A 115,343-nucleotide genomic window follows, 5' to 3' on the forward strand; every position below is an offset into this window, starting at 1 on the left:
GGCTTCGGCCTTGGCCACCGCAACTTTACGCAAGGTCGGGTCACGATACAGGCTGTCAGCAATGACGAACGTATTGATATTGAGAATGACCGAGGCGGCCAGCCCCGACCAGAACACGATCTTATGGGTATCGCGCCGGTACCAGCCCGACACCCGCACCATTGAGGCGTCATACCAGTTTTCGATCTGCTTCTGGGCCTGAACATAGTCGCCGCCGCTGGAGCACAGGGCAAATTGCACGACCTTTTTCAGGCGCTGATCTTCCAGACGCTCAGAGGCTTCCAGCAGGTTGTTGACATCGCGGCCCTCGACCGTCGAATAGCCGCCTTTGTCCGCGACAATATCAAGCAGGGCGGCGGCAAAGCTGTTGGAGGAGATATAGGACGGCAGGTTGCGTCCGGCGCGGAATTTGCGTTTATCCGGCGTCGAATAATCGCCCTGATACAGGGATTGTATCAGGGGATGGGTATAGAACTCCTTGACCAGCGCATATTTCTCAGCGCCACGCCCATGATGGCGCCCCAGCATTTCGGTGATGCCGCGCTCCAGCATCCGGCCCCGGCTTTTGACAAAGCCTTCCAGCGATTCCCGCGCAATGGTGGTGATCACGCTGATCAGCAGGTACACAAAGACCAGCCCAGCCGCCACCTCTATGGAATCGGGAAACACCATTTCACCCCCAGCCGTTCAGGCCGCCTTACGCTTCCGCATTCGCCGGAAACCCCTTACCCACACGCTAACGCCACCCTACTGATGTTGAGTATTAACCAAAATTAACCACAGTTCAATGACGACAAAGCCCTGCGCAGATAATCCGCGCAGGGCTGTGGCAATTTTGGCTGATGAGCGCATCCCAAAAAGTGTGGCGCGGTTTTTGGAAAAAGATGCGCGACAAACTTAACGCGGGCCGAGATAATCCAGCTTACCGATCTTGACGCCCTTATGACGGATGATGCCATAAGCCGTCGTGACGTGGAAAAACAGGTTGGGCAGCACAAAGCCGGTCAGATAGTCATAGCCTTTGAAATGCAGTTCTCCGCCGCGCACTTTCAGCGTGACATCGCGGGTTTCCGCGCCTGTAAACAGGTCACGGTCAACGGATTTAATAAACTCGATCGTCTTATTAATGCGCTGATGAAGTTCATCGAAGGTGGTTTCGATATCGGCAAAGGCGGGGTTTTCGACGCCCGTAAGACGCGCTACCGCGCCCTTGGCTGTATCGGTCGCCAATTGCACCTGATTGACAAGCGCCAGCATATCCTCGATCAGGCGCGCCCCCAGCATGTCTTCGGGCTTTAAGCCATTAGCCTCGACATGAGCCTCGGCCTTATCGAGCAGATGCGACAGGTTTTTGAGCGCCCGTACCAGAACGGGAACGGTCATGGAATACATATCCACGGTGACGGCGGGTTTTTCAGGAGCAAGCAGAGACATGGTTCAATCCTCAATCAAATTGATGATAATGAGGTGCGCCTGAACCGCGCCGTTTTCAAGCCCTTCACACGACTGTGAGCGGCCCCGCACGCTTATCTTCGGCGCGGGCCACAAAGGTCTTTTGCGACGCCGTGGTGAACTCACGCGAGGTGATAGTCGATACCGTCATCCACTCACCGATCATCTGCTCAGGCGTCAAGGTCAGGCGGATAAAGCCATTATAATTATCATCAGCATCAATGACTTCCGGATTGACCTCGGCCAGCCCCTTGGCCAATTCATAGCCCGGCAGGATCTTATCCAGCCAGCGGGTCGGGCTGGTGATCGAGGTGGCGCCCAGTTCGACCCCCACCCGTTCACCCTGCGCATCATGAAGCTGATTAGCCCAGGCGCAGTGGCTGTCGCCCGAAATCACCACGGCGCGGGCATTTGTGGCTTTGATCATGTCATAAAAGCGCTCACGCTCGGCCGGATAACCATCCCAGGCATCGAGATTAAGCGGCAGGGGCGGGTTCTGGCTAAACAGGCCCATCATGGCGGTCAGATATTTTTGCGCCTCTTCGGGCATCAGCGGCATGAGGGTTTTGATTTTCTCAGGCCCCAGCACCTTATTGACATCGGGGCCAGCGACGCGGGCCATGACGACCTGATTGCCCAGCACCTGCCAGCGCACGTCGTTGTCGGTTGATGATTGCAGGGTTGATTTCAACCACTGACGCTGCTCAGGCCCAAACAGTTCGCGGGCCGGATCATTGAGCTTTTTGCGGAAAGCCTCAACATCAAGTCGACGCGTGCCGTCGGGCAGGCTGATCATTTCGACATCATGCTGGTAATCAAGCTGCTTGGTGCGTGCCAGCAGACGGGTCTCAACCATGATCAGTTCGGCCAGCTTGCCGAAGCGGAACGACCGGTAAATGGCCTCCGACAATTGCCCCGGCTTAGGGTCGCGGATCGGCATCCATTCACGGTAGGCTTTTAAGCCGCGCGCTTTACGTTCAAACCAGTCGCCTTCGCCGGCATTGTGGTTTTCGGCACCATTTACCCACGGATCATTGGTGATTTCGTGATCGTCGAATACGCAGATCCACGGCGCACGGGCATGGGCGGCCTGAAGATCTGGGTCGGCCTTATATTGCGCATGACGCAGGCGGTAGTCATCCAGACTTACGATCTCATGGGGCGGCTGAGGGATGCGGCTCAGCATCTGGCCATTGGTCATGCCGTAGGCGGTCACCGCGGCGCCATATTCGTAAATATAGTCGCCCAGATGTACGACCACGTCGACCTCAGGCAATTCGGCAATGGCCTTATAGGCATTGAAATAGCCGTTCGGATGCAGTGAACACGACGCCACCGCCATGACCAGCTTATCGGTATGTTCGGGCAGGGTTTGGGTGCGTCCGGTGGGGGAAATGGCCTCACCGGTGCGGAAACGGTAATAATAATGGGTGCCAGGTTTCAGCCCTGCCGCATCGACCTTGACCGTATAGTCACGGCCCGCATCAGTGGTGAACTTACCGGAGGTGATGATCTGCCCAAACGCCTCATCGGCGGCAATATCATAGGCGACTTCGGTTGGGGATTGCGCGCCTGTCAGGCGCGTCCACAGGATCACACGGTCTTTAAGCGGATCACCCGAAGCGACACCGTGGGCGAAGTGCAGGCCTTTGAGCTGGGGCGAAACCTCAGACGCCCCCAAGGCGGGTGCGCTACCTACGGCAGCCAGTGACAGTAACGCACGACGACGCGACAGCTTCATAATCTAGCCCCCTGATCCAGCGATCAGAACGGTTCAGTAAACCGCGTCGATGTCAGGGGTATTGCACATCTGTGATGGTTTTGTGTGCAAAGGGTTAACGCAAAACCCCTCCGGTCTGGCTTCCGGAGGGGTTCTTTTCGTCAGTCTGAGACGTGATTAATCCCGGCGCACGCCCATAAAGGCCAGCAGGAACTGGAACAGGTTGATGAAGCTGATGTAGAGCGACAGCGCACCATAGTTGGTGGCCATAGCTGTACCGGCCTCATCGCCGCCCAGCGCATAATAGGTGCGCTTAAGGCTTTGGGTCTCAAAAGCGATCAGGGCCGAGAAGATCAGCACGCCAGCGCCTGAGATCAGCAGATAAAAGATCGGCGACTTCATGAACATATTGACCAGCGAGGCAATGATCAGGCCGATCACAGCCATAAACAGGAACTTGCCCCAGGCCGACAGATCCTTTTTGGTGGTGTAACCAAACAGGCTGAGCGCACCAAAGGCGGCGGCCGTCACAAAGAAGGTCGTGGCGATCGAACCGCCTGTGTAGATGAGGAAGTTAGCCCCTGTCGACAGGCCGATCAGAGCGACAACCACCCAGTAAAGGGCGGTTGTGGTCGCGACCGTCGGGTTTTTCATCACAAAGCCTGCGCCCAGCAGAATAACGACGGGGGCGAAGGTGATGACATATCCAAGGATAGTGTAGCCCGCAAAGCGGCCATCAGCGGTGATGTTGAACATCAGTTGCTGAATCGCCGGCACATTGGCGGCGGCCCAGGCGAGTGCGCCCGTAAGCACAAGGCCCAGCCCCATCTTGTTATAGACGCCGAGCATAAATTTGCGCAGGCCCTCGTCATAGGCGAGGTCCACTGTCGGGGTAGAAGAGTATTGACCGTTATAGTCACTCATAAGAATAAATTCCCTTTTCCGGTTCCAACTATATGGAAGTCAGGCTTAAGTTTAACATATTATATGGTCGAACGACCATGCCTTCGCAAGACCCTACCTTCACAATTCCATAAAGGCTTTGTGATAGACGCCAAACCTATGAAATTTGAGAGTTTCTAATGCACTATTCCGAACTGGGCCGCACCGGCATTAAGGTATCCCGTGTGTGTCTGGGCACCATGACCTGGGGGCAACAAAATACCGAGGCTGAAGGCCACGCCCAGATGGATTATGCGGTATCCCGCGGCGTCAATTTTTTTGACACCGCTGAGGTCTACGCCGTCCCGCCCAAGGCCGAAACCTACGGGGCGACTGAGACCATTATCGGCAACTGGTTCAAGGCGACAGGTAAGCGCAAGGACATCGTTCTGGCCTCCAAGGTCACCGGCCGCGAAGATATGATGAAGTGGATCAGAGGTGGTCCGCGCCACACCCGCGCCCATATCGATGAGGCGATTGAAGGTTCACTGAAACGCCTGCAAACTGACTATATCGACCTTTACCAGTTGCACTGGCCCGACCGGCGCTATCCGGGGTTTGGCTTCCACAGCTATGTTGACTACGACGCCGACTATGAGGCGTTTGAGACCATTCTGGAAAGCCTCGATGCCCACATCAAAAAGGGCAATATCCGCCATTTCGGCGTGTCGAATGAGAGCCCGTGGGGCCTGATGCGCTTTATTGCCGAAAGCGATAAACGCGCCCTGCCCCGTCCAGCGTCGATCCAGAACTGTTACAACCTCGTCACCCGCGTGTTTGAATACGGGCTGGCCGAGGTCGCTTTGCGCGAACAGGTCGGGCTGCTGGCCTATTCGCCGCTGGCGCAGGGCTATCTGACCGGAAAGTATCAAGGCGGCGCCCGTCCCGAAGGGGCGCGCAAAACCTTATTCGAGCGACTAGGCCGCTATGAGCGACCGGGCGGGATTGAGGCCATTGATGCCTATGTGGAACTGGCGCGATCGCTCGGTTGGTCGCCGGAGCAGTTCGCCCTGAAATTCGTCGATAGCCGCCCGTTTGTGACCGCAACCATCATTGGGGCCACGACAATGGAACAGCTTAAAACCGACATCGACGCCTTTGACCTTGAGTGGACCAAGAAACTGGAGGCCCAGGTCGATAAGGTGTTCAAAATCCACAGAAGTCCCGCAGCGTAAAGGTTTCCCATGTTCCGATCCGTTTTGTTTATCCCCTGCGGCAATCCCAAGGCCCTGTCCAAAGCGCATAATCTTAAGGCCGATGCCCTGATCTTTGACCTTGAAGACGCGGTCGGCGATACAGTCAAGGCCGCAGCGCTGGAAGGGCTGATTGAAACCGCGGGCGCCGGGGATTTCGTGACACCCTACCGCATGGTGCGGGTCAATCCGGAAACGGCGGAACCCGACTTAAAAGCGTTTGGCGATCTGTTTGCCGCCGGACGGCTGCACGGCATTGTCATCCCCAAGGTCGCCAGTCCGCAAGCCATTGAGGACATGGCCTTTATGATGCCCGAAGTCGACCTGTGGGCGATGATCGAGACCCCGATGGGTGTGGTCAGATTGCCAGATATTGCCCGCCTTAAGGCTAAGCAACCGCTGAAAGGGTTTATCGCCGGGCCGAACGATCTGCGCAATGGCCTGCGTGCCGGATCAACGCCGCAGCGGGCAGAACTGAGCTATGCCTTAAGCCAGATCGTGCTTTATGCCCGCGCTTACGGCCTGATCGCACTCGATGGCGTCTATAATGCCTTTAAGGACGAGGACGGTTTCCGCGCCGAATGTATGCAGGGCAAGGCGCTGGGCTTTGATGGCAAGACCCTGATCCATCCGGCCCAGATCGAAGGCTGCGAGGTTGCTTTTTCGCCCAATGCCGATGAAATCAAATGGGCGCAGGCGGTGCTGGCGGCCTATGAGCAGCCGGAAAACGTATCGGCCGGTGTGGTGTCGGTGAACGGTGAGATGATCGAGCGTCTGCATCTTAAGCGGGCGTTCGAAATTCTCAACTTGTAGCCTTGATCGCCCGAAACCGCCGCCACGCCCCAAACGCAAAGATCAGTGCCCCGCCCCAGATAAAGGCAAACGACAGGGCCCTAAGCGGAGTGAACAGTTCGCCCTGAAACAGGCCGATGCAGAAGCTGATGGTTGGCGCGATGAACTGGATAAAGCCCATAGTCGACAGGGCTAACCGGCGCGCCACGAATGAAAACAGCGCCAGCGGCAGTACCGTTACCGGCCCGGTCACAAAGAACCAGAAGGCATTGGACGGCGCATCAAAGAAATGCCCCTGCCCCGTCGCTTCAAACCACCACAGATAGATGATCGACGGTACAAACAGGAAGACACATTCCACAAACAGGCCGCCCAGCGCGGTCACCACCAGTTGCTTACGGATGATGCCATAGGCCGCAAAACTGAGCGCAATCGTCAGCCCAATATAGGGAATATGGCCCAGCGCCAGCGCCTGAACCCCGACGCCGACCACCGCCATGCCGATGGCGATCTTGCCGTAGATATCAAGCCGTTCCCGGAAAAACGCTGCCCCCACCGCCATATTGATCAGCGGGTTGAGATAGTAGCCGAGCGAGGTTTCCATGGTGTGCTGATTGGTCACCGCCCACACAAAAACGCCCCAGTTGATAGCAATCATCACCGATGACAACAGGAGCATTAGCGCCAGCTTAGGCTTTGCGAAATAGGACAGCGCTTCGGGTAACTGCTTGGTCAGGATAACCAGACCTGTGGTCCACAACAGCGCCCAGACCGAGCGGTGGGCCATAATCTCCAGCGCGCCCGCATCGATGGCCTTTAGCGGCAGATAGGCGAGCGGCGCAAAGCCCCATACGCCATAGCACATAATGGCGAGCCCAATGGGCGAAGTCAGAAAAGAACCGGAAGGGGGTGAAGAGGTGCCGGAGGGAGACATGGCATTACACTTTTTAAAATGTATCAAACGATACAGGAGGATCGGGTACAGGATTATGAAGGGTCAAACAACGAAAAACCGGCAGAACCTTTGGGGTTCTGCCGGTTGAAAAGGATCACATATTGTAAGTGACCTTAAGCATCCACTGGCGTCAGAACCCCGCGTTCGTCAAGAAGCTGTGCAATCTGCACGGCATTAAGTGCCGCGCCCTTGCGCAGGTTGTCGGACACGCACCAGAAGGCGAGACCGTTCTTGACCGACGGGTCTTTGCGAAGGCGCGAAATGAAGGTGTCAAATTCACCGACACACTCTTTCGGTGTCACATAGCCGCCGTTTTCGCGCTTATCGACTACGGCGATGCCAGGGGCTTCGCGCAGGATTTCGCGGGCTTCGTCTTCGTCGAGCGGGTTCTCGAACTCGACATTGATCGATTCCGAATGGCCAACGAACACCGGCACGCGCACGCAGGTGGCGAACACTTCGATGTTCGGATCGAGAATCTTTTTCGTCTCGACCTTCATCTTCCACTCTTCCTTCGTCTGACCGTCTTCCATGAAGACGTCGATGTGCGGAATGACGTTGAAAGCGATTTCCTTGGTGAACTTCTTAGGGGCCTTTTCGCCCATGCCGTAAACGGCCTTGGTCTGATCCCAAAGCTCATCCATGCCTTCCTTGCCCGCACCGGCAGTCGCCTGATAGGTCGAGACGATGACGCGCTTAACCGTGGCGGCATCATGCAGCGGCTTTAGGGCCACAACCATCTGGATGGTCGAGCAATTCGGGTTGGCGATGATGTTCTTTTTCTTACAGTCCCAGATGGCGTCCGGGTTCACTTCCGGCACGATCAAAGGCACGTCAGGATCCATACGCCAGGCCGAGGAATTGTCGATGACGATGGGCCCAAGCTTGCCGATCTTTTCCGACCAGGCCTTGGACACGTCGCCGCCCGCGCTCATCAGCACGATATCGACCTTAGTGAAGTCAAAGGTTTCCAGATCCACGCATTTCAGAGTGCGGTTGCCGAAGCTAATCTCAATACCGACCGATTTACGCGAAGCGACGGCGTAAATGTCCTTGATCGGGAAATTGACTTCTTCGAGGGTCGTCATCATTTCACGACCCACGGCGCCGGTCGCGCCCACAACAGCTACACGATAAGACATCGCGCATACTCCTTAAAAGGTGGCCGTAATCTGCGGCCGATATGCGTGCTTTTCGACCTCGACCGCGCACGCAAAAACGGATGCGCGCCCTATACAGCAGTGTGTGGATAATGAAAACGCTTTTTCGTGATCTGGTTATTCAGCAGAACTATCGAAAGGATATTTGACTGGCGTTGAGCACGCTGTGCAGCCCCATGCGGTTGGCCCCGATGAGTACGCGGTCCAGTGCCCCCAGTAGCCCCTCAGATGTAAACGGCTTTTTCAGGAAACCGTCGCCACCGGCGGCATGGCCCTCGTTGATGTGGTCTTCGTCATCATGGCTGGTCACCAGCAGGATCGGGCAGTGGCTGAGGTGAAAGCCCTCTTCGATCTGGCGGATTTCGCGGGTGGCCTCTATGCCTGACTTCACCGGCATCTGAATGTCCATGAGGATAGCGTCATATTCGTCTTCCTGATAGGCCTCGACCGCCTCTTCGCCATTGCGGACAAAATTGACCTCAACCCCGGTCGCCGCCAGCATGAGGTCGATCATGCGGGAATGGGTATTGTTATCCTCAACGCACAAAACTTTCATCGGACACTCCCTTTGTATCGATGTTTCATCGCCATTCACGCGGCTTTCCAAAAATGAAACATTCCGAAACAAAGCCAGCAAAAACCCTGCCAGTTAAGGGTTAACAGGGGGTGTGCAAAAAACCGATCCGCAGGCTTAAAACCTTATGTTACCGGGCGATAAGCGCACCGATTTGACACAGTATCCGGCGTTTACGCATATGCGGCATTTTTTTAACGCGAACCTCACGAAGTTTTGCTAAGTCGTACGGCATGAGCAGCGCCATCAAATCCCAGTACAAACGCCTGATCAAATCGGGTGACCTTACGCCTGATCCTGCCCAGAGCGCGGCGATTGATGTGCTCATTAAGCTGGAAGGTAAGATTTACCGCTCACAATCCTTCTGGCGGCAGTTCTTAGGCATCAGCCCGCGGGTTTACGGCCTTTATCTGTGGGGCCTGCCCGGACGCGGCAAGTCGATGATGATGGACCTGTTTTATGATCAAATCAGGTTTCCGTCCAAGCGCCGCATCCATTTTCATACTTTCATGGCTGAAGTGCATGGGTATGTGAAACAATGGCGCGAAAGTGACGCGAAGACCCGCAAAACCATTTTCGGCACCCATAAGGGCGATGACCCGATCCCGCCGATTGCAGGTCTGATTGCGAAGCGCTCGAAGCTGTTGTGTTTTGATGAACTACAGGTCACCGACATTGCCGATGCCATGATGCTGGGGCGGCTGTTTGAAGCCTTATTTGCGCGCAGGGTGATCGTCGTCATCACCTCCAACCGCGCACCCGACGATCTCTATAAAAACGGTCTGAACCGCGACCTGTTCGTCCCCTTCATCAAGATGATCAAAGAGCGGATGAAGGTGTGGGAGGTCACAGGGCCCAAGGATTTCCGACTGGATCGCCTGAAAGGGGCCAAGGTCTATTTTACACCGTCAGAGTCCGATGCTGAAGTCGCGGCCTTCAATGCGTTGTGGGCCAAACTGACCAAAAACCTGACTGAGACCGGCGCCCATCTGGAAGTCAATGAACGCCAATTGGAGTTCCGCCGCGCGGCGGGGCCACTGCTGCGGGCTTCCTTTGCCGAACTGTGCGCGGCCAATAACGGTGCGCAGGATTACCTGGCGATCTCTGAGCGCTTCACCACCGTCTTTATTGACTATGTGCCGCGCTTAAGTGTCGATAAGCGCAACGAAGCTAAGCGCTTTGTGACCCTGATCGATGCGCTCTATGAGGCCGGTACCAAACTGGTTGTACTGGCCGAAGCGGAACCCGCCGATCTTTACCCTAAGGGCGACGGCGCATTCGAGTTTGAACGCACGGTCTCGCGCCTTGAGGAAATGCGCTCAGAAGCCTATTTGGCCAAAATCGCCTAAGACTCCTTCTCCCCGCTGGCGGGGAGAGGGTTGGGGTGAGGGGCTTAACAAACAAACGTCATCGCACCGTGCATAGATTTTGCCCCTCATCCGGCCTGCCATCTTCGATGTCAGCCCACCTTCTCCCCGTATGACGGGGAGAAGGAATGCAGCGTTCTTATACAGCGGTATACAAAGCATCCATCAGCCGCACCGGGCGCGGGTCACCGATCAGGTAGTTAGACTGCCGGTTCATGGCATAGGATGCCGACAGCTTCTTATCGGGGTCAGCCATCAGCATCGACCCGCCATTACCAGAATGGCCGACGGCGCGCTCATTCTTGCCATAGATCAGGATGTTCTTGTTGCGCAGGAACCCCGCCCCCCACGACAGCCTATAGGGCAGGACGCGGTCGGGGCCATAGACGCGCTCGCGCAGAGCCTGCCCCAGCGCGCTCAAGGATATTACCCGATCACCGCCGATAAACCCACCCGTGGCGATGATGTTCATATATTTGGCCAGGGCCTCAGCCGTGGCATGGCCATTGGCCGCCGGCATCTCAAGTGAGCGCCATTCGGATGACCCACGACCGCCGGGGAAGGCGCCCTTATTCAGGAAGGCAGCTTTCTTGATGTCATCGACCTCACCGAAATTGGGCACGGCTGAGGGTTTTTGCAGTTCAGTGATCCGGCCGAACTCACTTTCCGGTGTGCCAATAAAGAGATCAAGGCCGTATTTTGTGGCGATATCTTCACGCAGCGCGGTACCGAGTGTACGACCATCAACGCGGCGGAATAGCTCACCCAGCACAAAGCCGGTCGTATAGGGATGATAGCCGGAGCCTTCACCCGGCGTCCACAGCGGGGCCTGCGCACAGATCGCCTCCAGCACCGCCGGAATATCGAACCACAGTTCCGGCGCACGCGGCGGATCAAAACCTGGAATCCCGCCTTGGTGCGAGATCAGTTGCCCCAAGGTGATGGTCTCTTTACCGTTCTGGCCAAATTCCGGCCAGTAAGAGGCCACCGTCGCCTCATAATCAAGCTTACCCTGATCGACCAGCCGCGCGATCATCAGCGCGGTGACCGCCTTGGTCGAGGAAAACACCGGCACCAGAGTCTTATCGGTAAACGGCACCTCGCCACCCCGATCAACCGATCCGGCCCACAGGTCGAGAATAGTTTCCCCGTCCTGCACCACCGTAAAGCGCGCCCCGCGCTCCTGCCCTTCAGCGAAATTAGCAGCAAAAGCATCCTTGACGGGGCCGAGATGAGCCGCTGCAAACCCGTGAATATCCGTCATGAAATCGTTCCCCTTAACCAACACGATTGTGTTTATCCCGCGTCGCGGGAAACGGCAATATTGATAAGCCGACGGAATGCGGTTCTAATCACGTTAAATCAGTAGAAATCACGGGAGCTATTTCATGACCAATTTCCATCGGATGTTCGGCGCAGCCCTTATGGGTGTCGCTATGGTGAGCGTAAGTGTTCCGGCGGTTGCCGCAGATGCCGCCCTGAAAGCTGCCGTTACCGGATCGTGGCGCACACCTGAAAATGCCGCCCGCGACGCTTACCGTCATCCGGAAGCGGCCCTTGCCTTCTGGGGCCTGAAACCCGGCATGACCGTGGTCGATGTCAATCCTGGCAATAAAGGCTGGTGGACCGAAATTCTGGCCCCTTACGCAAAGGCAACCGGCGGGGCCTATGTGGCGGCCGCACCGAATGTGACGGGCTATTCCGCCGGTGATCCGGTCGTGGTTGGCACCGTCAAAGCCTATGCCCTGTCGCCCTCGGTCAATGAGGTGCCTGCCGGATCAGCCGACATGGTTCTGGTGGCCCGTATGTTTCATAACTGGGCCCGTCAGGACGGCACGACCGAAGCCTATATGACGGCGTTCAATACCATGTTGAAGCCAGGCGGGATTTTAGCGGTCGAGCAGCACCGCGCGCCTGAAGGTTCTGACCCAAAGGCAGGCACCGGCTATGTGCCGGAATCCTATGTAATAGACGCCGCAAAAAAGGCCGGGTTTGAACTGGTCGCCAAGTCCGAAATCAACGCAAACCCCAAGGACACGCGTGATCATCCGTTTGGCGTCTGGACGCTGAAACCCATCCGCCAGAGTGCCGCCCGCGGGCAGCAACCGGCGGCGGATTTCGACCGCGCCAAATATGATGCGATTGGTGAATCCGACCGCATGACCTTGAAATTCAAAAAGGTGAAGTGACCCACACCTGATAAGTTCCTTACAAACAGGCTGCGCCGGATATTGTGATACCGGCGCACAAGATACGGCTGCTGTGGCGTGTTAGGGTTTGACCTTAACACGCCATCATTTTTAACGCGCATTTTATCCGAAAACCGCTTCACACTTTTCGGAATGCGCTCCAAGGAGCCGGATCATGGGTATTTTCTCTGCCATCAAGGACGCTATTTTCGGAAAGAAAAAAGCGGCCACCCCGCCGCCGCAAGCTGTGCCATCCGCTCCGGCGGCTGCCCAACCCGCGCCGACCGTAGCACCCGCGCCCATTGAAGTGCTCGAACCCGTCGATGTCGAAGCGATCATGGAACAGGCGGCCAAAGACTATGGCCAGCCGTCTAACTGGCGCACCTCGATCGTGGATCTGATGAAGCTGCTTGATCTCGATTCCAGCTATTCAGCGCGTAAAGAACTGGCGGAGGAACTGGGTTTCAGTGGGGCTTATGATGGCTCAGCCGATGACAATATCTGGCTGCACAAACAGGTCATGAAAAAGCTGGCCGAAAATGGCGGCAAGGTGCCGAATGAGTTGAAGGATTAGGGTTTTGCTCAAGAAATCATAAGTTTTTGACAGCCTAAAATCTGCCATTTAAACCCAAGATTAATGTAGCGGCACACTCCTCTGGAGCCACTGTGTCGATCATATCCAGTGTCACTATAATATACATTAGCCCTAAATCTTAACAGGGAATATCGGGGCGTTTCCACCGAACGCATCAATAGCGGATCACCGTAATAATCTTCAATAATGTCCTTATTCATGTAAGGGATAGCGTTTGAGATATATGAACTCCTCCCCGCTTCGCGCGAACAACGATGCTTAAAGTTTTGTTCTCGAAGAAATTTCTTTTCATAGGTTTTACTCATCAGAATACAGTCTGATTTAGACATTATATCGTGCGCACCCCTCGGCAGGGCCCTCCCGCCAACATATAAAAAAGCAAACAAAGTTATTACTATACAGAAACCTAACGCAGTCTTTGCTGAAGTGCCTAAAGAGTTCGCCCAGTGCTTCATGCCCCCTCCGTCTGCTTCGCAAAGCTCGCATCCACCTCCCCCGTAAACAGGGGAGGAGAAGGTCAGCATAATTCCTCCGCCCCTGCAAGCGTAGCGACGCGGGGGAGGTGGCTTTTGAGCGCAGCGAGAAAGACGGAGGGGGCAATCGGCAAACAAAAACCCCAGACCATCGGCCTGGGGTTTCTTATCCTTCAATATCGAAAGTACACTGAGCGTCAGCGAAGGACTTTCGATATTAGTATCTATAGTGCTCCGGCTTGAACGGGCCTTCGACCGGCACATTGATATAATCCGCTTGTTCCTGATTAAGCGTGGTCAGCTTGGCCCCCAGCTTTTCAAGATGCAGCAATGCCACCTTTTCATCCAGCTTCTTCGGCAGGGTATAGACCTGTTTTGCGTAAGCCTTGTTGTTGGTCCACAGCTCGATCTGAGCCAAAGTCTGATTGGTAAACGACGCCGACATCACAAACGACGGGTGGCCGGTGGCGTTGCCGAGGTTAACCAGACGGCCTTCGGACAGAAGGATGATCTTCTTGTTGTCCGGGAATTCAACGTGGTGCACCTGCGGCTTGATTTCGTCCCACTTGAAATTGCGCAAAGACGCGACCTGAATCTCAGAGTCAAAGTGGCCAATGTTACAGACAATCGCGTTGTGCTTCATGGCGCGCATGTGCTCAAGGCGCAGCACGTCCTTGTTGCCGGTGGCGGTGACGAAGATGTCGCCCTGTGAGGCCACTTCCTCAACCGTGCGGACTTCATAGCCTTCCATCGCGGCCTGCAGGGCGCAGATTGGATCGACTTCGGTGACAATCACGCGCGCGCCACCGTTACGTAAAGAGGCGGCCGAGCCCTTACCGACATCGCCGTAACCAAGCACGACCGCGACCTTACCGGCCAGCATCACATCCGTAGCGCGGCGGATGGCGTCGACCAGCGATTCACGGCAGCCATAAAGGTTGTCGAACTTCGACTTGGTGACCGAGTCATTGACGTTGATGGCCGGGAACGGCAGGTCGCCTTTTTGGGCCATCTGATACAGGCGGTGAACGCCGGTGGTGGTTTCTTCCGACACGCCGATGATGGCGTCGCGGATGGCCGAATAGAAGCCCGGCTTTTCCTTGAGGTAGCGCTTCATGACCTTATAGAGCGCTTCTTCTTCCTCATTGGTCGGATTGTCGAGCAGGGTCGCGTCCGCTTCAGCCTTCGGGCCCAGCACGGTCAGAAGCGTCGCATCGCCACCGTCATCGAGGATCAGGTTGGGATACCCCCCGTCATGCCACTCGAAAATCTTGTGGGCATAGTCCCAGTATTCTTCCAGCGTTTCGCCCTTGATGGCAAATACCGGCGTGCCGCGCTCGGCAATGGCGGCGGCGGCATGATCCTGAGTCGAGAAGATATTGCACGATGCCCAGCGCACTTCGGCGCCCAGAGCCTGCAAGGTTTCGATCAGCACGCCCGTCTGGATGGTCATATGCAGGGAACCGGCAATGCGCGCGCCCTTGAGAACCTGCTTAGGGCCATATTCGGCGCGGGTGGCCATCAGGCCGGGCATTTCGCCTTCGGCAATATCCAGTTCCTTACGTCCCCAAGCCGCCAGGCTCAGGTCTTTGACAATAAAATCGCCCATCGGGTCGGCCTCATGTGGTTACAATCGTTATGGCCTTATAACGGGCACGGCAGACCAATGCAATAAACATATAAAGATATCTTTATATGGGCAAATTCTGAACGATCTGTTCAACCCAGCCGACACTGGCCTGATAGGCCCAGAGCGTGAAATCGATCACATAGTGGGCAAAGTAGTAGACCCACGCCACGGCCCCTGCCGCCACCGCAAGCCCTGCCAGCATAAACAGCCCGTCCCGTTGCAGTATGGCAAGGCCGGTCAGCACCACCGCCACACCGGGAATGACATTGGCCCCCGGCATGGGCAGCAGCAGAATCAGGGCCAGAACGAGGGTCTGTAAGCCCAGATACACCATCGCCGGCCCGCGCGTCAGAAACGTCCAGCGGGGCCGTGCCAGATACTCAACCTTGCGCAATACGACTGCGCAGGCCCTGAGCACTTTGCGGAAATCATCGCCCTTGAAATCCCAACGCTTGACGAAACCCGGCATCCATAGCGCCTTATGATGCAACAGCATCTGGATCGACGGCGGCAGCAGCAAAAGGCCAAAAATAGTTGAAATACCCGGCACATTGGGGATGCAGATCGGCAGGGCCAGTATGATCAGCAGCAGCCCGATCCCGCGCCCTTCCAGCCGCGCCAGCAGGTCGCCGACACTGACTCGCTCCCCATCAAGGCCACCCGCCAGTTCATCAATGATTTGAGATGCCGGAATCCGGTGCTGGCCCTTGGGCATATTGTTCCCCACACTAAGGTTCACAGCAAAGAATAGTCTGGCTGATTTGGCAAGTCGGTTTGACCTTACTCTCCGGTCGCGATAGAGCAAACCAACCTCTCCTCTCTGTGCCGAAGGCATGGGGAGGGGGACCATCGAGCCCTGCGAGATGGTGGAGGGGGATGGCATCTCAAGGTTTTACGGACTGAACGTCTGGTTTTATCCCCCTCCGTCGCTTCGCTACGCTCACCGCCACCTCCCATGCTGCGCACAGGGAGGAGAATAAGGTACTATTCCATGCCCGATACCAGCCCCGGTTTCGCCATTGTCCGTCATGACTGGTCGAAAGATGAGATCGCCGCCCTGTTCGACCTGCCGTTCATGGAATTGTTGTATCGCGCCGCCACGATCCATCGCCAGAGCTTTGATCCATCCGAAGTGCAACTCTCACAGCTTTTGTCGATCAAGACCGGCGGCTGCGCGGAAAACTGCGGTTATTGCTCGCAGTCGGCCAGTTTTAAAACCGGCCTTAAGGCGTCAAAACTGATGGAGACGGGTGAAGTGTTAGCCGCCGCCAAAGCGGCCCGTGACGGCGGGGCCCAGCGCTTTTGCATGGGCGCGGCCTGGCGTGATCTGAAAGACCGCGATGTTCCGGCGCTGGCCGACATGATCGGCGGCGTGAAGGCTCTGGGCTTAGAGACCTGCGCCACACTCGGCATGATCACGCCGGAGCAAGCGAAGGCGCTGAAAGACGCAGGCCTTGATTACTACAACCACAACCTTGATACCTCGCCGGAATATTACGAACAGGTTGTGACCACCCGCACCTATCAGGATCGGCTCGATACGCTGGAGGCTGTCAAAAATGTTGGCATGAAAACCTGCTGCGGCGGGATTACCGGCATGGGGGAGGCCCGCGCCGACCGCGTCTCGTTCCTGCATCAACTGGCGACCATGTCTCATCACCCGGATTCGATCCCGATCAATAATCTGGTGCCGGTTTCGGGCACCCCTCTGGGCGACAAGGCCCGCAGTGAGGGCGGCATTTCCGGCATCGAGTTCGTGCGCACGATCGCGGTGGCCCGCATCGTCTGCCCGCGCTCTATGGTGCGCCTGTCGGCCGGCCGGAATGAGATGAGCGAAGAACTTCAGGCCTTAAGTTTCATGGCCGGCGCCAATTCGATCTTTGTCGGCGATCAGTTGCTGACTACGCCCAACCCGGAGCGCGGCTCGGACGCCCATCTGTTTGCCGAACTGGGCCTTAAACCGATGGCAATGACTTAACTATCCACCGCATCGCAGCAAGGGTTTACAGAGCGTAAACACATCCGCCCTAAAGTCGTCCCATATCTGCGATAAAACCGGATCAGGATGACCTTGCCCCCCGCCTCGCCCCCAGCCCCGCCCTGCGTAACTGGCCGTCCCTTAGTGTCCATAATCATGGCCAACTATCGGGGTGGGCGGTTCCTTGAGGCAGCGCTGACCTCGGGACTGTCCCAGACCGTTCGCGATATCGAAATCATCGTTTCTGATGATGCCTCACCCGATGACAGTGTGGCGGTTATCCGCGCTGTGATGGAGAAAGACGATCGGATCCGGCTGATCGAAGCGCCGCAAAATGGCGGCCCGGCCAAGGCTCGCAACCGAGCGCTCGATGCCGCCCGCGGGGAGTGGGTTGCCATTGTTGATTCAGATGACTACCAGCACCCGCAGCGGCTGGAGCGGCTACTCAAGGCCGCAGACGATCACAATGCCGATCTGGTCGCCGATGACTTGCTGCATTTTCATGATGACGGCAGCCAGCCGATATCCTTCCTGATGCTGGACCACGGCCTGACCCAGCCGTTTGAGCTGACGACCGAGTTGTTCATTCGCGCCAATACGGCCCGCAGCGGCTTGCCGACGCTCGGTTATCTCAAGCCGCTCATCCGGCGGGCGCGACTGGGGGAGTTGCGCTACGACACCGGCCTTAAGGTCGCCGAAGACTACGATCTGGTCGTGCGATTGCTGGCGGGCGGGGCCAAGGGCTATGTCGTGCCCGATCCGACCTATCTGTATCGCCGTCATGGCGGTTCGATCTCGCACCGTATGTCCGAGACGATCCTCAGCGACATGATCGATAATCATCACCGCTTTGCCGCTGAGTGTGGCCCGCACCCAGCGCCGGTGCAAACTGCGCTTACGGCCCGTCTGAAAGGCATGGAAACCGATCTGGCCTATGAGCGGTTAGTGGCCGCCATCAAGGCAAAGCGGCTCACAGAAGCGGTTGGCATACTCACCAAATCCCCCGCCCTGATCAAAAATCTTTACCGCTCATTCTGTGAACGCAAAAGTCGTCAGGTCGCACCTGCCCCTGCCGTTTCAGCGGCCGCTATATCCGCCAGCGCCCTCATCCTCAGCGATAAAGCCCCCGACGCAGATTCCCTCACTAGCCTTAAGGCTATTGCCAGCCAGCGGGGGGCTGATAATGTCATCCTTAAGACTGTGCCTGAAGGTTTTTTGACGGAGCCATCATTGACAGACCCGGCCAGATACCGCGAACTGTGGGCGATAACGGCGCCTCTGGGCGATCGTGAAACCCTGATGACCATTTGCGACGGCTACGCCTCTGTCAATGCGGCAGGCTACTTACCCTGCAATCCCGTCTGGCCCTGCAACCCTGTCAGGGACGAAATCGAAGAAAGAGGGCAGTCATGACCACCACGCACCGTGAAGGCCGCAGGGTGCCCTATGATCCCGGCATTATTCTGCGCATCAATATTCCGATCGTCCTGACCTTTTTATGTCTGGCCGCCCTGATGCTGGAACCGCTGTTCACCTCCGCGGCGGCGCTGGCCTTTTTGATATTCGGCGCGTTTTTAATGCTTCACCGCACCAAACTCAGCCTGACCACCCTCAACAAGCACTGGTTTTTGCTGATCCTGCCGGTCTATTGCCTGTTGTCAGTGTTCTGGTCGCAATATCCGGCGGTCAGCGCACGACAGGGCTTTCAGTTGGCCCTGTCCCTGATCATTGCCATCGTGATTGCGTCGCGCGTGCCGGCCCGCAATCTGTTTTTCATTCTGTTTGTCTGCAATGTGATGGTTCTTGGCCTGTGCCTGCTGTTTGGCGCCCGCCCGTCCGGGGCGGCCTGGCAGGGGATTTTTGCCAGTAAGAACGCCTTTGCAACCGTCATCGCTATGGTCTTTCTGTTCTCATTGGCCATGCTCTACGAAAAACGGATGAAGCTGACCCTGAAAATCGTGGCACTTGGCATTATGTCCATATGTCCGTTCCTGCTGCTTAAGGCGCAATCGGCAGGCGTGATCATGGGCTTGGTGCCGCCGGTGCTTTTGATGGTTCTGTTTCAGATGACGCGCGGCTGGAAGCCTGTTCAGCGGATCGCGATGCTGACCTTTGGCACCTGGGCCGCCATTGTGGCCGGTCTGGCGCTGGCCCCTTATTTCAGCGATATTTTTGCCAGCGTTCTGCGGCATTTCGGCAAGGATCCGACGCTTACCGGCCGCACGGAATTATGGGATATTGCCTTTGCCCATATTGCCGAGCATCCGCTGCTGGGCATCGGCTACCGCGCCTACTGGGTGGTCGGCAACCCGGATGCCGAAGCCCTGTGGCTCAAGTTTGGGGTTAAATCCGGCGGCGGCTTCCACTTTCATAATCTCTATATTTCAAACGCCGTTGAAATCGGCCTGATCGGTGTCGCCATTCAGTCGATTATCCTCTACGGCACCTTTATCGCTGCGATACACAAGCTGATCATGACGCCCAGCACCGAAAAAATGTTTTTCGTCATGTTCCTGCTGTTCATCATCTACCGCAGCTTTGGGGAGGTGCAGCTCTTCTTTGGCTTCAGCGATGTGTCTATTCTGATCTATGCCATTTGTGTCTACAGCCTGAAAAAAGAGCAGCCTGAGCCCCGCCCGTCGTCACGCACGCGCAGGACGCGACGCGCGGTTCACGGGCCGGCTCCGGCCGCAGCGCCTGAACCCGAAGCCTCTGCCTGATATTTTTATTATTTAAGTATAGTTCTAAAGGTATTTTATTATGTCGCCAATTCCGGCCCAAAACGGCCTCGTCCATGTGCGCGTCCCGACCTATAAGCGCCCCGATCTGCTGCTTCGGGCCCTAAAGTCACTGCAAAGCCAGACGTGGACGGATTGGGTATGCGACATCTATGACGACGACCCGGATGCCGCCGGCGGTGAGGTTGTGCAGGCCCTGAATGACCCGCGCATTCACTACACTCAGAACAAGCCCCAGAGATACGCCTCCGGCAACATCAATGCCTGTTTCAGCCTGAGTAATCCGCGTGACGCTGACTATTTCTGCGTGCTGGAAGACGACAATTACCTGCTGCCGGAATTTATGGCTGAAAATATTGCGGTCGCCCGCGAACACAAGGTCAATCTGGTCCTGCGCAACCAGATTACCGAGTTCAACAGCCATGTCGAAGTCCCGACCTTAAGCGTTGAGGGTGTACTCGATCACCTGTTCAAAGACGGCATATACACCCCCGAAATGTTTCGCTTGTCGTTGATCATGGGCATTGGCATCTCTAACGGCGGCCTGTTCTGGACACGCCATGCCCAAAGCCCGATCGAGATCACCTGCACCTGCACGGCCGTGCTTCAGGAATATATCCGCACCTATATCCTGACCGAGCCCATCTATGTCGCCATGAAACCGTTGGCGGTATGGATGGAAAATGAGGCCGCCACTACCCGCAATGATGGCGATAAAGCCGCCTATATGCGCCGTGAACTCAACCTCAAGCGGGCCATCCAGATGCTTCAGCGCGCAGCCTGGCAGCAGACTACGCCGCAGGTGAGACGCGGCTTTATGACCAATCCGGCCTTCGCCACACCGGCTGAGGGCCGCGCCCGTGGCCTGATCAAGGCGCATCTGGCAGGCCCTAACCGTCATGTCCCGCTCAAAGACGCCCTTGAGCTTGCCCTACGCGGTGCCCTGATCCGATTCGGAGGCAAAACCGCGACCGATTTCGATGAAATGGTTAAAAATTCCACTATATAATTATTTAATTAGGCGTATGGTTAACATACGTTTCCACCGCGACGTGTGAAGGCATCGTCACCCTGGAGATGATAGTATCTGTGTTGGTATAGCTTTTGCTCTCTACCTGGCCTGTAGTATCACTTCGAGACCTGACGATGAACAGACAGATCAAAGTGCTGGCACCGACCGGCTATCCGTGGGCGTTTAACGGCCCGCGCCGCTCACGTCACAAGATCCGCAATCGGCGGTTTGTCCCGTTCAACCGGCTGAGCAGCACGCTGGATGGGGTGACAGTCTTTAATCCGGTCGACGAAATAAACTGCGATATGCTTCACGCCTTCAACCGCGTGCCCGTCACCACAAAGCCCTTCGTGATCGGGTTTGAATCGCACCTGCCGCGTATTTTCGGGATCGAAAACAAGCCGGCCTATCATCACTTTTTATATAGCCGCCTGCTGTCTTCCAAATGCCGTCAGATCATCGCCATATCGAATTATGCCCTGCGTAACTTTGAACGCGACCTGGCGGCCAGCCATCTCAGCGCCAGCGAAAAAGAGATTTTGCGGGCCAAGACGCAGGTGCGCTACCCGAACATGATCATCCCCGACCCGCACACCGGTGCAGATGAGGAAAATGATTTAGCGCATAACTACCAGATCAGCTTTGTCGGCAATCACTTTGCCCGCAAAGGCGGCTGCACGATGGCGCGCATGGCTGAACTGAGCCTGCAACGCAAGCTGCCGTTCACCTTTACAATCGTATCTTCGCTTCAGTACGGCGGCCACATCTGGTCTGACCCGACGAATCCGGATTTCTACGCGCCCTATCTCAAATTGCTGAACCTGCCCAATGTTCGCCATATCCCGACTCTGGCCAATGACGGGGTGATGAAGCTGCTGGGTGAAAGCTATGCGTCGGCCCTTCCGACCTTTTCGGATACGTTTGGTTACAGCGCGATTGAATCCCTCGCGCTCGGCACCCCGGTCATTGCCTCCGCGCAAGGGGCCTTGCCTGAATTTATAGAAGATGGCGTTAACGGCATTATGCTTGATCCGGCGGTCACCGAAGGCGATCCCGACTGGCGTCCCCATTGGTTTGCCCGCGGCACAGTTAAGTTTGAGGCCCTGTTCGCGGCCAATGTTGAACGCTTCGCCGTTGAAGCGGTCAACCGTCTGGAGCAACTTCTGGAATACCCCGAACAATACCGCCATATGCGCCGGCAGGCCAAAGCCGGCTCTCAGGCCCGTTTCGGCCATGAGCCTGCCTCAACCTATTGGGACGATCTTTACCTTAAATCGGTGTGAAACCACATTCGTTTTTTATGGGCTGAAAGGTAACATAGGATATCCTACCGATAATATTCAGCCTCCTGAAAACGCCTGCGGCATTGTGCTTACAAAGCGACAAGCCGGATTAAATTCACTCTATTACAGCGCTATGCTGCGTCCGCATACAAAACTGTTACGGTCGCGGGTTGATTATATTTGCGCGCTTGTTAGTCTGATGACCTCAGGCTTAAGGCCCGCTTTGCGGATCACGGCGTCTGTCAGGCCCCCGTTTGTCAGTTCATCTGCGGAGATATTCCATGACCGGCCCGTTGCTCAGACGCTTTTTTATTGCCGCCCTTGCCAGTGCGTCCCTGCCGGGCATGCCGTTTGCCACTGCACAAAGTACAACGCCGCCACCCCCTAATGTAACCTCTCCTGATGTCACGGGCGCCGCCTCGTTCGTTGATCGCTTTGACCGGCTGGACTTATCGCGCTGGTACGTCGCGCACGGCTGGAGCAATGGCCCGCATCAGAATTGCGGCTGGTCTCACCATGAGTCTTTTGCCCACAACGGCAAGCTTAAGCTCAGATTTCAGAAAAAGCCGATGGCCGACCGTCTCTATAGCTGCGGCGAAGTGCAGACCCGCGCCACCTATGGCTACGGCACCTATGAGGCCCGCATGAAAACGCCCAAGGGCTCCGGCCTGAACGGTGCTTTCTTTACCTATATCGGCCCGACCCACGGCAAACCGCACGATGAGATTGACTGGGAAGTGCTGTTGAAAGACACGACCGTCGCCCAAACCGGCGGCTATGTGAATGCCAAGGGCGTGGGGGCGACCCTGCCCAAGCTGCCCTATCCGGCCGACAGCGACTTCCTGGACTACGCCTTTGTGTGGGCGCCGGACAGTCTGAAATACTATGTCAACGGGAAACTGGTGCACACCATCTCAAGCCCAGCCCCGCTGCCGTCCAATGCTCAGAAAATCTTTTTCAGCCTGTGGGGCAGCAATAGCTTGACGGATTGGATGGGAACCTTCATCGAACCTAGCGGCCCGCTGGTCATGGAGGTCGACTGGGTGGCCTATACCCGTCCGGGCGATGCCTGCCAGTTCCCGGACTCATTGGTCTGCAAACTCAACGGAGCTTAAGTTTTTGCCCACGACTGTCAGCGTGATCATTGCGGCCAAGGATTCGGCGGATACTATCGTCAAGGCCATCCAATCTGCGCTGGTTCAGCCCGAAGTCATTCAACTTATAGTCGTAGACGACGGATCGCGCGATGCGACGGCTGAGGTGGCGCGCGCCGCCTGCGACGGCAGTGGGCGCGTCGAGGTGATATCGCTTGATCGTAACTATGGCCCGGCCCACGCCCGCAACCGGGCGCTGGAGGTCTGCCGCGGACAGTTAGCGGCTATTCTCGATGCTGACGATTTCCTGCTGCCCGGCCGTTTTACACGGCTGCTGCCCCATAATGACTGGGACATGATCGCCGACAATATCGCCTTTGTGCCGACCGGCTATGAGGGTGCGCTCAACGCCGTAGGGGTGGACGACGCCCGCCCGCTCAGCCTTGAAGCGTTTGTGCTAGGCAACCTGACGCGCGATGACCGGCATCGGGGCGAACTGGGTTTCCTGAAACCCGTTATTCGTCTGGCCTTCCTCAAGGCGCATAATCTTTCCTATAATGAGGGCTTACGATTGGGCGAAGATTACGACCTCTATGCCCGTATGCTGGCGGCCGGGGCGCGCTTTAAAACCACACGAACCTTGGGCTACGGCGCGGTTGTGCGGCCCAACTCGTTAAGCGGCCAGCACCGCACCGAAGACCTGCGCCGTCTGGCCGATGCCGATCACGACCTGCTGGCCCTGCCCCTGTCGGCACCTGAGCGCCACGCCATACACCAGCACGAAATCCAGACCCGCAACCGCTATCGCCACCGACATTACCTCGATCTCAAGCGGGACAAAGGTGCGGCGGCGACCCTAAAAGCCTTGCTGGCGGATCCGGCCTCATGGGCGCCGGTCGTCAAGGGGGTGTTGCGCGATAAATTATCGCCGCCGCCCGCACCGTCCGCCAGTGGCGATGTACGCTATTTATTTCCCTTGCCCGAAGCCTGAACCAAAATCGCCTCGAACTGATCAATCTGGGCGACCGGATCGATTTCAGGTCGTAGCGCATAGGCGCGCGCCGCCTGCGACAAAGCGGCGTAATGATCGCTGTCCGACCATAGACGCTTAAGTTCAATGGCCCAGTCGCTGGCGGCACTTCCCACCGGCATCAAAACCCCACCGGGGCCCACGGCCTCGCTTAAGCCCCCGATATGGGTTGCCAGTGCGGGGATGCCGCTGCAATGGGCTTCTGAAGCCACCCGCCCCCAGGTTTCTTCCCACTGGCTGGGGGCCAAAAGGATTCTGGTCTGGCCATAGACACTGCGCATATCGTGCGTGCGACGCATAAAGGTGATGTTGGTAAGCGGCGCAATGGCAGCGTTCAACTCCGCTTCCTGCGCGGGATTAAGCGTCCAGCTTTCGACAAACAGGAACTCGATCTCCGGGCAGAGGGTCGCAATTTCGATGGCCCGGCCCAGCCCTTTTTTGGCGACCGGATTGATAAAGGTCACATAGCGCCCGGTTGTCTGCGTCTCATACTGCGCCACATCGATCGACGGGCAGATGACGTGGGAATCTATGCCAAAGACCTCACGGTAGCGGTTACGGGTGAACTGCGAATTTGAAATAAACTGCGCACCCGCAAACTGACGCGGATCACCGCCCAGTTCATCAAATTCGACATTGTGGAAATAAACCACCAGCGGCACGCCCTGTTTTTGCAGTTCAGCGGCTATCGGCACGGTATTGTGACACTGCACCACCGCCACATCGGGGCGATCATCCTTGACCAGAGCCGGCACCGCGTCCCAGGCTTTCCATGCTCGCCGAACATCGTAACCCAGACCAGTATCCGTCGCCCACGGCCGGCGGGTTAATTTCATCTTCAACCGTGCCGTGAGGCCAAACGTGCCAGATCCGAACAGAGAGCACAGCACCGAACCTTTGTGACCACGTGCCTGCATCGCCTTGACCAGATAATCAGTATTGGACTGCACCCCGCCGCTGAATTCAGGAAAGTGACCATTGCCGAAGCTAAACAGGATATTCATGACGCTGTGCCGACCGGTTCCGCGACATGGGCTTTGGCTTCGCTGCGTAGTTGCAGGTAATGAAACGGCAGGCTGACAAAGGCGATGGGGATGCAGATCAGGAACTGCGGCAGTTGCTTAAAATACCGCTGCCAGGCGTTGCGGCTGACATCAGGATTATATTTCATGTGCCGCAGCACCAGGAACAGCCAGTGATTTATCTTAGGCTGGGCCGACATATAGATTTTGATTTTTTTACCCAAACCAAATTTATAGGCTTGCAATAGGCGCTTACGAAACAGCAGTTCATCTATAATGCGGTTCGGCCCCTCAAGAGACCCCCACGCCATAGTCTCACGATAAACCGAAACTCCGGTACCACGACTGCCCATCACCTTCATTGAATAGGTAATGCGTTCACACTTCGCGCTGAGATCAAGGAAAAATAGCTGGTCCTCACAGGCCCGGCGAAAGCCTTCATCAAACCTGACCCTGGGGTTGCGCTTAAAATTAAACGCCACCTGAGAGGCATGGGGCAAGCATTCATCGGCAATAGCATCAACGGCTTCGGCCGGCGTTATCTGGCGCCGCACAGGCTCGTAATCCGGGCCGTTCTTATGGTGACGCTGCATATAGTCGAAATAATAGAATGTGTCTTTGTCATCGTGCTGACTATTGGCGAAATAGAAGTCAGACCCTGCGTCCAGTTCAGTCATCGCGGCCTTCAGGTGATCCGGATGCCAGACATCATCCGAATCCAGAAACATCACATAGTCGACCTCAGCCGCGTCAAGGCTATCGAGGCCGGTATTGCGCGCTGCTCCCGGCCCGCCGTTTTTGCGGTGAAGAATAACCAGTTCATGCCCCTGCGGCACCTCAAAGCCCTCAATCGCCGCCTCGACCGGCAACGGCGATTCATCATCGGCAATGACAATGCGCACGTGAACATCTTGCGGCATATTCTGATCGGCGATTGATTGCAGAGCCCGACGCAAAAGCCCCGCCTCACGCTGGTAATAGGGGATAATGACGGCGACGGTTTTCATTTCGCCTCCTTATGGGCACGGAAATAGGTAATGGCCCCCGCGTAGTAATTGTACTGCAACCAATGATAAAGGCTGGTGTGCCCCTTCATCTTTTCCTGCCGGTCACGCCACCACTCCTGCGCGGCCATCGACCAGATCCACAAAGGCACATTCTGGAAATGACGGCGCCCGACCGGCGCCACCTTACCCATAAAATTCTCATGACGGGCATGGGCAGGCGCCTGCGACAGATAGGCCCAGGTCTCACCGACCGAGCGATAATAGCTGCCCACATAGTCCTGCGTCAGACGGGCCGCCGGAATGATGTGGCGTACCCGTGCCCCCGGCACCCAGACACCGCCACCGCCACCGCCCTCGGCCATCACGGCCCGAATGACCGCGACCTCTTCGCCCAGCCGCTTATGCTGCGGCCCGACCCCTAAACCGGGGTCATAGAGATGGCGGCGCTGTTCGTCTGCGCGCAGGGCATAGTTGGCGCCGTAAGGCAGGCGGTCTTCTTCAACCGACAACTCAACCTCATCAGGGCCAAAATCGCGCGCCGCCAGAACCGAGGCCAGGAGCTCACGGTTGTCCTGCCACCATTTTGGTAATTCAATCTCGGTCACCGGCTCGATCACCCCGCCAAACACGGTCGCCTCAGGATGGCGCTGAAACGCATCCGCATAGGCCGACAGCCAGTTCGGATCGATCAGCACATCATCATCGGTCCAGCAGATATATTCACCCGCAGCCTCAGCGACTCCCCGGTTTCGGGCATTGGACAGACCGGCCTTGGCCTCAAGGACATAGCGGATCGGGATGCGGTCAGAAAAGCGGCTCACCACCTCAGCCGTATGATCGGAACTGCCGTTATCGACCAGCACCATTTCCCATTCAAGACCATTGGGCACCGTCATGGCGGCCGCCGTTTCGAGTACACGGCGTAATTGCTCGGCGCGATTGCGGGTGCACATGATAACGCTGATGAACATATAGAGTGTCCGCACTACAGCCTAAGAAAAAGGTCAGGCCAAGAGAATGAATAATGAATAGTTAAAATTATAAGGCGGGTTGAAAGTGACCTTTAGCACTGTCGAAGCGGGGCCTAAATGATCATTTTTCGCACGGTTTGGCAAGGCATTGTGCGACGCAAACAAATTCGATTATTCAAATTGCATGAAGTCGAGATAGGCTTTATCGTCAAAAAGACCTGCAATATCCGGCCCGCCTGCCTTTTTATATTTTCTTTATATTTTCAGAGCCTTAAATTATGCGCCTGCCTGTCCTTTTCCAGAGTACGTTAACCTTGCGGACGCGCCCCCTATGAGTTCTCTGGAAGACGAAGGTTACAAAGATCTGAAAAAGCGCACCGCCACCTCGGTCATATGGTCGGTGGCGCGGGTGTTGTGGTCGACGGGGGCCAGCTTTGTTATTTTTGTGGTGCTGGCGCGCCTTTTGGGGCCAGCGGACTTTGGCCTGTTCGCGCTGGCCGCCCTGTTTGTCGACATCAGCCGGATCATAGCCAGCGCGGGCCTTGGCGATGCGGTGGTGCGCCAAGCTGAGCTGACCGAAGAACTGGCCGACACGGCATTTTGGGCCAATGTGGGTTTAAGCTTAAGTGTGGCTTTGGCGGTCATGGGTCTGGCGCCACTGTATGGCGAGATGGTGAATAATCCGCAGGTGGTCGATGTGCTGCGGGCTCTGGCCTTTACCCTGCCGGTCGCGGCCCTGGGCGGCATTCATGGGGCGCGTCTGACCCGCGATTACAAGCATAAACTGTTTGCCGTTCAGACCGCCATCACCAGCATTATTTCCGGGCTGGCCGGGATTGGTGCCGCTTTTTATGGGCTTGGGGTATGGAGCCTTGTGGTACAGGCATGGACGGGCGCAATTTTAGGGGTCGGCATGGCGTGGAGCGCCTCACGCTGGGTGCCGGGCCTGCGTTTTTCAATGAGCGCCTTTAAATCCATCGCCACATTCAGCGTCAGCATGACCATCAATCAGTTACTATGGCTGATGATGGGGCGGGTCGGTGACCTGATCATCGCCCGCGCCTATGGTACGGCTGAACTGGGCCGATATCGCATTGCCTGGCGGATGTATGAACTGATCGGCCAGATTGCTCTGGCACCTATCGGCAGCGTCGCCATGCTGACCTTTTCAAAGCTTCAGCACGATATGGAAAAGCTGAAAGCCGCGTACCTGCGCATCCTGAGTGGTGCCGCCATCATCGCCTTTCCGCTGATCTTAGGTTACGCCTCTCTCTCCAATGAAATTGTCGAAGCCCTGTTTTCAGCGCAGTGGCAAGGGGCTGGTGAAATCTCCAGCGTTCTGGCGCTGATGATCGTGCCCTTCGTGTTCAACTACATATCTCCGGGCGTGCTGGCCGCCATCAATCGCGGTCAGTCGATCATGAAGGTGGCGATAACCCAGCTTGTCCTGACGATCGCATTTACCATGCTGTTTGTGCCTTACGGCCTTCTGGCTGTCGCGGGTGCCTATGTGCTGAGAAACTACGTCACCCTGCCATTACAACAGGGCATGCTAAAAAAACATACAGGGATAAAAATGATTGAGGCGGCCAAGGTTGCGGTTGCCCCGCTCTCAGCAGCGTTTGCGATGGCAGCCAGCGTATGGCTTCTGAAACCCTATATAGCCAATATGGTCGGCCAGAACCTATGGGCGACCATCGCGATTGGTGTGGCCGTGGGGGGCATAGTTTATATTGGCAGCATCTTCCTGTTCGGACGCTCGGTGATTGCGCCATACCTGCACATGGTTCAGCCCTATCTGTCGCGCTTCAGGAAATCATAGATCGCTCAAAAGCTTGATGCCTGAGCGTTCCATCAACGGCAAACCCGGCTCCCAGAAATCGCGCAAGGTCGGGTAACTGCCGGGCCAGTCCATCGCGAATGGAGCCAGACTAAAGGTTGGCGTGCCAAATAACTTGGCGACATAGGATTGCGTCGAGGTTGTAAAACCATAGACTTCGGTTTGCGGGTTCTGACTGATGTAAATCTCAGCCGGTACCCGGCTATAGGCTTTGGGCAAAGCCTCGCATTTAGGATGGCTGTCGAAGAAAGCGCGCACATCGGCCTCATCGCGCGGGTGAGGTTTCACCCAGATGCGCTCATACTTCCGACTCAAGGCATCGATAATCGTATTAATCAGGCGCGTATAGGCGTCTTTTTCCATCATGTGGCTGGCAACCAGCGCCTGCGATAAAAACAGGCACTCGCCCGCACCACCTGATGGGCGGGCCTTAAGCACTTCACGAAACCCGCCCTCTATGGGTAACATTTTTGCATCACGCCGCGCATCCGGCACCCACGGAAATACGCTGTAGATTTCATCAAAAACATCAAACCGCAAAAAATGCGGCAAGGCATTGGGTCTGATGCCGGTATGGCGCAAAAGCCGTTTCAGTCCATCCCTTATCCTGTAATGCACATTCCGGTCATTCAGGCTTTTATCATAAAACGCATGGTCGGTATAAAGCGCCAGCCCGTCTTCAAACACACACACGGCTTCAGCCTTAATCTTGTAATAGGCCCTGACCACAAACGAACTAAACCGAAAACTGAGAAACAAGCGCTTGGCCGGTTTGAAATCGGCCGTCATAGCGGCTTCGAAATCCATATAGTCAAAGGGCGATGGCCCCATCAGAGCATCCATCTGCTCGAATATGCCCTCATAATTTCCGCCCTCCTTATAGAGGATCGCCAGATGCCGACCCGGCAGATACTGCTGCACAATTGCGCGGGCCATCAGATACTGAACCGGCGAATTGATGAGGAATATATTGTCGTAAGTGCCGATGGCCATTGCCTTACCTTGCTATCACGGCAAATCCGATGCAGCCGGTTGCCACCATCGGAAACGTAGGTGACAAATCCTTACATTGCCACCTCAAACACAGTCAAAGAACCTAAAATCGAAATTAAATCCCGCCTAACAATTCAGGCTTTGCTTTCGCTATAAGATCAAGAAGATGAAATTGTTCTTCCCAATCTATATCGAGAGCAGACACTTCTTCCATTTCATAAAAAAATGGTTTCCCTCCGATTCTGTCGCCGATATCGCGCATATCTCCAAATTTCATGGCATATATTGCGTGATTTATCTCATAGACGGGTTGCAGATCTTGGCTTCTAGGCCATTTCTCCACACTATTGTCGTAATTGATCGGGCCATTATTGTTCCATAAGAACTTTTGAAGCTTTGTAACCGACACGAAAGAGTCGTGGCCCGACTCCATTGATTTTAGGTAAGCATTATAAGCTTTTATATATTCTAATTCATTACAAAATGGCGTTGTAACATGAGTCCAAAATATAGCTCCATCAGGCCTTAAACTGGAAATATATTGAATAAATTCTGTCATCGAAGTCGATGACTTACCCAGATGATCTGGCCTGTCGTCTATTACAATTCTTCTATCACTTTTTGAAAAAAACTCTGCATAAGACACCACATCTGGATCATTAGTAGAGATAATTATCTCATCTAAAAAATCGCACTTTCCAAGCTGCTTCAGCTTTATTTCTAAAAGCCCTCCTTCATAGCCACCAAAAGGGCGCATGTTCTTCTTTGGCACACGTTCACTACCTGCTCGGCAAGGAATAAATGCAGATACTTTCATTGGCTATAAGTCCCTACTTTGAGGCTGTAATCATCATCGACCGGCATCTCATCCAGCAGCCCAACCAGAGCTTCCGACCACGGGGTGGCGTCGCTCGACCACTTCGGATTGCGCAGCAGGAAATCCACGGCGTGACGCGTGGCGTATTCGGCGACCCTATCCGCTTCGCTGGAGACATAAATTTCATCGAACACGCCTGAGGCTTTGCACTGCTCCAGCTTGACGTCCAGCAGCGATTTTTCACCGACAAACGGGCGCAGGTTCTTCTCAGGCAGGCGCCCGGAATGGGCCTTGGCGGGCACTAAGGCCACACATTTCGGTTTCGACACTATTAAAGCCTCTTTTTAGCCTGGGACCTCTTTTAAGCTTGGGCCACGCGGTATTTGTGGTGTTCGCTCTTGTTCACGCGCTTTTCACCGCTGCCGACCATGCGCTCGGTCAGGCGGATCTGATCGACATATTCCTTAAAGGCAGGTGTGGTCAAATCAACCGCCACGGCATCAAAGTGCGCCCATTCGGTATTGCCAAGCTTAACGTGCTTTTCGACCATGCGCGCCCCGGCGGCCACAGCCAGCGCTGAGCCCAGCCAGCCGAAATCATGGCTGGAAAAGGCAGGTACGATGCGCGGGTTTTGCGCCGACAGCTCATGGTAACGGCGCACGACGGCGATATTGGTGTCCTCGGCGGGCGTCGGATAGGCCGAATTGGCCTGCATCAAAATAAGCTTTTCGCACGCCGTGAAATTATCCAGCACCCAGCGCTCATAGGCTTCATCGGTCATACCGGTCGATAGCACCACCGAACCGGTATAATTTTTCGAAACGAATTCAAGGTAATCCGTATGCTCGGAAATGGTCGACGGCAGCTTGACCATCGCCGGTTTGACATCGAGCATGAACTCAAACGACGGCTTATCGAGGATCGAGGCAAACCAGCCCATGCCCAAGCTCTTGCACAGCGTATCCACGAACGCGAAGTCGTCCTTGCTCAGTTCCAGTTGGTGGCGATAGTCGCCAAAGGTCGACCCGAACGGTGATACGTAGGGGGCTTTAAGCTGCTCAGCCGAATAGAAGCTTTCGACATCGCGCTTTTGCAGTTTGATATAGTCCGCCCCCGCCGCCTTGGCGGAGCGGATCATACGCTCAAGACGTAGGCGGTCGCCAAAATGGTTGGTGGTCAGCTCAGCAATGACATCAACCTTATGGATGTTATCTGTGGCCGCCAGCGGTTCTGGCGTGCCCAGTTGCGCATTAAGCTCGGTAGGCGTAAGCGCACTGAACGATTTGGTGCCGACATGGCGGACTTCGATCTCTGAGCCCTTGAGGACATAGAGCGCATTCAGGAAATAGAATTCCTGCGTGTTGAACACCATCTTACGGTCAGCGTCGCGGGCATGGGAATAGTCGCTGTCGATGCGCTCACTATAGGCCTGACTGCCATCATAGCTAAAATCAAGGCCGACCATGTAGACCGTCTGCGGACGTCCGCGAATGGCAGCGACCTTACGCGCCACCTGTAACGCCGTGATAAACAGAATATCTTCGATGACCAGATCACCAGCCTGAAAACGCTGCATCATCAGATCAGCAGATTCCTGCGTCAGCGGCGTATGCGGCAGTTGCACCACCGAGCGATCCGCAGCCTTCAGCGGCGTCGAGGTCAGATAGGCGCGCGATTTCAGGCCATTGGCCTGAACGCTGTCGGCGGCCCACGCCGCATGAAACACGCTGATGTCGGCAGGCGCGATGCGTTCGGCATCGTTCATAGCAATGACCAGAGAGCCCGCGAAAATCTGCGGGTCGATCTGGTCGATCGACGGCCCCTTACCGAGGATGAAGATCGTGTCGGTGGCGTATGTCGAAGCGATGTTTCCGATCAGGTTCGAGATAGCGTCCGTCATAAGGCTCTCCTTCAACAATGACTTCACAGCCGTGCTCACGCGCAAGCTGTACGCCTGCCAGCATATCCCAGCTTTTGGCGCCGGCCGGATTGACAAACCTTGCCAGCGATCCGCGCACAACATTAAACAGGTTATAGACCGCACAGCCCATAATGCGGGCTTCGCCGCCGACGGGGATCATTTCGACCAGCTTATCATTGATCGACGACGAAAACCCGGTAATCCGTGACGTCTGATAGTCAATCTTATCACCGGTCATGAGCTTCAGCCCCATTTCCGGCACCATCAACATAGAGGCAGCATGCTGGCGCTTATGCCATATCGACAGGGATACACCCCATTCGGGCAGGCCGGAACAGAAATTCTCGGTGCCATCAATCGGATCAAGCACCGCCGTCCAGTCCTGATCGTCCGCCGCGCCTATGGTATAGCTTTCTTCGCCGACGAAGTTGATATCACCCATCAGGCCGGTCAGGTGATCCTTAATGGCGTTTTCCAGAAAGACATCGGCGACCGTCACAGGACTGCCGTCATCCTTCCAGGTGACCTCACGACGGTTGGCCAGAACATGGGGCAGATGCTGCTGTACGACCCCGGCCACACTGCCAAGGATTTTAATCGCGTCGGTCATTGAGGCCGGCCTTGGAAAAATCGGTAATAGCAAAATTCAAAATCAATAGGCTGCGACCTTAGTGGCAAACGGAATGATCGCAAAATTCTTTTTGCGGCGCACCCAACAAAAAATCCTATTGAAAAGCCTGAATTAACCACGCCCCGACCGCTTTCAGTATTGACTTATTTCTTTGGAGCCCGACAGGCCCGATATCGTTCCCAGATGGAGCGCGCCGCGCAGTATATTGCGCCTGCGCTTCACCGGCGACCATGCCGTCATCGCTGCCGAAGCAAAGCTGAAACCGGCCTTAGCAGCAGCCATCGCCTGCTCGACCACGACCGGGCGGGTCAGGCCGCCCTCACGGATCAGGCGGCCGTGAGTCTGGCCCGACCGAAAGCGCCGGTCACGCAACCACTTAAAACTAGCCCGCGCCGGCGGCACCGGCTCTTCGATCCAGGCCTGCCGCGCATAGGCGATTTTACCGCCGCGCCGATAAATCTGCGTGAAGAAATCAGTGTCCTCACCACCGCTTTTGCCGCGCGACAGATCAAAGCTTAAGCCCTGAACCTTATCCGAGCGGCGATCCAGCAGAGCATTGCAGGTATAGCCGGTCAGGATGTCATCACCCACGATCACCGGATAGGTCGAGTGGAAATCCCCGTCCCTGATCCAGCCCGCGATCCCCTCCGGATAGAGCGCGCGCACCGGCCCCAAAACGGCATCCGCACCGGCCGCTTCAGCGGTCGTCACCATCTCTTTCAGCCAGCCGGGCGTGACCAGTTCATCGTCATCGATAAACAGGGTATAACGTCCCGTGGCCGCCTCAAGGCAGGCATTGCGAGCCACCGAAATATTAGCTTTTGGGGCATGAATATAGGTCAGCGGAAACGGCACTTCCGGCCCCATCGCCTCGACGCGGTCTCTGGCTGACGGTACCTCGTCATTGTCGGCAACGATCACCCGCACGGCATGATCCGACGGCACCTCAAGCGATGCCAGCGAACGCAGGGTGGTGGCAATATGCTCACGCCGGAACGTACAGATACAGATATCGATATCGGCCATGTGAGCCCTAAAAATAACAGAATAAAATAAGCAGGGCCTTAAGCCCTTAAGCCGCTTTAAATTTCAGCTCAAACCACTTTTTCCAGAACCCGACCGACCAGGCGATGTGCATGGTCATGGCGGCATAACCGGACATAAACCCTTCGACCGAACGCGTTCGCACACCCTCGATCACGGCCAGCCCGCCCCACAGGCACAACCACCCGATCAGCGGCAGGGCGCACACCCACCAGATCGCGGCCAGCGGCGCCATCAGGATCGACGGCAGAACCATAGCCGGAATAATCTGGCGCAGGCCCGGCGTCTGCTTATGTTTAAGGATATTCTGGATACGACCGCTGCCATAGCCGCGGTACTGCTTAAACAGCCCTCTGGCGGTGGTGCGCGGCAGATATTCCATGACGGTTTTCGGCGTCATCCAGATGTAATAACCGATCTTACGTAAGCGAAAATCAAGCTCAGCATCCTCATTGTGCGCAAAGCTTTCATCATAACCACCCACTTCGCGAAACGCCTTGATACGCATCAACGCGTGGTGGCCGTGATCGACAAATTCGCCCTTATTGACCACGCGGTGCTTTGAGCCGCCATTGCCGAGCGGGGAGTTTTGCGCGATCGCGACCGCCTTCTGGAACGCGCCCGCGCCGATGGTGTTCATCGACACCACGATCGACGCACAGCCGACCTTGCGCGCCTCAAACATCAGTTGCTCGCAAAAATCTTCAGGATAGCTGCCGTGGGCATCGATGCGGATCAGATATTCGGCGTCGTCACCGTAGCGTGCGACCGCCAGATTTATACCGGCGCTCTGGATTTTCTTCGGGTTATGCAGCAGCCGCACCGGCGCGCCGTCATCGACGAAGCGCCTGACAATATCCTGGGTGCCATCGGTCGATCCGCCATCGGCAACCACAATCAGCGATCCGGCCTCACCTTCGGTGCGCACCAGCCAATCCAGAACCTTGCCGATATGCGCGGCCTCATTAAGGCACGGCACCACGACCAGCACCTTTTCCGGGCGCACAGGCTCTGCGGACGTTAAATTCACAGCCAGACCCGCCTCACGCATGCGCCACCTGCAAGGCTTTCAGGCGATCAACGAACCCCACACAGTCGTCACGGGTAGCCGTAAACAGAGACGCAGGACACGCGTTCAATGCCGCCCGCAAATCCGCAAGTCGATCCGGCGTAAGCGTCTCAAACAGGGCCTTTAACGCCTGCGGTGTGGCCTCATCCAGAGTCAGGCCGATACCATGACGGCTGACGAACTTGCCGGTCTCAGTCCCGCTCAGAGCAATCGGCACCGAGCCATGTCGGCTGCCTTCATAGAGCCGGTTGGGCAACAGCCATTTGGAATTCTGGCCTTCTTCGAAAAAATCAATCGCCCAGGTCAGATCGACCTGCGCATACATATCGCTCAAATCCTCGGCACGATACGGCCCGCCAAAGCCTATATGAGGCTCAGCCACGATCTGCGCGTCGAAATCCTCGAACTCATTATAGGCGGGCTTACCACGCATAACCACCTTAACCCGGCCATCCATCGCCCGCGTAAAGGCCGACAGAATCTCCAGCGACTTGACGCACCGCAAGGCCCCGAACCAGCCGATGGTGATAACACCATCCGCAGGTTTGGACGCCGCCATCGCGTTCATCCGCCCTTCGATATCCAGAACCTTATTTTCCATCAGGAAAACCGGCAGTTTGAGGTTCTGCATCGGTTCAAAGTAATTCTCAACAAAAGCCGGGGAACTGGTGACCACCATCGATGCCCGCGACATCAGGCTGCGCTCGGCCCCGCGCAGCAGGGCCCCGATAAAATCACGGCGCAGCAGCAGACGGTGAATATCGAGGCTTTCGTACACAATGACTGGCGCAGGCGCAAACCGTCTGGCGACCTGACGGGCCAGAAACAGCATTTCCAGATTGCGAGCAATGATAATGTCCGGGCGCTCCCCGCCCAAAGCACGGATCAGGGACGGCGCACTGGCAATCGTTTTGGCGGCGCGATGGGCAAAGGCACCGTTGCGGGTTTCACCCAGATCGATGACCTTATCCGCAGAACCTGCCGCTGGTTTTGGCCCCCGCCGAAAACCCGCCAGATAGACCTGCGCTCCGCCCGCCTCAAGCATAAGGGTTCGACGGCGCACCGCCGCATCTTCCAGATCATGCACAAGATAGAGTACCCGCATGGTCACACTAATGGATTCCGGAAAATTAAAAACCTATACGATTCGCGTAAACGCTGAGTAAGATTAGCCCATGAACTCAAACAATTTATGAACAGGACGCGGTAATCCTTGCCCAGACAGGATTTGCGCCCCGTAGCCAACGCCTTACCCGACACCATGACTTAAGACCCGCCCACCTTCAACCGTGATCACCTTATCGGCGCATTCGACCACGACCGGATTATGGGTGATCAAAAGCACCGTCATCTGACCGCGCAAAGCATCAATCGTCGACAATATGCCCTGAGTATTCTCACGATCGAGCGCGCTGGTCGATTCATCAAGGATCAACAGGGCCGGCTGACGCAGCAGGGCCCGCGCCAAAGCGACCCGCTGACGCTCCCCGCCCGACAGCTTGATCCCGCCGTCACCGACCGGTGTATCCAGCCTCTGCGGCAGACGCTCTATGAAGGCCGCCGCCTGCGCCTGTCGCAAGGCCTGCCACATGTCATCCACCGTGGCATGGGGTGCCGCGATTTTCAGGTTCTCCGCCACGGTTGCCGACAGCAGATAGGTTTCCTGCGGCACGTAAGCAATGTGGGTGCGCCATGACGGACCGTGGGCAGCCTCTAAGGCCACGCCATCAATCAGGATGCGGCCGCTATCGGGCATCAACAGGCCCATGACCAGATCGGCCATAGTGCTCTTGCCGCCGCCGGACGGGCCGACAATCGCTGTGATCTGTTTGGCGGGCAGGCTGAAACTGACGGCATCAACCGCCAGATGATCACCATAAGCAAAACTGACCGTCTCAAAATCGAGGCTGTGTTTTAGACCCGCCGGGGCCGGGGTTGCCGCCGCCTGCGGGATTTCCACGGCGGCGTCACAGTCGGCCTTGACACGCTGCATGGTCTCAAAGGCCGGTAGGTTGATAATGGCGTTCTGCAGATGATCCTGCGTGCCGGTAAAGCGCGGCGACAGGCGCATAAAGATGACCAGCAGCACGATGATGCGCGAAAACGGCATGGCATAGACGGCATAGGCGACATAGATAAACAGGCACACCATGACCGCGCTCAAGATTTGAAACAGGGTCGTCCCCAGCGAATTGATGCGGGTATAACGCATCAGGTCGCCGCGCATCCGCTCCAGTGTCCCGTTCAGTTCAGCGATATAGCGCGGTTCAGCATTGAAGCTTTTGGTGACCTTAAGGCCTGCCAGAAAATCGCTGATGGTGCGGTACTGGCGCTGGCGCTCGGTCGTCAGCTTATCGCCAAAGATCGCGCCCTGCTTACGGATCGGGCGCAGAGCCACAAACACCAAAGCCCCGGCCACCGCCGCAATCGCCGTCATCTGCCACGAGATCATCAGCGACAGCAGCATGTAGGCACACAGGAACACCCCGTTTTGAATCAACAGGAACAGACTTGCCGTCGCCGTCTGCACCCGGTCAATATCACCGGTCAGGACGTGATCGAGGTCCGCCGTGCGCTTGCGCGCCACCGCTGACCAGCGCGCCCGTGAGATGCTGGCGAACAGGTCGATGCGCAGGCGGTTGACCGTATCAACCAGCAGCGCCGACATATAGATATTCTTGAAGCGCGCAAACAGTGCTCCGATAGTCACCACCGCGACGAACACAACCAGAATCAGCCACAGTTCAATCTGAAACGACGCCCCCAACACCGGCGCCAAGAGCCCAGTCGGCAGGTCGAGCACCGTGCCCCCGCCCTGCGCGCTGATGAACTGCAACAGCGGCAACAGCAGCAGCAGCGATACCCCTTCGCTGAAACTGCCCAAAATCAGGAAGACGACCGACAGGATTGAGCGTTTGCGTGACACCGACAGCACATAGGCCGCCAAAGCCCGGCAGCGCTGCCAGGTCTTAAGGCCAGTCGTTATGGAAGAATCAGCCAAGGTCATGTTCTATCATAGCCACAGCTTCGCCTAAGCGCTCCAGCGAATCCGGCACAATCAACCGCCGGGCCACACCTAATTCGGCCAGATAAGCACATTGCTGCATAAAACCGGGCGCACTTCCGGCTGACAAGGCGTCTTTGCCGAAACGGATCAGATAGGAAAAGCGCATCAGGGCACGAAAGGCCTCGACCGGACTTAAGTCAATCACCTGCGCCTGCGGGCCCCGTTCCAGCACATATAGACGTCCCGGCACGGCATAGTCATTGGAAAAATGCTCACTGACGCTGTGCTGACGTTTATCAAAGCCCGGCACGTCGATCATCTCCAGCGGCCGCGCCTTCTCAATCGCTACCGTCGCCGCCGATTCATCAGTCAGCTTCATCTGCGGAAAGCCCGGCAGAATGCGCACGTCCGGCTTGAAATCAAAGGCCAGCACATCGTCGGTCAGCAACGGATAGCCCTTACCGACCAAAGCCCCGGCGGTCGTCGATTTTCCGGCGCGCTTGTCGCCCAGAAAGCCCGCGCCCTTACCGTTAATCAGCACCGCGCTGGCGTGCAGCACCATCAGGCCACGCACATGTAAAAGCATGGCCATCACCGGCCCCAGCAGCGGCAGGCGCACGATCTTTTCCGGCACATCAGCGCGCGCATCGACTACGATTTCAGACGTGCCTTTGATCTCGAACTTACCGACCGCGGCCCAGTCCAAAATCTGAAGATCGCGGCTGAACTCAAAGAAGGTTCCCGGCGCCCCCACCGGCAGATCACGCCCGATCGATTCGCACCGGATCACCAGATCGGCGGCGTCATTATCTGACGGCAAAAGTTCCGGCAGTTCGATCTCGGAATGGATCGTCAGCCCATAGGCGGTGTGGCGATAAAGAGGCTTAGTCATGAAAGACAGCTTTCCAGTGAGCGCACGCATTAAATTTTACAAAAACGCCACTCCTGCCGGGCTCAGACCACGGCACCCCCAAATTGTGTATCAATTTGAATGGGTTTTACCTTGGCTGTGCCGCAGCCAGAGCGATAAGGCGACGGTTCGCCATACCGCTTGCAAATCGTAGGCCGCAACCTTCGCCCCCTTTTGCCGCAACCTTTTGAGTGATTTTCGCACCCGTTCAAGATCGACGAAGCTCGCTACATTATCACGGTTATGCTCAATCACATCCCGCATCAGGTCTTCGTGATGTGCCAACAGGCCCGATGCGATATGGGGCGCGAAATCAAACTTGCTGCGCCGCCACTGAACCTTGGGCGGTAAAACGCCCTCCATCGCCTGACGCAGGATCAGGCGGACATGGCCCTGATCAAGCTTGGCCTCTGACGGTAGCGACAGACAAAACTCAACCACCCGCTTATCGAAGAACGGAAACCGCGCTTCAAGTCCGGCTCCGGCTGCGGCCGCTTCAATCACTTCAAGGCTTGAAGCCAGCCCCGGCGATTGCAAAAACGCCGTATGCTGCGACGCTTCGTCCTGATGCAGGGTGCGACGATCCGCTGCCGCGCGCGCACGAAATTCAGGCGTCAGCAATACGTCTCGATCCGCCTTGGGCCAGCGTTTTTGAACCCAGCCTGCCACGCGACGCAGATAGTGCGCACCCTTGAAACGCCCATAGCGAATGAACAGAAGAATAAACAGCCCCAACCGCCCCTGCCCGTACAGACCTGAGAAGGCACGGGTCTGGATCCACAACTCTCGCCAGCGGCCTTGCTGTGCCAGTTCGTGGAACCGGCCATAGCCGTGCGACAACACCTCATCGCCGCCGTGGCCCTCGAAAACCACACGAAAGCCTTCATCCCCGACCCGCTGGAACAGAGCGCTGGTCATACGCAGGCCCGGCGCGCCAAACAACCGCCCTTCAAGCGCCAGCAGCGCCTCGAAATCACCAAACGGCGCATAACCATCCATCGCCACATGACGCGGGCGGAAATGGGCGTGGGCGATACCGGCATCTATATAGTCGCGCTCACTCAACTCCGGCGTTTTATCGAACACCACAGAAAAACTGTCGACAGGGTCATTGGGCTGCAACTGACTGGCCAGACAGGCGATCGAGGTCGAATCCAGCCCGCCACTGAGCAGGGCCGCCACCGGTTGATTTGAACGCAGACGGCAACGCACCGCCTCGGTCAGCAGGGCCCGTAAAGCCGCCGGATTTTTGTCGGTTATGGTTTCATCCGGCGCCGCCTGCCAATAGGACGTCAAGGTCGGCGCCAGATCAGACCCGGCGCTCAAACTATGGCCCGGCGGCACCCGCCACAGGCCGTCATAAACCACCCGATGGTCGCGCGGCAGTTGGCCGGTCATGAAATCGGCAACGTCAGCCTCAATCAGTCCAGCTTTCGACAGATCGGCAAAGGGTGCGCCCGGTGCGGCCAGCACCTTGGGCTCACTGGCCAGCGCCAGACCGGCGCTGTCGGCACGATAAAACAGAGGCTTTACGCCCATATGGTCGCGGGCGGCAAAAATGCGCTGCGTGTCGGCATCATATATAATGACAGCAAAATCACCGATGAAGTGATGCACACAGCCCTCACCCCAGCGCTGCCACGCCGCCAGAATCAGCGCCCCTTCGGACAGGCTGGCGTCCGTGATGCCAAGATCGGACAGAAGTTCGGGACGGTTATCCAGCCGCGCATCGACCACGGCGCGCACCGTACCGTCTTCAAAAATGGTTGCCTGTGGCGGATCTTCGGCCAAGGTGCGCATCAGACCTGCACCCAAAGCCCGCCCGCCATCCGCCCAAACCGCGATCCCGTCCGGCGCACGATAGGGCATGGCCCGCAACAGGGTTAACGCCATGTCATGCGCTGAGGCTTCAGATTTCAGAAATATACCGGCAATCGCGCTCAAGGGATCTGTGCACCCATCCGGGTCAGCAGCTTATAGCGCTCAAGCTCACCCGATTCATTGCCGACCACGACCTGATCGCCGCTCATGACCCAGGCATGGGCCAAAAGTCCCTTATCGCCCTCTTTATCGCTCTGGGCCACACCGACACATAAGGATGAGCCAAAGCCATGCCGTTTCAGAATATATTGCGCCGTCATCGCCCGCGACAGGCAGGTCGCTCCCGGAATAGGTTTGGCGGTTTTAAACACAAACCAGCCGACACGGCGGGCTTCCCACGGCGGGGCGGGCGGGCCGTCGATTTCACGGATGTGTTGCTTGATTCGCTTGTACCCAAAGGCAAGGATATAGGCGCGGAAATAGAGGTTCAGCGCGAAGTATTTGGTTCCCGACAGGATATTTTTCCAAGCCGTCTGCATGGCTTTGTGTATCCTAGCTTGGGCCGGCCGGTAAGCGCGTTTAAGCGCTGACAGCAATCAGGCCCTGTTCTGACAATTGCGTCAGCAAAGTCTGCAAATCCCGTTCCAGAACCTCAGGGCTGGCATCATAGGCCCCGGTCATCGCGGTTAAAATATCACCCAGCGTTTTGGCAGATCCTTCGATCTGCGACCAGACATAGGCACCGGTCTGATTCAGATTAAAATAGCTGCCGGTGCGTAAATCCAGCAGAGCCAGCCCACCGGCCAGTTCCGTGCCGACCACATCGCCCGACGCCGTAATGATTGAGGAATTCACCAGCGCCACGCAACCACTCCGGATTAAAAAATTTGAAACTATGATTATATATGTAAAAATGCCCGGCGACATATAACCCGCCGGGCATTTTAGAACTCTTTACTCACAGGCCTGGCCTTAGGAGAAGGTCAGATCCGCAAACGGCGTACCGATCGGGAACGTCGCGTCGAGCGTACCACCGGTACCCGTGTTCTGGGTGGTGGTTTCAAAGTCGCCAACCTTAGCTACGGTCGGGGCTTCGTAAGCAGCTTTAACTTGCGTCATTTCAAAAATCTCCGTAATGGGGCGAACCCCTTTGGATAACGAAAAAAAACTCTCATATTCAGGGCTTAAAGTCAAGCCTAAGGATTTCTCAACATAAATGATGTATAGTGGTAATTACTACTTTGCCGCCGTTTTTATAAAATCTTTTCATTGGGGATAAGCGCATGAGCCTTCTGTGTCTGAATCTGGCCAAAATGCTTGAGGATGGACACGTCGCCGCCGCCCCCTTGGCCGACAGAAAAACATTTGAAAATACAATAGCTTGCGCTAAAAAAAACAAGCTGAACGTACTGCTTGAGCGCACAATGACGCCCTCAGATCATGACGCAGCGCAATATAAAGACTTCGTAAATGAAAACCGCAGCGTCGCATTAACCAATTCCCGCATCCTGCATCTGATTCACAAAACTCACCTGACACTAGAATCTGCGGGCATTAACCACGTATTTTATAAGGGCCCGCTGCAACAAAAAATTCTCTACGGCGACTTTTTTTCGAAAAAAAGTGTCGATGCTGACCTGCTGGTGGCCAGAAAAGACTTCTCCCGCGCCCGCGAAGTGCTTGTTGCCGCTGGTTTTTCAGTTCCGGCAGAATGTCACCGTTTGTGGTGGCGAATCTTTCTGGGCGAGCAACACCTGTTTCGTGAGGGTTCAGCCCCCCATTCGGTAGATCTTCACCACCGCCTTCAGCAACCCGGATCGCCCGCACCGCGCCACATCGACAGATTTATGAGTGATTCCGTTAAGGTTAATTTGGGCTCTCTTAATATACCCACGCCGAATATTAAGTATATCGTGCTTATCTCGGCGATGAATCTTGTGAAAGCTATATATAACCGCCAACCTGGCGGAAGTTATGCTATGGATCTTCTGACGGCACTGCGGCGCATGACACCGCATGAAATCAAGGCCGTGCGCGACGAAGCGCAGTCGCAGGGGTTGAATAACACCGTTCGCTTTTCGTCGCGCCTGTCGGCATTAGTCTTTGGCGTTGCCGATCTTTTCTCGACAGCACCCCTGACGTTTCCATTCGACGAAGATCAGATGAGTGCGTTATTATTATCGCCTGAAACCGCGACAGATCACATGCCGCGCCGTCGGGTCATGCTGAGCTATTTATCGGATCACCCTATAAGTGATTTCCCGCGCGAAACCTTGCGCTGGCTGGCCTCAGAGACAGCGCGCATCACACCCTGGTTCTGATTCGGATCAAGGTTCGGGCCCTCCGCAATTTATTTATCATTCTGTTAACCGCTGAGACGCTGTGTTAACACTCTGGTCATAAATCCGACCTGAGAATGATCTGCCACGCCTGCGCGCGCCGGCCATATTCAGGCGCGCCCTCAATATTCGGTTGAAAAGAATTTTTAAATGAAGCCTGAAACCTTTGACATGGCCGCGGAGCGTGAGGACATATTGCAGATTCGGCTTGATCTGCGCTCCATCGGCTTTGATTACCGACGCTATATCTGGATATTTGTGCCGGTTTTCATCATGATATTCGGTCTGGTGTTCGGCTATTTCGCCACGCGCCCCAAGCTTTATACCGCAACCTCGATGGTCGCCCTTGATGCCCGTAACGTGGTCAGTCAGGAAAATCAGGCCCTGATACCCATCGGTGAGGATTATTCGGCGGAATCCATTCAGATTAATACCGAGCTTGTCTTATTGCATCAGCTCTCACTGGCGGAACGGGTTGTGTCAGCCCTGAAGCTCGATCAGCTCCCGAAGGTTAAGCCCGCGCCGCAATCCGCCAAGGAGAGCGCAAAATCACAAGCGCCGGTCGAGACCTTATCCCCGCAGGCCCAGCAGGCCCGCCTTCGCCGCAACATCGCCGGCAGCCTGTACTCGGGCCTTAAGATTGTCCGTCATGGCAGCACGCATGTCGTCTATATTTCCTATTCAGCCCCGAACCCGGCTCTGGCCGCCGATGTCGCCAATGCGTGGGGGCAGCAATATATCGCGCAGAAAATCGATATAACTCAGGCGGAACTGCGCGACGCGGGCAGCGGCATGGCCAAAAGGCTCGAAGAATTGCGGGGCGAAGTTCTGGCGCGCGAACAGGCCGTTGCCAGTTATAAAATCGCCAACAATCTGATGACCACCGGCAGCGCCACCCTGACCGAGGGCGAAATCTCCGCCTTAAACCGCCAGATCACGGATACAAAACTCACCCTGGCCGAAAAACAAGCCCGCCTGAGCACCGCCCGCACCCAGATCAAAGGACTTGGACTCACCGCCGATGACTCCAGCCCCGTCAATTCTCCCGTTTTGAACACATTGCGCGTCAGACGTGCTCAGCTCACCCGCCAGGTCGCCGATCTTCAGTCCATCTACGGCCCGCGCCATCCCAACGTGATCGCGGCTCAAGGTCAAGTGGAAGATATTGATCGCCAGATCCGCAGCGAAGGCCACAGGATTGTCGCCAATCTTCAGGCTCAGGTCGATATAGAACAGCGCCGCCTTGGCGGCACTCAGGCCAATCTCAATTCCAGCATGGGCGATTTGGCCAATGCCAATGCCGCCAGCGTTGATCTCGGCCAGCTTGAAGCCGATGCCGAGGCGGCACAAGGCGTATTTGAGCACTACCTTTCTTTGTACAAACAAGCGCTTACGGCCAATCCGGCCCAGAATGTCAAGGCGCGGATTCTGTCGGAAGCCAAGGCGCCTGCGACGCCGTCTTCACCGGATCTGGGCCTCGGTTTTGGTCTGGCCCTGGCCGCCGCCAGTATAGGCGGCGCAGGTGCGGTTCTGCTGCGGCGCATGTTTGAAACCGGCATCATCGTCCCCGGTGATATTGGCTATAAACTCGGCCAGCCCCATCTGGCCACACTGGTCAGCGTGCCGGCGGCAGCTAAGGATAAGGCTCAGCCGCTTGCCCTGCCCGATTATGTTTTACAAAACCCAAGCTCCGCGTTTGCCGAAGGCTTAAGAGCGCTCAGAGCCGCTATACTGCATATGGCCCCTGACCACGGCGGCGTTATTGCCATCACCTCCCCCCTGCCGTCAGAGGGAAAATCGACGACTTCGGTGTGTCTGGCCAAGATCATGGCCATGTCCGGCCAATCGGTCATTGTCGTCGAGTGTGACCTGCGCCGCCCCGGTCTCAGCCGCGCGCTTAACCGGCGGGCCGAAAACGGACTGCTGGAGGTTTTAAGTGGTGACTTAAGCCTTGAGGACGTTGTCCTGACGGATGACACCGGGATCGATTATCTGCTGGCGCCGCGCAAAAACCGTGATGTCACCGGCGTGTTTGAGGCGGCGATCATGGACCGGTTGCTGACCTATCTGCGTCACAAATACGATATTGTTATTCTGGATACCCCGCCGGTGCTGGCGATTGACGAAACGCAGATTCTGGCGGCCAAGGCGGATCAGACGGTCATGTTGGTACGCTGGTCAAAAACGCCGCTCAAGGCGGTGCGTGCAGCGCTTGATAAACTCAAGCAGGGCAGCATTATCGGCATTGCCCTGACCCAGATGGATGAACGGCTGTTTTCAAAAATCACGATGTCTGATTACCGGGCCTAACTTAGCCCGCTTAACACATTAAAAAAGCCTGCCACCGCGAACGGGGCAGGCTTTTTTTGTATCAGCTTAAGTTACGCCACCTATTCGGTGTAGTAGCCCTTATAGGCCTTATAGTAGAAGCCGGAGTCACCGTAGGCATATTTGGCCTGCTGGTTGACGTCGATCTGGCTGAGGGCCACACCGGCCATCGGCGCATCGGCACTGATCAACAGATCAAGAGCTTTCTGAGCCGCGTCACGCGGCGTCTTGCGCCAGTGTACCAGCATGACCACCGCATCGACCTTACGCACCAGAATGCGGGTATCAACCACCGGCAGAACCGGCGCGGTATCCATAATGACCACATCAAAGCGCTCTTTGAGTTCAGTGATCAGGTCGTCCATAGACGGATCACCGAATACGTCACGGGTGGTGTAGCTTTCCGGCTTGACCGGCAGGATCTTGATCTTACCGCCAGGGCCATCGGTCAGGGCCTGATCAACCTTGGCCGTACCGTCAAGCACTTCCAGAAGACCGGCTTCAGGCTGATCCTGAACATAGGCATTGATCGACTTACGGCGCAGGTCGCAATCTACCACAACCACCGTCTGCCCCGCCATAGCGACAATCTGGGCCAGACACATCGACGCCGTGGTCTTACCTTCGCCGGGCAGGCAGGAGGTCAGGGCGATGACACGGGCCTGTTCGCCGTCACGGGTATAAAGCAGGGACGCTCTCAGGCTGCGGAAGCCTTCGGCAAAGACCGACAGCGGCTTCTCCGTCACATAGGTGACCGGATCGGTACGCTTATGGCCCTTTTCGACCGTCGAGGCCAGATCCGGCAGACCGGCCAGATAAGGCTGGCGCAGATGGCGCTCAACGTCCGTTGAGGTGGTAAGTACGCTGTCGAAGGCGCGACGGCCCAGCACAGCGGCGGCACCGGCCCCAAAGGCCCCTACCAGCGCCAAAGCGACGCTTAAGGAGACCTTGGGCGACGATGGGCCCATCGGCAGCTTAGCCTTAGCCACGATACGGGCGTCGGACTTGGCCATACCTTCCTGCGACGAGGTTTCCTTGAAACGCTCCAGATAGGATTCGTAGAGGCTGCGGACAGCCTGGGCATCGCGCTCAAGCTCGTTCAGGCGTACCTGAGCGCGGTTGTTACCGGCCAGAACACCGCGGGCAGAGCCTACGCTGCCGGCCAGAGACGAGGTGCGCTGGCGCTGAACCTGAACCTGGGCTTCGAGGTTAGAGATGATACGGGCGATTTCGTTGCGAATCTGCTGATCGATATCGGCCTTTTCACGCTTGGCCTTGATGATTTCAGGGTGCAGCGGGCCGTAACGGGCTTCCAGCTCAGCCACGCGGCGGCTGACCTCGGCGCTTTGCGAGCGCAGATTGGCGACCACACCGGAATTCAGGGCTTCACCGACATCTTCACCGGTCGAACCGGCGGCAAGCTGACGGCGGGCCGTGGCCAGACGGGCTTCGCTTTCGGCTTCGTCTACCCGCACCACAGCCAGTTGCTGGTTGAGGCTGGAGATTTCCTGCTCGGTCAGGGTGGAGCCGGTCGAGCTCATCAGATTATTGGCGATCTTATATTGCTGAACCGCACGCTCGGCAGCTTCCACCTGACCGCGCAGTTCATCGAGGCGCGAGTCGAGCCAGCCAGATGCACTGCGGGTGGCGGCAAATCGGGCTTCCATCTGCTGTGCCAGATAGAGATTGGCCCATTCATCGGCAATACGGGCGGCTTTTTCCGGCGATACGCTGGAGTAGCTGATATTAATGACGCGGGTTGTCCCTTCACGACGCACCGTCAGGCCGCCGAGGACGATATTGGTGATGACCTGCTGGCGGGCCTTTTTCTCAAGCGGCGACAGAGCCGCTTCGGGGCGCTGAGGCTCGGTCACCAGACCAAAATATTTCTTACGGGGATTGAGGAACGGATTGAACTCAGGATCCTTATCCAGTTCCAGTTGCTCGATGGCCATTTCAGCCAGAGACGCGGACTTCAGAAGTGCCACTTCGGTATCGATAGTCGCCGCATCCTGCGGCAAATCCGACAACACCTGCTCGCTGGCATTGGTAATATTAACCTGACGCGGATCCAGCATGACCGCCGATGAGGCGACATACTTAGGCGTCTGGGACAGCAAGGGGAACAGTATCAGCACGAACGCCGCGCAAAACACTACCCCGAATAAAAGAGAATAGCGCCGAAAGTCAGCGATCAGACCGCGAAGGTCGAGACCCGCTTCATCGTCGGAACTACTTTTTCCATAATTCGTATCACGCGTTTTCATCTGACAGATCTTTCCGGCACTTGTTCATTTATGGAACTCGTGGGCCACGTTTTGGGAACCCGTTACGCATTTTGCAAAATTGGGGCCAGAAAATGAGGCCATGAGAAAACTTGATAACTCATGGCCCCGCAACCGACTTTAGTACTGTACGCCCAATGTGAACTTAACACTGTTATGGGTGTAGTCCCGGAATGCCGCCAAACCGTCAGATCCGAGCTTGGAGTGCATATATTCGCCCTTAAGGCTCAGACGACGGTTGATCAGATAACGGCCGCCCAGGCTCAGGCTGTCGCGCTTATCGGCACGGTCAAGGCCGCGGTACTCATCGTCAAAATGGAACACACCGCCGGAGATGACAAAGTTCCGAAGCAGTTCATGGTCGACGGTCACACTGAGCTGGGTCGACAGGAAGCCCGATGCCCCAGCATAGGGGGTTTCATTGATGGAGCGACCGGCATTGAAATTCACGGTCGTCAGACGGGTCGGGAACCATTCGACCTGCGCACTGAACGAGGTGCCGCGCGCAGTTGAGTAGGCGAAGTTGTCATAGTCCTGCATCAGGTAGCCGGCCCGGACTTCGCCGCGCAGCAGATCAGTCAGGTCAAAGGCCGCACCAATAGAGATATTATAGCCGTTTGAATTACGATCAGCGGCAGCTAAGGCCTGATCATATTTACGCTCATTATAATCATAAGAGATGAACACTGAGGTATCAGGGCTCAGGGCGTAGTCACCACGTATGGCAAAACGGTTATATTTCACATCGCGGTTGTCCTGATCCTGAATCCCGCTTGGGAAATTGACCAGATCCGTCGTGCGCACATCGGTGTAGTCCAGCGCAGAGACGCTGCCGTCAACACCCAGACGGAAGCGGTTGAAGGTCATCTGCCCGCCCAGGTTAAAGCCGTCACTCTTGACCTCAACCGGCTCAACGATGTTTTCGCTCAACGACGGATCGCCGCGCGATTCGCTGGTGCGGCCCAGATTGATACCCCCATAAATATTGGAGAAGCGCGTGACATCCGCGCGGCCATAGACATTGGCACCCCAGTCTTCGGTGTTCTGGGTATCATTATCGCCGTAGCGGCGGATATTAGTATATACCGATCCCAGCAGTGCATGGCGGCTCCAGCGCGACTGGGCGCGCACTTCCGGCCGGGCCGTCAAGATCATGTCATCTTCTTTTGCGGTATCGCTGAAGAAGACGTTGTCCGTGCGCTCAAGCCCCAGATCGACCTTAGGATAGATGTCAAAACCGCCGGTACGGATGCCCAATGGCTCATAGCCTGGCGGCACCCGGCTGGCGACCGACGAATTTTTGTCCTTTTCCTGTACGAAATAGTCTTGGGCTCCGGCTATACCGGCCGTTGCGCACAGAGCCGGTATCAGGGTGAGCGTGAGGATTTTTTTGGTTTGCATAGTGTCCATGCCAAAGAGTGAAGGCTTTGAAGAAAAAGCCACGATGAGAGGCTAAATGTAAAAACGGTCTGCTATAACAGGCCATATAATATTGAACGCTTAACTAAGTGTTTGTGGCGTCGTCAGAAATACCGCTCGGCCACACGGATAGTGTCGCCCGGCTGGATGGTGAGGCCTGTGGTCAGTTCCACTTCACGCTCCTCAGTCGAGCCGGCACTTTTGATGAAGACTTTCTTCTTGTTTGCGCGGTAGGTAAAGCCCTGAGCCCGCGCCACGGCATTCATGACCGTCAAACCATTTGTATAGGGGTACTCACCGGGCTGGCTGACTTCGCCCAGAATATAGAACGGGCGAAAGGTCAGAACTTCGATGCTGACGCGCGGGTCTTTAAGATAGCCCTCACGCAGCACCCCCGCATACTGATCCTGAAGTTCGGTGACGGTCAGGCCCGCAGCCCGGACTTCGCCAATCAGCGGCAAGGCCACCTTACCTTCACCATTCACCACGAATTCACCACTGAGATCAGGCTCACCGAACACAATCACCCGGATCTTGTCATCCGCGCCCATCCGGTAGCGATAGTTATCCGCGCTGACGGGCGCCGATGTCTCAGTCTGAGCCAGAACAGGTGGCGCCACAGCTAAACCTGACATCGCCAGCGTTATTACCACGGCCCACAGGGATAGTATTTTTGCGAAAACGGTTGCCATTGTTTCTGCTCTTGTCCCTAACGTCTCATAGTTAATTGTGCGGTGCAATATCGATTTTTGACTCAAACCAGAACTAATGATAGTGAAATAATTGCAAAAAGCTGTTAAGTCCAAGCAAAACAAAATCGGCGCATCAAAACGATGCCCAAGTCTTCATTTTTGGCCAAAGGGCTTCATTTTTGACACATCAGGTTACGACCTTGATAATTGAAATGATTAATCAACCCGTTGGGGAATCTCGTTGCGGGACGCCCTGTTAACCAACAATTTTTGGCAAGTTTTTATATTCTGATCGCCATCAGTTGCGCAAACAGCGCAAGCTGGATTTTTTTATGGCATACATTGTGCATTGCGGGACAAATCGTTGACAGTTTGCCCGTGAATTTAAATACTCACTGTGCAGTTTTTGGAGAGTGATCATGTTGATCAATACGCCGTCAGTGGCAAGTATGAAAAACAACGTCTCCGTTGGATTTAAGGTACGTAGTTCTCAGTCGCGTGTGGCCGCCACGAAGCGGGCGAAACTGCGCCGCCTGAATGGGGGTGCCATCCGGTGCCTTGACCTGTTCATCAGCCTGTGTGCGCTTATTTTTCTGGCACCGGCGATCGTGGTGATTGCCCTTATGATCCGGCTTCAGGATGGCGGCCCGGCCCTTTACCGGCAAAAGCGTATCGGTCTGAACGGTCGTGAATTCTATTGTTTCAAATTGCGCAGCATGCACGTCCGGTCAGATGAGATCTTACGTGAAATCCTGTTGAATGATCCGGTGGCGCGCGCCGAATGGGACGCCGAACAAAAGCTGAAGAACGATCCGCGCATTACCGTTTTGGGACGCATCTTACGCAAAACCAGTGTTGATGAATTGCCTCAGTTGCTGAATGTCATCCGCGGTGAAATGAGCCTGGTGGGGCCTCGCCCGATCGTCAGTTCCGAAGTCGTCAAGTACGGCCGTTCCTTTAAGATGTATGTGTCGGTATTGCCCGGCATTACCGGACTGTGGCAGGTTATGGGACGCAATGACGTCAGCTACAACCGCCGGGTGGCGATGGATCGCCTGTTTGCCCGCAAGCATTCATGTGGCATTTATATCATGATCCTGGTTAAAACGCTGCCGGCCGTTCTGCTACAAAAAGGCTCATACTAGGGCCATCTGACCATAATGATTATTAAGACGGCAGGGTACGCCCTGCCGTTTTTTTGTGTGCTGCAAAATAAAAATTCAATAAATTTCGCATTCAAGCTCTAATTGCCAGCAACACGCGTCCGACGCGCCTGCCGTGGCACCCTTCTTGCTGATTTAAACATCAACGGGTCAAACGCGACATTCCGCCGGATTTTAGATGATTTGAAAATCCAGCGAGTTCAGCGGCTTATTGCGTTTCAGACACCCACGTTATACAACCGTGATATGTGTTAACCATTTGGATTAACCCAGTCCCACCTCACGCCGAAGGACGCCCAGATCCGCAATGAAAGTCGCACTTGTACACTACTGGCTTGTTGGGATGCGTGGCGGTGAACGTGTGTTGGAAGCGCTATGCGAACTATACCCGAACGCGGATATTTTCACGCTGGTGGCCGATCCGGCAAAGCTGTCGCCCACCATCCTGCGCCACAAGATATATACGTCATTCCTGCAAAAATTTGGTGGCGTGAAGCACTATAAGGCCATGCTGCCACTGATGCCGTTTGCGGTCGAATCGTTTGATGTGACGGGCTATGATCTGGTCATCTCCAGCGAGGCGGGCCCGGCTAAGGCTATCGTTACGCGACCGGACGCGGTTCATATCTGTTACTGCCATTCCCCCATGCGCTACATCTGGGATCTGTATGATCAGTACCGCTCCACCATGGGCTTCTGGGGCCGGATGATGATGTCGGTAGCCGCGCCCTTCCTGCGAGCCTGGGATGTGACAACCGCGTCGCGCGTGGATCATTTCATCGCCAATTCCAATTATGTGGCCAAGCGCATCGAGAAATTTTATCGCCGTGAAGCGACCGTGGTGAACCCCCCGGTCGATACCTCGCGGTTTGTCCCGCTGGCCAGTAATGCCGATGGCCCCGGCGATTACTATCTGTGCGCCGGTCAGATCACGCCTTACAAAAAGGTTTGTCTGGCGGTCGAGACCTTTACCCGTTCAGGCAAGCCGCTGGTCGTGATAGGTGCTGGCGCCGACAAGAAGCTGAAGGCCGAGGCCGGCCCGAATGTCCGCTTTCTGGATTCGGTCGACGACAAGACGATGGCCCACCATTTCGCCAACTGCCGCGCGCTGGTGTTTCCCGGCGTGGAAGATTTCGGGATCATCCCGCTGGAGGTTATGGCCAGCGGACGCCCGGTCATCGCCTTTGCCAAGGGCGGGGCTCTGGAAACGGTGGTCGACGGTAAGACCGGCATTCTGTTCCATGAGCAAACGCCGGAATCCTTGCAAGCCGCCGTGGATGACATGGAAATCCGCCACGCCAGCTTTGATCCGGCAGTCTTAAGCGCCCATGCCGCCGGTTTTGCCAAGCCCATCTTTATGGAGCGTCTGCGCCGCCATATCGAGGCCTGTCTGAGAGCCGAAAATGAGGGCCATCGCGGGATCGTTGCCGAACTGAGAACCGGCCCGGTCGTGGTCGAAAAGCAGGCCATGCGCGGTTAATACTGGGGCCCATGAAACCTGTACGCGTCACCATCAATGGCAAGTTCATGAGCGCCCACATGACCGGCGTTCAGCGCGTGGCCATGGAAATCGTGCGCGAATTTGACCGGCTGATCAGCGAAAACCCATCTCTGGCCTCATCCGTCACGCTTGAGCTGGTTGCCCCGAAATCTGCTGAGCCTGCGCTTACCACGCTTGGGTTAAAAGCGATAAAGGTGCGCACCGCGGGCCGCTTCGGCGGCAATCTGTGGGAGCAGTTAGAACTGCCGTGGCTCGCCAAAGGGTCACGCCTCCTTAACCTGTGTAATCTGGGGCCAGCCTTAAGCCTGAATGCCGTGACCATGCTGCATGACGCGCAAGTTCACGCCGCCCCGCAGTCCTATAGTGTGCCATTCCGGCTTTGGTACAGATTTATCCAGCCCTGGCTCGGCCATCGCAGCCGTCAGGTTCTGGCCGTCTCTGAATATTCAAAACAGGATCTGATCAAATACGGGGTCGCACCTACCGAAAAGATCACCGTCGCTCACAACGGCGTTGATCATGTGCTTCGCTTAACCGCCGACATGTCGGCACTGGACAACCTTAAAATCATACCGGGCGAATATGTGCTGGCTCTGGCCAATATCCAAAGCCATAAGAACATAAAGGTCTTGCTCACGGCCTTTGCAGACCTGCCTGATCTTAAGCTGGTTCTTTTCGGTCGGGCTGACCGCGCCGCCCTGCAGGGCCTGATTGAGGCACCGCTGACTGACAATATTATACCCGCCGGGCCGGTCAGTGACGAATCTTTGAGCGCGCTCATGTCTCAGGCGCTGTGCATTGCCTTTCCGTCCAGAACCGAAGGGTTTGGCCTGCCGCCACTGGAGGCCATGCTGCTGGGGTGTCCGGCGGTGGCGGCCCCCTGCGGCGCGCTTCCCGAAGTGTGCGGTGACGCCGCGCTCTATGCCGATCCGGACAGCCCCGCCGACTGGGTTGCCCGCATCAGATCGTTAAAAGATGACCCCGCTTTGAGACAGACCTATTCAAATCTGGGGCAGGCCAAAGCCGCTCACTTCACATGGGCGCGAACCGCCCGGCAAATCCTTGAGCTTTTGGCGTCATAAGCCGCTTGAAAAAACATTCCGTTAAGATAAATAACTGGGTTCACAGTTCATACTACCGTTACGGACTGACCACTCCCACTACATCTAAACCCGCCTGGCCTTCGGATGGCATCGCCATTGCAAGCTTATCCTGACAAACGTGCCCCGCTCTGAGGACCAAACGACGTGACGCCTGTTTCTATCCTCTGTCTGCTGATCCTGATCTACGGCCTGACCCGGCCGCCGGGCTTTCTTTTGATTACAGCGCTGATCTATACCAGCTTCGGTGCTCTGGCGCTCATCCCACCGGCCCTGACCGCAGGCGCCAGTATTCTGGCGGCCCCGGTGGCGTTTCTGTTCCTGATCGGCAAGCTGTTGTGGATGCAGAAAACCGCGCAAATCTATACGCGAACCCTGGTGAACCCCAGTCGCGTCGGAATCTTAGGTCTGTTCACCGTGGTGGCGGTGGTAGGGGCTTTTATTCTGCCCAGCCTGTTTGCCGGTGAGATGTATGTCATCCCGATGCGCCTTGCCACCAGCTATTCCTACGCCCTGACGCCGCTCTATCCGACAACGTCCAATATCACCCAGTCGCTGTACCTGATCATCTCTTTCATGATTGTCACCGCTATGGCGACTATGGCGCGTTTACCGGATTTCAAGGAGACGTTTGCCAAAGCGATTTTGTACGCCATGATCGCCGCCATCGCGACCGGCATGATCGACTTTGCCTTCGGCATAGTTGGTAAGACCGACATGCTCAAAATTTTCCGTAACGCCAGCTATGCCATGCTGGTCGATCAGGAAGTCAGCGGCGGCGTGCGCCGCACGGTCGGCCTGATGCCGGAAGCGTCCTCTTATGGCACGCTGGTGATCGCGCTACTGGGGCCGCTTCTGTTCATGCGTCAGCTCTATTCGCCCAAGATGACCAAGTGGGTGGTCATGCCGGCCATTGGTCTGGGCTTTCTGTTTGCGGGCCTGTCTACGTCGTCAACGGCCTATGTCGGTATTATTGCCATCATAGGCCTGCACTTTGCCGACAGCATCCATAAGGCCATTAATGGCGATATGGCCCTGCGCGCCCGTGTGGCCAAGGAGCTGGGCATCATTTCTGTGCTTGGCATTCTGGGCTTCATCGGCCTGATGGCCCTGCCCGCCACCCGTGAGATCATTTTTACTCTGGTCGACGAGATGCTGCTCAATAAGACCCAGTCCCTGTCCTATATCGAGCGGTCGTCATGGAACACCTACGCGCTGCAAAACTTCTGGGATACCAAGGGCTTTGGCGTCGGGGCCGGGTCGGTGCGGACATCGAACTTCTTCGTCAATATCCTCGCGGCCACAGGTTTTATCGGCGCCCTGCTGTTTGCCATCTTCCTGATCCAGCTTATCGCCGCCCGCGCACGTCCTGAGCAAAAAGAACTTAAGATTATCCTGCATGGTGCCAAGCTGTCCGTCCTACCGGTTCTGGTCTGTGCGGCTCTGGTCGGGACGACCCCGGACTACGGGATTTTTGTCGCCTGCCTGTTTGGCGTGATTGTCGGGACAAAATATGTCAGCCCGCCGCGCGTCATAGCCAATGCGCCCCGTCCGCGCGATGAACCCAGCGACATCATCACGCCATAAGCGAGGTAACTACCCCGCCCGGCGACGCAGACGCACACCCGCCAGTGTCGGCGGTGTCGGCCGGTTAAGCACCGCATCCGTGGCGCGGCGGCGCAGGCGTTTCTCGCCCCGCATCTGACTGCGCAGAGACGCAAAGGTCATCGGCGCAATCGCCATGACCACACCCGCCGCATCGGCAATCCAGTCATAAAGGCTGGCGCTGCGGCCGGTAAACATCTGAATGATTTCACTTAAGCCCGCAACGATCAGGCAGGCCAGCCCCACATCCCATTTGCGGACACGCGGAAAGGCCGTAACGGCCAGAAGCGTGAACACAAAGAAGGCCAGGACATGCGCTTCTTTGTCGCTCAATCCCAGTTCCTGCTCACGCCCCTGAAACGGGCCAAACATCAGGACGGACAAGACGACCGCCAACAGGATGACGGCCATGCGAACCAGAATAACGGCTTGGGATTGCCTGCTCATATTACCACCTCTTCTTAGCTCACCCTAAACAGAGCACGCATAAGGCGGCGTTAAATATCATGGTTAATGTATTCATAATTTTATGGCAGCTTTATATTTACCTTCTGTTTATTAATCATTGAAACGATTACTTAAGGCCGATGGGTTACTTTGGGATCATAGATTTTTTGCAGGGATAGAATATGCCTGAACCCAGATTAGCCCCGACGTTTGAAGAGACAGCCGATATACTGACGCTGGATTTCACCAAGCCGTCGCCGTCACGTCCTGCCCACCCGCAAAAGCGCGACCGCAGCCACCTGACGCGCGTTGATGCCGACACGCATCACGCCCATGTCCCGTCACCAGCGAATAAGCTTCAGGCGGATCTGCATGCGCAACTCTCCATGCCGTTTCCTGATCCGTCGCCTGAGACCAAGAAGATCCCGACGGTCTACACGGTCACGGGACTTGTGCTGTTTTGCGGCTCGGCGTGGACGGCTATCATCATGGGATTGGCCAATCTGTTGTAAGCTTACACAGATAGAAAACAACGTTACGCAGTCGCAACATTTTTTCTTGTCTTGCCGCACGCTTTGGCTTTAATGGGGTTAATCAAATCCTAATAAGCCTTATCGTGAGGATCGCGAACATGTCCCTGTCTATGCCCGTTCTGGCGTTGCGTGGTCTTGTGCTCGCGGTATCTATCTGGCTGTTCGTTTTCCTGCTTGGCCCTTATCAAACCTTGCCATTTCAGCTTGGCATGAGTGACAAAGAGGCCCATGTCCTGACATTTTACTGCTTTGCCTCGCTGCTGATGCTGGCGACCAATACATCACGTCGGGGCAGTGTACTGCTGTTTTGCATCACCATCAGCGCCGTGGCCGAAGTGCTTCAGACCAGCACCGGACGCGATGGCAATGTGGCTGACTTTCTGGCCAGCAGTCTGGGGTCGAGCATGGCGGTTCTACCCACCTTGATTGGCGTTATCCGTCAGAAATTCAAGCGCAACATCGCCGACAATAAACATCTGCAGATCCGGCTATAAAGTTTATTAAAACAACTGATGCCGTCGTTTAGGACAGGCTTTCTGTAATCACAGGGGCTACTGCCTCTTCCGGCGTCCAGCGCCGCTCACGGATCGCCACAAGACCATAGAAGAACCCTAAGGCCCAGCCGGTGTGCATCATGAAGGCTGCGGGCCCCGCCAGAAGCCCGCACGCCGATTTACGCTTGGCCATGATCATCAGCGAATAGATCGTCAGCACGAACAGATAGGTCAGAGGCCACAACCCGAACACGCCCGATACCGGCAGCAGGGCCAGCGATGTCAGCAGCAAGATAAGATGCAGCGGCACCGCCATCTGACGCAGGCGAATGGAGCCCGGATGACGGCGCACCGTGCGCGAACGCCCGCAGCCATAGTTAAAATATTGCCGGAACAGCTTGAGCAGGGTGTCGCGCGGGAAATAGTTCAGGCGAATGTCGCTATCCATATAGATGCGGCCGCCACGGGCCCGCAGGCGGTTATCAAATTCACCGTCTTCATTGTGCGAATAGGTCGGATCATAGCCACCGGCGTGCATGAAGCTGGCGACCTTAAAGGCCGCATGATGGCCGTGATCGACAAAGCCTTTGACATGGCCGCCGCGGTGGGCAGCCCCACCGGAACCGAGCGGCGTATCAGAAACCCAGGCCACCGCCTTTTGCAGGCAGCTAAAACCCACCGAATCCATCGGCACGACCACAGAGTCCGCGCCGGTATCATTGAGCGTCGCTAAAAGCCGGGTGATAAAATCGGGCTGATAATCCGAATGGGCATCACAGCGGATCAGCACCCCCTGCGGGTGAGCAAATTCCTGCACACACAGATTGACCCCGGCGCTTTGCAGCTTTGCGGGATTATGGATCAGTTTGACACGGCCATTATCGCCAAACCGCTTACGCACAATGTCAGGTGTGCCGTCGCGTGAGCCGCCATCAGCGACCACCACGACACAGGATTGAAGATCTGCGGAACTATCGAGCAGGTTTTGCACCACCCCTTCGATAACCCCGGCCTCATTGAGAACCGGCACCGCGATAACCACATCATATTTAAGCTTTACCGACATAGGCTTTGATACCCATAAAAAGGCTGCCCCGGAGGATTGCCTGACGCAGGTTATGCGTCAGCGGGGTTACTGCATGTAATAGTCTTTATATTCCTCGTAGTAGAACGCACCTTCGCCGTAAGCATACTTGGCCTGCTTATGGACATCGATCTGGCTCAGGGCCACGCCGCTAAGCGGGGCCTGAGAATCGATCAGAATCTGCAACGCGCTGCGGGCCGCTTCGCGCGGGGTCTTGCGCCAGCGCACCAGCATGGCCACCACATCGGCCTTGCGCGCCAGAACCCGCGTATCCACCACCGGCAGAACCGGTGCCGTATCCAGAATAACAATATCGTACCGGCGGCGCAGACGGTGGATAAGATAGTCCATAACCAGCGAGCCGAAGACGTCCTTGGTCGTGTCCGTATCCTGCGCCAAAGGCAGGAGTTTTACCTTGCCGCCGGGGCCATCGACCACCACGTCATCAATGGTCGCCATACCCGCCAGAACCTCCAGCAGGCCTTGTTCAACCTTATGGCCAATGAATTTATTCAATGACTTACGGCGCAGATCGCAATCGACGACCACCACCGACTGACCGGCCATAGCAATGACCTGCGCCAGGCAGATAGAGGCCGTGGTCTTACCCTCACCCGGCAGGGCCGAGGTGACGGCGATAACCTGTGCGCGCTCACCGCTGCGCCCATAGATCAGGGACGTTTTCAGGCTGCGGAATCCTTCGGCAAACACCGACAATGGCTTTTCAATCAGGTACTGCGACGGATCCATGCGGGCCGCCGCCTTATCAAGCGACGTATTCAGCAGAGGCAAACCCGCCAGATAGGGCTGGGCCAGATGCAGTTCAACCTCACCCGACGTGGTGATGGTGCGATCCAGCGCCCGCCTACTCATCACCACCGTGGTCGCCGCCCCCAGCGCGCCGCAAAAGGCCAGAGCGATGGCCAGCGGAATGCGTGGCTCGCTGGGGGTGGTTGGACGCTTGGCGGTGGCGACAATGCGGGCATCGGCGCGGTTGTTGCCTTCCTGAGACGAGGTTTCCTTGAAGCGTTCCAGATAGGAATTATAAATGGTGCGCGCCGCCATAGCATCGCGCTCCAGCTCATCCAGACGTACCTGCGCGCGGTTGTTACCGGCCAGAGTACCACGGGTTTCATTCACGCTCTGATCCAGTGCCGACCGGCGCTGGCGCTGAACCTGAACCTGCGCCTCAAGGTTTGAGATAATGCGCGAAATTTCATCGCGGATCTGCTTGTCGATATCTTCTTTTTCGCGCTTGGCCTTAAGGATTTCCGGGTGACGTGGCCCATAACGGGACTCTAATTCCGCCACCTTGCGGCTCACTTCGGCACTTTGGGTACGCAGCGAGTGCACCACGCCGGAATTCAGCGCCTCACCGACATCATCACCGGAAGAGCCCGTAGCCAACTGACGGCGGGCGGTCGCCAGACGGGCGGCGGCGGCGGCTTCGTCCAGACGCACGGAGGCCATTTGCGTGTTGAGGTTGGAGATTTCCTGCTCGGTCAGGGTCGCCCCTTGCGAACTCATCAGATTGTTGGCGATTTTATATTGCTGCACGGCGCGTTCGGCCGTTTCGACCTGACTACGCAGTTCGGTCAGGCGCGAATCGAGCCAGTTCGACGCATCGCGGGTGGTGCTCATGCGCGCTTCGCGCTGCTGCACCAGATAAAGCCGCGCCCAGGCGTCGGCAATATTGGTCGCCTTTGCCGGTGACAGGCTGGTAAAGCGGATATTGATGACGCGGGTAGCGCCCTGACGCTTGATGGCGACCTGCTTTAAGATCTTGTTGATGATCACCTGACGACGGGCATCGGTTTCGTCGGCGGTCGCGGCCGTCTTGGCGGGCCCGTCAGAGCCGATAAAGCCGAGAAACTTCTTACGCTCACCGATATAGGGGTTAAACTCAGGGTCCTGCTCAAGCTTAAGATCGGTCATGACCCGTTCAGCCAGCGCGCTGGATTTCAGGATTTCCACTTCGGTATCGATGGTTGCCGTATCGGCCGGCAGGTCGGATACCACCGCTTCGCCCGGCGTCGCATTCACTGAACGCGGATCGATCATAACACTGGCAGAGGCCGTATATTTCGGCGGCTGCGTGACCAATGGCACAAGTATCAGAGCAAAGACCGCAATAAAGATGATGCCAAACAGCAGGATGTACCGGCGAAAATCAGCGATGAAACTTAAGACATCGAACCCCGCATCGTCTACATCACGCGATTCGGTTTGGTTCATCACTTCCGGCATGGGCTAATGCTCTTCTTTAAAAATCTATGTCGTACGCCACATGAGCTGTGCCGATAATATGGCATCGCCATCAGCCCCATGTTCTTTTATTTGGCATCCTTCGGAAACAATACCAAAGGATGCCTTTATTATACATCGACGCCCGACATTACACTCAGGAAATTACGCCCGCGTGTTATATCAGAAATATCGTTCCGCAACCCGGATTGTATCACCCGGCTGAACCGTCAGCGTCGAGGTCAGTTCCACGGCGCGTTCCTGCTCAGTAGTGGCACTTTTGATGAACACTTTCTTCTTGTTCGCGCGGTAGGTAAAGCCCTGCGCCCGCGCCACCGCGTTCATGACGGTCATGCCATTGACGTAAGGATATTCACCCGGCAGGCTGACTTCGCCCAACACATAAAACGGACGGAAAGTCAGTACCTCAATGCTGACGCGCGGGTCTTTAAGATAGCCTTCGCGCAACACAGACGCATATTGTTCCTGAAGCTGCGTTACCGTGAGCCCTGCGGCCTTGACTTCACCAATCAGGGGCAGGGCGACGGTGCCCTGACCATTGACAACAAATTCACCGCTGAGATCAGGCTCGCCAAATACGATAACGCGAATTTTGTCGTCAGCCCCCATGATGTAGCGGTAGGCATCTGCGCTCGCAAGTGCAGCAGACGCGGGCGGCGCACCTTGCGCCTCAGGGGCTGTTTGAGCGCCAGCCACCTGAGCCTGAGCATGGCTGGCCATCCCCAGTGTAATCATGAGTATCGTTACGAATACAGAGAAAATCTTTTGTACGTATGCCTGCACGCTAAGCCTCCTGCCTCAACTCGAAAATCATCCCATTTTCTATTGCGGCGCAAATTTAGATAACGGATACGGATATAAAGTTCCAATAATGATATGTGATTTTCCATCCCTAATAATAAGTAAACGGTAATCACATTCACGGAGCTTTTCCGGTAAGCACACTGTGCAATTAATATGCCATTTTTATGTTATGTGAATAAAATGACGGGTATCGGCGTGCAACCTTACGCAGGTCAGCACACCGGTCGCATAGGCGCCGGTATCTACACCAATCCGCCAGGTCGACAAAAAGGGCTCCGGCGTCGGCGTATGGCCGTGGACGACCGCATAATCACACGCCTTGGGCGACGACAGAAACTCCGCCCGTATCCACAAAAGCGTCATGGCGTCCTGCTCGTCCAGGGCGACGCCCGGCTTGACCCCGGCATGGACAAACACATAGTCGCCGCCGTAAACAATCAGCTTCATCCCGCAAATCGCCTCAAGATGCGCCCGCGGCAGATTGTTACCAAACTGATCACGGGCTTCGATCCAGGCTTCGGCATCACTGCGCAGAGGTGGCGCCTGAACACCATAGTTCATCAGGGTTGTCCCCCCGCCGTGCTGCACCCAGGTCGCCCCGCTTTCGGGATCTTCGAGGAAATTGACTAGAGACATCTCGTGATTACCCATCAGGACTTCGAGATCGCACCAGATTTCGTCCTGAAGCTTGAGGATCATCTCCAGCACCTTATCAGACGCCGGCCCCCGGTCGATGTAATCCCCCAGCAGAACCACCCGCGGTTTTTCCTGATAGGTGAACGAATCCTCACGGATCGTGTCGATCATTTTGGCAAACAGGTCGGCACGGCCATGAATATCGCCAATGGCGTAGGTCAGGCGGTCAACGACCGGCACAGTCTCGTTTTTGCGCGGTGAAAACAGATTTTTTAAAAAAGCTATCATGGATAAACGAAATCAATCCGCCGCACAGGCCAACAGGTCAAATCAAACTGCATCTTAGAGTGCAAACGGAAAAGTGCCAAGACGCCTTTCCCGCCGTTTTGATTTCAATATACAGATCGAGCCTTAACATCCCTGCCCCCTCATGCAACACACGGCGGTTCAGGACAGAAATTGCATCCGAAACAAACCTTATCATGCTCAACTCTATTGACAATCCGGCAGGAAGACGCCAACAGGTCTAAGGATTAAATGCAGGGGTGCGCGGCCCGCCGCGCCTTTGCTGACAACACATTTTTTACTCCGCCGGAGGAAACGCCCTCCTTTTTCCGGGTTTATTCGTTCGGTATTTTTGACATTAGGATTTAGTCATGCGCGTAACCATGATCGGTACAGGATATGTGGGCCTCGTCAGCGGCGCCTGCTTTGCAGATTTCGGCCATATCGTGACCTGCGTCGATAAGGACGCCTCCAAGATTGAACGGCTTCAGGCCGGGGAAATCCCGATCTTTGAGCCGGGCCTCGATAAACTGGTCGAAACCAATGTCCGCGAAGGCCGCCTGTTCTTTGCCGTCGACCCGAAAGAAGCCATCGCCTCGGCCGATGCCGTTTTTATTGCGGTTGGCACCCCGTCACGCCGCGGTGACGGTCATGCTGACCTGTCTTATGTCTACGCCGCCGCCGAAGAAATCGCCGACCTGATGGACGGCTTTACCGTTATCGTCAACAAATCAACGGTTCCGGTCGGCACGGGTGATGAGGTCGAGGCCATTATCAAAAAACGCCGCCCCGACGCCGAATTTGCGGTGGTATCGAACCCGGAATTCCTGCGTGAAGGCGCGGCCATCAGCGACTTCAAGCGCCCCGACCGCGTCGTGGTCGGCACAGAAGATGAGCGTGCCCGCAACGTGATGCGTGAGCTTTACCGCCCGCTGAACCTGAATGAGAGCCCGCTTTTGTTTGTCGGCCGCCGCACCTCGGAACTGATCAAATATGCCGCCAATGCGTTTTTGGCGATGAAGATCACCTTCATCAACGAAATGGCCGATTTGTCCGAGGCGGTCGGTGCTGACGTTCAGGCTGTGGCCCGCGGCATCGGGCTTGATAACCGGATTGGCACCAAGTTCCTGCATGCCGGTCCCGGTTATGGCGGCTCGTGCTTCCCCAAGGATACGCTGGCGCTGGTGAAAACTGCCGCTGATTACGGCACGCCAACCAGACTGATCGAGGCCACAGTGGCGGTCAACGCTTCGCGCAAAAAAGCTATGGCCGAAAAGATCAAAAAAGCTCTGGACGGTGATGTCTCCGGCAAAACCATCGGTATTCTGGGCCTGACCTTTAAGCCTAATACCGATGACATGCGCGATGCGCCGTCTCTGGATATCATACCGGCGCTTCAGGCGGCCGGTGCTAAAATTCAGGCCTATGACCCCGAAGGCCGCCACGAAGCTGAAAAGATGCTTAAGAATGTCGACTACAAGGCCAACCCCTATGAGGCGGTCAGTGGTGCCGATGTCATGGTCATCCTGACCGAGTGGGATCAGTTCCGCGCCCTTGATCTCGACCGCGTCAAATCAGTCATGAAGGCGCCGGTGATTGTCGATCTGCGCAATGTCTATAAAGCCTCTGAGGTTCGCACCAAGGGCTTCGAGTACAGCAGCATCGGTCGCCCGTAAGATCATGAAAAAGCCCGCCTCACCGGCGGGCTTTTTTGTTTCGGGATTCAGCGCTTTTTAGAACTTAAACATACCTTCCAGCGCGCCCGTCTTCACCAGCCCGTCGAAGTAATTGACGGTCTTGGTCAGGCCTACGCGCAACGGCACCTTAGGCTCCCATCCCAGTTTTTCCTGTGCCTGAGTGATGTCGGGTCGGCGCTGCTTGGGGTCATCCTGTGGCAGAGGCATGTGGACGATCTTTGATTTTGAGCCGGTAATGTCGATCACCAGTTGCGCCAGTTCCAGCATGGTAAACTCACCGGGATTGCCGATATTGATCGGGCCGGTGATGTCATCGGGGCTGTTCATCAGGCGCACAAAGCCTTCGATCAGATCATCGGCATAACAGAACGAACGGGTCTGAAGGCCCTCACCGAAGATGGTGATATCGCGCCCCATCAGGGCCTGCACGATAAAGCTTGAGACCACCCGGCCGTCATTGGGGTGCATGCGCGGGCCATAGGTGTTGAAAATCCGCACGACCTTGATGTTCAGGCCATGCTGGCGGCGATAGTCAAAAAACAGGGTTTCGGCGCAGCGCTTACCCTCGTCGTAACAGGAACGCGGGCCGATGGTATTGACATTACCCCAATAGGATTCCGGCTGAGGATGGACACTGGGGTCGCCGTAAACTTCGGAGGTCGAGGCCTGAAAAATCTTGGCTTTCAGACGCTTGGCCAGACCCAGCATATTGACCGAGCCCATGACCGAAGTCTTGATCGTCTGCACCGGATCACGCTGATAGTGGATCGGTGACGCCGGACAGGCCAGATTATAAATCTCATCACATTCGATAAACAAAGGGTGTGTAATATCGTGACGGATCAACTCAAAATTTGGATGGTCACGCAGGTGCTGGATATTGGCATGAGCCCCCGTGTAGAAATTATCGAGGCAGATGACGTGATTGCCTTCGTTCAGCAGCCGCTCACACAGGTGTGAGCCCAAAAAGCCGGCACCGCCGGTCACCAGAATACGTTTAATCAAATGCATAAAAATCTCCGGAAATCATTTAAAATAGTAGGATTGAAGCACCCGCATCCTATGTCTTAACAGGTTACGTGTCCTTTAATAGGGTCTGATCTTCTGCCAGTGGGCCGCCGTGCGGATCAGGGTTTCCAGATCGCTGTATTTCGGTTGCCAGTCGAGCATAGACTTGATCTTGGCGACATCAGCCACCAGCGCCTGCGGATCACCTTCCCGGCGCAGGCCAAAGCTGTGCGGCACGTCTATACCTAAGACTTTTTCGGCCATTTTGATGACCTCCAGCACGGTCAGGCCCTCACCGGTGCCGACGTTGAAAATCTGGCTGTCGCCACCATCCAGCAAACGCTCGATCGCGGCCACATGGGCGGTAGCCAGATCGACGACGTGGATATAATCGCGCACCGGTGTGCCGTCGCGGGTGGCATAGTCGGTGCCAAATACGGTCAGGGGTTTGCCCTTGCCCAACGCCGCCTGACACATCAGCGGGATCAGGTGGGTCTCACACAGGTGGCTTTCGCCGATCTCACCGTCCGGATCCGCGCCGGCGGCATTGAAATAACGCAGGATGGTGTGCTTCAACCCGTGAGCCTGCCCCATCCAGTAGAGCGCCTGCTCGAACGCCAGTTTCGACGCGCCATAAGGGTTGATCGGCAGGGTCGGGTGGGTTTCCGGGATCAGGTCGCTTTGCGGTGTCCCGTAGGTCGCCGCCGTCGATGAAAACACCATCGCCTTAACGCCGCCCTCGATCAGGGCCGAGGTAAAGGCCGTGGCGGCGGCGACATTGTTATCATAATATTTGGCCGGATCGCGCGTGCTTTCGCCGACCAGGCTGAACGCGGCAAAATGGATAGCCGAGGTAATGTCATAGGTCTCAATGGCCTTAAGGATCGCGTCACGGTCGCGCAGATCAGCCTTGATCAACGGCCCCCACTTCACCGCCCCTTCGTGGCCGGTCACCAAACTGTCAAGCGTAACCGGTATATAACCCGACTGGTGCAAGACCTTACAGGTCTGAGCTCCAATATAACCCGCGCCGCCGGCCACCAATACAGCTTTTGACATATATAATCGCTCCGGATATCGTGCGGCCTGATTTTCTTAACCTTAACCGCTTCAATTTAAATAAAATTTACATTCGTGATGCTAAAAAATTACAAAAGGGCCATTGCGGTTCCCGTCATCTGGCTTTAGCCTATTATTTTGCATAAGCGAAATATTTTTGTACCCTATTTCTTTTGTTTTTCTTATTTCGAGAGGTCTCAATTGACCAAATCCCCCCATTCTACCAAATCCAAAGTTCGTAAAGCGGTCCTGCCGGTTGCCGGTCTGGGCACCCGCGTGTTGCCGGGCACCAAGGTTGTCCCGAAAGAATTACTTAACGTCGTTGACCGCCCGATCCTGTCCTATGTCGTGGCCGAAGCCCGTGCCGCCGGGATCGAGCATTTTGTTTTTGTCACCGGTCGCGCCAAGGGTGCGATCGAAGACTATTTCGACCATCAGGTCGAGCTTGAGGCGCAACTGCGCGCCAAGAATAAAACCGCCATTCTGGATGAGCTTCTGGCAGAACTGCCTAAGCCCGGCGAAATGAGCTTTGTGCGTCAGATGCAGCCGCTCGGTCTTGGCCATGCGGTTGCCTGCGCGAAGGACATTATCGGTGATGAGCCGTTCGCCGTCCTGCTGCCGGACATGGTGATGGATGCCGAGGTCTCGGCGCTTAAGCAGGCGATCGATGCCTATGATAGCGTCGGCGGCAATATCATCGTGGTCGAGCAGGTTCCGCACGACCAGACCCATCAGTACGGCGTAGTCGCTCTGGAATCTCAAGACGGACGCCTGAACAAGATGACCGGCATGGTCGAAAAGCCGGCCAAGGGCACGGCCCCGTCCAACCTGATTGTGTCGGGCCGTTATATCCTCCAGCCGGAAATTTTTGAGCATCTGGCGACGCAGGAAAAAGGGGCGGGCGGTGAAATCCAGCTTACCGACTCCATGTTCAAGCTGATGCAGACCCAAAGCTTCCATGCCCTTGAATATGATGGCACCACTTATGACTGCGGTGATAAGATCGGCCTTCTGCGGGCCAATGTCGCCCTGGCTCTGAAACGTGCTGATCTGGGTGACGCGGCCCGCGCCGCCCTTACGCCCTTCTTCAATTAATCCGCGATCACTGACGGACACCCCATGACTCTGAAACCCATGATCCTGAAACCACGCACCGATATCAAAGCCAACACGTTCGAAAACGAAACTCAGGCCTTTGTTAAGACCACAGGCTTTCGCGAATATGACGCGCGCTGGCTGTTTGGCGATGAAATCAACCTTCTGGGCATTCAGGCTCTGGGTCTTGGCCTTGGCACCTATGTGCAGGAACGCGGCGTAAAACCCCGCATCGTCGTCGGTCACGACTACCGTTCCTATTCGATCAATATCAAGAATGCCCTGATCATCGGCCTGCTGCAATCGGGCTGCGAAGTGCTCGATATCGGGTTGTGCTTATCGCCGATTGCGTACTTTGCCCAGTTCGATCTGGATGCGCCGTGCGTGGCTATGGTCACCGCCTCCCACAACGACAACGGCTGGACCGGCGTCAAGATGGGCTGCCAAGCCCCGCTGACTTTCGGGCCGGACGAAATGGGCCGCCTCAAAGAGATCGTCATGGGCGGTCTGGGCGTCGAAAAATCCGGTGGTTCACTGACGCTGGTCGAAGGCGTGCAGGAACGCTATCTGGCCGACGTGGTGGCCAAGACCAAGATCACCCGTCCGCTTAAGGTCATCTGCGCCTGCGGTAACGGCACGGCCGGGGCCTTCGCCCCGCAAGCCCTGCGCGCTATGGGTGTTGAGGTGATCGAGATGGATTGCGACCTCGATAACACCTTCCCGAAATATAATCCGAACCCGGAAGACCACGAAATGCTGGTCGAAATGTCCAAAGCCGTCAAAGAATACGGCGCCGATCTGGCGCTCGGTTTCGATGGTGATGGTGACCGCTGCGGCGTGGTCGATAATACCGGTGAGGAAATCTTCGCCGATAAGATTGGCCTGATGCTGGCCCGTGACCTGAGCGAAATCTATAAGGACGCCACCTTCATCGTCGATGTCAAATCGACCGGCCTTTACAAGACCGATGAAGTGCTTAAGAAAAACGGCGCCACCACCGTCTACTGGAAAACCGGCCACTCCTATATCAAGCGTAAGACGGCTGAACTGAACGCGCTGGCCGGCTTTGAAAAGTCGGGCCACTTCTTCCTGGCCGGTGATATCGGTCGTGGTTACGACGATGGTCTGGTTGCCGCCGCCGCTGTTCTGGCCATGATGGAGCGTAATCCGGGCAAGTCGCTATCTGAACTGAAATCTGCCCTGCCGCAGGCCTTTACCTCGCTGACCATGTCGCCGCACTGCGCCGACGAACTGAAGTATCAGGTGCTGGAACGCATCGTTCAGGAATATGTCGATCTGCACGCCAAGGGGGGTGAAATCCTCGGTCGCAAGATCCTTGAGGTCATCACGGTCAATGGCGCGCGTGTTCACCTTGACGACGGCTCATGGGTGCTGGTGCGCGCCTCAAGCAACAAGCCGGAGCTGGTGGTTGTGGTCGAATCCTTGCGCTCCGAAGACGACATGCGCGATCTGTTCCGTAAGGAAATCAAGCCCCGTCTGGCGAATTATTCCGAGATCGGTAAGTTCAACCAGGAGATTTAATCTCTTAAGCTTAAATCCTCTTGGCGGGCGCTCACACCCGCCATACTATAACAATAACACAGACCAAACTGGGGTTGAGGTACATGACGTTAAAAATTCTGCCGGTCATCATGTCGGGCGGCTCAGGTACACGCCTGTGGCCGATGTCGACCCCTGAAAAGCCCAAGCAGTTCCATGCTCTCGGCACCGAAAATACCATGATTCAGGAAACCGCCTTGCGTTTGTCGGGTGATAACTTCCTGAAACCGATGGTCATTTGCGGCAAATCCCACCGTCCCGTAGCCCTTGACCAATTGACCGAGGCCGGACGCAGTCCGCAGGCGATCATCGTTGAGCCGATGGCCCGCAATACGGCGGCTGTGGCGGCTGTGGCAGCGCTGGCCGCGTTAGAGACCGATCCGGACGCCCTGGTGCTGATGGCGCCCGCCGATCACGTCATTACCCGCCCTCTGGCTTTCCGTCAGGTCGTTCTGGCCTCCGCCGAAGTGGCGAAGGAGCGGATCGTCACCTTTGGTATCCGTCCCTTGGGCCCCGAAACCGGCTATGGCTATATTCAGCGCGGCGACGCTCTGGGGGATAATATTTTTGCCGTCCGCCGCTTCCTTGAGAAACCCAATCTGGAAACGGCCAGAACTTACCTTGAGGACGGCAGCTATGACTGGAACGCCGGTATCTTCCTGTTCTCGCCGCAGGTGATGATCGAAGAACTGCGCACCTATGCGCCTGAGGTTCTGTCGGCGTCTGAGGCGGCCTTTGCCAAGGCCCACCGCCATGCCGAGACGATTGAACTCGAATCCGAAGCCTTTTCCCTGTGCCCGTCGATTTCCATCGACTATGCGGTCATGGAAAACACCGAAAAGGCCGCCGTCGCCCCCTGTCACATTGGCTGGGCCGATGTCGGGGGTTTCAGCGAACTATGGCGTCTGGGTGCCAAGGACGAAAACGGTAACCACAGCACAGGGCCGAAGATTCTGATCGATGCCGAAAACTGTCTGATCCGTGCCGAAGGCCCGCCGGTCGCCATTATCGGCCTGCGCGACACTATGGTTATCTCGACCCCCGCCGGTGTTTTGGTGGCGCCGCTGTCACTGGCGCAGGAGGTCAAAAAGGCCGCCGAAGCCGCCAAAAATCTGCCGCCACAAGCCTGATTGAGCCCCACATGTCCGCCTTGACCGACACCCAAAACCGCCTGAAATCCTGGTTGTTCGACCATGCCCTGCCCATGTGGTGGGACGTGGGTGGCGATACCGAAAAAGGCGGCTTTTATGAAAAGCTGGGACTGGACGCAAAGCCGGTTGATGATTCGCGCCGCACCCGCGTCGCCGCCCGTCAGGTCTATTCCTACGCTCTGGCCCAGCGCATGGGCTATGCGGGTGAGACCAATGCCGCCATAGATCAGGGGCTTAAGTGGTTGTCGGGGCCTGCCCGCACGCCGGAAGGTTTGCTCTATGCCGTACTGGCGCCGGATGGCAGCGTCATCAAGGGCGAGTTTGATTTCTACGATCATGCCTTTGCGCTTTTGGCCTATGCCTCGGCGTTTAAGGTGCGCCCAAACGATAAGTCACTTGAGGCCGCCGGTGTCGCCATTCGCGACCATTTGCTGACACACTATAAGCATCCGGTGCGCGGCTTTGAAGAAGCCAATCCGCGCACCCTGCCGCTCAAGACCAACCCGCACATGCACATGTTCGAGGCCTGTCTGGCATGGATCGAGGCGGGTGGCGATCACAAATGGCATGAGGTTGCCGCAGAGATTTCGGCCCTGTGTCTCGATAAATTCCTGCATCCGCAAAATGGCTCCTTGCGCGAATATTTCGACGGCGACTGGAACCCGCTTGAGGGCGAGATGGGCCGCATCATTGAACCCGGCCACCAGTTTGAATGGGCCTGGCTTCTGATCCGCTGGGCCGGAATTACCGGTGATGACCGCTTTGTCGCCCCCGCCAAACGGCTGATTGAGATTGCCGAAGATCACGGCACTGACCATGATCGCAACGTGACCATTTTTGAGCTGTGGGACGATTTCTCGCCCAAGGACCAAAAGGCCCGTCTGTGGGCGCAGACCGAGCGCATGAAAGCCTATGTCGCCCTTTATAGCGTAGCCGAAACCAATGAGGATAAAGCGTTTGCGGTCGGTAAGGCCGTGACGGCCGCCAAGGGGTTGGAGCTTTATCTAAATACCGATATTGCCGGTCTTTATCTGGATAAGATGAACCCGGACGGATCGTTTGTCGATGAACCGGCCCCGGCGTCGAGCCTGTATCATATCATCTGCGCCATCGACGAACTGCACCTGCTGGCGGATTAGTTGTCATTTTTAGTCCCTCGCCGGGCGGTGGCTCCGCCACCTTGGCCGCCGCCTCAGTGGCGGCTTGAGCGGAAATCGCTCCGCTCTAATCCACTCTGAACCAGCGGCTGAACAGACCCCGTTTAGGTTCAGGTGCATTTCTAAAGATCGCCGCCGGTTTCGAGGTCGCCCTGATTCCGCCCTCGCCGTTGATAAGGCGATCGCCCCACGGTGTCAGGTGACGGGCATTAAACTTTACCACCATATCCAGATTGCGCGCCTTTGGGCCATTGCCCGACCATGACCAGCCCAGATAACCGATGCCGTGCGCATTGGTCACGTCAAAGATCGTGGCTTCGTCGACCGGCTCGCCCTCGTGGTCGGGGCCAAATTCTCCGACTATCAGAGCCAGCCCCTGCGACCGGAACCCGTCGAGATAGGCCCTGACAACCTCAGGCCGATCATAGACCTGATACATGTGGACACTGAACATCGTATTTTTCAGCGGGTCGGATTCAAACACCTCCCCCGCCCGCTGCAGCATGGTTTTTGATGCGTCCTGCCCCCAGTTCGGGCCGTCGACCATGATGACGTTTTTTAAGCCCGCCGCCCGCAGACGGACAATGGCGGCCTTATGTTCATCCACCCAATAGCTGTCGGCCACGCCGTTACCCGACGGCTCATTGGCGATATTGAGGATGACATAGTCCTCCTGCCCGATCAGCGCATCTTTGATGCCGATCCAGTAGTCCGTGGCCTGAGCAATGGTGGCGGCATCCTTGGGCGCGCCCTCTCCGGTTTGCCCGTAACCAGTGGTGTCATGAACCTCCAGCACGCAGATCAGACCGGCGGCCTTTGACTGTGTAATCAGACGGCGCACTGACCGCTCGGACGTCCGGTTCCAGCGCACCCCGTTGCCCAGCACGATCCGCACTGTATTGGCGCCGGTCGCGGCGATATCTTTCAACGCCTGGTTAGTCCGGTTCGGGGCCCACAGATGGGCGTGATTGATGCCGCGCATGACAAACGGCGCCCCTGAAGATTCCACCACCTGCCCATCACGGACGGACATATCAGCGTGAGCGGGCACGGCCAGAACTGCGGCCATCACGAAAGCCGTCACAAAGGATTTCAGTGTTGTTTTCATGACGGCACTGTCCACGCAGTTATTTAATAAATCAAAAATATTTATTCATGATCGTGTCTTTAGGCCTGAAATACTCTCTTTGCTCAGGCGTGAATTGACGAAGGCTGTGACATGGCTTAGGCGATAGTCACAATTTTCACAGTATTATTCAGGATTTTTGGGCGTGACGACTTTTTACCATGACGGCGACCTGCCGGACGGCCTTGATCTTGGCGCCGTTGTGGCCATTGACTCTGAAACCATGGGCCTGCGCTTTCGGCGCGATGACCTGTGCGTGGTGCAACTGTCGTCCGGTGACGGCCATGCTCATGTGGTGCGGATGCAGCGCCCGGCCTATGAGGCACCAAACCTAAAGGCCCTTCTGACCGATCCGAAGGTGTTGAAGCTGTTCCACTATGGCCGCTTTGACATCGGCATGTTCCACCTTCATCTGGGCGTGGTGACCGCGCCTGTCTATTGCACCAAAATCGCCTCGAAACTGGCCCGCACCTATACCGACCGTCATGGCCTGAAGGATCTGGTGCGTGAGTTGTTGAGCCTTGATCTGTCCAAGGCCCAGCAATCGTCCGACTGGGGCGCCGATACGCTGACACCGGAACAACTGGCCTATGCCGCGTCGGATGTTTTGCATCTGCATGCTCTGCGGACCAAACTCGATCTGATGCTGGCCCGCGAAGGCCGCACCGAGCTGGCGCAAAAATGTTTCGACTTCCTGCCGCACCGGGTCGCCCTTGATCTGGCCGGCTGGGAAGACTGCGATATCTTTGCCCATTCGTGGTCATAACTCCCTATTCTTATCTTAAACCTTTGAATGGTCGTAATCTAAGTTCTATATAAGGCACATGGCTCTTAACCCGCTGACATCTGCGTCTCCTGTGGCGCCGGATACCCTTGATCCGGCGATGGCGGCCTATGGGTCGGCGGGCGCGCTCAACGAGCAAGGCGTTAGCGCACATGACGATGCACAAGGTCAGAAACAACGCCTGCTGAAACAGGCGCAGGCCTGGCGCAACCGCTCGCGCCGTATTCGCCGGCTGAGGCTGGTGTTTCCGGGCCTGATTATCGCCACCCTGATGGCGATTGTCGGCTGGGTTATTGTGCAAAGCGTGCTGAACTCGCTCAATGTCTATCAGTCCAGTCAGGACGATATCCGTATGACCAATCCGCGCTTTTTTGGCCAGACGACCGGCGGCGACCGCTATATCATCAGCGGCCTTGAGGCGCTGCGCCGTGGCAATAATGCAGCGATCATTTCGGTCAATGCGCCCAATATGGAACTGAAAAGCGACAATAGTAAACCCACCCTGCTCAAAGGGCTTAAAGGGGTTTATAACGAACCCGATAAGACCTTTACCGTCGAAGGCGATGTGGTTCTGAACGGCGGCCCCAATGATTTCAGCTTCAAGACGGCCGAAGCGATTGTCGATCTGAACACCTCGACCGTCAGCGGCAACAAACCTATTGAAGGATTTGGCCCCACCGGTCATATTAAGGCGCAATCCTACACGATTTATGATAACGGCCAGCGGATCGTTTTCCACGGTAAGGACGGCACCCAGGTCAGGGCTGTCATCAACCCTCAATAATCTATCCGCCCGCGATTTAAGGACATTTGATAATGGCATCTGGACATTTCCTTCGACTGGTCGCAGGCCTTGCCGCGATGGCGGCCCTTGGCCTGAGCGGCGGTATCGCCCAGGCTCAGTTGTCCCAGAAAGGCGGCCCCGTCGCGATCGGTGGTGACGATCTGGAACTGCTGGAAGGGGAACGAGTTCAACTCTGGACTGGTCGGGTCGAAGTCCTGCAGGACGACACCCGCTTAAGGGCCGATCAGGTTCGAATGATCCACGCGCCCAAGCCCGGCGGCGGTGCGGGTTTTGGTGAGGTTGACCGTATCGAAGCCACAGGCAATCTTTATTTTGTTCAGGGCAATCAGGTCATCAGGGGCGATAAGGCTGTCTATACCCGCGCCGATGACACCATGATCGTGACCGGCGACGTTATTGTTAAACAGGGTGAAAACGTTATGACCGGCAATCGTCTGGTTTATAATGTCTCCGCCGGGCGCACCACCATGGATGCCGCCCAATCCAAGGGCCGGGTTCGTGCCGTAATCTACCCGGACAACAAGCCCGCTCAATAGCACGCTTAAGCACAACCACTCCTCAATGAGTGGTTATTTTTCGCGCATTTAGGGTAATTTTAAGAGGCATGAGGGATAGTGCTGCCGTGATTGAACATCTGGACACCATGACGGACACATCCGATACGACCTCTGATGGCCTCAGCGTCGACGGCATAGGCAAGACCTATGGTGAGCGCACCGTCGTCAAGAGCGTGTCGTTGCGCGTTGGGCGCGGTGAAGTCGTGGGGCTGCTGGGGCCGAACGGCGCCGGCAAGACCACCTGCTTTTATATGATTACCGGACTGGTCGAGGCCGACTACGGCACCATCATGCTGGATGGTCAGGATATTACCTCCCAACCCATGTATCAACGCGCCCGCATGGGTGTCGGTTACCTGCCACAGGAAGCCTCCATTTTCCGCGGCATGACGGTGGAAGAAAATCTCAGGGCCGTGCTGGAACTCAACGAAAACAATCCGGCCGTGATTGCCGAAGATGTCAGCCGCCTGCTCGAAGAACTGCGCATTACCCACATCCGCACCTCACCGGCCACCGCCCTGTCCGGCGGTGAGCGCCGCCGCGTTGAAATCGCGCGCGCTTTGGCCGGCAAGCCCTCATTCATGTTACTGGATGAACCCTTTGCGGGGATTGATCCACTGGCGATTGCCGATATCCGCGAAGTCGTAACCTATCTGAAGGCGCGCGGCATCGGCATACTGATTACTGACCACAACGTCCGTGAAACGCTTGATATCATTGATCGCGCGTCGATTATCCACAGCGGCGAAGTCCTGTTCGAGGGCTCGCCGGAGGAAATCCGCAATGATCCTGAGGTCAAACGCGTTTACCTGGGCGAGGCATTTCATTAACCATTGGCGGGCATCATTAACGCATGGCACTCGGACAAAGGTTAGAAATCAGGCAGGGGCAGGGGCTGGTCATCACGCCCCAGTTGCAGCAGGCGATCAAGCTGCTGCAATTATCGAACCTCGAACTCGAAGCCGTGGTTGAAGCCGAGCTTGAGAAAAACCCCCTTTTGCAACGCGAAGACCCGGAGCCGGTCAGCGATTCCGGCCCTGAGATTGAGCGCGACAGCTTCGATGCCGATGGCCGCGAGCTGGAACTGGGCGACGGCGATTCGATCCGCGCCGGCTCCGACCTTGATGCCTCAAACTCCGATCTTTACGGCGACGAAGCCCCAACCGTACGTGAGCCGGACACCGCTGCATCGTCTGCCGATATGTCCGACGGGCCGATGGTTGACTGGTCCAAGGCCGGTAAGGGCGGCGGCAGTTTTGACGGTGATGAGGACATGGAACGGGCCCTCACCCGCGAAAAAACCTTATCGGAACACCTGACCGATCAGGCCCTGATCGCCGGATTCAGCGCGCCTGAAATGGCCATTGCGCAGGTTCTGATCGACGGAGTCGATGAGGGTGGTTACCTGCGCGCCGACTTAAGTGAAATCTCCGACCGGCTGGGCTGCGATCCGGCGCTGGTCGAGGCGGTGCTAACCACCTGCCACGGTTTTGAACCGACCGGCGTTATGGCCCGCAGCGTCCCCGAATGCCTTAAGCTGCAACTGATTGAGCGCAACCGCTTTGATCCGGCCATGGCCGCGCTGATCGATAATCTTGAGCTTCTGGCGCGGCGTGACCTGAGTGCTTTGCGCAAGGTCTGCGGCGTCGATGACGAAGACCTGACCGAGATGATCCGGGAGCTTAAGGCCCTGACCCCGCGTCCCGGTGCGGCCTTTGGCTCGGAACCGTCCCAGACCGTGGTGCCGGATGTGTTCGTCCGGCAAGATGCGACCGGCGGCTGGCGGGTTGATCTCAATACCGATACCCTGCCGCGTGTTCTGGTCGATCAGAAATACCATGCTCAGGTGGTGGGCGGTGCCCGCTCCGGCGAAGAAAAATCATATCTCAGCGAATGCCTTAATCAGGCCAACTGGCTGATCAAGAGCCTTGATCAACGCGCCCGTACCATTCTTAAGGTGTCGTCGGAAATCGTACGCCAACAGGATGCTTTTCTGGTTTACGGGGTCGAACATTTGCGCCCGCTGAACCTCAAGACCGTCGCCGATGCGGTGGGGATGCACGAGTCCACCGTCAGCCGGGTGACCTCGAACAAATACGTCTCTACCCCGCGCGGAGTGTTTGAACTGAAGTTCTTCTTCACCTCCTCGATCGCATCTGCCGACGGCTCCGAAGCCCATTCGGCTGAGTCCGTGCGCCATAAGATCAAGAACCTGATCGACGGTGAAAAGTCGTCCGGCGAAATCCTGTCCGATGACCGGATCGTCGAAATCCTGAAAGAGGCCGGGGTAGACATCGCCCGGCGCACCGTGGCCAAGTACCGCGAAGCCTTACGCATCCCGTCCTCGGTTGAGCGCAAGCGGCTTATAAAGTAGCCGCCCAAACCCGCTCATATGCGGGCCGCAATATAGCCCAACACCCTTAATTCTGCGTAAGGATTCAACCCCTAAGCGGCAAAGTGCCGCGCATTTTGCGCACACATTTTAGTGACTTAACACAGGCGTCAAAGAGCGTAAGGTGGAGGGGCGCGTACACCTCCACGCGCAGTCCTCGCCTCCCCCTATGAGGGTTAAGTTCATGATCCGCAAAGCATTTAAGGTGCTCGCCCGCCAGGGGGGATATCCGGGAGGACGACAAACCCCTAAAATGGAGCGTAGATCAAGCTATGCAAATACAAGTCAACGGAAAACAGGTTGAAGTGGGTGATGCGCTGCGTGAGCGCATCGAACAGGAACTGGCCGCCGGCATCGCCAAATATTTCGACCGCGGCGGTGAGGCTGAGGTGACCCTGTCCAAGCAGGGCCATCTGTTCAAGGCCGACTGCTGGGTCAGGCTGGCGTCGGGCCAGACGCTGGTGTCGAGCGGCACTGGCGGGGATGCCCATTCTGCCTTCACCGGAACCCTTGACCGTATCGAGACACGGGTGCGCCGCTATAAGCGCCGCCTGAAAAACCACCACAATCCGTCGCCGGCTCAGGAACTGGCGTCGATCACCGTGTTGCGCTACGACCATACCGGCGAAGACCCGCTGGAAGACTATGACGACGGTCATGGCGCGAACGGCTGGGATCATGATGCCCCGCCGCAAGCTATGGTCATCGCCGAAACCGAAGCACCGCTTCGCACCATGACGGTGTCGGGTGCGGTGCTTGAGATGGACATGTCCAACTACCCGGTGCTGATGTTCCGAAATGCGGCCCACGGTGGCCTGTCGGTCATCTATCGCCGTCCTGACGGCAATATCGGCTGGATCGATCCGGAGCGCACTCGCGCCCGATCGGTGGCCTGATCCTTATCCGCTCTATAACCGCACCTGTAGGGACGCACGCGCACGTTAAAGTGTAAACGCTTAACGGTTGACGTGCCGGTGGCGTCCCTATAAGGCACATCTCGCCCGCCTTTAAGTGCGGGGGACTAAAATACCGGTGCCGTCTTTGGGGGCGCATCGTTTTCAGGTCTCTTAAAATGGGGGCTTGGCCTGATAAATCCGGCGCAGGTTTTGCAGGGGAGGTTTCTCCCTGCCTGCGCTCAACCTGGAAGTATAATGTCTCTCTACGGGCTTTTGGATCGTCATTCGATTAACGGTCATGTCAGTGTAAATTCTAAGCGTCAGGCCTTGCAGGCGGTGGCAGAGCATGCCGCCAAGCTGTTCAAGATAGACGCCGAGGTTATATTCAACGCGCTGGTCGACCGCGAAAAGCAGGGCTCGACCGGTGTGGGTCTGGGCGTTGCCGTGCCCCATGCTGCCCTTGCCGGTCTGACCCAGATGCGCGGCATTTTCCTGCGGCTGGAGACGCCGATCGATTATGATTCGATCGACCATGTGCCTGTCGATCTGGTGTTTGCCCTGTTTGCGCCGCCTGAGTCGGGTTCAGAGCACCTGCGGGCACTGGCCAAGGTGTCGCGTGCTCTGCGCCAAAAATCCATGCGTGAGCAACTACGGGCGCTTGATACCAATGACGCCCTCTATGCGCTTTTGGCCGACAGCGGCGCCCACGCAGCGTAAAGCCGTGCGGGATCGGCCTCCCGATCGAAGATGGGGAGGCAAGGCAGATTCAACTTGTCTTCGAGTAGTAAAAGAGCCCCCACCACCACATCTCGCCTTCGGCTCGTGCGGTCCCCCTCCCCGGCGCATTTTAGTGCGCTACCGCTTCGCTGCTTGAGCGCAGTTGGAGAGGTATAAATGTAGTGGAATGAAATCCTCTTATACTCCCCCGGTGTACCGGGGGAGGTGGCAGGGCGCGGAGCGTCCTGACGGAGGGGGGCCTCTTAAAGGCTCTTGAAACCTAACTGCTATCGGTGACCACATCCGGCATGCTGTCCGGCAAGACCAGCTTGACCTCTCCGCGGGCTACGCGCCAGTACATCTCACCGCCGTCGGCTTCAAACCACGGCGGGTGCCGGGTGGCCAGAATCGTCCGCTCATTCAGCCACAACAGGCCGGTGTTCGGATCGAGACGCGGCGGGGTTTGCGGCGCATCTTCCGGCGCATCCGCCAGAACATCATCAGGATCGTCATCAATCCCGAAATCGGGATCAGCCAGATCAAGGCCCTTGATGCGTTTGATCAGCTCATCCGGCGTGAGGGTTTGCGTCTCCGATAGAGGGTTCAGTTTCGGGGCCAGTTTGGCGCTCACCGCGTCATGGGTGGCGCGCAAGGCCGCCAGTTTCAGGCCGAACTCTTCACGGCTGCGGGCGGCCTCTTCAGGGGTGAGCTGCTTTGACGCCGTGCGCTCGGACGCATCGACGCGCGCATAGATGCGCTCGATCAGCAGTCCGGCCCGTGTCATTTGCTCCAGTTCAGGGGCATCGTACGGCGACGGCAGATCACCCAGCCGCTCCAGCATCCGGTCAGCAAAGGCCCGCAGCCGCGCCCGCCGTTCTTCGGGCGTGAAGCGTTCTTTTGGGTCAAAAGATGTCAGGGCATCAGCAGTCACCCCCTAAGCATGGGGGAAACACGACCAAGGGGGATAAGTCTTCCTCCTCCCTGTGCCTGCGCTCAAGCAGCGAAGCGGTAGCGCACTAAAATGCAGTGGGGAGGTGGATGCGAGCACAGCGAGCAGACGGAGGGGGCAGCACCGAAACATATTAAGGGCGCTGCTGTCACAAACCCGAGCACAGGATAACGACAACGCAAGTCCCCCTCCGTCTCGTCGCTCACGCGCCGATCCACCTCCCCATCTTCGCCCAAAGCTCGATAGGGAGGAGAAAAAAGTAATGCCCCTCCGTCGGCTTCGCCGCCACCTCCCCACGCAAGCGTAGGGAGGAGAATGGGCACCGACCTGTCCGGCGTCTCTAGGTTCCGGGTGCAGGGGCACGCGCTCAAGCAGCGAAGCGGTAGCGCACTAAAGTCACCCTGCCTAGCGGCTAACGATGGGGATAAGGCGCACTTTATCATCCGGTTCGGGGCGTTTCAGGTCGATATGCAAAAGGCCGTATTCCAGAACCGCCGACGCCACTTCCATGCCATCACCGATGACAAAGCTGCGGCTAAAGCCGCGCTGGGCGATGCCGCGATGAAGGAAATCACGGGCCTCTGCCTCTTCCGGTTCGGCCTCTTTCTGGGCGGTGAGGGTCAGCAACTGCCCCGTTTGCGCCAGTTTAAGCTGATCAGCGGTAAAGCCCGCTACCGCCACACTGATGCGGATATGGTGGGCCGACAGGGCTTCGACATTATAGGGCGGGTAGTTTTCCGACACGCGCCCCAGCCGCTCAATCAGCGCCCGCGTATGATCAAAGCCTAACAGGTAGGGACTATCAAAAATTACCGTGCGCGCCATCGACCCGTTTCCATTGAGCTTAACAACGATATGGGCCCAGGGTTTGCTATTTCAATGGCTTATGGCAAATCCTGCAAAAATTCGACGACCGCCGCCCGCGCCGAGCCTTCGGTCAGCATGGGGGCGTGGCCAACCCCTTCCACATCGACCCGCTTAAGGTCAGGGGAAATACCTTCCATGACCCTGACCTCATGGTCTTCGATCAGATCTGAGATCGCCCCGCGTACCAGCAGCAGCGGCCTGCCGGTGCTCAGCGACATATAGAGCGGCATCATGTCATAGACCGCCGGAGAGGTCGGCGTAGAGACCGGAATCGTAATCGCCGGATCATAGGCCAGTTTAAGCCCGTCATCGCTTTCACGAAACAGGCGCCGCGCAAAGGCCATCCAGTCCTTATGGTCATAATCCGGAAAGGCCACTTCGTTGTGCAAACGGGCATAATCGGCGGCATCGTGCCAGCCCCTGATTTTTGACGGGCTCTTGCCGGCATAGCCCGCAATGCGCGTCAGCCCCTTGGCCGACAGTACGGGGCCGACATCATTCAGCACCGCCGCCTTGATCAGGGCAGGGCGCAGGGTCGACAGCACCATAGTCGTCAGCCCCCCCATCGACGTGCCTATAAAGATCGCCCGCGCGATCCCTAAGCCATCACACAGGTCGAGCACGTCCTTGGCATAGGTCCACAGATGATAGTTTTTAGGATCAGCATCATGATCGGACAGGCCGCGCCCGCGGATATCCGGCACGATCACCCGCCGACCTGTGGCGGCGATATAGGGGGCTACCCCTTCAAAATCGGCGCTGTTGCGGGTAAGGCCATGCAGACACACGACCGGCAGGTGGATGCCCCCGCCCGATCCTGCATAATCACGGGCATACAGACGCAGGCTGTCATCGGACGACCACCAGCGCTCCTCGAAATGGGTGGCTGCATTCGCAGGCGATCTGTGCAAAGACAACATTACCGGAATCCTTCTCTGATGGCTGGCCAAAGGAAGGCCTATCTGAGCCATAAATAGGCGTGGATTACGACGAAAATAATCGTTACATCAGGATATATGAATCTAAGACCCTCCCAGCCCCGCCCCCTTACCGAACTGTACTGGAGTGGCAGCGTGCTCAACAGCTATACGATTGCGCTCCTGATCGCCTGCCCGTTCCTGAGCGGTCTGATGCTGGCCAAGGGTCAGGGGCTGGCCATGCTGTTGATGTGGATCACTCTGGGCGGCCTGATGGCGCTCAGTGTCATCGAAAAACCGCTGTTTGCCTATGATCCGGCCCGTAAGATGTTCGTCGCCCCGGACGGCCAGGAAATACCGCTTGAAGATATCCATAGTATCGAAATGGACGCCCGCGACATCTATTTCATCCCGAAATCCCATACGATCGAAGGCTGGCACCTGTCGCAGCGGGTGTGGGTTTTGTCCCCGCGCCGGGTGATGAAAAAGGCCGCCGCCGACTATAACTGGCCGCTGAAAGATATCACCCACCCGATCCTGCGGTTCGGGTTTTGGATCGCGCCTTAAGAACTCCCCCATGTTGCAGGGGAGGTTCTTAGAGATCAAAACCGCGAAATAATGCGGTGGACCTTACCCCCAGATCTGGAAATCGGGCGGGCAGTGGGCAGGCGGTCGAGCTTGATCAGGCCTTCGGGTTCGCCGTAGAGGTCAAACGCATCGGCGCGGATGACCTTGGCTCTGGCAAACTCACCAACCTTCAGACCGGTAAAGCCCTTAAGATAGATATGGCCGTCGATTTCCGGCGCATCGCCCTTGGTGCGGGCCACGCCTACGCCGTCAGCGCGGATTTCGTCAACCAGCACGTCGACGACATGGCCGACCTTGGCTTGCAGCTTTTGCGCAGAGATACGCGCCGCCACCGACATGAAGCGGGCCAGACGCTCCTGCTTGACCTCTTCCGGCACATGGTCGGGTAAGTCCTTGGCCGGGGCGCCGTCGACATTTTCATAGGCAAAGGCGCCGACGCGATCCAGTTGCGCCTCTTCCAGCCAGTCGAGCAGGAAGTTAAAATCGGCCTCGGTCTCACCCGGGAAGCCAACCACAAAGGTCGAGCGGATGGTGATATCGGGCGCAATTTCGCGCCATGACCGGATACGCTCCAGGGTGCGATCCTGATTGCCTGGCCGCTTCATGGCCTTGAGGACCTTGGGCGAAGCATGCTGGAACGGTATATCGAGATAGGGCAGGATCTTGCCCTCGGCCATCAGCGGGATGACGCTGTTCACATGCGGATAGGGGTAGACATAGTGCATGCGCACCCAGATGCCCAACTCGCCTAAGCCCCGCGCCAGATCTTCAAACGACGCATCCCATTTCTGGCCGCGCCATTCACCTTGGGCATATTTAATATCAAGGCCGTAGGCCGAGGTGTCCTGCGACACCACCAGCAATTCTTTGACGCCGCTCTGGGCCAGGATTTCGGCCTCTTTCAGCACGTCGGCAATCGGGCGTGAGGCCAGATCACCGCGAAGCTGAGGGATGATGCAGAAACTACAACGGTGATTGCAGCCTTCGGAAATCTTGAGGTACGCATAATGCTTGGGCGTCAGGCGCACACCGGGATCGTTATCCGGCACTAGATTTTTAAACGGGTCAGGCTTGGGCGGCACAATATTATGAACCGCATCCATAACCGCGTCGTACTGATGCGCGCCGGTGATCGCCGCCACATTAGGGAACCGCGCCCGGATCAGATCAGCCTCGGAGCCCATGCAGCCCGTGACCACAACCTTGCCATTTTCGGCCAGAGCCTCACCGATGGCGTTCAGGCTTTCTTCCTTGGCCGAGTCCAGAAACCCGCAGGTATTGACCACAACCACGTCCGCGCCAGCGTAAGATGCCGCCGTGTCATAGCCTTCATGTTTGAGCTTGGTCAGAATCCGCTCAGAATCAACCAGCGCCTTGGGGCAACCCAGCGAGACAAAGCCCACCTTCGGGGCATCGGTTTTTAAGGATGTGGACATTTAAGTGCGTAATACAGATTTTAGCGCATAAGGCAAGCAAGGTATCAATCGGGTGGGCTTGCCAGTAACGTAGTCTGCCAATCCTGAAACAATGCACTACAATTGACCCAGCTGGTATCGTTCGCGTAACGACAGTTGATGACGCGCTGTTGGAAGCTATTGTTTTTCTGGTTCATTTCGCCGATCTGCCGATCAGGCTACAACGCCTCGCGTTATACCCGCTGCATTATTTTCCTCTACCGTGAATAAGAGCGGGTAAAAAGCAATTTCGGTTGTTCTTATAAGCAATTTCCCGTAAGAGTCCCTCGATGTATGGGGTCCACCTCAGGGCTGACGGGAATCCTCTCAGGAGAGTTTGGTTGCTTTCGGAATTATCAAATGCGTCTTTGCAATATGAATTGATTGCTGATGCAATAAATAAACTTTTCGATAAAAGCTCGTATTCGTCGGACATCGAAAAGGTACTGGATGTATCCGAAGCTGACATGGAAGCTTTTTTATTATCCGAGTACAAATCTTACCGGTTGGATGATGCCGCAAACGCAGGGTTGAGCGTCAACGGATTGTCATCTGAATTTCTGACAATGGCATCCCAGGGCGTAAATGGGTACGCCGCAAGCATCCGAGAGCTCTTGGATATTCCACAATTGGTGGCAGGTGCCTTCAAGGTGTCACCTCGAACAGAGGTTAACCTTTATGCATTAGCGAGTGGCTTCAAACCTCTGTTAAATCCGTTCACAGGCCTCGTTTCTTCGTGTAAATCCTCGCTCGGTCGTGAATGGTACTATCTTAATGAGGGATGCGACTTTTGTTTGGTTTCTGAACTTAGTCAGCCTATGGCCTTTATGGGGGTTGAGGGCTTATGGGTCTTTCCGCAGAAAAAGCTGATTCTCTGGTATTGGAATGGATACCCTGAGCGCGACGTAATCCGGCATGTGGCTAGTCTTCTTAGGGGATTACTTCTCAGTGGAGATAAGGTAAGGCATTATCTCGCGACGGATGCAAACAGGAAATTGGCGATTACCGATTTTAACTGTCCGCACATGGGGCACAATTTCTGGAATGTGATGACTGGGTGGTCAAATCTTCTTCAGAATTCGCCCCTTCACCATGCAGATTTCATCGTCGAACATGACAATCAGAACTTCTTCGGATTTATTTCGGAAGTTTTCGGCGACCTCCTTAAAGATGAAGCTTACTTCAAAGCGAATAATGATGAGGAAATGCGAAATTTTCTCTTTTCGAACAATGCATTCTCAATAACAGTTAAAGATGAAAATATATCCGATTTTCTTAATGGAAAGATATTGGCTTATGCACGCACTCAGGTGAGTAAGGAGTTTCTTGAGAAATGCGAATCTCTAAAAAGAAATTCAAAACCTTTACTTTTGATTACAATTCGCCTCGACAATCGAGCGTGGTTGAATCAAAATGAAGGCTGGGCCGCGCTCATCCTTAAACTAAAAGAAACCTTCCCGATGCTTGCCATTGTGGTCGACGGGCTAAGTAGCGATGCTGTTAAAGGATGGACGACAGGCTGGATGTCTCTGGATGCAGAAGTGGTGATAGCCGACAAGATCGCTGCGGATATCGACAATCAGTTGCCAATTATTTTCGGGGTAGGGCGACCTTTCTTTGAGGGGTTAATCCTATGTGATTACGCGGATGTATATATTGCTCCGCTAGGCACTGGAATGGTTTGCTACAAATGGATTTGTAACAAGCCAGGCATCGCTTTTTCTAATAGTGCCGCATTGAATAATGAACACCAGCAAGCACCTCTGCGGGTATGGGACAATTTTGGAGAATCGGTTATTCCATCAAACTATCTGCCCATGGATCGGGTAATAGACGTTGAGTTTGTTAGAGATGATCCGACGCGGGCGAACTTTACCATGGAATGGGCTGATCTTCACGATTTTGCCCAGCCGCTTCTACGGGCGTGGTTCCCCGAAGCCGTGAAGCCTGAATTGTCATAAGATGAGCATACTGCACTAAATAAACTAAATTCTCATCGAATGTTGTGGGTTAGAATGCATCGCTCGCAGCCGTATTAGCAAACCGAGTTAATTATGAACAAAACGATTGCCGACTTGATAGCTGGATCTAAACTGTATCCAGTTTGGCTGCATCAGGCATATTATATGCTTAGTGCAAAGTATAAAAGGACAATACTTGGAACAATTTGGATAGCTGGCAATTTTATAGCCTCTTCTCTGGCTATTGCCGTCGTTTTCGGAGCAATTTTTAACCAGGATTTGCACGAGACGCTTCCCTACACGATGCAAGGGTTCCTGATGGCCGGGACCTGCATGTGGATCATCACGGAAGCTCCCGAATTGTACGTAGGGCATGCGGGTATAATCAAAAATCACGCTTACCCCTTTACGTACTTTGCGTTTGAGGGTGTTGCAAAGATGATAATGCTATTTGCGCATAATCTCATCGTTTTTTACATTTTTATGGTCGCTATGGGTACGGTTACAGTTCCATTGTGGCCACTAATACCAGGATTAATTTTAAATATAGTGTGTATGCTGGGTTGGGGCTGCGTCGTCGGAATGATGTCGGCGCGTTTTAGAGATCTTCGCTTTTTGCTCCCAAGTGCTTCGACGCTCCTTTTCTTCCTGACGCCAGTGTATTGGCGCGCGGAGACACTCGGTTCGCAGCGCTGGATTGCCGATATAAATCCGCTTTACCACATGATTGCGATCGTCAGGGAGCCGTTCCTAGGGCGATACCCGGCGCCAGAGAACTGGATTTTCGTATCGGGTGTGGCGGTGACGGGGATCGTCGCTTGGTTTATTGCATTCAGCCTTTTTCGCCGCAGAATTCCGTTCTGGGTATAGTTAGAAAGCTCACCAAATGTCGCTAATTGAACTCACTGGCGTTAACTTAACTTATCGGATTTATTCCGTGCGAGCGCAATCGTTGCGTAATGCCATTGCCAATGTGGCCGTAGGCGGGCGCTTGCTGAAGAGCGGGAATGATATCGTTCACGTAAACGCACTAAACGGAATCAATTTTTCGCTCAATGAAGGTGACCGTCTTGGAATTATTGGTCATAACGGAGCAGGTAAGACGACGTTGCTGAAAGTTCTGGCCCGCGTATATGAGCCGGACACAGGCCATGTCCGCATAGATGGTCGTGTGTCTTCAATGATTGATGTATCGTTGGGCGTTGACTATGAATTGACGGGGCGAGAAAATCTTATAAATATGGGACGCATCCGTGGTTATTCCACAAAGCAAATTCTTCAGAAAATTCCTGAGATCGTAGAGTTTACGGATCTAGGACAGTTCATCGACCTTCCAATAAAAACCTATTCGGCGGGGATGGTCACTCGTCTTATATTCGGCGTTGCCACTAGTCTGGAACCGGACATACTTCTAATGGACGAGTGGATTGGCGCTGGCGACAAATTCTTTGTAGAGAAGGCGACGAACCGTCTTAATGAAGTTTTGAACAAGTCGCGTATTATTGTCTTAGCCACGCATAGCTGGTCTTTAATGAGTTCCTTATGCAACAAAGTCTTAGTTCTCAACGCGGGAAGGCAAGTATTCTTTGGCGACATCGCTGATTGGGACGAAGCGAACAACGAGCCAAGGTCGAAAGCCTTCGGGTGATAAAAGCTGCATTAGTCGGCGGACGTTAGCTTAGCTGCACTTAATTTAATGAGAGAGTATATCTTTATCAGGATATACGGGTACGGGTTTTTGGGTTTCCCCCGCTGCATCGTAATGCCTCAGCGCACTCACCGGTCGCATTGGATGGTACCGATTGAATTATAGGTGGGGATAGCCGATGCGTGTTGACTGCCATATGGGTTTTTTCTATTGGTAAATCTCATTTAGATATCGTGTATTGCATAGATAGCTTTTTACGTGGCGCGAAATTAATAGAATAACGGCTCTGCAGGCGGTTTCGCAGGAAGTGGCGAGAAGGTATAAAGTGGGAATATGATTATCGTCAGGACGCCGCTTAGAGTCTCTTTTTTTGGCGGAGGGACCGATCATCCGACTTGGTTTAATACAGGGGAAAAAGCCGCTGTTCTTTCCACGACCATTGATAAATACATATACGTAACCCTGCGACGCCTACCTCGAGTGTTTGATTTTAATTATCGCGTCGCTTGGCGCATCATAGAAGAGACACAAAGCCTTTCTGAAATTAAGCATCCGATCGTGCGATCTGTACTCGAATATTACGGACAGGACGATGATAGCGGGTACGAGGTATTATATAATGCAGACCTCCCAGCCCAGTCCGGGCTTGGATCTAGTTCCGCATTTACTGTCTCTATGCTAAAGGCTTACATGGGTAACCTCCACAGACTAGAGTCGAAACGATACTACGCCGAGCAGGCCATTCACATTGAGCAGAATTTGCTTAAAGAACCAGTTGGCTCTCAAGATCAAATAGCTGCGGCATACGGTGGTCTAAACCGGATCGACTTCAAGGCCGGCGGAGATTTTCATGTAGAACCCGTGCTAATCGCAGGTGATCGCAAGCGGGAACTGAATAGTCGCTTGATGATGTTTTTCACTGGATTCACTCGCTCCGCAAGCAAGATCGAAGGTGAAAAGATCAAAAGCTTTTCCGACAAGACAGCCGAATTGCGTGAAATGTACCAAATGGTCGATGAGGGGATGTCGATTCTTCAGAATCCGAGCATTGACCTCAGCGAGTTTGGCCGACTGCTGGACAGGGGGTGGCAAGCGAAACGCCGTCTTTCCCAGAGCGTCTCGACCAGCGATCTCGACGACGCGTATGAAGCGGCGATTAAAGCTGGTGCGACAGGGGGAAAGCTTCTAGGTGCCGGAGGCGGCGGCTTTTTGCTCTTTTATGTCGAACCGGAGTATCAGAGCGCTGTCCGGTTCGCTTTATCATCGATGCTAAACATGCGATTTGGCTTTGAAGATCATGGTTCTTCGGTGGTTTTATATAACCCTGATTTGACTGCGAACTACGATTTTGCCAGCCGAAAGGCTTGATTGTAATCCAATTGAAACGGCGCGGCACTGACTGATGCCATGGCGATTATTGAAATATAGGATCCGTCAAAATGACAGAAAAGCTCACTAACGGTGCGGTGGTATTGGTTACAGGGGGGCGAGGGCTAGTTGGGCGCGCGTTACAAAATCGTCTTGCTGAAGCAAATGTAAAGGTTGTGGCCCCAACCAGTTCGGAACTCGATCTAAGAGATCCAAATGCTACTCATGCTTTTTTTCGGGAGGTTTCACCCGATTATGTGTTCCACCTAGCCGCACGAGTGTACGGCATTATGGGCAACATCATGAATAAGGGTGTTTCGATCTATGAGAACGTCATGATCAACACCAATGTCATCGAGGGCTCGCGGCTGGCTGGTGTAAAGAAAGTCGTCAGCATGGGTTCCGGTTGCGTTTATCCGTACCCACCTCCCGCAGAGCACCTCACGGAAGACATGATCTTCCGGGGAGAGCCACATTCGTCTGAAGATTCCTATGCGCATTCCAAGCGATTGATGTACGCCATGCAAAAGGCGTATCAGGAGCAATACGGTCTGGACTATGCATTTGTAGTTTCAGGGAACCTTTTCGGGCCACATGACAGCTTCGATTTCGAAAGTGGTCATGTTATTCCGTCATTGGTGCATAAGTTCTACAATGCTGCGCGGGAAATGACGCCCATTGTTGCATGGGGCACCGGAAAGGCGCAGCGAGATTTCACCTACTCTTCAGATGTAGCGGAAGCGCTGACTTTCATTATGGAGGGCGGCCAAGGTGCCATCAACATGGGCTCTGGCCAGGTTCACAAAATTCATGACATCATCGAATGCTTGGCTGAAGTCAGCGGTATTGGCATGGATGCCGTTCAGTTTGATACGTCCAAACCAGATGGTCAAGAATATCGTTACTACGACGTATCCAAATTGCAAGCTCTTGGTTTCAAGCCCCGCGTGACGCTCGCAGAGGGGCTGCAGAAGACTTATGATTGGTTCGTCAAAAACTATGATCAAGCCAGACTATAGTTAGCAAAAACGTCCGTAATTGCCGCGATTTCGCGGCTATAACTGCCATCGGTTAAATATTGGAGACCGAAAGAAATGAGTTCAAAAGCCAGATGTTTCATTACTGGTATTACCGGCATGGTAGGGTCGCATCTTGTTGATTTCCTGCTTGAGAACACCGACTGGGAGATATATGGCCTTCTTCGGTGGCGCAGCCCTCTCGATAACATATACCATCTTTTGCCGCGCATAAATGCTAGAGACCGCATCCATCTCATTTATGGCGATCTTCGTGACTCGCTGTCGATGGACAGTGCCGTTCGCGAAGCAAAGCCGGATTTCGTCTTCCATTTGGCTGCCCAAAGTTTCCCCAAAACGTCATTTGAATCTCCGATTGAAACCTACGACACCAATGTCGAGGGCACCGAACGTTTGTTGGCAGCCCTACGCAAGCATGCACCTCAAGCCATAATTCATGTGTGTGCCTCGTCGGAAGTTTTCGGTCGTGTCCCGAAGGAAAAGTTGCCGATCGACGAAGAGTGCACATTCCATCCAGCCTCCCCTTATGCCATTTCAAAAGTGGGGACGGACCTAATCGGCCGTTATTACGGTGAGGCTTATGATATGACTGTCATGACGACTCGCATGTTCACCCACACGGGACCGCGCCGTGGTGACGTTTTCGCAGAATCGACCTTCGCCAAACAAATTGCTATGATCGAGGCCGGGTTAATCCCGGCAGTTGTGAAAACTGGAAATCTGGATTCCCTTCGGACATGGGCTGATGTGCGCGATGCGGTACGTGGTTATTATATGCTGGTGACCATTAATCCAATCAAGGGTGCCTACTACAATATCGGCGGCTCTTATACGTGTTCAGTCAAGGATATGTTGGATACTCTAATCTCGATGTCACCGAAGGCGAACCAGATTTCGGTCGAAATCGATCCGGAAAGATTACGCCCCATCGACGCCGACCTGCAAGTTCCGGACACGCGGAAGTTCAAAGCTGTAACCGGTTGGGAGCCCACAATTCCCTTTGAGCAAACCATGAGGGATTTGCTCGATTACTGGCGTGACCGTATTAAACAGGGCGGTCGCTTCCTGACACGATAAGGTACAATTTATCTCTTGTTTTCCTATCGTTCGAATGGCCCTGGCTTTCGCCTGAGTTCTGAAAAGGTAATAACTTGTCTTATCGTGCGCCCGTTCCGGTTAAGCAGTGCTTAATCCTCGTCGGAGGAAAAGGTACGCGCTTGGGTGATCTCACGAAGGGTACACCAAAACCGCTTCTTGAGATCAGTCCAGGCCTCAGGTTTCTAGATGTCGTTATCCGAAATATAAGCCGGCAGGGATTTACAGATATTATTCTGTTGGCCGGTTATCTGGGGGAGCGGGTTTCAGAAATCTACGACGGGCAAACGGTTCTCGGTGCGAAGGTACGGGTTTTTATTGAGACCGAACCGCTCGGAACGGGAGGCGCTATTGCGACGGTCGCCGATCATCTTGATGAGTGGTTCGTCCTGATGAACGGTGACTCGCTCTTTGATATAAATTTTCGGGATTTCTCGGCAGCTCCACCCACCACCGCCATCGGTCGGCTAGCCCTTCGCGCGGTCGATGATGCATCCCGTTACGGCAGCGTCGAGTTCGTGGGCGAAAGGATTACCGCGTTTCGGGAAAAGCACGAAAGCATGGGTGGCTCTGGTTACATTAACGGTGGGATTTATCTGTTAAGTCGAGATGTGTTGGCCTATATTGATGGTGAAACATCGATCGAACGGGATGTTTTTCCGCAGATCGTGGCCGAAGGGCGGTTAACCGCTAAGCTCTATCAAGGGTATTTTCTGGATATGGGGCTTACCGACACGTTTGCTCAGGCTCAGCGTGAAATCCCTCACTTCCTGGATCGCCCGTGTCTCTTTCTAGACCGTGATGGGGTCATCAATGAAGATAAGGGTTATACCCATCGTCCCGAAGACCTGAAATTCATAAATGGTGCTCCGGAAGCGATAAAATTTGCCAACGACAATGGCTTCTTCGTTATCGTCGTCACCAATCAGTCAGGTGTCGCGCGCGGACTGTATAGCCTCTGTGAAGTTGACAAGTTTCATCAGGAAATAAACAGGCGTCTGGCTGCAACCGGAGCTTACATAGATGATTTCTATAACTGTCCTTATCATGAAGACGGGATCGTTCCCGAATATGCAGTTGCCAATCATCCCGACAGGAAGCCCAATCCGGGCATGATTTTGCGTGCGAAGAGGGACTGGAATATTATCGACGCCCAAAGCTTCATGGTCGGTGACAAACCAAGTGATATCGAAGCCGCTGTGGCTGCGGGCATTAAGGGTGTGCTGTTTACAGGGATTGATCTGCAAGGCCTTATAAATAATCAAATAAAAATCAGATTAGCGCAGAAGATGTAAATCCAATGAAAACCGTTAAACAGATTCAGAACGAGGCACGGGACTGGCTTTTTGGCGCCGCGGCACCGCTATGGAGCACAACAGGTGTGCTAGAAGATGGCATGTTTGCGGAAGCCTTGCATCACGACGGCTCGATTATGCGCGGTCCAAGGCGGCTGCGTGTTCAGGCGAGGCAGATCTACAGCTTTTGTGAAATCGGCCGTCTTGGTTGGGACGGCCCTTGGCGCAAGATTGTAGAAGACGCGCTGCCGGCATTTGTCTCTCGCGGTGTCAGCGAAGAAGGCGTGTTTATCCATACCTACGACGACAAAGGGGACGTTTCCAACAAAAGCCTCGATCTATACAATCAGGCTTTTGGGCTTTTTGCACTAGCTCACGCCGGGAACGCCTTGTCCAAGCCGGAATTATTTGCTCTGGCAGGCACTGTAATGGACCGGATAGATGCAGACTGGGCACGCCCGGAAGGTGGTTATTGGGAGGGCGTACTGACGCCATGCCCACCTTACCGTCAAAACCCTCACATGCATATGTTCGAGGCCGCCACCGCACTCTACAGATTCACAAACGACCCACGTTGGGGCGCGATAGCGGGTGCGCTTTCTTTGCTTTTCAGATCAAAGTTCCATGATCGTGCCACAGGCGCTGTCACAGAATACTTCGACCAGAGCTGGAACCCGTTGAATGACGAGACGGGAAGTATAGTTGAGCCCGGACATTGCCTGGAATGGGCATGGCTTTTTGGCACGAACGCTAAATCTCAGGATGAAATTGATACCAGTGACGGCTTGTCCGCATTCGCGCGCCGTTATGGTTTGTGCGGGCGCCGGGGCGTGGCCATAAATGAGGTATCTTTGGATGGAGCGGTCATAAATAACAATGCCCGCCTCTGGCCGCAAACCGAGCGCCTTAAAGCTGCGGCTGACAGCTTCAGACGCCAGAACGCGATAGACAGCGAACAAGAAATTATCGCAGCTTATGAAGGTTTGGCCAAATACCTCGTTACTGATATCGCTGGCTTGTGGCATGACAAGATGAAGCCGGACGGTACATTCTTGGATGAACCCGCGCCAGCCAGTTCCTTTTATCATATCGTATGTGGTCTGAGTGAGCTGCTTCAGTTGGAAATTTAGACACATCTATCCCTTTTTCTAATGCATCCTCAAACGCCACCATGATAGAGTATCAAAGTAAAGCAATTATTCACAGTTACCCACTAGCAGATCTGAACGTGAATATACCGATCTCTCTAGCGCAAATAATTACGATTCTTTAAAATATTCGGCATTTAAGAAACGTCCGAAGAATTCGCAACCAAAAAAAAATGCGAATTTTAAAATTAAATTCGATGATAAAATCATTGATATATGGAAAATTTTTAACGTACTTAATTTACTAAACCACACATCTTACTGTGTTTTAATATTTATACAGAATTTAGTCCTCATAAATATATATAACAAATAATTACGTCAGAAGTATTTTCCATTTCAATGCTCAATATTTATTTTTTGCGCATATTCTCAAGCATGGAACCTTTCCTATCATAGAACCGCCCCCCCTCCTTAAACCAATAAATAGGGTGAGGATACTTCCAGTTTTCAGCTGATAGGCTAAGGAGCTAATTCGATTGGATTATACAAGACGCAGCTTCCCTGAGAAATTTAAATCCGCTTTAGAGAATCTTCCTTTCTATGAAAAATTTCGAGAAACTCTTAAGCTAAATCTTTGCGAATTGAACAATAAACTCAAGAGGAACCCATGCTCGAAGCTTTACGAACTCGGTTCAACACGCTTTGGCAGACAGATGAAGCCTTTAACGATCCGGGGCATGCGTCTGACGACGCAGAAACTATTTTGCGGGTGGCAGGGCATGGGCGTGCACTTGATGTCGGATGCGGCAATGGCAGTCTTGTCCGAGCCTTAATTAGACAGGGAATGGATGCTTTTGGAATTGATATTTCCGATGTAGCGATTAAACGCAGCGCGCTTTTGACGCCCGACCGTTTCTTTGAAGGTCAAGCACAGGACTTGCCGTTTGAGGACGGCCGGTTTGACGTTGTGTTCTCTCGTTTTTGCCTGGATGAATTGGATGAGAATGCGCTCACTAAAGCACTAGCCGAGATGAAGCGTGTGTGTAGTGGCCCACTAATCCTTGTCGTGCGTACTTCGGCCCATGCCAACGCCGACACACTTCCTCGATTCATGGATCGCAACCAATGGGAAGAATACTTACTTGCGGCCAGCTTTCGCAAACATCCAGATCATTACGTGCTGAACCATTTGCTAAACCTTCATAATGGGATGCCGGAAGCGTTCTTCATAATGGAGCGTGGATTGGAGGACGAAAGCTTCCTATGTATGGCGGGCATTGAAAGTGATGCTCGCGCCTTCTTGGCGCATCGTGCCGCCCTGTATGTCAGGCCGCATGATGTAGTGGCAGTGGCAGATACAGATGCTGCCACTGCCTATGTGGTAGCCCGGCGCACCCGCGCTGCCACTGTTATAGCTATTGCAGAAAGAGCACAGGCCGCAATGAAGGCCTATAGCCTGCCTGAACTGCCCCTTCATTTCACTAACCAAGATGCAAACGTGATAGCTGATACGGCCATCGTATATACATCAAGGAATGTAATAGACGAGCTAATAACTCCGAGGTGGCAACTGACACCGGGCGGCCGTTTGATCCTTTTCATTTCCGGACGGCCAGATCTTGAGATTGTCTCGGTAGCCTCTTGGAAACTTGAGACTTGGTTGAGTCTGGATGTTCCAGCTAAAGGGCCACCTCGCATCTTAGACAGACTCCAATCAGAAACCGCCGAAAGACTTTGTGATGAGTGCTTGCATTTTCTGGTGTTTAGCCTGACGCCCTTTTTCCCCCTTCCCTTAGGACTGGATCGCCAACCTGCTCCCTTTAAGGGCACGCCAATGGAAAATTACCTTAATCCGTGGCTCATGCGCGCTCTTATCGTCATTGGTTCCAGGGTGGAAAATGCAGATATTCGCAAAGATTGGGCAAACCATACCCTTGAAACTTTGCCTTGGCAAAGTCCCGATGTCGGCGCCGCTCTGTGTAACTTAATCTACATGCAGCTAGAAGATGTAGAGATGGACGCTAATCTATTTGAAAAAGCGCGAAATTATCTAACATGTGCGCCGGCGAATACTACTGTACTTCGCTGGCAAATTTCCATTGCATACGCTTTGGCACTAAGGAGCCGAAACCACGGGCAATTTTTTGAAATGGAACAGTATCTTGAATATGTTCTCGATCGACCCGCGCAAGATTACTCACCTCTTCTGTTGACGAAAACCGTCGGGGCAGCCTTGATGTTAGCTATGCTCCAGTTGGCAACCGGTAGGCAAATTGAAGCTGCATCATTGCTTGAGAAAACCTACTTTGAAGTGCGGAAGTTGGTCGGCAACGCCTTAGTAGGAAGTAATGAATTGCCGGAAGCCTATGAAACATCCGAAATTGTTCAAATAATTAACGGATTGGGAGAGATGGCGGCAATGGCTGCTAATCTTCGCCAACGCATTGTCCGCTCAAGTTTATTATATGAACAGAAGCCTAATTCAATGGAAATAGAGCTTGAAAAATCAAAACAGCAGATCGCCAAAATTTCGGCTGAATTCCAATCTACCATAGATTATCTCGCTAAGGTTACTGAGGCGCGTGATTTTTTTCAGGGTCTCTATTCCGTGACGGCAGCAAGATTGAAGAGCCTGAATGCGTCTGAGTAAAGCGCCTGTTACCGTACTTAGGGTAGCGTCTTTGGTAGAATCGTTAAGTGTGACCGATGGCTGGGCCAAATCGCCGGGTGAAAATCAGTAAAGAAAGTTGTGAGGATTATTTATGACATTTGACTTCTACGCCTCCCTTGGAGAGAACTGCGAAGGAGCCTTTCAGATACGGCGCGTACTTGGCCAAGACGATAGCTGTTTCTTCAGTTGGAATATTACGCCGCCGGCCGCGTTAATAGCGCTTCTAGACGGTGACTTTCAAGACATTATGCAACCGGAAGCCATGGTGCGCCATTCGACAGATCTGATCCGCGATTCAAAATACAACTATATGTTTCATTCTGACTTTCCCAGCGACGAAGATATTAGATTCGGGGAATATCCAGACATTGTAGCGAACCACCAGCAGAAGGCACAATACCTGATTGCAAAACTTAGGGGCAACGCTGCGGACGAGACTAAAAAGACGGCTTACTTTTATAAAACGCAGGAGCCTGCAGATAAGGAAAAGGCGGTTGAGATGCTTGAAAGTTTGAAAACATTACACAACAACAACGAGAACTTCGTCCTCGTATTCCTACAACCTGAAGAGAAGGCTGAATCAGACTGGAATATTGCACAACTGAAGAACCGCTACCTAAAACGGATAGCGTCATATGCTGACGCCACTGATGGCCATGTGTCCAGCTGGGACAGAATATTCAGCGAATTTCCGCACATAAAACCCTTACGGTTGTCGGGTTATTAAGCTCCCCGCCTCTTGAAGCAATTCCGCCGTACCGGGCAGGCGCGGCGGAAAAGCGAAGCTCATATCTTCGTCCGAAAGCGTAAGGTTGGGATTATAGGCCGGATCATTCATCAGGCTTTCGCCATAACGTGATCGCAAAATGTTTACTTCTCTTAGGTCTCGAGCCTTTTGCTCCCGAGTCCTGTCCTTTCCGCGTGACGCGGATTCGTGGTGGGCCATTTCTGCATAAGGCGTATAGACATTGCGATAACCTGCATCCCGCACTTTCAAGCAGAAATCGACATCGTTAAATGCAACAGCCAGGCTTTCGTCCAGCCCACCCACTTCTTCGAAAATTCGCCTTTTAACCAAAAGGCAAGCCGCTGTTACAGCACTTAGGCTTTGATGGAGAGCGGCTCGATGATTGCGGCCTGTGTCGCCTTTCTTCAGCAGTTTGTGGACATGACCGGCGGCCCCGCAATAGCCTAACAATACTCCGGCATGTTGCAACCGGCCATCCGGGTACCACAGCCGCGCGCCAACGCATCCGACATCCGGCTGCGCCGCAAAGGAAACCATCTCCTCAAGCCAATCCCAGGTTAGTATTTCGATGTCGTTATTCATTAGGCAAATGAACTCGCCAGTGGCTTCACGCACGGCAGCATTATTCAGGGCGGAATAGTTGAATGGCCTCGGATCGCGCAGAACCCTGACTACGCCTGCAAGCTCAAGATCCTCAAGGTATTCCAGTGTCTCGGCTTCTACGGATCCGTTGTCAATCACCAAGATTTCGTAATTTCGGTAAGTCGTCTTTTCCAGTAGAGATGAGAGGCAGGTCTTCAGCAGGTCTGGCCGGTCTCGCGTCGGAATGATGATCGAAACTAAAGGCAGTTTTTCGGGCAATGCAAAGCGGACGCGGCTATAGCCGGCGACTTCCGCAGCCATTAACTGAGCGTCAGCGCGACCGGTTCGGGCTAGATGCTTTTCTACGGCCTGTTGAGGACTTGCATTTGTTACACGCGGACCGTGTCGGTGATAAAGAATCCGCGGAATATGAACGACTTGCGTGTGAGGAAAGGTTTCAATAATGCGGAAGGCCAAGTCATACTGAGCTTCATCAAGATTGGCAAAGGTTGTGTCAAAACCGCCTACGCGAAGAAAGGCCTGCCGATCATATGTTGTGAACCGCCCGATGTAGTCGTGGGTTAACAGCAATTCATAATTCAACTGAGGCTTGAAATATGGGTTTTCGCGGCGCCCCGCGTGTATTTCGTCCTCATCGCCGTAGAATAGGACGGCATCGATGTGAGTACGCCGGCTCACCGCAAGCCACATCATCGTATCCGGGTGAATTTCATCCCCCAACGGCACGGTGGTGAAAAAGGGGTAGAGCGCCTCTTCCGCCAACCGATTGATCATTACCGTTAGCGTTGAGTCCGGTAGTTCGATGATGCGGATGCGATTGTCTTGAACCGCCGCTGCGAGTGCCCGGTCGCGCACATCAACAGACACGTTAGCTGATAAGCCAATTACGATCTCGTAAAACACAAAGCTTTGCGACTGCACAGATACTAAAGTTCGGTTGAAGGCCCGCAGCTCGGAATCGAATGGTACCACCAACGAAATACAAACCATGGCATGTAGATCAAGACCTTTAGTCAAAGCAGCGGCATCTGGCCGATGGCTTGGCGATTCATACTCAGCAAGCCATTCCGCGTAGCTTGGAGGCGGGGGCGTATAGATGCTGGAGTTTACATAGAAAAATCTTGCTGGTCGCCGTTCGGCACGTCCAAATTTCAGATAGTGCGCGTAGGCATCTACCGACAACGGCCCAATATCGCTTGAATTAGCGAGATACCACCTGGCGTCGAAGAAACGGGCCACCCGCTCCTGATCGATACCTTGAAAGAAAAAATGCCGGACTGCACTGTTTTCGTTCAGGTTGAGTTCTGGATACTGAGCCACGTACCATTCCCAATCGAAAACTTGCCCCGTCAGAAAAAGAGTTTGACGCTTCGCGCTGGCGCCCAGCCAATATGCATGCATGAGACGGGAAAAAAACCCAATAACGTAACGATGCACTGTGTGCAGCTTACGAAGGAAGGTATTGAACATGAGGCGTCGCCTTCAAAGTAATTCGGAAAGCCGCATCTTACGCGGTCAGGATGGAATTCAAGCGCGCTACTTCGGCCTTTACTTCTTCATAGCGTTCCAAGATTTTCACGTCCTTCACGTCGTTTCTGTTGTGCCCAACAAACGATTCATCGTTGTACCAAAACTTGAGTTCCGGCTTATTGTCTCCAGCGCCTCCTTGGCCGCGGGCTTTCTTTAACTCGTACTCTTCTGGGGTCTTAGTATAGTAATGATTGATCTGAGCGACATCCAGTTCCACTTTTTCAGATAATCCCCAATTCAGCATGGTCAAGGGTTCACCTGAGGGGTGCACCATTTTACCCTTGGTGGCACAAGCATGCATATGCACCATGCCTGAGAGTGATGCGACCCGAGAGAAGCTTTTTAGATGGGTATTGACAACAAAATCAGGTTCTGCCGCGAGCGTAAAACGTTCCATGACCGGACGCCCATCATTGGTCAGCAGGCCCGCGCTGCCGAAAATTCTCCAGTTTACACCGATTGCGGAGACTTCCTTTCGCGCATCCAGTGGAGCGAGGAACGCCTTGACGGAAGTTTCGTTTTGCAACACCAAGAACTCATCGGCGTCAATGAAAAGAATCCAATCCGTTTTTACCTTACGCAGGGCATCCTGATACGCCGTAATCTGAGGAGACTCGTTACGGCCCAGCGTCCACTTCCTATGAGTGACCTTACCCGCTCCGGCAAGCTTTCGAAGTATAGTGTCGGAGTCGTCGGTGCTGTTATTCTCATAGATGACAATTTCATCGAAACCAAGGACTCGATGATAGGCCAGCCACTCGACCAGGTAAGGACCTTCGTTCTTCGCGATCATTACGACCGTAACCGTTGCACTCACAGCAATATCCATTGGTTAAATTTGCTAGGTTAGTAGATGAAATCGTATTTTTAGGCAATGCTCAAACGCTGCAAAGCATAGCCACAGACTCTGGTAAACCCGGTTTCGCTGTTGACGACAGTCTGATCCACTTAGCAGGAATGACTCTGGAGAGTCCGGGCCTCTTATGAGCCACCTATCACCCTCACAAGAAGTCCTGCTCCAGATGATTTATAGGAACAATCCTTGGCGGCAAATTGCAACCTCGCCAAACCCAGGAATAAAGGGTGGCTCCGCGTCGAATGGCCCGAAGGTAGCCATACCACATTCAGATATATTCTCATTTACGCAATCGACTGGGCAGCAAGCCTTGCCTTATCCCGGATTAATGATATTTCACCTCAAAATGCGTCGAGGAGCAGGGCATGACCAAACATCACGATATGGATTATCTGCATCACGTAACCGGCCATTTCGGTCTGGCCAGACTCGCCGGGGATGGCTCACATATCACGGCATTTGCATCCGTCGGCGGTATTTTTACACCGGTAATCATAGATGCGCGTTTGGAATTAAATTGCGGAACATATACAAATCCTACACTCGATCCTGGCTCCGCTCCCGCCCTGACACATATTTTGTTTCTCCCTGCGCGTGATCTCCCCGAGCTTCAAAGGCTTGTGACTATGCATATTGAGACTCATCGTCCGGAGAATGTTGCCCTGATAGGCACCTATCAATCACCTGACGCCCACTTAAACTTATACGGTGATGAAAGAACCGTTCTGCAAGATCATATTATCGACCTTGGCTACGCCAGACATCCAGCAGATTGCGCACAGCTTTCCGACTACAATCGTCTGGATTGTGGACCTTTGTTCGTCGCCATTTTACGCGCCCGTTCTGAAGCCTCCTTGCAACAGTGGCCCGTTTCTGAAGTCAGGAAAGAACGGGATTTACACATGGATATGTTGCTGGAAGGAAACCGTAGGGCGGATGCGCATACAATTCGCTATGTATTCGCGTCATGCTTTGTCTCAACGGGAGATAAGGTTGTAGATGCAGCTTGCGGCATGGGTTACGGGGTTGAGATAATCCGAACACTTAGTGACCCTGAAAACATTACGGGCGTCGATATTTCAGATTTCTCCTACCGCATCGGGTCAGCGCTTCATCTCATTCATCCCAATGACAGAATTGTATGTAGCGGCGCGGAGCAAATGCCATTTATTGAGAACGAGAGCATTGATGTAGTCGCGAGTTTCGAAACCATTGAGCACGTCATAGACTGCGACACTCTGTTGCGAGAGTTTCATCGCATACTCCGCCCTGGGGGGAAACTGGTGGCCAGCGTTCCTAATGTATGGGTTGATGAGTCAGGTAAGGATCCTAATCCCGACCACCACCACATATTTTATTGGCAAAGCTTCTACAATCTGATTGAGCGAACTGGCTTTTCGGTGGAGAGTGCCTGGTCACAAAATGCTGGCGGCGCCCTTAAGGAGCCCTTCAGGCTTAGGCAATTTGGTGAAGTGCGTGTTACAGCACCGCCGGAGACTTCAGAGTGGTGTGTAGTCTGCGCTATCCGTAAATAAGCTGTCTTTTCTCAATAACTTAGAGGTCTTTTAAATGACTCATCCGGCAAAGTAAGCCCGGAAATAGTCTATGGCCTCTCGAAAGCAAGCCTCGAGACCGACTTTGGATCCCCAATTGAGTCCGACTTGGCTAAGCTAATGTCGGGCTTACGCTATTTCAGGTCACTTTGGGGAAAAGGACGGTAGCGGCAGGCAAGCGTCCGACCTTGAAAGGAGCGACAAGACCGCGAGCTATGATGAAATCTCCTCACGTCATTCAGATACCTTCTGTGCACTCCAGGCAGCCGTTTTGCGTGAGTTATTCCGGGGTGAGCTTGAGGATTTTGAGGAGCTTCGCTTCTCCTCGACCATATTTTCGGCTTCTATCCCACAAACTGCATGACTCGACGCCCCAGCCTTGGAGCGACTCGCTGGCACTTTCCAACGGAAATCCGATAATTCTGAAGTGCGCACGAAAGAGTCGCTCTTATCGACCTGAGCCATCTGGGAGCCGGGACGGCGGCGTTTGAAATGCACTGTTCCGGGGACCGGTCGATGCGCTATACCTTTCTCAAGGGTAAGGTTATTCCAATGCCAGTCTTCATGACCAAAGCCTTCAGAAAGAGCATTCCTCTCAAATGGAATCTCCTTGTATATTCTACGCAGTCCAAACGACATGGCATCCCAATAATTCGCAATTCGCTGGTAAGATACATTAAAGTCTTCAGCTTTTGAATCGGCGTGAAACCACAACTGACCGCCAGCGCCAAAGACAACATTGAGTTCGGAATGTGCGATTGTGTCGTCCACTTCAGCCTCGCAAAAGCGGAAAGCTTCAGTTAGCCAGTTAAAGCTCCACATATCATCAGCGTCGAGGAAGGCAATGTAATCTCCCTTCGCTGCATCCACACCAGCATTGCGGGTAAGGCCGGGGTCACCTCCCGTCGTTAAGATTAGTTCATGACTGGCCCGTGCAAAATTCTCGAAGAACTGCCGAGTGAGTGTATCGGGCTTATCAAGTATTACCAACGTATCGACCGTCAAGCCCGCTTTGCGCGCAAAGGTTACAGTCTCTTCAAAACTTGCGACAGCGGGGCCTGCGAGGAACCCCTCGCGATGTCCTGTAATAATAGCGGTAATATTCGTCATGTCGAGGCCTTCTCTAAGGCAGCTTTCAGCGTGGTGATGTACTGGGCGCGTGAATGGCGGTCTTGGGTACGCTCGTACAGCAACTTACACTTCCCATTGCGTAAGGATCTATCGCCGATCGCCTCATCAATAGCCGACACATATGCAGAAATGTCTTCTATGTCCTCGATGAGCCAACCCGATTCTAAATTAATGAGTTCAGGCACACCACCAACGGCGCTTGCTACTATAGGCATGCCACGAGCGCCTAGCTCAATAAGTATGGTGGGCAACCCCTCCCACTCCGCAGTAAAGAGCCATACATCGCAATGCTCCAACGGAAGCTCATCGTAGCTCTTAAAAGGAGGATTAAGTCTGAGATTTTTAGGTGCCCGCCTCATATCAGGCGCCTCTCTCTCAAGCACTGCCGCTCCCCAGCATTCGAAATCTACATGAGGCATCGCCTTAGCGACTTTCAGAACGAGATCAAAACGTTTCTGCGGATCCAAACGAGCTGCCCACAAAACCTTTGGACGAACATTGTGAACCTCGTCGGTGATAACCATTTCAGGCGGTTTACCGCGAATTGGAGTATGCAAAGGATATATCCGGTTGCCATATTCGACTGGCGGCGCAAACATCCGTATGAGTTCATTCTTGAGATAAGCCGTATCCGTGAACAAACCGGTGAGATATGCCGCTGTGGTCGGATAGAATTCACTTGGATACCCGGCGCGCACCCCATTGGCCATGTCCCAGCAAAATAGATAGGCGTACAGTTTGGTTTGCAGTGAAAGACGCCGCCCAAATCGCCGCAGCGTCGTCCACGTCAAACGACTATTTATATTGAAAACTCGCTTAGGCGTTAAGCCTGTCAGCGCACCGTAAAGGAGAAGCTCCGCGGCTGAGGGAGACTGCCCCTGAATTATATCCGAGATATCGACAATGTCGACATTGTCCGGAAGCCAGTCGGGACGTTCAAAGTTGGGATAATCGACACGAAGTATCAGATTGCGCTCATTCGGATAGACTTCCTTCAGGCTTTGCGCCAGCAAGCAAGCGACTAGATCAGCGCCTCCCATCCGAATCCAGGGAACGCAAATGATATTATCGTAGTGCAGTTGTGAGAAGCGGCTCTGCAATGCAGTCTGCAGGAAGCCCATCTGATCGTGTAACGGTGCCAAAATTATCTCATTGTAGAGCTTAGGCTGACCGATTTCTGGATCATGAAACTGTGCTCGGGCAATAACATCCGAAAAAACAGCCGATTTTAGTACACTATCTATCCGCTCTTTAAGCGACACCATCGTCGCAACACCATCAACCGTAACTGTAAGCCGAGCGTAATTACGCCAGAATCGGTGCCAATGGATTACAAAGGCTGGCAGGTCCGTTTCTGAAAAGCCTGGAGCTAAAGCCAGCATACAGCTCTGGTTTGGAGACCGGCCCTCATAAATTCCGTACAGCACAAAGTGCAGGTAGGGCCAGATATTCGCTTCATTTATGTCGCTGTAAGCTGCCAGATAAGCCTTTGCATCAAATAATGGCGCAGGTTGAATCTCTTCTAAAATCCCTACACGCAAAAAATGCTGAAGCAGACCCTTTGTACCCTTCTTGAGTTTAGCTGCGCGGCCATAGTAGTCTGGATCGAAAAGCGCGCTCGAATAATATCCACCTGAAATCACGTTCTCGATATGGGCCTTGAACTGGTCGAAAGCCGTTTCCGTTTTAAATGCAGTTGTCGTCTCAGAAGATTCTATTGCATTCATGTCGGGGACAAAAAGCGAAATTGCAAACTGCACCGCCGCAATTCCATACTCACGCGTCAGCGGTCGAAGACAAACAAGAAGATTTTCGTAGAGCGCGATAGTCACCTCGGCTGGATCGTGTGCAAGGCATGCAACCATCCTACAAGGCGTAAAGTTTGTTTGCTCATTGAAAGCCGCGTAATGGAGCAGAAGAGGCATCTCATCGATCGCATAATGGTCCTTGGCCTGATAGCGATACCAATGAGGATCGAATAGAGGGTTTGCAACACGGTTTTCATATACACCATGTAAATAAAAGTGCTCAAACAACGGGAAAGCTGCGTCTATCAGATCGCCGTTACAGTTTCGGTAGCAGGCTTCATCGAAAAGCGCAGTCGGAATTATATTTTTACGACGTCCGACGAAAAGCCAATGAAGGAATAAGGGACCGCTTATTGGCACCTCCAAGGCCTTTGCAACTAAAGCCTCGCGATAGTATTTGTGAGAAAATAACGGATTGGACGGCCTGCCCTGCCACATACCCTCGCAGAGAAAGTCAATGAGCAAATCCGACTTCGCTTCATCCTTTTTCGTATAGTAAAATGGTACAGCGGAATGACCTAGAATATTAAAATCTTCTGCAGAAATATTTCCATATCGATCATATAGTGGCGCGATGCATTTCTCATACAAGCGCAACGACTTGATATGCTCGCCGAGGTGCGGTCGGAGAGTCTCCAAGGCAGCGTTTGGCGTAAATCCTTCCCACAGGTGATGGCAAAAGAAAAAGATCAGGTTGTGTCGGGAATCTTCTGGACTATACCATTTTCTGTCCAGCCATGCTGCAGCTTCGCGACCTTCAAATTGACCATGCAAAATAAAATGCTCGAAACCGAACAGACTTCCTTTGGCAAGGTCACGATTGGTGGAAAAATAGTAATCGTTAGAAAAAAGGGTTGTCGGAACGATCTGCTTCTCTACCCCGTGGAATAACCAATGCAACACGGCAGGCTCACCGTCTGCGACATCCACAATTCCAGCTTGAGCCGCACGTTGACGGTACGTGTCGTCATTGAACAGAGGTGAAAACGGCGTATTCGCCGTTAAGCCTGTAGAAAGGAAGTGATCGTAGAGATCAGTCGGGGAGCGCGTAATCGGTAGGTTTGCATGCCGAGCGTAGAAATCCGGTTGAAACAAATTCTCAAGAATTGCTCGCTGCTGTTCATCTAGCCGTTTTAGCGCGGGAGATTTAAAGTAAGTCGTATTAGTCGTTTCGATAGCGTTACGAAAAACCCGGACCTTACTCCGAACAGTTTTGTCGGCCTTTTTGCCGTACCGACCTTCCGTTAGCCAATACCAATACACTGGCTGGATTTGAGGGTCTCCGCTAGCCAAGGCAGTAGAGTAGATTTCCGGCGAGAAATCAGGCGATGGAGAAAGATTCCGCCACACGCCTTCGCTGAGGAAATGTAGTGCCAGTTGCTTTTTACTCGAGCTGGAATCGAAGCGGCCCTTTAATCTATAGTGGGACTCTGAAAACGAGTTCCAAAATTTAACAAAGTCATTCGCTTCAAATTCATGCTGGAGCGGAAGATAGACATCTGCGATATTGGACAACACTTCACATTCCGGTATTCCGGAAATTTTACTAAAGGGTTTGAATAAGCTCAACCCATCGGCAAGGAATGCTTGATAGAGGGGCTCGCTACTTTTTGCTTGGAACCATTTGTATTTGACCGGATCGAACCAGCTCAGCGCCCGACGATCTTCGGCAAGACCATGGCGGACAAAGTGTTCAAATGCCGGTATACCCGACGCCTTCACATCGGGGTATTGCTCGAGATAAAATTCTGTATCGAACCATTTTGTCGGAACAACCTGCTTTGATCGCCCCTCCCGGAGCCAGTGTAGAATCGAAGACTCATCAGTGGGAACGTCTGCAACGATCGAACGGTAGTATTCAACATCGAAGAAGGGAGACGGAGATACATCTCTAGTCAATCCCGCACCTAGAAAATGCTCAAAAATGGCTTCATTGCGGGTACGGCGCATCCCAAGTTGGTCGCTGTAATAACTGGGGCTAAACATGCAGCACAGAAGCTGATATTCGTCCATGCCAGTAGGGACGCCTGCCTTTTGGTTCAATAGCTGCAGGAAGGCTTCAGCTTTGGTCGCCTGACGTTCGCAGATGGCTTCCCAGTACGACAGATTTGAACGGGTAAATTTCGTACGCAGCTTTTTAATCGTATCGCGCACCTTGCTACGAAGCGTTCGAAGTCGTTGTCGAGTTGCGATAGGAAGAAAGTTCAGTCCATACATATTATTATCTTAGCAGAGTCTGAGGTTCAGGTTTGCAGACGAAATGCACCAAAGGCGTTGAGATACTGAATGTGTCATGGATAGTGGCTTTGATACCATTTTGCGAGTTTAAGAATTCCCTCGCTTAAAGACTCACTTGCCTGCCAGCCAAGATCGATCTTGGCGCGCCGACAATCTAGAATATTTATATTAACGTCGAATGCGCGTGCGGGGCGATAAGACACCTTTGCCGTCAACCCCGTCGCAGCATTTATTGCAGTAATTATGTCGTTAATTGAGGAGCCAACGCCGGACCCTATATTGTAAATTTTATGCGGTGCCGCCCCTTCTATCAGCGTAAGAACGCCGCCCACAGCATCGTCAATATAAATATAATCCCGCACGGCCTCGCCATCTCCGAACACTTCCAGGGGCAGTCCGTTAAGAACCCTATTGATAAAAATGGGAATAATACCCTGTTGTCGATTGAGCGCCTGCCCGGTTCCATATGGATTTGAAAGACGCGTTACGGCATAGTCCAAACCGTAAGAATGATTAAAGTATTCCAAATATTTCTCTATGGAAAGCTTAACTATACCATACGCACTTATTGGATCCGTCGGATGATCTTCACTGATAGGATGATACTTCGGAACACCATATATCGTCCCACCGGAAGACAAAAATACTAGACGCTTAACACCTTGGGTAACGCAGGCGCGCATAAGATTTATTGAGCCCAAAAGATTAGTGGAAATATCGAATTCAATATTGTCTGCCGCAGTTGACGGAATTGTCGACGTCGCCGCATGCACACACACGTCTATACCGCTCAGCGCACCGCAAAGCCCATCCACATCAAGCAGATCTCCGCAAAAATATTCTGCCTCCTCCGATAATTTTGCGTGAGAAACTGATCGTGACAGTATGCGGACCTTGTGTCCGTTGCTTTGCAAAGCTTTGGTCAAATGCCGTCCGATGAAGCCGGTTCCCCCGACCAGAAGTACATACATAATTATTGTGCATCCGGCTGTCTTGAAGCTTGTTTCTAAAATTCTTAGTTACTATTTCCATTCACGGCAAGTTGCAATTAGAGCCAGTTCATGCACATCCACCGAAAGCGCGCTCGCGGCGTTTCGGACAGCCTGTGCTGCTGTTACCGTGCTCGGCTTCCAAGCTTGAGAAGATATCACCGAAAGCCTCGACGCCATTCCCTGCAGGTTCCGAATGAGGTAGTACGTCCGGGAGAAGCTCAAGTGCCGGATTGGGAAGGCTTAAGGAGCTAGCTTCAAACTCCTAAATGTAGCGCTAACGCCGAATGGACGCACATCATATTGTTTACGAACAGCTTTTGAAAACCGGTGTTTAAGTGGGAACTGATGGTTGATATAAGAACCCACTTATGATTATTGCAGTTTTACTGCAATCAATATTTGGCTCCACTGCGTTCGGCAAGACATTGTCGTAAATATCGTCCATAGTCGCTTTTGCCAAAGCAATCAGCCAATGCGTTAAGCTGTTGACTATTGATAAAACCTTTCCGCCAGGCAATTTCTTCGGGGCAAGCGATTTTGAAACCCTGACGTTTTTCAAGGACACGTACGAATTCTGCGGCATCAAGGAGGCTATCGGGTGTGCCGGTATCGAGCCAAGCATAACCCCGCCCGATAGGCTGAACCGTGAGTTCGCCCTTTTCGAGATAGACACGGTTGACATCGGTGATCTCATATTCGCCCCGCGCCGAGGGTTTAATATTGGCTGCGATATCCACCACATGGTGATCGTAGAAATAAAGCCCCGTAATCGCCCAGTTGGATTTTGGCTGAAGTGGTTTTTCTTCAACCGAAAGCGCCTTCATATTGGCGTCAAACTCGACCACACCGTAGCGTTCAGGATCGGAGACCTGGTAGGCGAAGACACTGGCTCCAGATGTCAGTTTTGCCGCGTTCTCAACGAAGACCGGCAAGTTGGCGCCGTAATAAATGTTGTCGCCCAAGATCAGGCATGACGGCTCTGAACCGACAAAGTCGGCGCCAATCATATATGCTTGGGCCAGACCGTCCGGCGAAGGCTGCTCCGCATAGCTCAGCGAGATGCCCCACTTCTGACCATCCCCCAGAAGTTTCTGAAACAGAGGCAGGTCGTGAGGGGTTGAGATGATCAGGATGTCACGGATCCCCGCCATCATCAGGGTCGAGAGCGGATAATAAATCATCGGCTTATCATAGATCGGCATCATTTGCTTGGAGACGCCAATAGTCATCGGATGGAGCCGGGTGCCGGATCCGCCGGCAAGGATAATACCCTTCATAATTGTTTGCCTTTAATAAATCGCTTTTTGTCAGGCTGGGCGATTAAAGCGTCAAGACATTCCTCCAGAGAAGTCTGCCACGGCGCCAACCTGACGCTATAGGTTTTAAATAATTTTTCTCCACTCAAACGAGAGTTTTTGGGCCGTTTCGCAGGCGTTGGATATTCAGTCGACGAAATAGAGTTGACATGGACAAGCTTGCGTCCGCGCCTATGCGCTTCATCAAAGATAACCGTAGCGAACTCAGCCCATGTGGCTTCGCCCTGACCTGTCAGATTGAAGATGCCGCGAAGTGTCAAATCATCGCTTCGGGTAACGGTCTTGGCGACCTCGACTAGCCCCCTGGCGATTTCAAGAGCGGACGTCGGGCATCCGCGCTGATCGACCACTACATCGAGACTCTCACGCGTTTCACCAAGGCGTAGCATGGTCTTGACGAAGTTGTTGCCATAGGGGGAATAAACCCAGGCAGTGCGCAAGATGACATGGTTGGGGGTTGCTTTGGCGATTGCCAACTCTCCCTCAAGCTTGGTCTTGCCATAAATGCCAACCGGGTTTGTCTTATCCGTCTCAACATAAGGGTCTGATTTTTCACCATCGAAGACATAGTCGGTCGACAGATGCAAAATGGGAATGTCGAGTTGGTTGGCGATGCGCGCAAGCTCGCCCGGCCCCTTAACATTGACGGCCTCAGCCAGTTCAGCTTCAGACTCAGCTTTATCAACAGCCGTATAGGCAGCGGATGAGATAATGACATCCGGTTCGATGGCTACAATTGGTGCTTCAAGAGACTGTGGGTTTGCAAGGTCACCTTCTGGCCGCCCAAAGGTGAGAATTTCCACACCCGTTTCAGCCCCAATGACCTTTAAGGCCGTCGCCACCTGCCCCTTTTTACCCGTCACCAGGATACGCATGCTCAGACCTTTGTCTCGGACACAAGGACGCCCAGCCGCTCTCCGGTATAGACGTCACCGCGCAGAGGACGCCACCAGGCTTCATTATCGAGATACCAGCGCACCGTCTTTTCAATGCCGGTATCGAAATTTTCCTGCGCCTTCCAGCCGAGCTCCGTTTCAAGCTTGGTTGCATTGATCGCATAGCGATAATCGTGGCCTGGGCGATCGGTGACAAAAGTAATCAGTTTGTCGTGGGGCGCGTTTTGGGGACGCAACTCGTCCATGACGGCGCAGATACGCTTAACCACATCGATATTCCTGCGCTCATTGCGACCACCAACATTATAAGTATCACCTAAGCGGCCCTTAGAGCAAATCAGGTGAAGCGCGCGGGCGTGGTCCTCAACAAAGAGCCAGTCGCGAATGTTGGAGCCATCACCGTAAACCGGCAAAGCTTTGCCTTCCATGGCATTGAGGATGTTAAGCGGGATAAGCTTCTCCGGAAAATGGTAAGGCCCATAGTTGTTAGAGCAGTTGGACACAACAACCGGCAAGCCATAAGTGCGGTGCCAAGCCTTGGCCAAGTGATCGGACGCAGCCTTTGACGCCGAATAAGGCGATGACGGATCATACGGCGTTGCCTCTTCAAAGAGACCGTCTTCACCCAACGATCCATAAACCTCATCGGTCGAGACATGCAAGAATCGGAAATTCGCCTTTTGATCTCCTTCAAGCGAAAGTAAGAACTTGCGAGCGGCCTCCAGCATGTTGAAGGTGCCGATCACATTAGTCTCGACAAAATCTCTGGCGCCCGTGATTGATCGATCGACGTGGCTCTCAGCCGCGAGATGCATGATATGGTCTGGCTTGAAGTCGGCGATAGTTAAAGCCACAGCTTCATAGTCGCAAATATCAACCTTAGCAAAGTTATAGAGCGGCGAGCCTTCAACAGGCGCCAAAGATTCCAAATTACCCGCATAAGTCAGGTTATCAATATTTAAAACCTCCGCATGAACTTCAGAGACCAAATAACGCACGACGGCAGATCCGATAAAGCCCGCGCCCCCCGTGACTAGAACCCTCAACGTCATATCTCGATACCTCCGTTCAGATCAGCCAGCTTCGGCTGAACCTTGTCCTTGTCTGATAGCACGGCCTCAGCCAAATCGATGGGCCATTCAATCCCGATCTCAGGATCATCGAAGGCCACCCCCTTATCGTGTTCGCGGCTATATGGGTTAGTGACCTTATAGAAGACTTCAGTATTGGGCTCCAGTATGCAAAAGCCATGGGCGAAGCCATCAGGCACCCAAAGTTGTTCGCCACCTTCAGCAGTCAGGTTTGCCCCGATCCATTGGCCAAAAGTCGGCGAATCTTTACGTATATCGACGGTAACATCAAAGATAGCGCCCTTGAGCACCCGCACCAACTTACCCTGGCCAAATGGTGCAGACTGATAATGAAGGCCGCGAATCGTGCCAACCTGAGCTGACATGGATTGGTTATCCTGGACGAACGTCACATCTTCGACGTTCTCGCGAAACCAATCAGCTTTGAACGCTTCCACAAAATAGCCACGATGATCGCCGATCCGGTTGGGAGTGATTAAGGCTGGGCCCGGAACATCGAAAAATTTAGATTGCAACGGAAATATCCTTAACCCACGTTGAACATCAACAGAAACCGATTCGAACTTCAACGACTCCGAGTGAACTGAATACCCCCTACACACAACCTATTTAAACTGGCAAGTCTCTGTTTTACGGCTAAAAACGACAGGAAAAAACAAGTCTCCTCTCACACCCCACCGTTGAGAAAATTGCAAAAGCTCTAGGCCGCGACGGAATGTTTTTCCAGCGCTATCATCATCGCCGCGGCTCTCTCCTTCAAGATGATACAGCACAGCCTTTGCACTAAAGATATTGTACCATCCCCGTTCTTCAAATTTTCGACAAAGGTCAACATCATTCAAAGTCACTGGAAATGCCACCTCATCGAAAGCGCCAACCTTTTTAAACTTTTCTTTGGAAACACACAGGCAGGCTCCCGTAACTGCTGAACGCAAAGAACTATATTTCAATCGCGGCTCGTCACCCTGCTCATCCGTGCCGGCCCCCCGCCATAGATGACCGCACAACTGCGTAAGCCCCAGCATCACCCCCCCATGCTGCAACCGACCATCACCGTATAATAGCTTCGCCCCCACAGCGCCAGCCTCTGGCATGATCGCAAGTTCCATCAGCCGTTCCAGCCAATCGGGCTGATGCAAAACAACGTCGTTATTTAAGAAAACAAGGTAATCATATATTGCAGCTTCGGCACCGAGGTTACACAGGGTTGAGAAGTTAAAGTCAATATCCGCCCGGATAATCCGTAGGCCTTTTCCGCCATATTCCTTGAAGAGAGCAAACGTCTCTAACTGAACTGAGCCATTATCGACCACAATAACCTCATGCGGCCAAGGTGTGTTCTCAAACAGCCCGGCTAGACATGCCGACAACAAATCGGCGCGGTCACGGGTTGGGATGATTATGCTGCACGCCGGTTGACTGTTCGCGCACATATCCATCGGACGGGGAAACTCCCTGTAAAATTCATCCATGTTCGTAGACGCCACTGGCACGCTGACAATAGCGCAATCGCCTTGATTATCAAACCGCATCAGAGGCTGATGGGCACCCGCGCGATAAACATAGGGCGTCGGCAGGCCGCCATTATAAAGAATGGGATCCCACGCCACATGGGCGGTCGGCACATCCCCGACCCATTTATCGGCCAGAAACAGTGTCTTTGACGGATCAGCCGCCAAGGCCTCGGCAAACAGCATTAAGGCATCCGGCGTCAGGCGATCGCCTTCACCCAGCACCACAACCGCATCATGGGCCTGAGCCGCATCCCGCGTGAAATGCGGATATATCTGGCTATCCAGACCGTCCGGCGTATGGCCTTCAATCAAAAACACCGGCCCCGGCACCAACGCAGCCAACCGATCAGCATACCGTGACGGATCAGGCCTTATCTCGCGCTGCGCCAGATCATAACGCGCATGGGGCCCAAGATGATCGGTCTCGACCTTTGCCTGTGCCCGCAGGCCATAGGTTTTGTTCTTCGCCAAGGCCAGCCGGATAAGGGCCGTAATACGCCCCAATGACATACCCTGACGCAGCGCCTGAAGCAGCCGTCCGGCCAGCAAACCGAACCGCCGCCATTGCGGTAAAACCTGAAAACTCGCGGCTTCAAAAGCATATATCCCCGGTCGCCCACCCGCGATAACGGCCGGATCATAGACACCGCCCGATAATCGCAGATAGGCCGGCTCATCCTGAGTGGCCTGCAACTCTATCAGCCGAAAATGTTCAGGCTCATAGAGCTGTAACGTCAGGGGCGACGGCCCGGTGACCGTGAATTCATACCATCCGGGCTTTAAGGTCACCTGTGGCAGTTTATATTGCCCCCACGGCGTGATGACTTTGATGCCGGCATCGACCGGTCTGGCCTCCTCTTTGGCCCCCTCTTCGGTTACGGAAGCGTTTTGAAGCAGATTAATCGCGGGCGGCATGGCAATCCATAAACTATGCGGTTTCAAACCTGTAGGCGCTGATATCCGGATGCGCAACGGATTTGGCCACAAAAGCCCAATCCTTTGACCAAACGACATTCGCATCGTGAGCGCCCTTTAATCCGTCAAATTTAGCTGATATACCGCCCGCCACAATCTGGAGCGCCGACATGCAATTATTCGCTGATACTGCCGACACCAAGGTGCTGGCTGACCTTATGGACACCGGTCTAATCGACGGGGTCACGACCAACCCGACCATTATCGCCAAGTCCGGCCGCAATATGTTCGAGGTGATCAAGGAAATCTGCGACCTGGTGCCCGGCCCGATTTCGGCTGAAGTGGTATCAAACGACGCTAAGAATATGATCCTTGAGGGCGAAAAACTAGCCAAGATCGCTACCAACGTCGTCGTCAAGGTGCCGCTGACGGTTGAGGGTCTGAAAGCCACTAAGGAATTGTCAGCGCAAGGGCTGATGACCAATGTCACCCTGTGTTTTTCGGTATCGCAAGCCATGCTGGCCGCCAAGGCGGGCGCTACGTTTGTGTCGCCGTTCATCGGTCGGCTGGATGACCACGGCGCCGACGGCATGGGCCTGATCCACGATATCCGTCACCTCTATGACATGCACGAGTTTGATACCGAAATTCTGGCCGCGTCCGTGCGCAACTCAAAGCACGTCGCCGATGCGGCTCTGGCCGGTGCGGACTGCGCCACCCTGCCGCCGTCGGTGTTTATGGAACTGTTCAAGCATCCGCTGACCGATAAGGGCCTTGACGCCTTTATGAAGGACTGGGCGTCGACGGGGCAATCAATTCTTTAAAACAAAAAGCCGCCTGAGACGATCAGGCGGCTTTTTCTATGGCGGCGACCGTGGCTTCAAACGCCAGTTGGGTCGAGGTATGGCGGGCCGGGAAATCCCTGACCGATTTCAGGATCGCCAGATCGGCAAAGCGTTCAGGGAATGTGACCTCATCGCCCTTAAGCATGGCTTTGAGCGCATCGCGGGCGGCGGTGATTTCGGCAGCGGTAGCGCCAATCACATGCTGGCTAAGGATGGCCGCACTGGCCTGCCCCAAGGCGCAGGCTTCGACATCGTGGGCAAATTCGGCCACCACATCGCCGTTCATTTTCACGTCCACGACGATATGGCTGCCGCACAGTTTTGAGGTGCGCTCAGCGGTGCCGTCCGGGGCCTCAAGCCGCCCGACGTGCATAAGTTGCGTCGTGCGTTTCAGGATTTCGCGGGAATAGAGTTCGTCGATCATACTTATCAGGTCGTGCTCTCGACGCGGTTTTTCAAGGCCGTGGCCATAGCCTCAAAGCCTTTGCGCAGATGCGGGCGGTAAAGTTTGCCCTCGCGTTCGGAAAAATAGCCGCTGAACAAGGCGCCGACCGCAAAGCTGGAGCCGGTTTTGGACAGCTCTTCCATCTCGAAATAGCGGGTCAGGCTGCCTTCCCAAAAGCGCTTGGGTACGCCGATATGGAGGTGCGACAGGGGCGACCAGTCGGACAGGAAACCCTTGACTTCCCAATCGCCCAGACCTTCGTAATGCTCAATGACATGGAACGGCCCGCCAAATTTCAGGGTCGCTTCGGCATGTTTATGGATCGGCGACCACTGCGGCCAGTTGTTGATGTCGGCAATGACCTCATAGACGTGATCGACCGGGGCGGCAATGCCGATACGATATTCAACCTTAACAGCCACAGCTATACTCCTGCCTTGAGTTTCCAGGTAGCACCCGTGGGTGAATCCATCACCTCGACCTTGAGCGCGTTCAGTTCATCACGGATGCGGTCGGCCTCGGCCCAGTTTTTGGCGGCGCGCGCCTCTGTGCGGGCGACCAGCAAAGCCTCAACCCTGGCGGTGAGATCGTCCGACGCGCCGCCCTTAAACCAGACTTCAGGGTCTTGTTGCAGAATGCCGAGGATATTCGCCAAGAGCAACAGATCCCCTTTAGTGAACGAGGCCGCCTCCGATTCCGACTTTACTAGTTGGTCGAGTTCGCGGGCCAATCCAAAAAGAGATGTAATAGCACCTGGCGTGTTCAAATCATCCAGTACTTCGTCAAGTAATTGCGTGTGCTCCGCGAGCGGTTGCGCCTTAACTTTTTTAGCACGCTGCAAAACCCCGTATAGCCGGTCAAGAGACGCCTTGCTCTGTTCAAGCAGTTCCGTTGTCCAATTAAGTGGCGAGCGATAATGACCACTCAGCAAAGCCCAACGAATAACTTCACCCGGATATTGCTTGGTAAGGTCGTGAACCAGCACCACATTGCCCAAGCTCTTTGACATCTTCTCGCCGGACATATCGAGGAAACCATTGTGCATCCAGTAGCGGGCATAGGCCGCCGGATCGTCATGGCCGTGGGTCGCGCAGGACTGGGCAATCTCATTGGTATGGTGCGGGAAGATCAGATCCTGACCGCCGCCATGAATATCAATCGGCAGGTGCAGCACCGCTTCGCTCATGGCCGAACATTCAATGTGCCAGCCCGGCCGACCCGGCAGAACCGCTCCGGTTTCAGGGTTGCGTGGCCCCGGCCAGACCGGCTCACCGGGCTTTGATGGCTTCCAGAGCACAAAGTCGGCGGCATCGTCCTTGTTTTCGGCGACCTCGACCCGCGCGCCGGCAATCATGTCATCCAATGATCGCCCCGACAGCTTACCATAGCGGCCTGAGCCGGCATCATAATCCGCCACCCGAAACAGCACTTCGCCATCGTCCGTGACATAGGCCGCTTTGCGTTCGATCAGTTTTTCGATCATCGCCACCATGTCGGCCATATGATCAGTCGCGCGCGGCTGATAGGTCGGCGGCAGCGCATTTAACGCGGCCATATCGGCATTATAAATATCGGCGAATTTATTGGTGATGACGGAAATATCGACGCCCTCATCCATCGCCTTTTTGTTTATCTTATCATCGACATCGGTGATGTTGCGGGCATAGACAACATGGTCTTCGCCGTAGATATGACGCAGCAGTCGAT

At 54.7% G+C, this 115,343-nt stretch carries 101 protein-coding genes (2 of these 101 only partly in view); 46 read left to right on the plus strand and 55 right to left on the minus strand.

From position 1 onward, the window contains the following. From PQU98_RS09760 to PQU98_RS09775, 4 genes are all read right to left on the minus strand, one after another. A protein-coding gene (locus PQU98_RS09760; protein ID WP_272744753.1) for a hypothetical protein crosses the window boundary here: on the minus strand, window positions 1-672 show its beginning. It extends 768 nt beyond the left edge of the window; the window shows 672 of its 1,440 coding nt (coding positions 1-672); the start codon lies at window positions 670-672; its stop codon lies beyond the left edge, outside the window. A gap of 225 nt (window positions 673-897) precedes the next feature. After that, window positions 898-1,434 carry a DUF1993 domain-containing protein gene (locus PQU98_RS09765; RefSeq protein ID WP_272744754.1) on the minus strand — a complete coding sequence of 179 codons (537 nt, stop codon included), beginning with the start codon at window positions 1,432-1,434 and terminating at the stop codon, window positions 898-900. 64 nt (window positions 1,435-1,498) lie between these two features. Then, window positions 1,499-3,193 (minus strand): alkaline phosphatase D family protein, encoded by a 1,695-nt coding sequence (locus PQU98_RS09770; RefSeq protein WP_272744755.1) that lies wholly within the window; start codon window positions 3,191-3,193, stop codon window positions 1,499-1,501. Between the two features lie 156 nt (window positions 3,194-3,349). Next, window positions 3,350-4,096 (minus strand): Bax inhibitor-1/YccA family protein, encoded by a 747-nt coding sequence (locus PQU98_RS09775; protein ID WP_272744756.1) that lies wholly within the window; start codon window positions 4,094-4,096, stop codon window positions 3,350-3,352. Between the two features lie 158 nt (window positions 4,097-4,254). Between PQU98_RS09775 and PQU98_RS09780 the strand changes: the two genes are divergently transcribed. Both PQU98_RS09780 and PQU98_RS09785 read left to right on the plus strand, forming a co-directional pair. After that, the gene (locus PQU98_RS09780) at window positions 4,255-5,289 is read left to right on the plus strand and encodes an aldo/keto reductase (protein WP_272744757.1); all 1,035 of its coding nucleotides are present in this window, start codon (window positions 4,255-4,257) and stop codon (window positions 5,287-5,289) included. Window positions 5,290-5,298: 9 nt separating this feature from the next. Then, window positions 5,299-6,120 carry an HpcH/HpaI aldolase/citrate lyase family protein gene (locus tag PQU98_RS09785; RefSeq protein WP_272744758.1) on the plus strand — a complete coding sequence of 274 codons (822 nt, stop codon included), beginning with the start codon at window positions 5,299-5,301 and terminating at the stop codon, window positions 6,118-6,120. On the opposite strand, the gene rarD is transcribed toward PQU98_RS09785, so the two are convergent. The 3 genes from rarD to PQU98_RS09800 form a co-directional block, all read right to left on the minus strand. Next, complete coding sequence (gene rarD / locus PQU98_RS09790; RefSeq protein WP_272744759.1) at window positions 6,110-6,964, minus strand: EamA family transporter RarD; 855 nt, start codon at window positions 6,962-6,964, stop codon at window positions 6,110-6,112. The genes PQU98_RS09785 and rarD overlap by 11 nt on opposite strands. A 203-nt stretch (window positions 6,965-7,167) precedes the next feature. Further along, window positions 7,168-8,196: an aspartate-semialdehyde dehydrogenase gene (locus PQU98_RS09795; protein WP_272744760.1), complete on the minus strand. Its 1,029-nt coding sequence runs from the start codon at window positions 8,194-8,196 to the stop codon at window positions 7,168-7,170. A 148-nt stretch (window positions 8,197-8,344) separates the two neighbouring features. After that, a complete protein-coding gene (locus tag PQU98_RS09800) occupies window positions 8,345-8,770 on the minus strand; it encodes a response regulator (RefSeq protein WP_272744761.1) in 426 nt (141 codons plus the stop codon). Between the two features lie 251 nt (window positions 8,771-9,021). On the opposite strand from PQU98_RS09800, the gene zapE reads away from it, so the two are divergent. After that, window positions 9,022-10,137, plus strand: coding sequence for a cell division protein ZapE (zapE, locus tag PQU98_RS09805; protein ID WP_272744762.1), 1,116 nt, complete (start codon window positions 9,022-9,024; stop codon window positions 10,135-10,137). 157 nt (window positions 10,138-10,294) lie between these two features. Here the strand turns inward: zapE and PQU98_RS09810 are convergent, their stop codons facing one another. Next, complete coding sequence (locus PQU98_RS09810; protein WP_272744763.1) at window positions 10,295-11,419, minus strand: serine hydrolase domain-containing protein; 1,125 nt, start codon at window positions 11,417-11,419, stop codon at window positions 10,295-10,297. A gap of 124 nt (window positions 11,420-11,543) precedes the next feature. Between PQU98_RS09810 and PQU98_RS09815 the strand changes: the two genes are divergently transcribed. Both PQU98_RS09815 and PQU98_RS09820 read left to right on the plus strand, forming a co-directional pair. After that, window positions 11,544-12,344 (plus strand): class I SAM-dependent methyltransferase, encoded by an 801-nt coding sequence (locus PQU98_RS09815; RefSeq protein WP_272744764.1) that lies wholly within the window; start codon window positions 11,544-11,546, stop codon window positions 12,342-12,344. 175 nt (window positions 12,345-12,519) lie between these two features. Beyond that, the gene (locus PQU98_RS09820) at window positions 12,520-12,918 is read left to right on the plus strand and encodes a DUF3597 domain-containing protein (RefSeq protein ID WP_272744765.1); all 399 of its coding nucleotides are present in this window, start codon (window positions 12,520-12,522) and stop codon (window positions 12,916-12,918) included. Window positions 12,919-13,629: 711 nt separating this feature from the next. Here PQU98_RS09820 and ahcY read toward each other — a convergent pair. Further along, window positions 13,630-15,021, minus strand: a complete 1,392-nt coding sequence (gene ahcY / locus PQU98_RS09825) for an adenosylhomocysteinase (protein WP_272744766.1) — start codon at window positions 15,019-15,021, stop codon at window positions 13,630-13,632. 82 nt (window positions 15,022-15,103) lie between these two features. After that, entirely contained in the window at window positions 15,104-15,757 is a 654-nt protein-coding gene (locus PQU98_RS09830) for an exopolysaccharide biosynthesis protein (protein WP_272744767.1), read from the minus strand. Window positions 15,758-16,033: 276 nt separating this feature from the next. Between PQU98_RS09830 and bioB the strand changes: the two genes are divergently transcribed. The 7 genes from bioB (at window position 16,034) to PQU98_RS09865 (ending at window position 24,138) form a co-directional block, all read left to right on the plus strand. After that, window positions 16,034-17,020 (plus strand): biotin synthase BioB, encoded by a 987-nt coding sequence (gene bioB / locus PQU98_RS09835; RefSeq protein WP_272744768.1) that lies wholly within the window; start codon window positions 16,034-16,036, stop codon window positions 17,018-17,020. Between the two features lie 156 nt (window positions 17,021-17,176). Further along, window positions 17,177-18,433: a glycosyltransferase family 2 protein gene (locus PQU98_RS09840; protein WP_272744769.1), complete on the plus strand. Its 1,257-nt coding sequence runs from the start codon at window positions 17,177-17,179 to the stop codon at window positions 18,431-18,433. Continuing rightward, window positions 18,430-19,740, plus strand: coding sequence for an O-antigen ligase family protein (locus tag PQU98_RS09845; RefSeq protein ID WP_272744770.1), 1,311 nt, complete (start codon window positions 18,430-18,432; stop codon window positions 19,738-19,740). The genes PQU98_RS09840 and PQU98_RS09845 overlap by 4 nt, the downstream gene beginning before the upstream one ends. 40 nt (window positions 19,741-19,780) lie before the next feature. After that, entirely contained in the window at window positions 19,781-20,767 is a 987-nt protein-coding gene (locus tag PQU98_RS09850; protein ID WP_272744771.1) for a glycosyltransferase family 2 protein, read from the plus strand. Between the two features lie 137 nt (window positions 20,768-20,904). Then, a complete protein-coding gene (locus tag PQU98_RS09855) occupies window positions 20,905-22,053 on the plus strand; it encodes a glycosyltransferase (protein ID WP_272744772.1) in 1,149 nt (382 codons plus the stop codon). 281 nt (window positions 22,054-22,334) lie between these two features. Further along, window positions 22,335-23,168 carry an endo-1,3-1,4-beta-glycanase ExoK gene (gene exoK, locus PQU98_RS09860; protein ID WP_272744773.1) on the plus strand — a complete coding sequence of 278 codons (834 nt, stop codon included), beginning with the start codon at window positions 22,335-22,337 and terminating at the stop codon, window positions 23,166-23,168. 4 nt (window positions 23,169-23,172) lie between these two features. Further along, window positions 23,173-24,138, plus strand: coding sequence for a glycosyltransferase family 2 protein (locus PQU98_RS09865; protein WP_272744774.1), 966 nt, complete (start codon window positions 23,173-23,175; stop codon window positions 24,136-24,138). On the opposite strand, the gene PQU98_RS09870 is transcribed toward PQU98_RS09865, so the two are convergent. Genes PQU98_RS09870 through PQU98_RS09880 form a run of 3 tightly spaced genes read right to left on the minus strand, consistent with a single transcriptional unit; the run spans window position 24,111 to window position 27,177 of the window. Continuing rightward, window positions 24,111-25,181, minus strand: coding sequence for a glycosyltransferase (locus tag PQU98_RS09870; RefSeq protein ID WP_272744775.1), 1,071 nt, complete (start codon window positions 25,179-25,181; stop codon window positions 24,111-24,113). The two genes, PQU98_RS09865 and PQU98_RS09870, sit on opposite strands and share 28 nt — an antisense overlap. Then, window positions 25,178-26,206: a glycosyltransferase family 2 protein gene (locus PQU98_RS09875; protein WP_272744776.1), complete on the minus strand. Its 1,029-nt coding sequence runs from the start codon at window positions 26,204-26,206 to the stop codon at window positions 25,178-25,180. The genes PQU98_RS09870 and PQU98_RS09875 overlap by 4 nt, the downstream gene beginning before the upstream one ends. Further along, the gene (locus PQU98_RS09880) at window positions 26,203-27,177 is read right to left on the minus strand and encodes a glycosyltransferase (RefSeq protein ID WP_272744777.1); all 975 of its coding nucleotides are present in this window, start codon (window positions 27,175-27,177) and stop codon (window positions 26,203-26,205) included. The genes PQU98_RS09875 and PQU98_RS09880 overlap by 4 nt, the downstream gene beginning before the upstream one ends. 331 nt (window positions 27,178-27,508) lie before the next feature. Between PQU98_RS09880 and PQU98_RS09885 the strand changes: the two genes are divergently transcribed. Then, a complete protein-coding gene (locus PQU98_RS09885; protein ID WP_272744778.1) occupies window positions 27,509-28,999 on the plus strand; it encodes a lipopolysaccharide biosynthesis protein in 1,491 nt (496 codons plus the stop codon). Here the strand turns inward: PQU98_RS09885 and PQU98_RS09890 are convergent. From PQU98_RS09890 to PQU98_RS09955, 14 genes are all read right to left on the minus strand, one after another. Next, a complete protein-coding gene (locus PQU98_RS09890; RefSeq protein WP_272744779.1) occupies window positions 28,994-30,010 on the minus strand; it encodes a polysialyltransferase family glycosyltransferase in 1,017 nt (338 codons plus the stop codon). The genes PQU98_RS09885 and PQU98_RS09890 overlap by 6 nt on opposite strands. A gap of 115 nt (window positions 30,011-30,125) precedes the next feature. Beyond that, window positions 30,126-30,827, minus strand: coding sequence for an acylneuraminate cytidylyltransferase family protein (locus PQU98_RS09895; protein WP_272744780.1), 702 nt, complete (start codon window positions 30,825-30,827; stop codon window positions 30,126-30,128). Next, window positions 30,824-31,156, minus strand: a complete 333-nt coding sequence (locus PQU98_RS09900; protein ID WP_272744781.1) for a cytidylyltransferase domain-containing protein — start codon at window positions 31,154-31,156, stop codon at window positions 30,824-30,826. Before PQU98_RS09900 ends, PQU98_RS09895 begins: the two co-directional genes overlap by 4 nt. A 32-nt stretch (window positions 31,157-31,188) precedes the next feature. Then, window positions 31,189-32,727, minus strand: a complete 1,539-nt coding sequence (locus PQU98_RS09905) for an N-acetylneuraminate synthase family protein (protein ID WP_272744782.1) — start codon at window positions 32,725-32,727, stop codon at window positions 31,189-31,191. Further along, window positions 32,651-33,358 carry an inositol monophosphatase family protein gene (locus PQU98_RS09910; RefSeq protein ID WP_272744783.1) on the minus strand — a complete coding sequence of 236 codons (708 nt, stop codon included), beginning with the start codon at window positions 33,356-33,358 and terminating at the stop codon, window positions 32,651-32,653. Before PQU98_RS09910 ends, PQU98_RS09905 begins: the two co-directional genes overlap by 77 nt. Window positions 33,359-33,511: 153 nt before the next feature. Continuing rightward, a complete protein-coding gene (locus tag PQU98_RS09915) occupies window positions 33,512-34,405 on the minus strand; it encodes a glycosyltransferase family 2 protein (protein WP_272744784.1) in 894 nt (297 codons plus the stop codon). A gap of 46 nt (window positions 34,406-34,451) precedes the next feature. Further along, entirely contained in the window at window positions 34,452-35,453 is a 1,002-nt protein-coding gene (locus tag PQU98_RS09920) for a glycosyltransferase family 2 protein (protein ID WP_272744785.1), read from the minus strand. Between the two features lie 13 nt (window positions 35,454-35,466). Beyond that, window positions 35,467-36,597 (minus strand): glycosyltransferase, encoded by a 1,131-nt coding sequence (locus PQU98_RS09925; protein WP_272745489.1) that lies wholly within the window; start codon window positions 36,595-36,597, stop codon window positions 35,467-35,469. A gap of 144 nt (window positions 36,598-36,741) precedes the next feature. Further along, window positions 36,742-38,499 carry an ABC transporter ATP-binding protein gene (locus PQU98_RS09930; protein WP_272744786.1) on the minus strand — a complete coding sequence of 586 codons (1,758 nt, stop codon included), beginning with the start codon at window positions 38,497-38,499 and terminating at the stop codon, window positions 36,742-36,744. Next, window positions 38,486-39,391, minus strand: a complete 906-nt coding sequence (locus PQU98_RS09935; protein ID WP_272744787.1) for a phosphoenolpyruvate carboxykinase (ATP) — start codon at window positions 39,389-39,391, stop codon at window positions 38,486-38,488. Before PQU98_RS09935 ends, PQU98_RS09930 begins: the two co-directional genes overlap by 14 nt. Window positions 39,392-39,481: 90 nt before the next feature. After that, window positions 39,482-41,353 carry an asparagine synthase-related protein gene (locus PQU98_RS09940; RefSeq protein ID WP_497006785.1) on the minus strand — a complete coding sequence of 624 codons (1,872 nt, stop codon included), beginning with the start codon at window positions 41,351-41,353 and terminating at the stop codon, window positions 39,482-39,484. Then, a complete protein-coding gene (locus PQU98_RS09945; protein WP_272744789.1) occupies window positions 41,350-41,769 on the minus strand; it encodes a lasso peptide biosynthesis B2 protein in 420 nt (139 codons plus the stop codon). The genes PQU98_RS09940 and PQU98_RS09945 overlap by 4 nt, the downstream gene beginning before the upstream one ends. Window positions 41,770-41,809: 40 nt before the next feature. Next, window positions 41,810-42,094 (minus strand): PqqD family protein, encoded by a 285-nt coding sequence (locus PQU98_RS09950; protein ID WP_272744790.1) that lies wholly within the window; start codon window positions 42,092-42,094, stop codon window positions 41,810-41,812. A 108-nt stretch (window positions 42,095-42,202) separates the two neighbouring features. Beyond that, window positions 42,203-42,349: a lasso RiPP family leader peptide-containing protein gene (locus PQU98_RS09955; protein ID WP_272744791.1), complete on the minus strand. Its 147-nt coding sequence runs from the start codon at window positions 42,347-42,349 to the stop codon at window positions 42,203-42,205. A gap of 164 nt (window positions 42,350-42,513) precedes the next feature. Here PQU98_RS09955 and PQU98_RS09960 point away from each other — a divergent pair, with 164 nt between their 5' ends. Then, window positions 42,514-43,551, plus strand: a complete 1,038-nt coding sequence (locus tag PQU98_RS09960; protein WP_272744792.1) for a nucleotidyltransferase family protein — start codon at window positions 42,514-42,516, stop codon at window positions 43,549-43,551. 168 nt (window positions 43,552-43,719) lie between these two features. Then, window positions 43,720-45,879 (plus strand): GumC family protein, encoded by a 2,160-nt coding sequence (locus PQU98_RS09965; protein WP_272744793.1) that lies wholly within the window; start codon window positions 43,720-43,722, stop codon window positions 45,877-45,879. Window positions 45,880-45,959: 80 nt separating this feature from the next. On the opposite strand, the gene PQU98_RS09970 is transcribed toward PQU98_RS09965, so the two are convergent. The 3 genes from PQU98_RS09970 to PQU98_RS09980 all read right to left on the minus strand — a co-directional run bounded on the left by PQU98_RS09970 (window position 45,960) and on the right by PQU98_RS09980 (window position 50,293). Continuing rightward, on the minus strand, window positions 45,960-48,164 hold the full coding sequence (locus PQU98_RS09970; protein WP_272744794.1) for a GumC family protein: 2,205 nt from the start codon (window positions 48,162-48,164) through the stop codon (window positions 45,960-45,962). Window positions 48,165-48,302: 138 nt separating this feature from the next. Then, window positions 48,303-49,583 carry an outer membrane beta-barrel protein gene (locus PQU98_RS09975; RefSeq protein WP_272744795.1) on the minus strand — a complete coding sequence of 427 codons (1,281 nt, stop codon included), beginning with the start codon at window positions 49,581-49,583 and terminating at the stop codon, window positions 48,303-48,305. Window positions 49,584-49,705: 122 nt separating this feature from the next. Beyond that, the gene (locus PQU98_RS09980; protein ID WP_272744796.1) at window positions 49,706-50,293 is read right to left on the minus strand and encodes a polysaccharide biosynthesis/export family protein; all 588 of its coding nucleotides are present in this window, start codon (window positions 50,291-50,293) and stop codon (window positions 49,706-49,708) included. 419 nt (window positions 50,294-50,712) lie between these two features. On the opposite strand from PQU98_RS09980, the gene PQU98_RS09985 reads away from it, so the two are divergent. The 4 genes from PQU98_RS09985 (at window position 50,713) to PQU98_RS10000 (ending at window position 55,644) form a co-directional block, all read left to right on the plus strand. Beyond that, window positions 50,713-51,438: a sugar transferase gene (locus PQU98_RS09985; protein WP_272744797.1), complete on the plus strand. Its 726-nt coding sequence runs from the start codon at window positions 50,713-50,715 to the stop codon at window positions 51,436-51,438. A gap of 325 nt (window positions 51,439-51,763) precedes the next feature. Continuing rightward, window positions 51,764-52,936, plus strand: a complete 1,173-nt coding sequence (locus tag PQU98_RS09990; protein WP_272744798.1) for a glycosyltransferase — start codon at window positions 51,764-51,766, stop codon at window positions 52,934-52,936. 11 nt (window positions 52,937-52,947) lie between these two features. Further along, complete coding sequence (locus PQU98_RS09995; RefSeq protein WP_272744799.1) at window positions 52,948-54,039, plus strand: glycosyltransferase family 4 protein; 1,092 nt, start codon at window positions 52,948-52,950, stop codon at window positions 54,037-54,039. Between the two features lie 165 nt (window positions 54,040-54,204). Beyond that, window positions 54,205-55,644 (plus strand): hypothetical protein, encoded by a 1,440-nt coding sequence (locus tag PQU98_RS10000; RefSeq protein ID WP_272744800.1) that lies wholly within the window; start codon window positions 54,205-54,207, stop codon window positions 55,642-55,644. Window positions 55,645-55,653: 9 nt separating this feature from the next. Here PQU98_RS10000 and PQU98_RS10005 read toward each other — a convergent pair whose 3' ends face one another. Further along, a complete protein-coding gene (locus PQU98_RS10005; protein WP_272744801.1) occupies window positions 55,654-56,109 on the minus strand; it encodes a VanZ family protein in 456 nt (151 codons plus the stop codon). A 182-nt stretch (window positions 56,110-56,291) separates the two neighbouring features. Here PQU98_RS10005 and PQU98_RS10010 point away from each other — a divergent pair, with 182 nt between their 5' ends. Both PQU98_RS10010 and PQU98_RS10015 read left to right on the plus strand, forming a co-directional pair. Beyond that, window positions 56,292-56,621 carry a hypothetical protein gene (locus tag PQU98_RS10010; protein WP_272744802.1) on the plus strand — a complete coding sequence of 110 codons (330 nt, stop codon included), beginning with the start codon at window positions 56,292-56,294 and terminating at the stop codon, window positions 56,619-56,621. 119 nt (window positions 56,622-56,740) lie between these two features. Further along, window positions 56,741-57,136, plus strand: a complete 396-nt coding sequence (locus tag PQU98_RS10015; protein ID WP_272744803.1) for a VanZ family protein — start codon at window positions 56,741-56,743, stop codon at window positions 57,134-57,136. 28 nt (window positions 57,137-57,164) lie between these two features. Here PQU98_RS10015 and PQU98_RS10020 read toward each other — a convergent pair whose 3' ends face one another. The 4 genes from PQU98_RS10020 to PQU98_RS10035 all read right to left on the minus strand — a co-directional run bounded on the left by PQU98_RS10020 (window position 57,165) and on the right by PQU98_RS10035 (window position 62,213). Beyond that, window positions 57,165-58,202 (minus strand): glycosyltransferase family 2 protein, encoded by a 1,038-nt coding sequence (locus PQU98_RS10020; protein ID WP_272744804.1) that lies wholly within the window; start codon window positions 58,200-58,202, stop codon window positions 57,165-57,167. A gap of 66 nt (window positions 58,203-58,268) precedes the next feature. Continuing rightward, window positions 58,269-60,455, minus strand: a complete 2,187-nt coding sequence (locus PQU98_RS10025; RefSeq protein WP_272744805.1) for a GumC family protein — start codon at window positions 60,453-60,455, stop codon at window positions 58,269-58,271. Window positions 60,456-60,647: 192 nt separating this feature from the next. Next, the gene (locus PQU98_RS10030; RefSeq protein ID WP_272744806.1) at window positions 60,648-61,268 is read right to left on the minus strand and encodes a polysaccharide biosynthesis/export family protein; all 621 of its coding nucleotides are present in this window, start codon (window positions 61,266-61,268) and stop codon (window positions 60,648-60,650) included. Between the two features lie 183 nt (window positions 61,269-61,451). Continuing rightward, the gene (locus PQU98_RS10035) at window positions 61,452-62,213 is read right to left on the minus strand and encodes a metallophosphoesterase family protein (protein ID WP_272744807.1); all 762 of its coding nucleotides are present in this window, start codon (window positions 62,211-62,213) and stop codon (window positions 61,452-61,454) included. Window positions 62,214-62,581: 368 nt separating this feature from the next. Between PQU98_RS10035 and PQU98_RS10040 the strand changes: the two genes are divergently transcribed. After that, the gene (locus PQU98_RS10040) at window positions 62,582-63,886 is read left to right on the plus strand and encodes a UDP-glucose dehydrogenase family protein (RefSeq protein WP_272744808.1); all 1,305 of its coding nucleotides are present in this window, start codon (window positions 62,582-62,584) and stop codon (window positions 63,884-63,886) included. 57 nt (window positions 63,887-63,943) lie between these two features. Here PQU98_RS10040 and PQU98_RS10045 read toward each other — a convergent pair whose 3' ends face one another. Further along, window positions 63,944-64,918 (minus strand): UDP-glucuronic acid decarboxylase family protein, encoded by a 975-nt coding sequence (locus tag PQU98_RS10045; RefSeq protein WP_272744809.1) that lies wholly within the window; start codon window positions 64,916-64,918, stop codon window positions 63,944-63,946. Between the two features lie 75 nt (window positions 64,919-64,993). Further along, window positions 64,994-65,974 (minus strand): UDP-glucose 4-epimerase GalE, encoded by a 981-nt coding sequence (galE, locus tag PQU98_RS10050; protein ID WP_272744810.1) that lies wholly within the window; start codon window positions 65,972-65,974, stop codon window positions 64,994-64,996. 201 nt (window positions 65,975-66,175) lie between these two features. On the opposite strand from galE, the gene PQU98_RS10055 reads away from it, so the two are divergent. The 4 genes from PQU98_RS10055 to PQU98_RS10070 all read left to right on the plus strand — a co-directional run bounded on the left by PQU98_RS10055 (window position 66,176) and on the right by PQU98_RS10070 (window position 70,919). Then, on the plus strand, window positions 66,176-67,069 hold the full coding sequence (locus PQU98_RS10055) for a UTP--glucose-1-phosphate uridylyltransferase (RefSeq protein ID WP_272744811.1): 894 nt from the start codon (window positions 66,176-66,178) through the stop codon (window positions 67,067-67,069). A gap of 39 nt (window positions 67,070-67,108) precedes the next feature. Continuing rightward, window positions 67,109-68,611, plus strand: a complete 1,503-nt coding sequence (locus tag PQU98_RS10060; protein WP_272745490.1) for a phosphomannomutase/phosphoglucomutase — start codon at window positions 67,109-67,111, stop codon at window positions 68,609-68,611. An 83-nt stretch (window positions 68,612-68,694) separates the two neighbouring features. After that, the gene (locus PQU98_RS10065) at window positions 68,695-69,759 is read left to right on the plus strand and encodes a mannose-1-phosphate guanylyltransferase/mannose-6-phosphate isomerase (RefSeq protein ID WP_272744812.1); all 1,065 of its coding nucleotides are present in this window, start codon (window positions 68,695-68,697) and stop codon (window positions 69,757-69,759) included. Between the two features lie 11 nt (window positions 69,760-69,770). After that, window positions 69,771-70,919: an AGE family epimerase/isomerase gene (locus tag PQU98_RS10070; protein ID WP_272744813.1), complete on the plus strand. Its 1,149-nt coding sequence runs from the start codon at window positions 69,771-69,773 to the stop codon at window positions 70,917-70,919. Window positions 70,920-71,004: 85 nt separating this feature from the next. Here PQU98_RS10070 and PQU98_RS10075 read toward each other — a convergent pair whose 3' ends face one another. Next, window positions 71,005-72,045, minus strand: coding sequence for a glycoside hydrolase family 5 protein (locus PQU98_RS10075; RefSeq protein ID WP_272744814.1), 1,041 nt, complete (start codon window positions 72,043-72,045; stop codon window positions 71,005-71,007). Between the two features lie 163 nt (window positions 72,046-72,208). On the opposite strand from PQU98_RS10075, the gene PQU98_RS10080 reads away from it, so the two are divergent. From PQU98_RS10080 to ptsN, 7 genes are all read left to right on the plus strand, one after another. Beyond that, window positions 72,209-72,829, plus strand: a complete 621-nt coding sequence (locus PQU98_RS10080; RefSeq protein ID WP_272744815.1) for a ribonuclease D — start codon at window positions 72,209-72,211, stop codon at window positions 72,827-72,829. 58 nt (window positions 72,830-72,887) lie between these two features. Then, on the plus strand, window positions 72,888-73,631 hold the full coding sequence (lptC, locus tag PQU98_RS10085; protein ID WP_272744816.1) for an LPS export ABC transporter periplasmic protein LptC: 744 nt from the start codon (window positions 72,888-72,890) through the stop codon (window positions 73,629-73,631). Window positions 73,632-73,663: 32 nt separating this feature from the next. Further along, window positions 73,664-74,188: an LptA/OstA family protein gene (locus PQU98_RS10090; RefSeq protein WP_272744817.1), complete on the plus strand. Its 525-nt coding sequence runs from the start codon at window positions 73,664-73,666 to the stop codon at window positions 74,186-74,188. A gap of 107 nt (window positions 74,189-74,295) precedes the next feature. Then, window positions 74,296-75,039, plus strand: coding sequence for an LPS export ABC transporter ATP-binding protein (gene lptB, locus PQU98_RS10095; RefSeq protein ID WP_272745491.1), 744 nt, complete (start codon window positions 74,296-74,298; stop codon window positions 75,037-75,039). Window positions 75,040-75,062: 23 nt separating this feature from the next. After that, window positions 75,063-76,583 carry an RNA polymerase factor sigma-54 gene (gene rpoN, locus PQU98_RS10100; RefSeq protein ID WP_272744818.1) on the plus strand — a complete coding sequence of 507 codons (1,521 nt, stop codon included), beginning with the start codon at window positions 75,063-75,065 and terminating at the stop codon, window positions 76,581-76,583. A 290-nt stretch (window positions 76,584-76,873) separates the two neighbouring features. Continuing rightward, window positions 76,874-77,497, plus strand: a complete 624-nt coding sequence (hpf, locus tag PQU98_RS10105) for a ribosome hibernation-promoting factor, HPF/YfiA family (RefSeq protein ID WP_272744819.1) — start codon at window positions 76,874-76,876, stop codon at window positions 77,495-77,497. 255 nt (window positions 77,498-77,752) lie between these two features. Continuing rightward, window positions 77,753-78,214 (plus strand): PTS IIA-like nitrogen regulatory protein PtsN, encoded by a 462-nt coding sequence (ptsN, locus tag PQU98_RS10110; protein WP_272744820.1) that lies wholly within the window; start codon window positions 77,753-77,755, stop codon window positions 78,212-78,214. Window positions 78,215-78,494: 280 nt separating this feature from the next. Here ptsN and PQU98_RS10115 read toward each other — a convergent pair whose 3' ends face one another. The 3 genes from PQU98_RS10115 to PQU98_RS10125 form a co-directional block, all read right to left on the minus strand. Beyond that, window positions 78,495-79,145, minus strand: a complete 651-nt coding sequence (locus PQU98_RS10115) for a hypothetical protein (RefSeq protein ID WP_272744821.1) — start codon at window positions 79,143-79,145, stop codon at window positions 78,495-78,497. A 423-nt stretch (window positions 79,146-79,568) separates the two neighbouring features. Next, window positions 79,569-79,988, minus strand: a complete 420-nt coding sequence (locus tag PQU98_RS10120; RefSeq protein WP_272744822.1) for an Hsp20 family protein — start codon at window positions 79,986-79,988, stop codon at window positions 79,569-79,571. Between the two features lie 59 nt (window positions 79,989-80,047). Next, complete coding sequence (locus PQU98_RS10125) at window positions 80,048-80,950, minus strand: alpha/beta fold hydrolase (protein ID WP_272744823.1); 903 nt, start codon at window positions 80,948-80,950, stop codon at window positions 80,048-80,050. A 96-nt stretch (window positions 80,951-81,046) separates the two neighbouring features. Here PQU98_RS10125 and PQU98_RS10130 point away from each other — a divergent pair, with 96 nt between their 5' ends. Continuing rightward, window positions 81,047-81,514: a hypothetical protein gene (locus PQU98_RS10130; protein ID WP_272744824.1), complete on the plus strand. Its 468-nt coding sequence runs from the start codon at window positions 81,047-81,049 to the stop codon at window positions 81,512-81,514. 35 nt (window positions 81,515-81,549) lie between these two features. Here the strand turns inward: PQU98_RS10130 and rimO are convergent, their stop codons facing one another. Beyond that, window positions 81,550-82,971, minus strand: a complete 1,422-nt coding sequence (gene rimO / locus PQU98_RS10135) for a 30S ribosomal protein S12 methylthiotransferase RimO (protein WP_272744825.1) — start codon at window positions 82,969-82,971, stop codon at window positions 81,550-81,552. A gap of 359 nt (window positions 82,972-83,330) precedes the next feature. Between rimO and PQU98_RS10140 the strand changes: the two genes are divergently transcribed. The 10 genes from PQU98_RS10140 (at window position 83,331) to PQU98_RS10185 (ending at window position 95,882) form a co-directional block, all read left to right on the plus strand. Beyond that, window positions 83,331-84,950, plus strand: coding sequence for a hypothetical protein (locus PQU98_RS10140; RefSeq protein ID WP_272744826.1), 1,620 nt, complete (start codon window positions 83,331-83,333; stop codon window positions 84,948-84,950). A 93-nt stretch (window positions 84,951-85,043) separates the two neighbouring features. Further along, on the plus strand, window positions 85,044-85,820 hold the full coding sequence (locus PQU98_RS10145) for an ABC transporter permease (protein ID WP_272744827.1): 777 nt from the start codon (window positions 85,044-85,046) through the stop codon (window positions 85,818-85,820). Between the two features lie 16 nt (window positions 85,821-85,836). After that, window positions 85,837-86,598, plus strand: coding sequence for an ABC transporter ATP-binding protein (locus PQU98_RS10150; RefSeq protein WP_272744828.1), 762 nt, complete (start codon window positions 85,837-85,839; stop codon window positions 86,596-86,598). A gap of 333 nt (window positions 86,599-86,931) precedes the next feature. Continuing rightward, window positions 86,932-87,966 (plus strand): GHMP family kinase ATP-binding protein, encoded by a 1,035-nt coding sequence (locus PQU98_RS10155; RefSeq protein WP_272744829.1) that lies wholly within the window; start codon window positions 86,932-86,934, stop codon window positions 87,964-87,966. Window positions 87,967-88,037: 71 nt separating this feature from the next. Continuing rightward, window positions 88,038-88,985: a GDP-L-fucose synthase family protein gene (locus PQU98_RS10160; RefSeq protein WP_272744830.1), complete on the plus strand. Its 948-nt coding sequence runs from the start codon at window positions 88,038-88,040 to the stop codon at window positions 88,983-88,985. Between the two features lie 75 nt (window positions 88,986-89,060). Continuing rightward, entirely contained in the window at window positions 89,061-90,080 is a 1,020-nt protein-coding gene (locus PQU98_RS10165; RefSeq protein ID WP_272744831.1) for a GDP-mannose 4,6-dehydratase, read from the plus strand. Window positions 90,081-90,154: 74 nt separating this feature from the next. After that, the gene (locus PQU98_RS10170) at window positions 90,155-91,393 is read left to right on the plus strand and encodes an HAD-IIIA family hydrolase (RefSeq protein WP_272744832.1); all 1,239 of its coding nucleotides are present in this window, start codon (window positions 90,155-90,157) and stop codon (window positions 91,391-91,393) included. Window positions 91,394-91,398: 5 nt separating this feature from the next. Further along, entirely contained in the window at window positions 91,399-92,523 is a 1,125-nt protein-coding gene (locus PQU98_RS10175) for an AGE family epimerase/isomerase (RefSeq protein WP_272744833.1), read from the plus strand. 628 nt (window positions 92,524-93,151) lie between these two features. After that, window positions 93,152-95,134 carry a class I SAM-dependent methyltransferase gene (locus PQU98_RS10180; RefSeq protein ID WP_272744834.1) on the plus strand — a complete coding sequence of 661 codons (1,983 nt, stop codon included), beginning with the start codon at window positions 93,152-93,154 and terminating at the stop codon, window positions 95,132-95,134. Window positions 95,135-95,246: 112 nt separating this feature from the next. Continuing rightward, window positions 95,247-95,882, plus strand: a complete 636-nt coding sequence (locus PQU98_RS10185) for a DUF1796 family putative cysteine peptidase (protein WP_272744835.1) — start codon at window positions 95,247-95,249, stop codon at window positions 95,880-95,882. Here PQU98_RS10185 and PQU98_RS10190 read toward each other — a convergent pair. Both PQU98_RS10190 and PQU98_RS10195 read right to left on the minus strand, forming a co-directional pair. Continuing rightward, on the minus strand, window positions 95,862-97,976 hold the full coding sequence (locus PQU98_RS10190) for a glycosyltransferase family 2 protein (RefSeq protein WP_272744836.1): 2,115 nt from the start codon (window positions 97,974-97,976) through the stop codon (window positions 95,862-95,864). The genes PQU98_RS10185 and PQU98_RS10190 overlap by 21 nt on opposite strands. Before the next feature lie 37 nt (window positions 97,977-98,013). Next, a complete protein-coding gene (locus tag PQU98_RS10195; protein WP_272744837.1) occupies window positions 98,014-98,865 on the minus strand; it encodes a glycosyltransferase family 2 protein in 852 nt (283 codons plus the stop codon). A gap of 392 nt (window positions 98,866-99,257) precedes the next feature. Between PQU98_RS10195 and PQU98_RS10200 the strand changes: the two genes are divergently transcribed. Beyond that, on the plus strand, window positions 99,258-100,427 hold the full coding sequence (locus PQU98_RS10200; RefSeq protein WP_272744838.1) for a class I SAM-dependent methyltransferase: 1,170 nt from the start codon (window positions 99,258-99,260) through the stop codon (window positions 100,425-100,427). Window positions 100,428-100,679: 252 nt separating this feature from the next. On the opposite strand, the gene PQU98_RS10205 is transcribed toward PQU98_RS10200, so the two are convergent. The 8 genes from PQU98_RS10205 to PQU98_RS10240 all read right to left on the minus strand — a co-directional run bounded on the left by PQU98_RS10205 (window position 100,680) and on the right by PQU98_RS10240 (window position 112,346). Next, the gene (locus PQU98_RS10205; RefSeq protein WP_272744839.1) at window positions 100,680-101,555 is read right to left on the minus strand and encodes a glycosyltransferase family 2 protein; all 876 of its coding nucleotides are present in this window, start codon (window positions 101,553-101,555) and stop codon (window positions 100,680-100,682) included. Continuing rightward, a complete protein-coding gene (locus PQU98_RS10210) occupies window positions 101,552-105,601 on the minus strand; it encodes a glycosyltransferase family 4 protein (protein ID WP_272744840.1) in 4,050 nt (1,349 codons plus the stop codon). Before PQU98_RS10210 ends, PQU98_RS10205 begins: the two co-directional genes overlap by 4 nt. Before the next feature lie 74 nt (window positions 105,602-105,675). Continuing rightward, window positions 105,676-106,593 carry an NAD-dependent epimerase/dehydratase family protein gene (locus PQU98_RS10215; protein ID WP_272744841.1) on the minus strand — a complete coding sequence of 306 codons (918 nt, stop codon included), beginning with the start codon at window positions 106,591-106,593 and terminating at the stop codon, window positions 105,676-105,678. A 413-nt stretch (window positions 106,594-107,006) separates the two neighbouring features. Then, window positions 107,007-107,891 carry a glucose-1-phosphate thymidylyltransferase RfbA gene (gene rfbA / locus PQU98_RS10220; protein WP_272744842.1) on the minus strand — a complete coding sequence of 295 codons (885 nt, stop codon included), beginning with the start codon at window positions 107,889-107,891 and terminating at the stop codon, window positions 107,007-107,009. Continuing rightward, complete coding sequence (gene rfbD, locus PQU98_RS10225; protein WP_272744843.1) at window positions 107,888-108,805, minus strand: dTDP-4-dehydrorhamnose reductase; 918 nt, start codon at window positions 108,803-108,805, stop codon at window positions 107,888-107,890. Before rfbD ends, rfbA begins: the two co-directional genes overlap by 4 nt. 2 nt (window positions 108,806-108,807) lie before the next feature. After that, window positions 108,808-109,872, minus strand: a complete 1,065-nt coding sequence (gene rfbB, locus PQU98_RS10230; protein WP_368408157.1) for a dTDP-glucose 4,6-dehydratase — start codon at window positions 109,870-109,872, stop codon at window positions 108,808-108,810. Between the two features lie 2 nt (window positions 109,873-109,874). Then, on the minus strand, window positions 109,875-110,486 hold the full coding sequence (gene rfbC, locus PQU98_RS10235) for a dTDP-4-dehydrorhamnose 3,5-epimerase (protein WP_368408153.1): 612 nt from the start codon (window positions 110,484-110,486) through the stop codon (window positions 109,875-109,877). A 36-nt stretch (window positions 110,487-110,522) separates the two neighbouring features. Further along, on the minus strand, window positions 110,523-112,346 hold the full coding sequence (locus PQU98_RS10240; RefSeq protein ID WP_272744845.1) for a glycosyltransferase family 2 protein: 1,824 nt from the start codon (window positions 112,344-112,346) through the stop codon (window positions 110,523-110,525). Window positions 112,347-112,516: 170 nt separating this feature from the next. Between PQU98_RS10240 and fsa the strand changes: the two genes are divergently transcribed. Beyond that, complete coding sequence (fsa, locus tag PQU98_RS10245; protein WP_272744846.1) at window positions 112,517-113,170, plus strand: fructose-6-phosphate aldolase; 654 nt, start codon at window positions 112,517-112,519, stop codon at window positions 113,168-113,170. 22 nt (window positions 113,171-113,192) lie between these two features. Here fsa and PQU98_RS10250 read toward each other — a convergent pair whose 3' ends face one another. The 3 genes in view from PQU98_RS10250 to cysS are tightly spaced (at most 5 nt apart) and all read right to left on the minus strand, a layout consistent with a single transcriptional unit that may run on beyond the window. Then, window positions 113,193-113,615, minus strand: a complete 423-nt coding sequence (locus PQU98_RS10250) for an iron-sulfur cluster assembly scaffold protein (RefSeq protein WP_272744847.1) — start codon at window positions 113,613-113,615, stop codon at window positions 113,193-113,195. Between the two features lie 5 nt (window positions 113,616-113,620). After that, window positions 113,621-114,058 carry an SRPBCC domain-containing protein gene (locus PQU98_RS10255; protein ID WP_272744848.1) on the minus strand — a complete coding sequence of 146 codons (438 nt, stop codon included), beginning with the start codon at window positions 114,056-114,058 and terminating at the stop codon, window positions 113,621-113,623. A 2-nt stretch (window positions 114,059-114,060) separates the two neighbouring features. Further along, a protein-coding gene (gene cysS, locus PQU98_RS10260; protein WP_272744849.1) for a cysteine--tRNA ligase crosses the window boundary here: on the minus strand, window positions 114,061-115,343 show its 3' portion. It continues 154 nt past the right edge of the window; 1,283 of the gene's 1,437 nt are visible here — the last part of the coding sequence; the start codon falls outside the window, past its right edge; its stop codon occupies window positions 114,061-114,063.

This window comes from Asticcacaulis machinosus (assembly GCF_028550435.1).
Taxonomy (GTDB): Bacteria; Pseudomonadota; Alphaproteobacteria; order Caulobacterales; family Caulobacteraceae; genus Asticcacaulis; species Asticcacaulis machinosus.

What these genes read in the sequence shown, in the direction of transcription:
- PQU98_RS09765 (WP_272744754.1), bottom strand. Translation starts at nt 1,434, where the DNA reads ATGTCTCTGCTTGCTCCTGAAAAACCCGCCGTCACCGTGGATATGTAT.
- PQU98_RS09770 (WP_272744755.1), bottom strand. Translation starts at nt 3,193, where the DNA reads ATGAAGCTGTCGCGTCGTCGTGCGTTACTGTCACTGGCTGCCGTAGGT.
- PQU98_RS09775 (WP_272744756.1), bottom strand. Translation starts at nt 4,096, where the DNA reads ATGAGTGACTATAACGGTCAATACTCTTCTACCCCGACAGTGGACCTC.
- PQU98_RS09780 (WP_272744757.1), top strand. Translation starts at nt 4,255, where the DNA reads ATGCACTATTCCGAACTGGGCCGCACCGGCATTAAGGTATCCCGTGTG.
- PQU98_RS09785 (WP_272744758.1), top strand. Translation starts at nt 5,299, where the DNA reads ATGTTCCGATCCGTTTTGTTTATCCCCTGCGGCAATCCCAAGGCCCTG.
- rarD (WP_272744759.1), bottom strand. Translation starts at nt 6,964, where the DNA reads ATGTGCTATGGCGTATGGGGCTTTGCGCCGCTCGCCTATCTGCCGCTA.
- PQU98_RS09795 (WP_272744760.1), bottom strand. Translation starts at nt 8,196, where the DNA reads ATGTCTTATCGTGTAGCTGTTGTGGGCGCGACCGGCGCCGTGGGTCGT.
- PQU98_RS09800 (WP_272744761.1), bottom strand. Translation starts at nt 8,770, where the DNA reads ATGAAAGTTTTGTGCGTTGAGGATAACAATACCCATTCCCGCATGATC.
- zapE (WP_272744762.1), top strand. Translation starts at nt 9,022, where the DNA reads ATGAGCAGCGCCATCAAATCCCAGTACAAACGCCTGATCAAATCGGGT.
- PQU98_RS09810 (WP_272744763.1), bottom strand. Translation starts at nt 11,419, where the DNA reads ATGACGGATATTCACGGGTTTGCAGCGGCTCATCTCGGCCCCGTCAAG.
- PQU98_RS09815 (WP_272744764.1), top strand. Translation starts at nt 11,544, where the DNA reads ATGACCAATTTCCATCGGATGTTCGGCGCAGCCCTTATGGGTGTCGCT.
- PQU98_RS09820 (WP_272744765.1), top strand. Translation starts at nt 12,520, where the DNA reads ATGGGTATTTTCTCTGCCATCAAGGACGCTATTTTCGGAAAGAAAAAA.
- ahcY (WP_272744766.1), bottom strand. Translation starts at nt 15,021, where the DNA reads ATGGGCGATTTTATTGTCAAAGACCTGAGCCTGGCGGCTTGGGGACGT.
- PQU98_RS09830 (WP_272744767.1), bottom strand. Translation starts at nt 15,757, where the DNA reads ATGCCCAAGGGCCAGCACCGGATTCCGGCATCTCAAATCATTGATGAA.
- bioB (WP_272744768.1), top strand. Translation starts at nt 16,034, where the DNA reads ATGCCCGATACCAGCCCCGGTTTCGCCATTGTCCGTCATGACTGGTCG.
- PQU98_RS09840 (WP_272744769.1), top strand. Translation starts at nt 17,177, where the DNA reads ATGGCCAACTATCGGGGTGGGCGGTTCCTTGAGGCAGCGCTGACCTCG.
- PQU98_RS09845 (WP_272744770.1), top strand. Translation starts at nt 18,430, where the DNA reads ATGACCACCACGCACCGTGAAGGCCGCAGGGTGCCCTATGATCCCGGC.
- PQU98_RS09850 (WP_272744771.1), top strand. Translation starts at nt 19,781, where the DNA reads ATGTCGCCAATTCCGGCCCAAAACGGCCTCGTCCATGTGCGCGTCCCG.
- PQU98_RS09855 (WP_272744772.1), top strand. Translation starts at nt 20,905, where the DNA reads ATGAACAGACAGATCAAAGTGCTGGCACCGACCGGCTATCCGTGGGCG.
- exoK (WP_272744773.1), top strand. Translation starts at nt 22,335, where the DNA reads ATGACCGGCCCGTTGCTCAGACGCTTTTTTATTGCCGCCCTTGCCAGT.
- PQU98_RS09870 (WP_272744775.1), bottom strand. Translation starts at nt 25,181, where the DNA reads ATGAATATCCTGTTTAGCTTCGGCAATGGTCACTTTCCTGAATTCAGC.
- PQU98_RS09875 (WP_272744776.1), bottom strand. Translation starts at nt 26,206, where the DNA reads ATGAAAACCGTCGCCGTCATTATCCCCTATTACCAGCGTGAGGCGGGG.
- PQU98_RS09880 (WP_272744777.1), bottom strand. Translation starts at nt 27,177, where the DNA reads ATGTTCATCAGCGTTATCATGTGCACCCGCAATCGCGCCGAGCAATTA.
- PQU98_RS09885 (WP_272744778.1), top strand. Translation starts at nt 27,509, where the DNA reads ATGAGTTCTCTGGAAGACGAAGGTTACAAAGATCTGAAAAAGCGCACC.
- PQU98_RS09890 (WP_272744779.1), bottom strand. Translation starts at nt 30,010, where the DNA reads ATGGCCATCGGCACTTACGACAATATATTCCTCATCAATTCGCCGGTT.
- PQU98_RS09895 (WP_272744780.1), bottom strand. Translation starts at nt 30,827, where the DNA reads ATGAAAGTATCTGCATTTATTCCTTGCCGAGCAGGTAGTGAACGTGTG.
- PQU98_RS09905 (WP_272744782.1), bottom strand. Translation starts at nt 32,727, where the DNA reads ATGACGGACGCTATCTCGAACCTGATCGGAAACATCGCTTCGACATAC.
- PQU98_RS09910 (WP_272744783.1), bottom strand. Translation starts at nt 33,358, where the DNA reads ATGACCGACGCGATTAAAATCCTTGGCAGTGTGGCCGGGGTCGTACAG.
- PQU98_RS09915 (WP_272744784.1), bottom strand. Translation starts at nt 34,405, where the DNA reads ATGGCCGATATCGATATCTGTATCTGTACGTTCCGGCGTGAGCATATT.
- PQU98_RS09925 (WP_272745489.1), bottom strand. Translation starts at nt 36,597, where the DNA reads ATGCGGGTACTCTATCTTGTGCATGATCTGGAAGATGCGGCGGTGCGC.
- PQU98_RS09930 (WP_272744786.1), bottom strand. Translation starts at nt 38,499, where the DNA reads ATGACCTTGGCTGATTCTTCCATAACGACTGGCCTTAAGACCTGGCAG.
- PQU98_RS09935 (WP_272744787.1), bottom strand. Translation starts at nt 39,391, where the DNA reads ATGACTAAGCCTCTTTATCGCCACACCGCCTATGGGCTGACGATCCAT.
- PQU98_RS09945 (WP_272744789.1), bottom strand. Translation starts at nt 41,769, where the DNA reads ATGCAGACGGCTTGGAAAAATATCCTGTCGGGAACCAAATACTTCGCG.
- PQU98_RS09955 (WP_272744791.1), bottom strand. Translation starts at nt 42,349, where the DNA reads ATGACGCAAGTTAAAGCTGCTTACGAAGCCCCGACCGTAGCTAAGGTT.
- PQU98_RS09960 (WP_272744792.1), top strand. Translation starts at nt 42,514, where the DNA reads ATGAGCCTTCTGTGTCTGAATCTGGCCAAAATGCTTGAGGATGGACAC.
- PQU98_RS09965 (WP_272744793.1), top strand. Translation starts at nt 43,720, where the DNA reads ATGAAGCCTGAAACCTTTGACATGGCCGCGGAGCGTGAGGACATATTG.
- PQU98_RS09970 (WP_272744794.1), bottom strand. Translation starts at nt 48,164, where the DNA reads ATGAAAACGCGTGATACGAATTATGGAAAAAGTAGTTCCGACGATGAA.
- PQU98_RS09975 (WP_272744795.1), bottom strand. Translation starts at nt 49,583, where the DNA reads ATGCAAACCAAAAAAATCCTCACGCTCACCCTGATACCGGCTCTGTGC.
- PQU98_RS09980 (WP_272744796.1), bottom strand. Translation starts at nt 50,293, where the DNA reads ATGGCAACCGTTTTCGCAAAAATACTATCCCTGTGGGCCGTGGTAATA.
- PQU98_RS09985 (WP_272744797.1), top strand. Translation starts at nt 50,713, where the DNA reads ATGTTGATCAATACGCCGTCAGTGGCAAGTATGAAAAACAACGTCTCC.
- PQU98_RS09990 (WP_272744798.1), top strand. Translation starts at nt 51,764, where the DNA reads ATGAAAGTCGCACTTGTACACTACTGGCTTGTTGGGATGCGTGGCGGT.
- PQU98_RS09995 (WP_272744799.1), top strand. Translation starts at nt 52,948, where the DNA reads ATGAAACCTGTACGCGTCACCATCAATGGCAAGTTCATGAGCGCCCAC.
- PQU98_RS10005 (WP_272744801.1), bottom strand. Translation starts at nt 56,109, where the DNA reads ATGAGCAGGCAATCCCAAGCCGTTATTCTGGTTCGCATGGCCGTCATC.
- PQU98_RS10010 (WP_272744802.1), top strand. Translation starts at nt 56,292, where the DNA reads ATGCCTGAACCCAGATTAGCCCCGACGTTTGAAGAGACAGCCGATATA.
- PQU98_RS10015 (WP_272744803.1), top strand. Translation starts at nt 56,741, where the DNA reads ATGTCCCTGTCTATGCCCGTTCTGGCGTTGCGTGGTCTTGTGCTCGCG.
- PQU98_RS10020 (WP_272744804.1), bottom strand. Translation starts at nt 58,202, where the DNA reads ATGTCGGTAAAGCTTAAATATGATGTGGTTATCGCGGTGCCGGTTCTC.
- PQU98_RS10025 (WP_272744805.1), bottom strand. Translation starts at nt 60,455, where the DNA reads ATGAACCAAACCGAATCGCGTGATGTAGACGATGCGGGGTTCGATGTC.
- PQU98_RS10035 (WP_272744807.1), bottom strand. Translation starts at nt 62,213, where the DNA reads ATGATAGCTTTTTTAAAAAATCTGTTTTCACCGCGCAAAAACGAGACT.
- PQU98_RS10040 (WP_272744808.1), top strand. Translation starts at nt 62,582, where the DNA reads ATGCGCGTAACCATGATCGGTACAGGATATGTGGGCCTCGTCAGCGGC.
- PQU98_RS10045 (WP_272744809.1), bottom strand. Translation starts at nt 64,918, where the DNA reads ATGCATTTGATTAAACGTATTCTGGTGACCGGCGGTGCCGGCTTTTTG.
- galE (WP_272744810.1), bottom strand. Translation starts at nt 65,974, where the DNA reads ATGTCAAAAGCTGTATTGGTGGCCGGCGGCGCGGGTTATATTGGAGCT.
- PQU98_RS10060 (WP_272745490.1), top strand. Translation starts at nt 67,109, where the DNA reads ATGATCCTGAAACCACGCACCGATATCAAAGCCAACACGTTCGAAAAC.
- PQU98_RS10065 (WP_272744812.1), top strand. Translation starts at nt 68,695, where the DNA reads ATGACGTTAAAAATTCTGCCGGTCATCATGTCGGGCGGCTCAGGTACA.
- PQU98_RS10070 (WP_272744813.1), top strand. Translation starts at nt 69,771, where the DNA reads ATGTCCGCCTTGACCGACACCCAAAACCGCCTGAAATCCTGGTTGTTC.
- PQU98_RS10075 (WP_272744814.1), bottom strand. Translation starts at nt 72,045, where the DNA reads ATGAAAACAACACTGAAATCCTTTGTGACGGCTTTCGTGATGGCCGCA.
- lptC (WP_272744816.1), top strand. Translation starts at nt 72,888, where the DNA reads ATGGCTCTTAACCCGCTGACATCTGCGTCTCCTGTGGCGCCGGATACC.
- PQU98_RS10090 (WP_272744817.1), top strand. Translation starts at nt 73,664, where the DNA reads ATGGCATCTGGACATTTCCTTCGACTGGTCGCAGGCCTTGCCGCGATG.
- lptB (WP_272745491.1), top strand. Translation starts at nt 74,296, where the DNA reads ATGACGGACACATCCGATACGACCTCTGATGGCCTCAGCGTCGACGGC.
- rpoN (WP_272744818.1), top strand. Translation starts at nt 75,063, where the DNA reads ATGGCACTCGGACAAAGGTTAGAAATCAGGCAGGGGCAGGGGCTGGTC.
- hpf (WP_272744819.1), top strand. Translation starts at nt 76,874, where the DNA reads ATGCAAATACAAGTCAACGGAAAACAGGTTGAAGTGGGTGATGCGCTG.
- ptsN (WP_272744820.1), top strand. Translation starts at nt 77,753, where the DNA reads ATGTCTCTCTACGGGCTTTTGGATCGTCATTCGATTAACGGTCATGTC.
- PQU98_RS10120 (WP_272744822.1), bottom strand. Translation starts at nt 79,988, where the DNA reads ATGGCGCGCACGGTAATTTTTGATAGTCCCTACCTGTTAGGCTTTGAT.
- PQU98_RS10125 (WP_272744823.1), bottom strand. Translation starts at nt 80,950, where the DNA reads ATGTTGTCTTTGCACAGATCGCCTGCGAATGCAGCCACCCATTTCGAG.
- PQU98_RS10130 (WP_272744824.1), top strand. Translation starts at nt 81,047, where the DNA reads ATGAATCTAAGACCCTCCCAGCCCCGCCCCCTTACCGAACTGTACTGG.
- rimO (WP_272744825.1), bottom strand. Translation starts at nt 82,971, where the DNA reads ATGTCCACATCCTTAAAAACCGATGCCCCGAAGGTGGGCTTTGTCTCG.
- PQU98_RS10145 (WP_272744827.1), top strand. Translation starts at nt 85,044, where the DNA reads ATGAACAAAACGATTGCCGACTTGATAGCTGGATCTAAACTGTATCCA.
- PQU98_RS10150 (WP_272744828.1), top strand. Translation starts at nt 85,837, where the DNA reads ATGTCGCTAATTGAACTCACTGGCGTTAACTTAACTTATCGGATTTAT.
- PQU98_RS10155 (WP_272744829.1), top strand. Translation starts at nt 86,932, where the DNA reads ATGATTATCGTCAGGACGCCGCTTAGAGTCTCTTTTTTTGGCGGAGGG.
- PQU98_RS10160 (WP_272744830.1), top strand. Translation starts at nt 88,038, where the DNA reads ATGACAGAAAAGCTCACTAACGGTGCGGTGGTATTGGTTACAGGGGGG.
- PQU98_RS10165 (WP_272744831.1), top strand. Translation starts at nt 89,061, where the DNA reads ATGAGTTCAAAAGCCAGATGTTTCATTACTGGTATTACCGGCATGGTA.
- PQU98_RS10175 (WP_272744833.1), top strand. Translation starts at nt 91,399, where the DNA reads ATGAAAACCGTTAAACAGATTCAGAACGAGGCACGGGACTGGCTTTTT.
- PQU98_RS10180 (WP_272744834.1), top strand. Translation starts at nt 93,152, where the DNA reads ATGCTCGAAGCTTTACGAACTCGGTTCAACACGCTTTGGCAGACAGAT.
- PQU98_RS10185 (WP_272744835.1), top strand. Translation starts at nt 95,247, where the DNA reads ATGACATTTGACTTCTACGCCTCCCTTGGAGAGAACTGCGAAGGAGCC.
- PQU98_RS10190 (WP_272744836.1), bottom strand. Translation starts at nt 97,976, where the DNA reads ATGTTCAATACCTTCCTTCGTAAGCTGCACACAGTGCATCGTTACGTT.
- PQU98_RS10195 (WP_272744837.1), bottom strand. Translation starts at nt 98,865, where the DNA reads ATGGATATTGCTGTGAGTGCAACGGTTACGGTCGTAATGATCGCGAAG.
- PQU98_RS10200 (WP_272744838.1), top strand. Translation starts at nt 99,258, where the DNA reads ATGACCAAACATCACGATATGGATTATCTGCATCACGTAACCGGCCAT.
- PQU98_RS10205 (WP_272744839.1), bottom strand. Translation starts at nt 101,555, where the DNA reads ATGACGAATATTACCGCTATTATTACAGGACATCGCGAGGGGTTCCTC.
- PQU98_RS10210 (WP_272744840.1), bottom strand. Translation starts at nt 105,601, where the DNA reads ATGTATGGACTGAACTTTCTTCCTATCGCAACTCGACAACGACTTCGA.
- PQU98_RS10215 (WP_272744841.1), bottom strand. Translation starts at nt 106,593, where the DNA reads ATGTATGTACTTCTGGTCGGGGGAACCGGCTTCATCGGACGGCATTTG.
- rfbA (WP_272744842.1), bottom strand. Translation starts at nt 107,891, where the DNA reads ATGAAGGGTATTATCCTTGCCGGCGGATCCGGCACCCGGCTCCATCCG.
- rfbD (WP_272744843.1), bottom strand. Translation starts at nt 108,805, where the DNA reads ATGCGTATCCTGGTGACGGGTAAAAAGGGGCAGGTGGCGACGGCCTTA.
- PQU98_RS10240 (WP_272744845.1), bottom strand. Translation starts at nt 112,346, where the DNA reads ATGCCGCCCGCGATTAATCTGCTTCAAAACGCTTCCGTAACCGAAGAG.
- fsa (WP_272744846.1), top strand. Translation starts at nt 112,517, where the DNA reads ATGCAATTATTCGCTGATACTGCCGACACCAAGGTGCTGGCTGACCTT.
- PQU98_RS10250 (WP_272744847.1), bottom strand. Translation starts at nt 113,615, where the DNA reads ATGATCGACGAACTCTATTCCCGCGAAATCCTGAAACGCACGACGCAA.